Here is an 88,319-nt window from a genome sequence, read left to right on the forward strand (position 1 = left end):
CCAGGCGACCCACTTGTCCAGGACGGTCTTGGCGGCGGTGTCACCGGTCTGCTGGTAGTACTCGGCGACCCGCTCCATCGACCAGGCCTGGAAACCGAACCACTGGTTGGAGGGCGGGTCGTGGTAGACGGGTGCCTCGTCGTAGAACATGCCGTAGAAGGTCGGCGTGCCGGCCGGCGCCGCCGCGTACCGGCCCTGCCAGCTGTTGGTGGCGCCGCCCGCGATGGCGCCCTCGTCGGACTGGAGCCAGCGGTAGAACTCCAGCTGCCGCTTGAGGCTGGTGCCCCAGTCCGCCGAGCCGGTGGCCGACTTGGGCTTCAGATCGGCGTACGAGCTGAGCGCCCAGGCGGCGAGGGGGTTCTGGTAGCCGCCGTGCACATGGCTCGACCCGATGCGCCAGGCCCAGCCGGCCGAGGTGTCGGTGGCGCCGCCCCAGGCGTAGTACCAGGACAGCAGGTAGCTGGAGCTGTTCTTGCCGCTGCCTGCCGGGCAGGTGGTGGGCCCGACGCAGTTGCCCTGCTGCTTGAAGTACTTGTCGTACATCGCGTACCGCAGATAGTCGCCCATCTTCGCGGCCTTGGCGACGGTCGCGGTGACCGAGGCGCCCTTGCCCTGCTGCTTGGCCCAGACGTCCGCCCAGTAGGCGGCCTGGACGGCGCGTGCGTCGGCGTCGGGGGCGTCGGTGAACTTCCACTGCTTGGCGTACGAGGCGTCCTTGGTGAACAGGTCGAGGTACCCGTTCTTCCCGCCGTACTTGAAGGTGTCGCAGGTCGGCTGCGGAACGGTCTCCCAGACGGACTCCTGGGGGCCGCGCTGGAAGGTGTTGATGTAGGAGGGCCCGGCCACGGTGGGTCCGCCCTCGCAGGTACCCGGCGCGTTGCCGTACCCGTAGACGTTGTCGACGTCTTCCAGCCAGTGCATGCCGTAGATGTCGTCGGTGCCGTACGCGCTCTTCAGCTCGCCCGCGATGGGGTCGTTGCCCACGGGGACGGAGGGGTCGAGCTGCGCCGGGTACTGGGAGGGGAGATCGCCCTCGGGCGCGTAGGTGGCCGGCTTGGACGCGTTGTAGAAGGAGTTGGTGGGCTGGTCGGTGTGGCCGGGGATCATGTACTTCTCCATGATGTCCCAGGCCCCGTTGAACTTGGACCAGTCCCCGCTGACCTTGCCGTACATGGCCTGCAACCAGATCAGATAGCTGTACGCCTCCGAGGTCGTCTCGTGCCCCTGGTCGGGCGCCTCAACGATCAGCGTCTCCACCGAGTGGTACGGGATGCCTTTGGGCGAGAAGTAGCCGTTCGCCGGGTCGGTGATCTTCCCGTACAGGGAGAGGAAGCGCGCGTCGTACGTCTTGGACGCGGCTATCTCCGTGGCGGTGACCTCGGCCCTGGCGTGGCCGGGGGCCGTCGCGGCGAAGACGGCCGCTCCGGTCCCGTTGGCGTCGGCGGTGACCGTCGCCTGCTGCGCGGTGTTCCAGTTCGCCGGGGTGAAGACCAGGCTGGCGCCGGACGTGAGGGAGAGCCCGGTGTTGCCGGAGGCGCGGGCGACGCTGACGGTCACGTTCGCGGCCGGCTGGGTGGACAGCTTCACGCCGAACGTCGCCGACTTGCCCTGCTGCACGGAGAGTTGTGCGGGCGAGGCGACGACGGCGGGGCCGCTGGTGACGTGGATGCCGACCGGCGCGGACTCGGCCGAGGCGCCGAGGCTGTCGTACGCCTTGGCGTACAGCGAGTAGTCGCCCGCCGCGAGCCCGGTCGCGGAGAAGGTATAGGGGGCGGTGGTGTCGGTGCCGAGGAGAGTGGTGTCACTGTAGAACTCCACCTTGGCGATCGACGCCCCGTCCGCGGCGGCCGCCGTCGCCGCGAGCGGCACCGGGTCACCCGCCGTGTACGTGGCCCCCGCGGCGGGGCTGGTCAGCACGGCGACCGGGGGCTGGTGGGCGCCGTTGCAGGGGGTGCCGTTGAGGGCGAACGCGGTGGGGGCCGTGTTGGTGCCGCTGTAGGTGAACTGGCCGCCCGTGGTGACGGCGGCGCCCGCGGCGATGGTCCTGTTCCAGTCGGCGGCCTTGACCGTGACGGTCCGCGCGGACTGCGACCAGGTGCCGTTCCAGCCGTTGGTCAGCTGCTGGTTGCCCGCGTAGGCATAGGTCAGGGTCCAGCCGTCGACCGCCGCGGAGCCCCGGTTGGTCACCGTGATGTCGGCGGTGAATCCGGAGCCCCAGTCGTTGGTCTTGTAGTCGACGCTGCACTGGAGGGCGGCGGCGTGCGCCGCCGGGAGAGCGCCGACGGTGGTCGCGCCCAGGGGCAGCGAGAGCACGGCGGCGTAGGTGAGCAGGCGGCGTAGGCCCGGCCTGCGTCTGGTGCGCGAGGGCATGGGGGGTGACTCCAAGCGGCTCGGTGACGGGGGGCGCGGTGCGGGGGCTGTGCGCGAGCTTTGAACCTGTGGGAGCGCTCCCAAAGTGCAGGAGGGATTGAGGGGATGTCAAGGGGGTGTTACGTGATTGGGGACCGCGGGCGCACATCCGGGACGTACGGCAACTCCCGTCGCGCAAGGGGCGGTTGAGGCGCCGAGGCGCGACGGCGGGGCTCGGCGAAGGGCGCGTCCGCCGTCCCGCGAACGCGCCCGGCCCCCTCCCCTATCTGCCGTCCGTCATTCCTCGGCGCTCAGGACCATGAAGTGTTCCGGGTGGGGAAGCGGGGTGAAGCCGGCCTTCGCGTAGATGTCGTGGGCGTCGAGCGTCGCGAGGAGCACCCGCCTGAGCTCGAAGGGCGCGAGGTGGTCGAGGACCGCTTCGACGAGCCGGGTTCCCAGGCCCTTGCCGCGGTGGTCACGGGCGACATAGACGTCGCCGAGCCAGGCAAACGCCACACGGTCGGTGACCACGCGCGCGTAGGCGACCTGCTCGCCGTCGGCGTCGTAGAGGGCGAAGGTGAGGGAGCCGCGGATCGTCTCCTCGACCTTTTCCCGGCTGCGCCCCCGGGCCCAGTACGTGTCGGTCGACAGCCAGCGGTGCACCGCCGCCACGTCCAAGCGGTCCGGATCCGTGGAGAGTTCGTAGCCGTTGTTCTCGCTATCGCTGATCATGCGGCGCCAGCGTAGTCACGCCACTTGGAATTTCCAAGTAGATTTCGGGAGCCGCTCGGCGGGGCACCGGCTCCGCCCGGAACGGCGTCAGCCCTCGATGCCCGTGGCGCTGTGCGGCGCGCCGACCGGCTTGGACTCCGGGGAGCCGCGCTGGCGCAGGTACACGGAGAGGATGACCATGGAGGCGACCGCCAGGAGTTCGGACTGCCAGTTCTGCAGGGTGCGGGACCAGAACTCGGGGGACGCCAGGTACGCACCCCAGCTGATCGGGTCCTGGAGCTGGCGCAGTTGCTGCTCGTTGTGGGCGGCCACTCCCGAGATCGACTGGGCGAGCCAGGACAGCAGGAACACCAGGCCCATGAGGAGGCCGAGCGAGCGGGAGTAGACCCGTTGGCGCCAGTCCTTGGTGCCGGCCCACCGGGGCGAGTCCTCCCGCGCGTGCTCGCCCATCCGCTGGTCGCGGTCGGACTCCGGGCCCTTCTCCCGCGGCTTCTTCGACTCGGGGGAGCCGCGCTGGACGAGCCAGACCGTGCCGAAGATGTACAGGAAGAACTGGAGGAACTCCGACTGCCAGTTCTCGGTGACGTCGACGGCGAAGTCCGAGGACATGACGTACTCGCCGAAGCTCAACTGGTGGAAGTCGCCGACGGCGAGCTGCTCGTTGAACTCCGCGTGTCCGGCGAGTGCCTGCCCCAGAAGGGTGAGCAGGAACGCCGTACCGAACGCCAGGGTGAGGCTGTTGTCCTTCCAGAGGCCGCCCCGCCGTTCGCCGTGCCGACTGTGCGAGGTCATCGGTACATCGCTCCGAGCGCGATGAAGTACCCCAGCCCGCCGAAGATCACGACGAGACAGGTGACGAAGAGTGCGCGCATGGTCAGCCGCCCTTCACGACGCAGCGGTAGGGCTTGTCGTCGCCCCGGGGCGTGCAGCCGGCCGCGACGACCTTCCAGCCGCCGCCGAACTGCGACAGGAACAGCTTCTGGCCTCCCGCGTCGAGTGAGGCCTGCCGTCCGTACACCTGGGGGCCGTGGTCGGGCAGGGCCTTGGGCAGCTCCTGGCCCGCCAGTGCCCGGCCGCACCGCTGCTTCTCGTCCTCTTCCAGCTGCTGCCGCGTGCGGGGGGCCAGCAGGTCGCACGCCGTCGTGTAGTCGCCCGCCGCCACGGCACGCTGGAAGGCCCGGCCCGCGTCGCGGGCGCCGTCCACCCTGCCCGAGGTCGCCCCGCACGCCGTGAGCAGGACGCCGGCCACGCCCGCGCAGAGCAGCGTCGCGGCCCCTCGGCGCAGGGTCCGGCCGGTGGCCGTCGGGGCGCCCTTCCTCGTCGTGCGGTCCTCGCGCGGGAGCGCGGTCGCGTCCATGGAACTCCTTCCAGGCGCAGACTCGGGGGCGAAACGTTTCGCTATCTGTACCCGCCAGGGGCGACGGGCGGTGCTCAAGGGGGCGCCGTTCCCCCGTCCGGCCCAGCCGGAGCACCGCGCCCGGCAGGGGGGCGAACCCGCTCGGACCGCGCCGGACGAGGGGCGGCGCCCGCTCAGGCCGCGTCCGAGTGGCGGCGCGCGGTCCGCGGGCGCGTGACGCCGTCCCGCTTCCCTTCGGGGACGCTGTCCAGCTTCCCTCCGGGGATGAGACGCAGATGGCGGGTGCGGGCATGGCGACGGGCCGACTGCGGGCCGCGCGTCAGCCAGTCCTCGACACGGTCCATTCCGTACAGCAGCGCTGCGACGGCGGGCAGCAACAGGCACGCGACGATGAACATGGTTCCGGACTCCTCCAGAAGACGGCCGTTCACGGGTGCCCTCATCCCCGCGCGCCACGAGCCGGCCCTGTGAAGGTCCGGTGACGGTTCCGGTACGCCGTCTACAAGGACGTCAGAATCTGGGGCGACAGGATCTTGACCATGGTGTTGGTCCAGCGCATCTGCCGCACGGTCCGCGGATGACAGAACGAGACGAGCTCGAGGAGTTCGGTGTCCTTGGCCGCCCGGGCGGCCTGGGCGAGCATCTCCCAGGACAGGGAGTTCTCCGACGCGGCCAGATGCAGATCGCGCAGATCCCGCAGGAGGAGCAAACCCGGCTCCGGCCGGCGCCCCATCGTCTCGGCGGTCTTCTCCCGCAGCGTCGTCAGGAAGCCGGGCGGGGATTCGGGCGGACCGCTGAGGTCGAGGTCATGGCCGCGGGCGGTCTCGGCAAGACGCCGGACGTGCTCGCGTGACCAGGCGGCGAGGTCGAGGGCGACATGGTGGACCTCGTGCTCGGTCCGGTGGCGTTCGGCCACGGCCAGCAGTTCCCCGGCCAGCCGGTGCTCACCGTGGTGGACCCCGCGCAGGACGAGTTTGATGCCGTTCACGCGACCGATCCTTCCCGCTCGTGCCCCTCGGGGCCTTCGGTCTGCGTCGCGCGGGCCGACGGCCCTCCCTCGGTGGCGGGCACGCGCGCCGGCCCCGCGGGGGCGGACGCCGTCGTGGTGGGCGCGGGGGCGCTCACGCCGTCCCCCCGCTCCACCAGGCGCAACGCCGCCGCGGCGGTCTTGAACAGCGGCTGCTTGGAGACCGGATCCCAGTCCGTGACCGTGGTCTCGTTGGCGGCGCGGCCCGGTGTGCCGTCCGCGGGGCCGTGCCCGGCCGCCGTGTCCCAGTAGCCGTAGTGGAAGGGCACGAACAGCAGGCCGGGGCGGATACCGGTGACGCGCAGACGTGCCCGCAGCGCGCCGCGCTGGGTGGCGACCTCCATCAGGTCCCCTTCGTGGAAGCCGAGCCGGTCCGCGTCCTCGGTGGAGGCCTCCACCCACACGTCCGGGGCGGCGGCGTCGAGTTGAGGTGCCCGGCCGGTCTTCGTACGGGTGTGGAAGTGGTAGATCGTCCGGCCGGTGGTGAGCTGGAACGGGTGCTGCTCGCTCGGCGCCTCGTGCGGCGGCAGGTACGCGCAGGCCTTCAGCATGGCCTTGCCGTCCGGGTTGGCGGCCCGGTAGTCGACGGCCTCCTGCGACGCGCCGGTGACGAGGTCCTTGCCGTACGACTCGCACACCTGCGGATGCGCCCAGCTGATCCCGTCGGTGTAGAGGCGCTCGGTGCCCTCGGGGAACTGGTCGTTGCACGGCCACTGGATGCCGCTCGCCCCGCGCAGCTTCTCGTAGCCGAGTCCGGTGTAGTCGCACGGGCGGCCGGCGCTGCACCGCTTCCACGCCTCGAAGGCCGACTCGGGGTCGTGCCAGGTGACCAGCGGGCCGCCGTCCTTGTCGCGGAAGTCCATACGGGACGCGTAGTCGAGGAAGATGTCCAGGTCGGGCTTGGCCTCGCCAGGCGGTTCGACGGCCTTCTCCGACAGGTGCACGGTCCGGTCGGCGTTGGTGAGCGTGCCGGTCTTCTCCCCCCAGGTTGCCGCGGGCAGGACCACGTCGGCCAGTTGGGCGGTCTCCGTCAGGAACAGGTCCTGGACCACGACGAAGAGCCGTTCCTGAGCGAGGATCGAGCGGACGCGGCGCAGTTCGGGCAGGGAGACCGCCGGGTTGGTGCCGCTGATCCACAGCATCCGGATCGAGCCCTGTTCCGCGTAACGGAACATCTGGAGGGCGTGGGTGGGCGGTCCGTAGTGCGGGATGGTCTTCGGCTCGACGTTCCACACCTTCGCCAGGTCGGCGACGTGCGCGTCGTTCTGCCAGTTGCGGAAGCCCGGCAGGTCTCCGTTGGCGCCGCACTCGCGGGTGTTCTGGGCGGTGGGCTGCCCGTTCATCTGGAGGACCCCGGCGCCCGGCCGGCCGAGCATGCCGCGGATCAGATGCAGATTGTTGACCTGTACCGCGGCGGCCGTGGCCTGGTGCGACTGGTAGACGCCCTGGAGGACCGTGGACAGCAGGCGTTCGGCCGAGCCGATGATCTCCGCCGCCTCCCTGACGCGGTCGGCGGGGACGTCGCAGATCGCGGCGGCCCACTCCGGCGTGCAGTCCTCGACGCCCGCCGCCAGTTCGTCGAAGCCCACCGTGTGCGCGCCGATGTACTCCTCGTCGATGTGCCCGGCGCGGATCACCTCGTGCAGGAGGGCGTTGAGCAGGGCCACATTGGTGCCGACGCGCGGTGCGAGGTGGACGGCGGCCCGGCGCGCGACCCGGGTCGGCCGGGGATCGACGCAGATGAGCCGCGGAGGGTCCTGGCCGTCGAGCCGGTCGAGGATCCGCATCCACTGCACCGGCTGGGTCTCGGCGATGTTGTGGCCGAAGAGCGCCATGACGTCCATGTGGTCGATGTCGTCGTAGGAGCCGGGCTGGCCGTCGCAGCCGAAGGACTCCTTCAGCGCCTCGGCCGCCGTGGCGGTGCACAGTCGTGTGTTGCCGTCCAGGTGGTTGGTGCCGATACCGGCCCGGGCCAGGAAGGCGAGGGTGTAGTACTCCTCCAGGAACAACTGCCCGGAGGTGTAGAAGCCGATCGACCCCGGGCCCTGGCCGTCGAGGAGTTCCCGGGACCGGGCCACGACCCGCCCCATCGCGGTGTCCCAGTCGCACTCGACGAGCCGGCCGCCCTCGCGGATCAGCGGACGCGTCAGCCGGTCCGGGGAGGCGTTCGCCTGCCACCCGAAGAGGTCCTTCGGGCCCAGACGCCCGTGATTGACCCGGTCGGTCGCCCGGCCGCGCACCCCGACGATGCCGCCGTCCCGCACCGCGATGTCCATCGCGTCGCCGTCGGAGTGGAGGATCGAGGCGGACCGCACCCAGCGCTCCACGTCGTCCGGCCGCACCCCCTCGGCCAGCCGGGTGTCCACCCGGGTCGGCCACGCCTCGTGTCGTCCGTACGGAGTACGGCTGCCCCAGGGCTGAGCGATCCGGTCCACCGAAGGGTCCACGCCTGCCTCCCAGCGACCACCTGCGGCACCCTGCGCGCCGACCGGTGATCGGTACCCCTGCCGGGCAGCCCCTAACGCCGACGCCCCCGTGTTCACCCCCGGGTCGCCATGCGGGGACGGCCCGGCGAGACCGGTTCTCGTATACGGCCGGGCCCTCGTGGACCGCCGTGCTTTCGGCGCGCGAGGCCGGTCGCCCGGGGGGAGGCTTGTCCGTACGGAGAAGATCACGACGGAGCACGCGACGAGAAGGCGAGACGGATGGCCATGCCGAGTTCCCACGCGCCCACAGCGCTTCCCGCCCGCGCCTGGATCCGCTGGCGGCGGGGGCGCGACCTCTCCCTCTCCACGCCCGTGTCCGGGGCGGAGGACGCCAACCGGCGGTTCCTCCTCTACGGCCTGCTTCCCCTGTGGGTCGTGCCGGGGCTCGCCGACTGGTGGATGCACCGGCGCACCCGCATCGAGGACACCTCGGGCGTCCGCGAGTCGGCCGTGCACGCCCTGATGATGACCGAGGCCGGTGTCCCGGTGACCATCGGACTGCTCGCGAAGATCAATCCGCTGGTCCTCTCCACCATGGGCGGCGCCGCGCTCGCCCACGGCGCGACCGCCCTGTACGACGTCAGCCTCGCCATCAAGGAGCGCGAAGTCCGGCCGATCGAGCAGCACATCCACAGCTTCCTGGAGGTGCTGCCGCTGACGGCGATGGCCTTCACCGCCTGTCTGCACCCCGAGGCGGTCAAGGCGACGCTGCGCGGCGGCCCGGGGCCCGACGACTGGAAGCTGCTGCCCAAGGACAGGCCGCTGCCCGTCGGTTACCTGGCGGCCCTGGCCGCCACCATCACCGTGGGCGTGGCGCTCCCGTACGCCGAGGAGATCCGGCGCTGCCTGCGCGCCCGCCGCCAGGGGTCCACCGCCTGACCCGTCCCCCGCCCGACGCCGGCCAACGCCCGATCAGGGCTTCCCAACCCCGCCTGCCCGGACGGGACTTCGGGTGCACGTTGCCCCGCCTGCGGCTCTTCCCAGGGAGCGCCTCTCCTTGTTACGATCCGGACCGGTTCGGAACTGAACTCCGACCGGCACCACTGATCCCGAGAGGCTCTTCCCATGTTGCGTGTCAAGGACTTCGACCACCTCGTCCTCAACGTCCAGGACGTCGAGCGCGCCCTCGCCTTCTACACCGGACCGCTGGGCCTCGAACCGGTGCGCGTGGAGGAGTGGCGGGCCGGGAAGGTCCCGTTCCCGTCCGTGCGGATCAACGCGAACACCATCATCGACCTGTTCGACCGGCCGCGCGGCGAGTCCAACGTCGACCACATCTGCCTCGTCGTGGACCCGCTGGACTGGCAGGAGGTCATCGACGCGGGCACGCTCGACGTCGTCGAAGGCCCCGTGCCGCGCTTCGGCGCGCGCGGCTCCGCCACCTCCGTCTACGTCAAGGACCCGGAGGGCAACACGGTCGAGCTGCGCTGGTACCCGCAGGACGCCGAGTGAGCGCCGGGGGCCGGCCGCGCGACCCGGCGATCGACGCGGCCGTCCTGACCGCCACGCTGGACATCCTGGACGCCCACGGCTACTCGGGCTTCGCGCTGGAGACCGTGGCGGGGCGGGCGGGCACCACCAAGGCGGCCATCCGCCGCCGGTGGCCCCGCCGCCAGGAGCTGATCATCGACGCCCTCGCCTCCGTCCTGGCCGTGCCGCCGGTCCCCGACAACAACTGCACCCGCTGCGACCTGACGCAGAGCGTGCGGCTCCTGGACGCCGCACTGCACGAACGGCTGCCGCGCGGTGTCCTGGCTCCGCTCGTCGCCGACTGCGCCCACGACCCGCAGCTGCACCAAAGGCTGACGGACCTCCTCGTACGACCCAGCCGGCAGGCCGCCACGACCGCCGTCGAACGGGCCGTGAACCGGGGCGATCTGCGCCCCGACGTCGATCCCGAGGTGCTCGTCGACCTGCTCGCCGCCTCCGTCTACCAGCGCGCGCTCCTCGGCGGGGCCGGCACGCCCGGCCCCTCGGCCGCCGACACCGTGGACCTCCTTCTGCGCGGGGTGGCCGTCGACTTCGACCACCTGGTCCGCGTCAGCCGGACACCTGCCCATCTGCTCGGCCACACCACCGGCCACGGGTGATCTCCACAACGGGAGGTGTACGCGGGCGTCCTGGGGTACTGGAGTTACGTCCACCATGTCCGGGGCCGGACCCCGGACGCACCGACCAGCGCCCGTGGCGCGCGTCCCCACGGAGGCGTCCATGCCCCTCCCCCGCTCATGACCGGCATCCAGGTGGGCGCCTGTTCCTGGGCCAACCCGGAGCTCGCGTCCTCCGGTTGGTATCCACCGGGCTTCCGCGACGCCGAGGGCCGGCTGCGCCACTACGCCTCACGGTTTCCGGTGGTGGAGGTCGACTCCACGTACTACGCCCTGCCCAGCGCCCACAACTCCCGCCTCTGGGCCGAACGTACACCCGAGGGCTTCACCTTCGACGTGAAGGCGTTCGCGGCCCTGACCGGGCATCCCTTCCCCGCCCGCGCCCTCCCCGCCGAGCTGCGGCCCCCCGGACCCCCGAACGTGCGGCTGCGGCCCCATGAGTTGCCCCGGGGGATCCTGGACGCGCTGTGGGCCCGGTTCCACGAGGGCATCGAACCGCTGCGCGCCGCCGGGCGGCTCGGCAGTGTGCTGTTCCAGTTCCCGCCCTGGTTCCGGCCGAGCGAGGAGGCGAAGGGCCGCATCGAGGAGTGCGCCAAGCGGTCCGAGGTACCCATCACCGTCGAGTTCCGGCACGCCAGTTGGCTCGTGGACCGGCAACTCGACGAGACCGTGGGTTTCCTGACGGCGCTCGGGATTCCCCTGGTGGGGGTGGACGCCCCCGGCCTTCCCCCGGTCGCCCGGGCCACCTCGCCGGACCTGTCCGTCGTACGGTTCCACGGACGCAGCCCCGAGTGGGGCACGGGCTCCAAGGAGGAGCGCTACCGGCACCACTACACGGTCGAGGAGCTGCGGTCCTGGGTCCCGCGCCTCCAGGCGCTCGCCGCGGGCAGCGCCCGTGTACACGCGCTGTTCAACAACTGCTGCGGGGACGCGGCGGTCCGCGCCGCCGAGACCATGACGGAGCTGCTGTCAGCGGGGTCGTGACCGCGAACACGGGTACGCCGGGCGCCCCGCGTTACCCCCGCTCCGCGATGGGCACCCGGAGCGCGAGAAAGCGAGGGCCCGGGCCACGAGCGGCCGGGGCCGACCCCGAAGGCAGGAGCGGCACATCATGCGCGCACTTACGTGGCACGGCAAGCGGGACGTGCGGGTGGAAACCGTCCCCGACCCCAGGATCGAGAAGCCGGACGACATCGTCGTACGGGTCACCTCGACCGGGATCTGCGGCTCCGACCTGCATCTGTACGAACTCTTCGGACCGTATCTGGACGCCGGCGACATCCTCGGCCACGAGGCGATGGGCGTCGTCGAGGAGGTCGGGCCGGAGGTGACGGAGCTCAGCCGGGGCGACCGGGTGGTCATTCCCTTCAACGTCAGCTGTCGCGACTGCTTCATGTGCGACCAGGGGCTGCACTCCCAGTGCGAGACCACCCAGGTCCGTGAGCGCGGCATGGGCGCCTCGCTCTTCGGCTACACCAAGCTGTACGGGCAGGTGCCGGGCGGGCAGGCGCAACTGCTGCGCGTCCCGTTCGGCAACAAACTCCCCATCAAGGTCCCCGACGGCCCGCCCGACGACCGCTACGTCTACCTCTCCGACGTCCTGCCCACCGCGTGGCAGGCGGTCGAGTACGCGGACATCCCCCAGGGCGGCACGGTCACCGTCCTGGGTCTGGGGCCCATCGGCGACATGGCCACCCGGATCGCACAGCACCGCGGAGCCCGTACGGTCATCGGTGTCGATCTCGTCCCCGAGCGCCTCTCACGCGCCAGCGCGCACGGCGTGACCTGTCTCGACGCCCGTCGCGGCGACGAGGTGGCGGAGACCGTCCGCGAGCTCACCGAGGGACGCGGCACCGACGCCGTGATCGACGCGGTCGGCATGGAGGCGCACGGAGCCCCGTTCGCCAAGGCGGCGCAGTGGATGACCACTCTCCTGCCCGACGCGGTGGCGCAGCCGCTGATGGAGCACGCCGGCATCGACCGGCTCACCGCCCTGCACACCGGCATCGAGCTCGTCCGCCGGGGCGGCACGCTGTCCCTGTCCGGGGTGTACGGCGGGGCCGCGAGCCCGATGCCGCTGCTGACGATGTTCGACAAGCAGATCCAGGTGCGCATGGGACAGGCGAACGTCTGGCGCTGGGTGAAGGACATCCTCCCCCTGCTCACGGACGAGGACCCGCTCGGCGTCGACTCCTTCAAGACCCACGCCATGTCCCTGGAGGAGGGGCCGAAGGCGTACGCGATGTTCCAGGCCAAGGAGGACGGGATGGTCAAGACGCTCCTCAAGCCGTGACGAGCCGGGCGGAGCATCCGACGGCCGCCGGGTCGCCCTCACGGGCCCGGCGGCCCTCGACGGGCTCTACGAGGCGCTCGTGGGCGGCCCCGGAGTCATCTGGTTGTAGCGGCGCGCGGCCCGGTCGTTCATGGCGCTGCCCAGCTTGCGGACCTTCTCGGCCCAGCCCCCGCGAGGTGCGTCCTTGAGGGCGTGCCCCTGCCGGATCGGCCCTCGCGCGCCCGCCTCCTCGTCGGCGGCCGGCAGGAACCTGTTCGCCAGCCCCGCGAGCCGGGTCACCGCCGTGGGGGCCACGCCGTGGGCCAGGTCGGCGGCGCGGGCCGCCGGGGTCAGGACGATCCGGGTACGACGGCGCTCCAGCGCCCGTACGATCCGCTCCGCCGCCCGCTCGGCGTCCATCGAGACGACGGGGGCGCCCGACAGACCGGAGAACCAGGCGAACTCACGGGAGGCCTCGCCCCCGAACTCGGCCTGGTAATGGGATCCGGTGCGCATCAGGCCCGGATGGGCCGTGGTCACGGAGACCCCGGTCCCGGCCAGTTCGCTGCGCAGGCCCTCGCCGAGCGCGCCCACGGCCGCCTTCGCGCACGAGTACGGCAGCAGATGCGGGACGGCGAGCAGCGCGCCCACCGACCCGATGAGCGCCAGCCGGCCTCCCGCGGAGCTCTCGCGCAGGTGAGGCAGCGCGGCGAGGGACACCTGGACGGCGCCGTCGAAGATGGTCGCCATGGCGTCGTGGAAGGCGTCGGCGTCGAGTGCCGCCACCGGGGCCACCTGGATGACGCCCGCGTTGGCCACCACCACGTCGAGCCCGTTCTGTTCGGTGGCCACCGCGCGTACCGTCTCCGCGACCGCCGCCTCGTCCCGTACGTCGCACACCCGCGTCAGGGGCGTGACACCGGTGTGCTGCTCGATCCACTGGGCCGCGCGTTCGAGCTCGCCCTCGTCACGGGCGACGACGGCCACCTGACAGCCGCGGACGGCCAGCCGGGCCGCGATGAGCAGCCCCAGTCCCCGCGAGCCACCGGTGACCAGCGCGGACTGTCCGCTCAGGTCCTTCTTCGATCCGATTCCCACCATGGGTCACACCTCCGTTCAGCCGGCTGTCGCCCGGGTACCCCTTCCGGCCCGTCGAAGACGCACCTCACCGGTGGAGCCGCGGTGGCCCGGCGGAAGGCTGGTAGGAATCGGGCCACGGGGGAACTGGTCTGTTCATGGAACAAGCACAGACCACGTCCGAGTCCTCGTCCACCACCCCGCTGCGCGCGGTGGCGCTGGTGTGCTCGCTGCGCCCCTCCCCCGCCCCGTCCAGCTCCCAGCTCCTGGCGGAGCAGACCATGGAGGCACTGGCGGAGCACGGTGTCACCGGCAAGGTGATCCGGGTGGCGGACCACGCCGTCAAACCCGGTGTGGAGACCGACATGGGTGACGGGGACGCCTGGCCCGGCATCCGCGACACCGTCCTCGGCGCCGACATCCTGATCCTGGCCACCCCGATCTGGCTGGGCCACCCCTCCAGCATCGCCCAGCGCGTCCTGGAACGCCTGGACGCGGAGATCGGCGAGACCGACGACGAGGGCCGGATGCTCACGTACGGCAAGGTCGCCGGTGTGTGCGTGGTCGGCAACGAGGACGGCGCCCACAAGGTGAGCGCCGATCTGTTCCAGGGACTCAACGACGTCGGCTTCACCCTGCCCCCCAACGCCGTCACCTACTGGGTCGGCGAGGCCATGCAGGGCACCGACTTCCAGGACCTCGACAAGACCCCCGAGAAGACGGCGGAAACGACGGCGACCCTGGCCGCGAACGCCGCCCACCTCGCCCGCCGCCTCAAGAGCGCCCCCTACCCGGCGGGCTGACCGGGCACCGGCCGTGGCGGCCGCCCGGGCGTCACCCCCTCACGCGGCCTCTCCCGGCGCGGCACACATGGCCTCGTCGCGCAGGTGCTCGCAGCACTGCCGCAGCAGTCGGCAGACGTGCATCTGGGAGATGCCGAGCTCCCGGCCGATGTTCTTCTGGGTCATGCCCTGGAAGTAGCGGAGGTAGAGGATCCTCCGCTCGCGGTCGGGCAGCGCGTGCAGTCCGGGCTTGGCGGACTCGCGGTCGATGAGGGTGTCGAGCGCCGGGTCCTCGGCGCCGATGGCGTCGGCCAGGGTGGACGGGCTGTCGTTGCCGCTCTGCTCCGCGTCGAGGGAGAGGGCGCGGAAGCTCTGGAGGGCTTCCATGCCGGCCCGTACGTCGGCCTCACTCAGGCCGGTGTACGCGGCGATCCGGTCGACCCCGGGTTCGCCGACTCCGGCGTCCTGCAACGCGCAGCGGGCCTCGCGGACCCGGTTGCGCAGCTCCTGGACGCGCCGCGGCACGTGGACCGTCCACATGTGGTCGCGGAAGTGCCGCTTGATCTCGCCGGTGATGGTGGGCACGGCGTACGCGATGAAGGCCGTGCCGTGCGAGGGATCGAACCCGTCGACCGCCTTGAGCAGCCCCAGGGCCGCTGTCTGGCGCAGGTCCTCGACCGTTTCGCCCCGGTCGCGGTAGCGCCCGGCGAGCCGTTCCGAGAGCGGCAGCCAGGCCCGGACCAGCTCTTCGCGCAAGGCGGCGCGTTCGGCTCCGTCCGGCAGGGAGGCGAGCCGTACGAAGGCTTCGTCGGTGCGGGGGGTGTCGTCATACGTCCGGTGGGTGTCGTGGCGAGAGGACATGACTTCCGCTCCTCGGAGAACGAAGGGGTCTCCTTCGGGAGGAACGGGGCACGGGCCCGGGCAACCGGGTCCCGTCCCCTGTTCCGGGGGAGCGTATGTCCGTCGCGGGGGCCGCTATGCATACCGGAGGCCCCCAATACGGACAATTCGCTGCGCGCCCGGCCGGTCACTCCACGAGAGGCGGCGCTTCTGCCAGTGCTCCTGCCGCACGCACCCGGGCCCGCTTCCCGGGGGGCGAAGCGGTCGCCTCTGAGCAAAGCTGGTGACAACGCGACACGGGAAGGGAGCCGTCATGTCCACCGACGCCATCGTGCTTCTCAAGGACGACCACAAGGAGATCCGCCGACTGTTCCGGGCGTTCCAGGCCGCCGGTGCCGACGCGAAGGCCACCAAGCACAACATCGTCGACAAGATCGTGGAAGCCCTCACCGTCCACACCTACATCGAGAACCAGGTCATGTACCCCAAGGTGCGCTCGCTCGTGCCCGACCTGGAGTCCGACATCCTGGAGTCCTTCGAGGAGCACCACGTCGCCGACGTGCTCTGTGCCGAACTGGACGCCATGGGCCCCGACGACGAACGCTTCGACGCCAAGACCACCGTCCTGATCGAGTCGGTGAGCCACCACATCGACGAGGAGGAGAGCGACTGGTTCCCGAAGGTCCGGGCGGCTCTCGGCCGCAAGGAGCTCCAGGAGATCGGCGCGCGCATGATCGAGGTCCGCGCGAACGCCCCCCGGCGCCCCGAACACCCGGGTGCGCTCAAGAAGGCCGCCACCGCCATGTTCGGATAGCCGTCCACCGCCCGGTCGCGACGGACGGCGGACGAGGAGCCGTCACACCGGTGACGAGGCGGTGGCGGACGCCGGCCCCGCGCCAGGAGCCGCGCCGTCCCGGCCGGGCAGGCAGTAGACGTGGAAGGCCCCGCCGATCACGGGCTGCGCCACGTTGCGCACCCTCACTCCCCCGCTGGTGCGGCCGTGTTCCGTACCGGAGTGGGCGTGTCCGTGGACGGCGAGGTCGGCGCCCGCCGTGTCGATGGCCTCGGCGAGAAGATAGCTGCCGAGGAAGGGATAGATCTCCGGGGGTTCACCGACCAGGGTGTCCGCGACGGGGGAGAAGTGCGTGAGCGCGATGCGGACCTCGCACTCGCGCTTTCCCAGCTCCTCCAGCGCGATGCGCAGGGTCTCGGCACGGTGGCGTGAGTAGCGTACGAACTCCTTCATGATGGGCTCGCCGAACTCCCCGGCGCACCGGCCCACGAACCCGCCGCCGAACCCCTTGGTGCCGGCGACGCCGATGAGGGTGTCGCCGTTGCCGACGACCGTCGCCTCGCCCTCCAGGACGTGCGCTCCGGCGTCTCTGAGGATCTCCGTGACGAGGTCGGGCTGATCGTCGTGGTGGTCGTGGTTGCCCAGCACCGCGACGACCGGGACGGCCAGGTCCTTGATCTCCCGGGCCACGACCCGCGCCTCCTCCGCCGTCCCGTGCCGGGTCAGGTCGCCGGCGAGCAGCAGCACGTCGGCGCAGTCCGGCAGCGTCTCGAAGGCGGGGCGGAGCGAGCCCTCGTTGTCGGGGCTCATATGGATGTCACCGACGGCCGCGATCCGGATCATGGGAGGTCCTCCGCGTGGATGGGCGGCCCCGTCTCCGCGACCACGATGTCGCAGTGCACGGGCAGGTCCGCCAGTTCTTCTCGGGCGATACGGAGAATGTCGTCGCGGCTCTGGACGGACGGCACGGTCCCCGTCAGCAGGACCGCCCCGCCCCGGGCCTCGGCCCGCACCCCCAGCTCGCCGCACGGTCCTGCGGCCAGCCGCTCGGAGAAGTGGGCCACGCGGTATTCCAGGCTCTCCGGCTGATGGGTCATGACGGCTCCCGCTGGGCGGAGGGGTGCTCGGGCTCGATGACGTGCAGCCGCTCCAGGAGGAACAGGAAGGCGGCGGGCATCGGTTCGTCCGCGCAGCGGCGCCGCACGTCGCCCCAGTCCACCTTCTCGCGCAGCGCGCGGGCCACCGGCAGCACGGCCCCGAAGTCGCAGTGGTGTTCCGAGAAGGCGCTGTTCAGGCTGACCAGTACGTCGGTCGCGGACAGCACCGGCATGTGCACGGAGTCGACGGACAGTTCCTCGGCGCGCGCCAACAGGTCCACGGTGACCGGGCGATGGGCCAGTTCGAAGATGATGTCGACGTCCTGACCGAAGCAACTGGTCTTCAGCAGCCAGTCCTCGGGCGGCAGTCGCACGGCCAGTCCCGCCGCGCGCAGGGTCGCCGCCACGGCGTCGGCCTCTTCGGGCAGGACGCAGAAGTCGGCGTCGTGCTGGAGCCTGCCGCTGCCGCCGTGGGCGTAGACCGCGACGCTCCCGGCCAGCGCGAACCTGTGCCCGGCCCGCTTCAGGATGGCGCCCACCTGTTTCGCGGCCTCCAGGATCGCCTGGCTGCGGTCCCGGGGCAGTTCCTGCTCATCGGACCCCGGTGCGGGGTGCGGGGCCGGCTCCTGTGCGGCGGGGGGCGGGTCGAGTGCGGGCGCGGCGGTGTCACGGGCTCGTGGCGGGTCCTGTCCGTTCGTCCTCATGGCCACTTCCTTCGCACTGCGGCGGACGCCGGGTGTCCATGTCCTTCCCCGGCCGGGTGTGTCCCCGGCGGGTGTACCGAACCGCGAATTCTGCCTCCCCGGTACCCGTCCTCGTCCCCCTGACACCCAGCGCGCAGGGGCTTGGGGGGCGGGCGTGCGGGGTGGTCCGCGCCACCGCGCGCAACGATGCGGAAACCGGCTCGGCCACCATGTACGCCCCGTACACACGCGGGCGGGCGGCAGTCGTCGCGTCGTTGCCGCGGCTGCCCGCCCGCCTGTCGCCGTGCCGGCTACTTCTTGGCGCCGGGCATCTGCTGGCCGGCCTTGCGGGCCCGGTCCTCGATGTCGGCGCGGGCCTCGCCCGCCTTGCCCTTGGCCTGGTCCATCCTGCCCTCGGCCTTCATGGAGTCGTTGCCGGTCACCTTGCCGGCGGCCTCCTTGGCCTTGCCCTTGACCTGACCCATCTTGCCCTTGCCAGCCATCATGAACTCCCTACGTGACGATGGAACTACTGACAGCAACAAGCTAGGCGCAATCCCACCGGCGCGCGCGTCGGCGAGGGCTGCGGGGCGTACGGGTGGGCCGCCCCGCCACGCACGGTGAAGTGCCGGGACCCCGGGGCCTGTCAGTCCTCGGCCACGACCCGTACGGTCTCCAGTTCCGTGTCCGCCGCGTCGGGCAGGTTCATCCCGGCCTCGACCCCGCTGCGCAGATACCGCACCACCGGCTCCGTCAGCTCCTCACCCGGCAGAACGACCGGGATGCCCGGCGGGTACGGCGTGATCATCTCGGCCGCGACGCGACCGGCCGCCTCCTTCCAGGACACGTCCTGCGTCGCGCTGAAGTACGCGTCACGCGGCAGACACGCCTGGGCCATCCGCAGGTTCTCGGGGTCGGGGACGTCGACCCCGGGTGTCGGCCGCAGGGCGTCGGCGTGCCCGGCGAGGTCCCGCAGCGCGGTGAGCAGGCGCCGCGCGGTGGCGGCGTCGTCCGCGTGGGTGATCTGCGCGCTGACCCGCCGGTGGTCGAAGAGGTGCAGGTCGAGGTGGTGCCGGGCGCGCACCCAGTCGGCGGCGCGGTAGCCGGTGATGCCGAGGTCCTGGAGGTCGATGACGACGGGCAGCGGATCGAACTCGGCCGCGAGACGCGGGCCGCAGAAGTCGTGCCTGTCGTTGACGTGCAGTCCGTCGATCGCCTCGATGCTCGCGCGCACCTCGGCGGCGAGGTCCAGCGCCCGGCTCATGAGGTCGTGGCCGTGCAGCACCATCTGGCGGCGCCAGCCGTCGATGCCCGCGTACAGCAGCGTCGAGGGGCTGGTGGTGCCGAGGAGGTCGGCCCGTGAGGCGAGGGCGGCGGGGTCGACGAGGGTGCCCTGGAGGTGGAAGACGGAGCCCTGTTCGAGCCCGCTGCCCATCTTGTGGATGCTGGTGACACAGACGTCGGCCCCGGCGTCCATGGCCCAGGACGGCAGGTCCGGGTGGAAGGGCAGATGCGCTCCCCACGCCTCGTCCACGATCAACGGGCGCGACCGCCGATGGCACACCTCGGCGATCTCCCCGAGGGCGGCTGCCGAGCCGTACGGGGTGGGACTGGTCACCAGCGCGCCCCGGGCGTCGGGGTGCTCGACGAACGCCCGCTCGAAGGCGTCGGCGGCGGGCGGGTGCGCGAGGTGGCGTTCGGGGTCCCACTGCGGTTCGATCCACACCGGCTCGATGCCGGAGAGGATCAGCCCCGCGATCACCGACTTGTGCGCGTCCCGGCCCACCAGGAGCTTCTGGCCGTGGGCGGCGACGGTGAGCATGGCCGCCTTGACCGAGAGCGAGCTGCCGCAGGTGGAGAAGAAGGTGTGCTCCGCGTGAACCGCGTCCGCCATCAGCTCCTCGGCCCGCCGCAGGACCCGGCCCCTGGTACGCCGGTCGTCCAGGCCGCCGCTGGCCAGCACGTCACCGTAGAAGACCGCGTCCCCCAGTACCGCCCGTACGGCGGGATCCGCGCCCCGGGCCTGTTTGTGGCCCGGCGGGGTGAAGGCGAGCTCGTCCGCCTCGTGGTACCGGGCGAGCGCCTCCAGTACCGGCGCCTCATGATGATCGAGATGCATGAGGAGCCGGGTGCCCCCCATGGGGCCGCCGGTAACCCCATTCACCACCAGTCCGGCCCGAACAGGACAGAACGGGCCGGTGCGGCCCGGGCACCGGATCCGTGTGACCGGCCCCGGGGCGGGCACCCGAGCAGAGCAGGGAGACCGGCGCGATTCCGGAACCCACCGCACAGCCCATGTGAACGGAAGAGAGATCCATGAGCCACCAGACCCCCGCAGGCAAGCACGACTCCGTCGACGACAAGGACGACAAGGACACCGCCCTGGGCGAGGTCCTGCACGAGCTCGAAGACGCGGCGAAGAAGCCGGAGGAGCCGGCGCACGGCCGCCGCGACCCCCAGGACGGCGAGGCGGGGGACGCGCTGACCCCCAACACCGAAGCGCAGAAGCGCGCCGGGCGCTGAAGCGTGAGGCGATGCCGGGTCCGCGCCGACCAGCCGCCGCGCTCCGCGAGTTCGGCCCGCCGGCCTCCGGCGCGGCCCCGCCTCACCCCTGATCGCGGCCACGTCACCGACGGCCCCCCGCCGATTGCGGGGTGACCCGCAAGAGCCGATGGTGAACACGGAGTCATCCACGAACGCCAAGGAGTCGACATGCCTCGCGGATCAAGTCCCAAGCGGGAACGCCAGTACGAGCACATCAAGGAGAGCGCCGAGCAGCGCGGCGAGGGCGGCAAGCGCGCCAAGGAGATCGCCGCCAGGACCGTCAACAAGGAGCGCGCCCGCTCCGGCGAGTCCAAGACCGCCAGCAAGAGCTCCACCCAGGACATGTCGTCCTCCAAGCGCGGCGGCCAGCGCTCCCACAGCGGCTCGCAGGGACCGACGTACGACCAGCTCTACGCCGAGGCCCAGCGCCGCAACGTCCACGGCCGCTCCAGCATGGACAAGGCCCAGCTCAAGCGTGCACTCGGCCACTGAACGGCAACCGGCCCCGGGGTGGGACGCCCCGGCGTCCCACCCCGCCGCACACCCTGATGGGACGCCCCGTGGGTGAGCGCTCCCCCGAGGTGTCGACCGGGCGTCGGAGGGCACCCGGTGCGCATGAATGAGACGCGGGCAACCGGGGGATCGTATTGGATCGAGACCGCTCCCGGCGGCACTCCCCTCCCACCCCTGGGCCAGGACACCGAAGCCGATGTGGTGGTCATCGGAGCGGGCATCGCCGGTCTGAGCACGGCGCGTGAACTCGCCCGCGCCGGGCGCGGTGTGGTGGTCCTCGAAGCCGGCCGGATCGCCCAGGGCGTCACCGGCCACACGACGGCCAAACTCAGCGCCCTGCACAGCCTGTCGTACGCCCGGTTGCTGCGCACCCGTGACGCGGAGGCCGCCCAGCTGTACGCGCGGTCGCAGACCGACGCCTTGGAACACGCCGCCGCCGTCGTGAACGACCTCGGCATCGACTGCGACTGGGAACGCGTCCCGGCCTACACCTATCTGCGCGACACCAGCCGCACCGGCGAACTGCGGGCGGAGGCCGAGGCGGCCCGGGCGGCGGGACTGCCCGCCGAGTACGTCCAGGAGACCGGGCTGCCGTATCCCGTGGCCGGCGCCGTACGGCTGGCGGACCAGGTCCAGTTCCACCCGCGCAAATACCTTTTGGCGCTCGTCGACGACCTGCTCGCCCACGGCGGCAGGATCTACGAACACACCACCGTCGTCGGCCTCGACGAGGGCGAGCCCTGCCGCGTCACCACCGATACGGGAGTGACCGTCACGGCCCGCGACGTCGTCGTGGCCACCCACTACCCCATCTTCGACCGGGCCCTGCTCTTCACCCGCCTGTCCACGCACCGCGAACTCGTCGTGGCCGCGCCCATCGCCGCCGACCGGGACCCGGGAGGCATGTACATCACCCCCGAGCTGAACACCCGCTCGGTGCGGACCGCGCCCTACGAGGACGGACAGCGGCTGCTGATCGTCACCGGCGAGAGCTTCACGCCCGGCGCGGCCGACACGCCCGCACGGTTCGAGCAGCTCGCCGAGTGGGCGCGCCAGCACTTCCCCGGCATCACCATCACCCACCGCTGGGCCGCCCAGGACACCGACCCCACCGACCAGGTGCCCATGGTCGGCCGCCTCCATCCACGGGCCTCGCACGCGTATGTGGCCACCGGGTTCGGCGGCTGGGGTATGAGCGGCGGCATCATGGCGAGCCGCCTCCTCACCTCGCAGATCACCGGCGACCCGCTGCCGTGGAGCGGTCTGTACGACCCGACGCGCGTACTCAGCGCCGTACGCCAGGCTCCCGCGTTCCTCCAGCACCAGGCGAAGGTCGCCCGCCACTTCGTGGGCGACCGGCTGCGCCCGCCGCAGGTCCAGGACGTCTCCGACATCGAACCGGGCAACGGGGCCGTGGTCCGCGTGAACGGCGAGCGGTGCGCGGTGTACCGCGACGACCAAGGTGAGGCACACGCCGTGTCGGCGCGCTGCACACACATGGGTTGTCTGGTCGCCTTCAACGGTGCGGAACGCACCTGGGAGTGCCCGTGCCACGGCTCCCGCTTCGACACCGACGGCAAGGTCATCCAGGGCCCCGCGACGCGTCCGCTGGGGCAGCGGAAGGTGTGACGGCACCGGCCCTTGACCGGTCGACAGCGGAAAGCCCCCCTCGGCAGTGCCGTGGGGGGCCTTCCGCTCTCCGAACAGAACCGCTGGACCCGCTGGGTCAGCGCAGCAGGGCCGGCCGGTCCCAGTGGCGGTGTGCGGCGACGGCCTCGGTGAACTTTTCGGCGAACTCCTCGCCGCCGGAGGAAGGCCGGGCCGTGGGATCGGTGACCACACCGTGGTCGGCGGCGACGCCCTGGCCCTTGTCGATGGAGATGCCCAGGCGGTCCAGGAGGGCGACCGCCGAGCCGAGGGCGCCGATCGGCTTGCCGTGGCGGTAGGCGTCCCGGACGAAGCGGACGGCGGCCTCCTCGGTGAGCAACGGGGAGTCGCCGGGCGGGCCGTCCGGCAGCAGGACCGCGTCGTAGAGCACCGAGGCGACGGTCGGCAGGGCCCGGTCGACGACATAGCCACTGCCGTCCAGGCCGGTGATCTTCCCGTCGTGCGGGGCGATGGCCTCCACGATCGCGCCCCGCGACGTCAGTGCCTCACGGATCGGCGCGAGGTGTTCCGTCTCCAGCCCGTCCGCCACCAGCAGTGCGATCCGGCGGGTGCTGAGGGAACCCGGGCCGCGCAGCGACTCCAGACTGAGCGCGGGGGAACTCCCCTTGTACCGGTCCGTGCCCTGGCTGGGGGCGGGGACACCGATGCCCTCGGCCACCTCCCGGGCCAGCGTCCCGTCCACCGAGGCCAGCACCTCGACGGTGCGGGCACGGACGCTCATCGCCTCGACCTTGCCCAGCTCGAAGCGGAAGGCCTCGACGATGTGCTGCTTCTCCCAATCGCTCATGCTGTTCCAGAACAGCGCGGCCTGGCTGTAGTGGTCCTGGAAACTGGCGCTGCGGCGGCGGATCTTCTCCCCGTCCACGCGTTCGGCGTGGTGCCGGTAGGCGTCCGCGTTGCCCCCCGCGACCGCGGGGCAGCCCCCGCCGAGCGAGTTGGGGGTGTAGCTGGTGGCGCCGGAGTGGACCACGCCCTGGTGCGGGCCGTCGCGATGGTTGGTGCGTACGGGCGCGAGCGGCTGGTTCACCGGCAGCTGGGAGAAGTTGGGGCCGCCCAGGCGCAGCAGCTGGGTGTCCAGGTAGGAGAAGTTCCGGGCCTGGAGCAGCGGGTCGTTGGTGAAGTCGATACCGGGCACCACGTTGGCCGTGTGGAAGGCGACCTGCTCGGTCTCGGCGAAGAAGTTCTCCGGGTTGCGGTCGAGGACCATCCGGCCGATGGGGCGGACGGGCACCAGCTCCTCGGGAATCAGCTTCGTGGCGTCCAGCAGATCGAAGTCGAAGGCGAACTCGTCCTCCTCCGGCACGAGTTGGACGCCCAGCTCCCACTCGGGGAAGGCGCCCGCCTCGATCGCCTGCCACAGGTCGCGGCGGTTGAAGTCCGGGTCGCGGCCCTGGCACTCCTGGGCCTCGTCCCACACCAGCGAGTGGACGCCGAGCTTCGGCTTCCAGTGGAGCTTGGCGAAGGTGCCCTTCCCGTTCGCGTCGACGAAGCGGAAGGTGTGCACCCCGAAGCCCTGCATCATCCGGTAGCTGCGCGGGATGGCCCGGTCCGACATCAGCCACATGATGGCGTGCAGCGTCTCCGGCTGGAGCGACACGAAGTCCCACAGGGTGTCGTGGGCGGAGGCGCCGGTGGGTATCTCGTTGTGCGGTTCGGGCTTCAGCGCGTGCACGAAGTCGGGGAACTTGATGCCGTCCTGGATGAAGAAGACCGGAACGTTGTTGCCCACCAGGTCGTAATTGCCCTGCGAGGTATAGAACTTCGTGGCGAATCCGCGGATGTCCCGTACGGTGTCGGCCGATCCGCGCGGCCCCTGCACGGTCGAGAACCGGACGAACACCGGTGTCTTGACGTCGGGGTCCTGGAGGAACGCGGCCTGGGTGAAGTCCGCGCAGGACTCGTACGGCTGGAAGTACCCGTAGGCACCCGCGCCGCGCGCGTGCACCACGCGCTCCGGAATGCGCTCGTGGTCGAAGTGGGTGAGCTTCTCGCGGAAGTGGAAGTCCTCCAGCAGGGTGGGTCCGCGTTCACCCACCCGCAGGGAGTCGTCGGTGTGGTCCACGACGACTCCCTGGTCGGTGGTGAGCGGGCCCGATGCCGGGTCGTGCGCCCGGAAGGCGTCACGCTGCATCCGCTTGGGGTCGGTCACCGAACGGTCCTCCCGGCCTTGTCGAACTCCGCTGTCAGTGCCTTGCAGAAGGCGGGCAGGTCGTCGGGCTTGCGGCTGGTGATCAGGACGTTCGACCCGTGGTCGCAGATCTTCACCTCTTCGTCGACCCACTCACCGCCGGCGTTGCGGATGTCCGTACGCAGACTCGGCCAGGACGTCAGGACCCGTCCGCGCACCACATCGGCCTCCACCAGCGTCCAGGGCGCGTGGCAGATCGCCGCGACCGGCTTGCCCAGGTCGAAGAACGCCTTGGCGAACGCCACGGCCTTCTCGTCGAGCCGCAGGAAGTCGGGGTTGGCGACGCCGCCGGGAAGGACGAGGCCGTCAAACCGTGCCGCGTCCGCCTCACCGACGACCTCGTCGACCGGGAACGTATCCCCCTTGTCGAGGTGGTTGAACGCCTGGATCTCCCCCTTCTCGGTGGAGACCAGCACGGGTTCACCACCCGCGGCGCGCACCGCCTGCCACGGCTCGGTCAGCTCTTTCTGTTCCACGCCCTCGGGCGCGACGAGGAATGCGATCCGCATGTGTACTCGGTCCTTTCGTGTGCGTGTGCCTGTCCGTGCCCCGGACCGTCAACCGGTCGACAGCGCTTCCAGGAGGTCCCCGACCTCCGGCGACGGCAGCGAGCGGGCCACGTCGGCCAAGGCGACCATGCCGACCAGGGTGTGGCCGTCGATGACGGGCAGCCGCCGGACCTGGTGGGTCCTCATCGTCCGGAAGATCTCGTCCACGTCGTCGTCGGCGCCGATGGTGACGGCCTCGCCCTGGGCGAGGTCACCGGCCGTCGTCGCGGCCGGGTCCTTGCCGGCGCCCAGCACCTTGACGACGATGTCACGGTCCGTGATGACGCCCTTCAGACGGTTGTCGCTGCCGCAGATGGGCAGCGCGCCCACGCCGAGCTCGGTGAGCTTGACGGCCGCTTCCAGGACGGACTCCGTCGCCGAGGCGCACTGGGCGCCGGGCGTCATGATGTCGCGTGCGGTGGTCATGTGCCTGCTCCTCACTTCCGTGTGCGGCGCGTCGGTCTGTCGGCCGCCGGGTGCCCCGGACCGCCCACCGGATAACGCGCCGAACGGGCCAGGTCGTCGATCGGCGGAAAAGAGCCCGCTCCGGCGCGGCCGGACGGCCGCCCGTCGCACGCGGCGACGACCCTGCCGCGCCGGTCAGCGATCGCGATCGCCGGTCGGCGATTCCTGCTGGGTGCCCGCCGTGCGCGTACCGGAGTTCCCGTAGCCGTGCAGTCCGTGCGGCTTCAGCCGCTCGCCGTCCTGCGGTACGGCGTCCGGCTCGCGCTGCTCGACGATCTCGCCCACCGGCCCGGACTCGGGGAGCCGGGGCTGCTCCTCCGGACGCGGCACCCGGGCCCGCCGCTTGCGCTGCCCACGCCACACCAGGGCGATGAGCAGCGCCACGAGGAGCACACCGACGACGAAGGGAGCCACGCCGACCGCCAGGTCCCGTGACGCGGCCAGTTCTGTGTTGCGCAAAGTCATGACTGGCGGATACCCGGCAGCCGTGCCCGAAACGGTGGTGGGTGAATTCGCCGCCGCTGAGTCCCCGATGCGCTCCTCCGCACCTCGCACAGCGCGCCGAGTGAATACGGTTCACACAGCGCCGGGCGGGTACCCGCAGGCCATGCTCACGTTTGGGGTCGAAGAAGAGTATCTCCTGGTGCATCCCACCACCGGGCTGCCGGTCGCGCGCTCCGAAGGCGTACGGGCAGCCGCCGGACTGGGGCCCGCCGTCGACGAGGACGAGGTCCAGCCCGAGCTGCTCCAGGCCCAGGTGGAGGTCGCCACGCCGGTCTGCCAGGCGCTGGAGGAGCTCGGCGGCCATCTGCTGCGGCTGCGGCACGCGCTCGGGTCCGCCGCCGAGGGCCTCGACTGCCGGCTCGCCGCGGTCGGGGCGGCCCCCGCCGTGGGAGCGACTCCCGTGCCCGTCACCGAGCGCCCGCGCTACCGGGCCATGCACCTCAACGCGGGACAACTGGTCGACGAACAGCTGATCAACGGCATGCACGTGCATGTGGGGGTTCCGGACCGCGAGGTGGGTGTCGCGGTCCTCAACCGCATCCGCGTCTGGCTGCCCACCCTGCTCGCCCTGTCGGTCAACTCCCCGCTGTGGGACGGCCACGAGACCGGATTCGCCAGCTGGCGCACCCTCGTCTTCAGCCGCTGGCCGGTCAGCGGGCCGCCGCCGCGCTTCGCGGACCTCGACGACTACGAGAGCCGCGCACAGGCGCTGAAGGCGGCCGGGGCCGTCATGGACCGGGGCCAGCTGTACTGGCACGCCCGCCTCAGCGAGAACTACCCGACCGTGGAAGTGCGGTGCCTGGACGTGCAGTTGCGGGCGGACGACGCGGTGCTGCTCGCCGCCATCGTACGAGCCCTGGTGGCCACGGCGATCCGTGAGCAGAAGGAGGGGGTGCCGGTTCCGGAGTGCCCGGGCGAGCTGTTGCAGGCGGCCACGTGGCGCGCCGCCCGGGACGGCCTGACCGGCAAGCTGGTCACGCCCGACGGGCAGTTGCGCAGGTGCGGTGATGTCCTGTGCATGCTCATGAAGCACATCGGCCCGGCGCTGGAGGCGCTGGGCGACACCCGTGAGGTGGACGCCCTGCTCCACCGGCTGCTGCGCGAGGGAACCGGGGCGGACCGGCAGCAGAGGGCCTTCGCCGAGGGCGGGATGCCCGCGGTACGGGAGCTGATCACCAGCCAGAGCCTGCTGGCCTGAGGCCATGGTCCGGCGGCGGGGGGGGGTTCGCGGTGAAAGAACGGGCAACCGATGCGGAAGCCGGGTCGGAAGCCGATCGGACGCCGCCGGAAACCGAGCCGGACACCGAGTCGAAAGCCGATCATCGACCGACTCGAAAGCCGATCATCGGCTGCGAAGATGGAGCTGCACATCCACTTCCGGGTCGCCCGAGGCCGTACCGTCGTCGCTCACCGCGAAGGCCTGCGCGAAGGTGTCACGCAGCCGGCCGACGGCCCCGGGCCCGCCCTGCATGTTCACGGTGACGCTCTCCCCCAGCGTCACCGGTTCCACCTCGCCGGAGCGGTGGGAGGTGTCGACCATCGCGGTCCACACCGTCGGATGCGCGGAGATGTCACGCGTCGAAGGGGCGGTGACTCCCCGCTCGGAGGCGTACCACCGGTGCAGGCTCGCGAGGACCGCTTCGGCGTCGTCGGCCGAGCAGCCGCCCAGCACGACGTGCACGTGCTGCGCCGACGGCGCCTCGGTACCGAGGGTGGGTTCCATGATCTGTCCCTCCGTCCCTCCTGATCGGTCACCAGGGTCGACGTCCCGCAGGTACCCGTAGGGCAACGGTGAAACCGGCGCGGTGTCACTCTCTTCGCGCCGTCTCGCGTCCCGGCCGAGTGATCGCGTGGGAGCGGGGTACCCGCTGTCCGCAGAAGACCCCGATACCCACCAGAGACGCAGGAGGCAGTGCATGTCGCAGGTAGAGCAGTCCGTCGAGGTGGCCGTCCCGGTTCGCACCGCGTATGACCAGTGGACCCAGTTCGAGTCCTTCCCCCAGTTCATGGACGGCGTCGAGCGCATCGAGCAGCGCACCTCCACCCTCACCCACTGGGTGACGAGCGTGGACGGCGTGAAGCGGGAGTTCGACGCCGAGATCACCGAGCAGATCCCGGACGAGCGCGTGGCCTGGACCACCGTCGGCGGCGATGTCCGCCAGGCGGGTGTGGTGACGTTCCACCGCATCGACGACAACACCACCAAGGTGATGCTTCAGATGGAGTACGACCCCGAGGGCCTGGCCGAGACGGTCGGCGACAAGCTCGGTTTCGTGAAGCGCCAGGTGACCGGTGACCTGAAGCGGTTCAAGGAGTTCATCGAGTCCCGCGGCGCCGAGACCGGCGCGTGGCGCGGACAGGTCTGAGACAGCCCCGGGATCCGCTCCCGGGACACGTGCCCGACCCCCTGCTGTGCCGGATCCGGACAGCAGGGGGTCGGGCACGTTGCGGTGGCACCACCGCCGGACATGCTTTTCGCGCGGTGAGGGCAGACCCGTACGGTGGCGCGATGACGACTCGCATGATCATTCTCAACGGCGGTTCCAGCGCGGGGAAGACCGGGATCGTACGGTGCCTCCAGGCCGTACTCCCCGATCCGTGGCTGGCGTTCGGCTGCGACTCGTTCGTCGACGCCCTGCCCGCGAGGACGCAGAGCTCGGACGAAGGGATCACGATCGGCGCGGACGGCGGGGTGAGTGTCGGGGCGGACTTCCTGGCGCTGGAGGCGGCCTGGCGCGAGGGCGTCGCGACCATGGTCCGCGCGAGCGCCCGAGTGATCATCGACGACGTGTTCCTCGGCGGCGCCGACTCCCAGCAGCGGTGGCGGAAGGCCCTCGGCGGACTGCCGGCGCTGTGGGTGGGCGTCAGGTGCGACGCCGCCGTGGCCACGGGCCGCGAGCTGGCCCGCGGAGACCGCGTACGGGGGATGGCCGCGGCACAGGCGACGGCGGTGCACGAAGGCGTCACGTACGACCTGGAGGTGGACACCACACACACCGAGTCCCTGGTGTGTGCGCGAACGATCGCCACCCACGTGGCCTGATCGCGGACAGAACCGACCTCCAGCCCTGCCCGGCCGCGCCACTCGGCTAGTCGGCACGCCCCGTAGCGGCGACGGTCACCCCCAGCCCGATCATCGCGAGCCCGCCCGCACCGCCCACCATCGACAGCCGTCGCTCCGACCGCGCGAACCAGGAACGCGCCGCCGACGCGCCCAGGCCCCACAGGGTGTCCGTGATCATGCCGATGGCGACCGGAACCAGTCCCAGCACCATCATCTGTACGGGAACCCGGCCCGCCGAGTGATCCACGAACTGCGGCAGTACGGCCGCGAAGAAGACCACACCCTTGGGGTTGGTGACGCCCACGAAAATACCGTCCAGGACGGTACGCAGATCGCCGCGCCGCTCCTGCGCGGGCGCCGCCATGTCCGCCGCCCGCATCTCCTTGCGGTGCCGGAGGGCCTGTACGCCGAGGTAGACGAGGTACACGGCCCCCGCCAGCTTCACCCCCACGAAGACCGTGGTCGAACGCTCCACCAGCGCGCCCAGTCCCCAGGCGACCGCGATGACCAGGAGATACGAGCCGAGCAGGTTGCCGAGGACGGTCGCGAGCGCGACCCTGCGGCCGTGTGCGAGGGCTCGGCCGATCACGAACATCACGCTCGGCCCCGGAATCACGATCACCAGCAACGACATGGCCGCGAACGCGAGCACGCTCTCCATGGACACCATGTATCCGTCCCTCCTGTGCTGTCCCCCGCAGGCCATCCAAGCAGGGAGCCGCTCCTTCGCTCCAGACGCGTCCACGCACCGATTCCGTCACGGCCCGACCACTTCACCCGCCCAGGTGCGCCAGGAGTCCTTCGGCGGTGGGGTAGGGCCGCTCCGGGGGCAGGAGGTGGCGGGCGGTTTCCAGAGCTCCGTCCCGTACGTGGCTGTGGATCGTCCGGGCCAGCGGGGTCACGTCCTTGATGGACACGATCCACTCGTCGGCGTAGAGGTGTGCCGCCTCGCCGGAGAGGCCGAGCTGGAGCGAGCGGTGGGCCAGGGGCTGGAGGCGCAGGTCGCGTTCGGGGTCCCACTGCACCCGTGCCGGAGCCTGCTTCAGCCGGCGCTTCCACTCGGCGTGGTCGGCGTGCAGGTCCTGCACGTAGTGGGAGAGGCAGGCGTGTGCCAGGGCCCACGCGAAGCCCTGCCGGGTGATCTCCACGGCCAGGACGGTCTCCTGGCCTTCCTTGGTGCCCCATCCGCAGCGGTACATCATCCATAGGAACGAAGGCTTGATCCAGGTCATCCGGTCCCGTTGCCACGCCTCCGGGAACCGGCCCTCCCGGGCCGCGGGCAGGCCGATCCCGGGGGCGTACGCCTGGTAGACGGTGATGGTGGAGTCCGTGTACTGGGCCCGGATCTGGTGCTTCGGTTCGTCCATGATCAGTAGAGTGGAGACACCGCTTCCCGTACGCCATCGAATTTCGATGCGGCCCAGGGCGATGGGAGACGGGGCGGCGTCAGGTGACGCTCACCGTCTGCTCCCCCTCCCCCTGCCGCTCCACCGTCCCCTTCCGCCGCGGCAGCAGCAGCGGAGTGGCCAGCAGCAGGACCCCCGCCGCCGCGATCGCCGTGCGGGGGCTGGTGGTCGCCGCCAGCAGGCCCCACGCGGCGGTCAGCGCCGCGATCGCCGCGCTGCTGCTGATCGACCACGCGGCCAGCGTGCGGGCCAGCTTGTCGGGGTCGGTGTGTTCGAGGCGGTAGGTGGCCAGCAGCGGGTTGAACAGGCCGCAGCACGTCACCAGGCCCAGCTGGACGGTGATGATCAGGACGATTCCGGGCGCGCCGGGGCCGACGAAGGCCAGCCCGACGGGCCAGCACGCGCGCAGCACCCCGGCCGTGAGCATCACCCTGTGCTGCCCGTAGCGGGCCGCGAGGGGGCGGGCGAGGCGGGAGCCGATCAGGCCGCCGATGCACGGGGACGCGAACACGAGCCCGTACTGCCAGGGCGCGTAGCCGAGACGGTCCAGCAGGAGGACGGCCATCAGCGGCTCGGTGACCATGATCAGGCCGTTGACCGCGAGGGTGTTGAGGAACAGCGGGCGCAGGGTGGGGTGGCTCAGGATGTGGCGCCACCCTTCGAGGAGGTCGCCCGCGCGCAGCCGTGGTGCGGCGGCCCGTGGCGGGGGCGGTTCGGTCCCGCCGATGGCGCGGATGCCCAGGGCCGAGAGCAGGTAGCTGACCGCGTCCGCGATCACGGTCGTCACCGGGCCGAGCAGTCCGATCGCGGCGCCGCCGAGCGGGGGGCCGACCGTGGTCGCGGTCCACGTCGTGGACTCGAAGCGGCTGTTCGCGACGAGCAGGTCCTCCGGTGGTACGAGCGACTTGAGGTACGCGCCGGAGGCCGCTCTGAAGGCGATGTCGGCGGCGGCGGTCACAACGGAGACGACCAGGAGCTGGACGAAGGTGAGCCGGCCGAGCGCGAACGCCAGGGGGACGCTCATCAGGACCGCGAACCGGATCAGGTCCATCGCCACCATCACCGGCCGCTTGCGGCGGAACTCCATCCACGGCCCCAGCGGAACCGCGACCAGGGCGCCCACCGCCCGCCCGGCCGCGGCCAGCGCCGCCACCTGGAGCGGCCCGCAGTGCAGCACGACGACCGCGATCAGGGGGAACGCGCCGAAGCCGAGCCCCGAGCCGTACGCGCTGACCGCGAACGCCGCCCACAACCATCCGAAGCGCCGCCCCAGCGCCCGTCCACCCCGCATGCCGCGCCACGCCCCTCGCCCGATCCGTACAACCCCGCGCCGACCTCCGGCATCAAAGCGAGGAGCGGACGTCGAAAGCAAACAACCGTACAGCCCCGGCCGCACAACCGATGGTTGTCCCCCTACGATCGCGGGCGTGGACCTCGACGCTGTGCGCACCTTCGTGACGGTTGCCGACAGAGGGCGCTTCCAGGACGCCGCCGCGGCGCTGTCGGTCACCCAGCAGGCCGTCTCGAAACGGATCGCCACGCTGGAGAAGAGCCTCGGTGTCCGCTTGTTCACGCGCGGCGCGCGGGGCGCCACGCTCACCATCGACGGGCAGGCCTTCCTGCCCCACGCCCGCGACCTCCTGCGGGCCGAGGAGCGGGCTCTGGCCTCCGTCCGGCCCGGCAGCCGTGCGCTGCGCGTCGACGTGATCGGGCGGCGGCTCGCCCCGGCCTCCCTGCTGCGTGACTTCCGCCGGGTGCATCCCGGGGCCGAGCTCGACGTCGTGACGCTCTTCGACGTGGACGCGGCCGTGGACGCCGTCCGCTCCGGCACGATCGACGCGTCCTTCCGCGCCGTCACCATGCCCGGCCGCCGCCTCCCCGAGGACATCGAGGCCGCGCGGGTCTTCGACGAGCCGATCCACCTGCTCACCGGCCCGGCCCACGCACTCGCCTCCGCGCGCGCGGTCACCCCGGCCGAACTCACCGGGCACCGGATCTGGATGCCCGGCCTCGTTCCCGGCACCGAGTGGGGCGCCTACTACGACGCCCTGGCCGCCGCGTTCGCCCTCACCATCGAGATCACCGGGCCGGACTTCGGTACCGAGCCCCTGCTGGACACCATCGCCGACTCCCGGTCCCTGGCGACCTTCGTCGGCGAGCGGACCCATCTGGTGTGGCCCGCGGACCACGGTCTGCGCCGCATCGCCCTACGGGATCCGGTCCCGGTGTACCCCCACTCACTGAACTGGCACCGGGACAACACGCACCCCACCCTCGCCGCGCTCCGCGCCGACCTCCGCACCCGGCGGGCCGGCCACTCCCCCACCGGTACGTGGGCGCCCGGCTGGGCCCAGCACGGGACAGACGGATGACGTGACGGACGAAATGACGGTACGGATGGCATGACGGTGCCGGGCGCCCGGCCCGCTCTGCTGGATCAGCCGGTTGTTCCCGTGCCCCTCCCCGTCCCCGCGCCGTTGCCCGTATCCGCCTTCGGGAGGGCGTCGAGCCGGGCGGCCAGGTCGGGGTGGGGCCCTGCCAGGTAGGGCCGGGTGGCGGTCAGGGGATGGATGAGGTCGGCCGGGTCCTCCTGGCCGAGGGCCGCGTCGAGTCGGCGGAGCGGTATCCGGGCCGCGGCCGGGAGGTCGGTGAGCGCGGTGATCTGCCCGGCGAGACGCCGCAGGTCGGCGGCGTTGTGGCGGGCCCAGGCGGCGACCGTGCGCTCGGCGGCGCGCTGTTCGCGGGTGGCCTGGACGCGCTGCTCACCGGTGCTTCCGGCGAGGCCGGGCCGGTTGCGCAGATAGCGGCGCTCGGCGGCCTGGCGGCTGGCGACGCCGAGGGGGTGGGCGAGGTCGGCCCAGCTGGCGCCGGCCTCGCGGGCGGTCTCGATCAGGCCGGTCTCCCAGCCGGCGAGCTGCTCACGGACCTGACGCAGCAACAGCAGGGACGCCAGCGCCTGTTCTGGGCCGTCGCCGCCGATGGCGGACGTGCCGCCGGGCCCCTCGTCCCGGGCCGCGCGCAGCGCGTTGTCGATGGTCTCCAGGGCCGCCGCGGCGGCGAGGAACGAGGCCGGACTCCGGGCCTCGTCACTCGGAGAGGACGGCTGCTGTGCGCCTGCCATGGGGGCCTCCTTCCCTGCTGTCGTCCTGTCGACGACACCGTGTTTGTCATCCATTGGATGACATGGTACAACGTTTTGCGTGAGGCGCATTGGCAGGTACTGCCCGAACCTTCTGGAGGTGTTTCACGATGTTGATGCGCACCGACCCCTTCCGTGAGCTCGACCGGCTGGCCCAGCAGCTGATCACCCCGGGCAACTGGTCCCGGCCGTCCGCGATGGCGATGGACGCCTACCGCGAGGGCGACGAGTACGTGGTGGCCTTCGATCTCCCTGGCGTCAACGCGGAGGCGATCGACATCGACGTCGAGCGGAACATGCTGACCGTCAAGGCCGAGCGCCGCCCCGTCGCCAAGGCCGACGGCGTGCAGACGGAGCTGTCGGAGCGGCCGATGGGCGCCTTCTCCCGTCAGCTCGTCCTCGCCGACACGCTCGACACCGAACGCATCAAGGCGGACTACGAAGCCGGCGTGCTGACCCTGCGCATCCCGATCGCCGAGCGCGCCAAACCCCGGAAGATCACCGTCGGCGGGGAGTCGTCCCGCAAGGAGATCCGCGCCTGAGCCGGTCCGGCCAGGCCGTACCAGGCTCGACCGGGGCCAGACCGGATGAGGCCGGGCCGGACCAGGCCAAGCCAAACCAGGCCGGACCAGGCCAGGCCAGGCCGGACGATACGGAGGGCGGACCGCCCCCGACCCCCGGTCCGCCCCCCTTCCCCCCCGCCCGGCGCGCCGCCCCGGCCCGCCGGGCCCCCTCCCCCGGTCCCTCGCCCCCTCCCCCCTCACGTCCTCGGCGACAGAAAGGCAATGACCGCAGTGATCTCCGACCTGCAGACAGCACCTCGGCCCGCACGGGCGATGACCTACGAGCAGCTGCTGGAGAAGGTCCGCTACGAAGGCGCGTATCCGACCCGGGAGCGGGCCGAGCAAGCCGTACGGCTGGTCGTGTCGGGGCTGGGACGCCAACTGACCGGTGAGGAACGCGTCGAGCTGGCCGCCCGGCTGCCCCACGAGGCCGCGTGCATCCTCACCGAGCAGGTGCCCGACGTGCAGCCGCTCAGCGGCTGGGCGCTGGTCAAGGACCTGGCAGGCCGCGCGGGCGCGCCCCTCGCCACCACCCGCTGGGACACCGGCTCGGTCCTGTCCGCGATCGCCTCCCTGGCCGGCCCCGAACTCCTCACCCGCATCCTGAACCAACTCCCGGCCGGGTACGCGCTCCTGTTCGGCCGCGCCGAGCTGACCCAGGCCGCATAGACCGGGCGGGGCGCCGCCCTCCTCCGCATGGCCCGCGCCCCCTCCGCACCCTCACCTCGCATATTCCCCTGACCGTCGAGATCCGGCCGGAGCCGCACCACCCCCACCCCGCGGCTCCGGCCGTTGCGCTGCTGCCACGCTCCCGCGCCCCACGGCCGTGCGTGCCCCGCCTGTGCATGCCCCGGCCTGTGCGGGCCCCGGCCTGTGCGGGCCCCAGCCGACTCGCACCCCCGGCCCGCCCCGCCCGTACCGGTGTCCGCCGAATGGGTCACCCGCCTCGCCCCCAACGCGCGCCCTGCTTAGGCTCCTGGTGCGGTCCGGCCCGTTCGGGGGCCGGTACGCGGCCGGGCCGGACGCAGACGTTTTCGCACCGGGGAGCGGGGCAGGCGCGAGTCGTGCTTCGGACCGGAGGCACGCCCGCTGGACGCGTGTGTTCCGGGGTCGTCAACTCCGGACGCGCCCTGGCCACATGGGGTTCGGCGGCGTCACCCACACCCCCGACGTGCAGGAGCCCGAGCCATGCCCCACAGCCTCGCTCGCAAGCGGAACCACGACGACGCCCCTGACACCCATGACGCCTTCGCCCGGCTCAACTCCCTCGACGGGGGACCGGAACACGACGCGCTGCGCGAGGACCTGGTGGCGCAGTGGATGCCGATGGCCCAGCGCCTGGCGGCAAAGTACCGCAACCGGGGCGCCGAGTTGGAGGACCTGTACCAGGTCGCGGCCATGGGGCTGGTGAAGGCCATCGACCGGTACGAGGTGGCGCGCGGCGCGTTCGAGGCGTACGCGATCCCAACCATCAACGGCGAACTCAAGCGTCACTTCCGCGACTCCCTGTGGGCCGTCCACGTCCCCCGCCGCGTGCAGGAGGCGCGCAACAAGGTCCGCGCGGCCCGCCGGCAGCTCCAGGCCGCGCACCCCGGTGAGCCCACCATCGCCGAGCTGGCCGCGCACTGCGGCCTCGACGAGGACGACGTCCGGGACGGGCTGGAAGCCCTGGACTCCTTCAAGAGCCTCTCCCTGGAGGCCGAGTCAGGACCCGGGAGCGGCGCCGGTGAAGGGCTGTCGCTGGCCGACACCCTGGGGACGACCGAGCCCGGCTTCGACACCGTCCTCGACCGGGAGGCGGTCAAGCCCGCGTTGCGCGCACTGCCCGAGCGGGAGTCGCAGATCCTCTACATGCGGTTCTTCAGCGACATGACCCAGAGCCAGATAGCCGCTGAGCTCGGTATCTCCCAGATGCACGTCTCCCGGCTCCTCAACCGCACCTGCACCCGCGTCCGCCGCGAGGCGCTCGCGGAACACGCCGCCTGATACCCGCGGCGGCTTTTGCCGCGCCCTGCCGCAGGGGCACCCATACGCGTATCCATACCCGTACCCGATTCACCCGGAGAGACCAGTAGACATGCCCAAGGGTCCTGTTGCCTCGAAGAATGAGGGGGCACCGGCGTCGCGCCGCGCCCCGGCAGAGAGGCCTCTCCCCATGCCAGGACCTACCCGTCGTCCGCCCGGACCAGGCCGGGGCCGTGCGCGGACCGACCAGATGCTCCGTACGCTGCTCCGGCGTCGCAAGCGCTCGTTGAGCACCGCCGACGTGATGGTCGCCGACCGGCCCCAGGTGCGCCGCGCGGTGACGGCGGCGGCCCTCGGCAACACCATGGAGTGGTTCGACTTCGGCGTCTACGCCTATCTGGCCGGCACCATGGGCAAGGTCTTCTTCCCGGCGAGCTCACCGGGCGTCCAGGTCGTCTCGACCTTCGCCACCTTCGCCGCCGCCTTCCTGGTCCGCCCGCTCGGCGGCCTGGTGTTCGGCCCGCTCGGCGACCGCATCGGCCGCCAGAAGGTGCTCGCCGCGACGATGATCATGATGGCGGCGAGCACCTTCGCCGTCGGCTTCCTCCCCACCTACGCGGCGGTCGGTGTCGCCGCTCCCCTGCTGCTCCTCCTCTGCCGGCTCGTCCAGGGCTTCTCGACGGGCGGCGAGTACGCGGGAGCCACCACCTACATCGCGGAGTACGCGCCCGACCGGCGCCGGGGCTTCCTCGGCAGCTGGCTCGACTTCGGCACCTTCGTCGGTTACGCCCTGGGTTCCGGCCTGGTCACGGTCCTCACCGCAGTGCTCGGCACCGATGGGCTGGAGGACTGGGGGTGGCGGATCCCCTTCTTCGTCGCCGGACCGCTCGGCCTCATCGGCCTGTACATGCGGATGAAGCTGGAGGAGACCCCGGCCTTCAAGAAGGAGGCCGCCTACGCCGCCGCGGAGAGCGCGAACCCCACCGCCGAGGAGGCTTCTCCGACGGCGAAGGGAACCCTCAAGGAGATCTTCACCCGGCACTGGCACGCGGTGCTCATCTGCATGGGTCTCGTCCTGCTGTACAACGTCACCAACTACATGGTGACCTCCTACCTCCCCACGTACATGACCGTCGCCCTGGGCCAGGACGACACCACGGCGCAGTTGCTGGTGCTGTGCACCATGCTGCTGGTGGTCCTCACCATCACGACCGTGGGCCACACCTCGGACCGCTGGGGCCGCAGGCCGGTGTTCCTCGCGGGCAGTGTCGCCCTCATCGTGCTGGCCGTACCGGCGTTCCTGCTCATCCGGGAGGGCGGCATCCTGTTTCCGGCCCTGGGCTGCGCGATCCTGGGCCTGCTGCTCGTCTGCTTCGCGGGCACGGCCGCCTCCACCCTGCCGGCCCTGTTCCCCACCCGGCTGCGGTACGGAGCCCTGTCCATCGCCTTCAACATCTCGGTGTCGCTCTTCGGCGGCACGACGCCGCTGTTCGCCTCCGCGCTGGTGGAAGTGACGGGCAACGACCTGGTACCGGCGTACTACCTGATGGTGGCCGGGGTCATCGGCCTCGTCTCCACGCTGTTCCTGCACGAGACGGCGGGCAAGCCACTGCGCGGCTCCGGCCCGATGGTCGAGACCCCCGACGAGGCACACCGCGTCATCGCCCACAGCCGCACGGCGGCGGGCCGCCAGGCCCGCGACATCTGGATCCGCCTCCGCCACCCCTGGGCCCGGCCACCGGGGAACCGCCGCGACTGACTCGGGGCGCGCGGGCGACCTGTCCTGCCGAATCCCGGGTTGGGCGACGCCGATCGCGTGAAGAACCGGCTGGACCGTGGTCCACGCGGTACCTAGGGTTTCCGCATGAGGGACGAGCGTGAGCAGGACGTGCGGGCGGCCGTGGACGGGGAGCTGCGGCTCCTCGACCCGGAGGTGCGGGCCTGCGAGGAGCGGGTGCTGGAGCTTCTCGATCCGGAGTTCACCGAGATCGGGGCATCCGGACGCCGCTGGGACAGGAGTTCGATCCTGGCGGCGACGGGCGACGGCACGGTGTCCGACGATGCGCCGGTCCACGTAGCGGAGATGTCCGGCGTCGTCCTCGCCCCGGGCGTGGTCCATCTGACGTACGCCACCGAGCACGCGGGCAGCCGGGCCCGGCGGAGTTCGCTGTGGCGCCTGACGGAGTCAGGGTGGCGCCTGTACTTCCACCAAGGCACGCCGGTCGGCTGAGCCCCGGGCGGGACGGCTCCGAGGAAACATTCACCCCGTCTCGCGCAGGGCGTCGATCGCCCCCTTGGACAGCTCCACCCGTACCAGCGCGGCCGCCAGCTTGGGCAGGTCCTCCGCGGTGACGAGCTCCGCAAGCCCCTCGGGCGTCCCGGGCAGACCCAGCTCGCCGGCGGCGTGCCGCGCCCGGTCGTCGAACGCGGGGCGCAGCTCGGGCCACACGCCCTGGGCCTCGCGGCAGAAGATGTCGGCCCCGACCGGCCCGATCCGGGGGACCTCGCGCAGCAGCTCGCGCACCCGGCCGGGATCGCCGTCGGCCTTCTCGCGCAGCCGTCGCAGGTCTCCGCCGTACCGGTCCATCAGGAGCTCGGCTCCGGCGCCGAGGGCGGTGGCCGTGCTCTCGTCGTAGCGGCGGTAGTGCGCGCGGCCGAGCGCGTCCACGCGGTCCTGCCAGGAGGCCGCGAGCATCGCCTGGGGCGTACGCATCCCGGCCCCGAACAGCTCACGGGCCGCGGCGACCGCGATGTCGGCCTTGATACGGACGGAGAACAGCACGCACAGAGTCAGCAGCTGGTACAGCGGGGACGGCGTGTCCCGCAGGTGGATGCCCGCTTCTTCCGCGTGGGTCCTTCCGTACTCCCGCAACAGGCGCTCGGCCGTGACGCGCGGTGCCATGGTGCTCCTTCCGCCGCAGTGGGGACCACGGGGCCAGGTCAGGTCGGGTCTGATCCGGGCGGGGTACGAGGCCCTCGCGGTGGGGGGCGGGCGCTCCCAGGATTCTCCGGTTCTTCGTCGGTCAGCCGCCCGAGTACCCCTCTCCCCCAACCATCACACGCGTGACAGGCAGCAGCTCGGGGAAGCGGGCGCCAAGCCGTCCCCGGACGCCCCCGGGCGCCCGCCGGGTCCCCGCCGAACGGTCCATCCGGCTCGCCGCCCCGCGCTTCGCTCCGCCTGTCGCCGGTACCAGGGGGCAGGCTGGACAGCGTCAGCGCGTGCCCCAGGCCCTGTGTACGGAAGGACCCGCCCCATGCAGACCGTCACCTTGAACAACGGTGTCGAGATGCCGATCCTCGGCTTCGGCGTCTACCAGATCCCGGCCGAGGAGACCGAACAGGCCGTCACCGACGCCCTCGCCGCCGGTTACCGTTCGCTCGACACCGCCGCCGCCTACTGCAACGAGCAGGCCGTGGGGCGGGCCATCAGGAGCAGTGGCATCCCGCGCGAGGACCTGTTCGTCACCACCAAGCTGTGGGTCTCCGACGCCGGTGAGGACAGGGCCAGGCGCGCCTTCGAGACCTCGCTGCGCAAGCTCGGCCTGGACCACCTCGATCTGTATCTGATCCACCAGCCCTACGGCGACGTCTACGGCTCCTGGCGGGCCATGGAGAGCCTGCACCACGAGGGGCTCGTCCGGGCCATCGGCGTGTCCAACTTCTACCCCGACCGGCTCGTGGACCTCATCGACCACAACGAGATCACACCGGCGGTCAACCAGGTCGAGACCCACCCCTTCCACCAGCGCACCGCCGATCAGGAGCTGATGCGCCGGCGCCGGGTCCAGATCGAGTCGTGGGGACCGTTCGCCGAAGGCCGCAACAACCTGTTCACCCACCCCGTACTCGTCGGGATCGCCACCGCGCACGGCAAGTCCGTGGCCCAGGTCGTCCTGCGCTGGCTCATCCAGCGGGAGGTCGTGGTCATCCCCAAGTCGGTCCGCGCCGAGCGCATGGCGGAGAACTTCGACGTCTTCGACTTCCAGCTCACGGCCGACCAGATGGCCGCGATCGCCGCCCTGGACACCGGGGCCTCGCTCTTCTTCGACCACCGCGACCCGGTGATGGTCGGCCGCCTCGGCAACAGCACCCTCGACGACTGACCGGCGGGCCGCACCACACAGGGACGGCGGAGCCTGTTCTCCGTTCCCGCGGCCGATGGTGTACGAAGTCATGCGTGAACGAACAGTCCCAGTCCCTGCCCGCGACCGTCCGCGTCTTCATAGCGCTCGCCCCGCCCGACGACGCCAAGGAGGAGCTGGCGCGCGAACTGGCGCCCGCCTACGCCGCGTACCCCCGTCTGCGGTGGAACCGTATCGAGGACTGGCACATCACCCTGGCGTTCCTCGGCGAGCTCCCAGTGGCGACCGTCCCGCTCCTCCAGCCGCCGCTCGCCGCTCTGGCGGCGGCGAGCCGGCCCCTGGGACTCGCGCTGCGCGGCGGCGGGCACTTCGACGAGCGGGTGCTGTGGAGCGGGATCGAGGGGGACCTCGAAGGGCTGCGCCTGCTTACCAAGGAGGTCCGCGACGTGATCAGGGCGTGCGGTGTGGCCTTCGAGGACCGGCCCCCGCGCCCCCATCTGACACTGGCCCGCGCACGCCGTGACGACACCTCCAGCGTGGTGGAGCTGGCCGCCTCGCTCGCCGGCTTCACGGGCCGGACCTGGGAGGCGGAACGCCTGCACCTGGTCGCCAGCAACGTCGGCCGCGGCCCGGGGCCGATCCACTACCGGGACATCGCGGCGTGGCGGTTCGGCGCGGGTCCGTCCTGACGTCCCGGCCCGCCGCCGCCGCCCACGGGCGGGGGCCGGTGTGCCGGTGTACCTGTGTGCCTGTAGGAGCGGGCGGCGATTCCCGGTGGGGGTCTCAGCCCGCGAGGCGGGCCATCCACTCCTCGACCTCGTCCGCCGACCGCGGCAGCCCCGCCGAGAGGTTCTCGTGGCCGTCGGCCGTGACGAGGAGGTCGTCCTCGATGCGGACGCCGATACCGCGCCACTCCTCCGGGACGGTCAGGTCGTCCGGCTGGAAGTACAGGCCCGGCTCGACGGTGAGCACCATGCCCGGCTCCAGGACGCCGTCGACGTACTCCTCGTTCCGGGCCTGCGCGCAGTCGTGGACGTCAAGACCGAGCATGTGGCCGGTCCCGGCCATGGTGAAGCGGCGCTGGAGGCCGAGTGCGTAGGCGCGCTCCGCCGGGCCCTCGATGAAGCCCCACTCGACGAGCCGGGCCGCCAGGTGGCGCTGGGACGCCTCGTGGAAGTCGCGGTACGCGGCGCCGGGCTTGACGGCCGCCATCCCGGCCTCCTGTGCCTCGTACACCGCGTCGTACACCTTGCGCTGAAGCGGCGTGAAGGTGCCGCTGATGGGGAGCGTGCGGGTGACGTCGGCGGTGTAGAGGGTGTGCGTCTCCACCCCGGCGTCGAGCAGGAGAAGCTCCCCGGGGCGGACGGGACCGTCGTTGTCGGTCCAGTGCATGATCGTGGCGTGCTCACCGGCGGCGCAGATCGTGCCGTAGCCGACGGAGTTGCCCTCCAGGCGCGCGCGGCGGAAGAACGTGCCCTCGATCCACCGCTCGGACGACGCGATCGCCCGGGAGAGCTCACCGATGGCATCGGTGAAGCCGCGCATGGTGGAGTCGACGGCCTTGCGCAGCTCGCCCACCTCCCAGTCGTCCTTGACCAGGCGCAGATCGCTGAGCGCCTCCTCCAGCTCGTCGTCGCGCTCCTCGTCGGTGGCGACGGCCGCTTCCAGGGCCGGGTCGATCCCGCGCACGATCCGGGTCGGCGCGCTTGAGGCGGCGAGGTCGTCGGCTGCCGTGCGCACGTCACGGCACGGCAGTCCGAGGACGACCTCGGACTCGGCCAGCGAGCGGCGCCTGCCCATCCACAGCTCCGCGGTGGAGCCGGTCCAGAACTCGTTGTCGTCCCTGCTGTCCCGGGGAAGCTGGAAGCAGTAGGCGTCGTGGCCGCCGTCCGCCCGGGGTTCCAGGACGAGCGCGCCGTCGCGGGCCTGGTCGCCGGTCATGTGGACGTAACCGGAGTACGGGCGGAACGGGTAACTGTCGTCGTTGGAGCGGGCCTTGAGGTTCCCCGAGGGGATCACCAGGCGCTCGCCCGGGAAGCGCGCGGAGAGCGCGGCGCGGCGGGCGGCCGCGTAGGGGACCTGCTCGTCGGGCCGCAGGTCGCGTCGCTCGGTGTCCGCCCACCCCGTCCGCATCAGCGCGGACAGTTCCTCGGAGATCCCTGAGTAGAGACCGTTCTTCCGGCCTTTCGCCACGGCGTACACCTTCCTCTGGAGGGAGCTTGGGGTGCGTTCTGCGCGGACGGTACTCCGCGCCGCGCGGGCCGGGCGCCGAGGAGTGCCACTGGCACGGATCGGCCACGCCGAAGGAGCGGCGGTGCAGATAATGAGGCCCATGACGCACGCGAAACTCGGCGAGGCCCTGCGGCGCCTGGGCATCGGCTCCTCGGCGGCCCGGGTCTATCTGGCCCTGCTGGAACTGGCCCCGGCACCGCTGAGCGCGATCGCGGCGGCGGCGGGATTGGAGGGCGCGGACCTCACCGCGGCGTACGGCGAGCTGGTCGACGCCGGTCTGGCCAGCGCCGCCGAGGAGGGCGGGGACGTGGTGGCGCCGGTTCCGCCCGCCGCCGGCCTGGAGATCCTGGCCCGGCACCGGGCTGCGGAGGTCGAGGAGTCGCGCATCGCCGTCGGCGGCGCCTTCGAGTCGTTCCGGCGCCAGCGGCTCGCCGCGTACAACGACCACCTCGTCGAGGTCGTCACCGGTGACGCCGTCGGCCCCCGGATGCGCCAGGCCTGGGCGAGCGCCCGCGAGCAGATCCGCCAGTTCGAGTCACCGCCGTACTTCCCCCTGTCGGGCGCCACCGACGACGCGCTGGCCACGCTCGCGCGCGGGGTGACGCAGCGCGTCGTGTACTCGCGGGCGTCGCTGGAGTACCCGGGGCATCTGAAGGAGGCCATCGAGCCGTGCGTCAACGCCGGTGAGCAGGCGCGGGTGCTGCCGTCGGTTCCGGTCAAGCTCGTGATCATCGACGAGGCGTACGCGCTGGTGTCGTTGTCGATCAAGGAGGCCGATGTGCACAACTCCATGCTGGTGGTCCAGCCGTGCGGTCTGCTCTCCGCGCTCATCGCCCTGTTCGAGCAGTCCTGGCAGAACGCCCTGCCCTTTCACGGCAGCACCGCCCGCCCCGGCGGTCTGCCCCCGGCCGACCGCCGGCTGCTGTGGCTGCTCGCGGGCGGGGCGGGCGACGACGTCATCGCCCGCGAACTGGGCCTCAGCCGCCGCACCCTCTTCCGCCGGCTCCAGATCCTGATGGCGCGGCTGGGCGCGGCGAACCGCTTCCAGCTGGCGTTGCAGGCACAGCGGCAGGGATGGCTGTGACGAGGATCAGCGGTCGGGACGGGAGCGTGCCCGGCAGGTTATGTACGCGTCGAACTGGGCGCACAACCAAACTATTTGACGCTTCATCAGTCCGTGGCGCGGCCGCCCCTGCTCAGAACTCGCGGTCGATGCCGGTGACGGCCGCGGGCCCCAGGGGCGCGTCGTCCTCCGCCAGGCCGGTGTCGCGCAGGGCGGCGGAGACCAGGTCCACGGCTTTGGCCTCGGCCTCGTCGCGCGTGGCGGCCTCCACTTCCAGCCGGACGGAGAACATGTTGCCGTCCTGGAGGGTGAGGAGGCTGAGCTCCTCGTTCTCGCCGAAGTCGGTGTTCGACGGGTCCTGCGGACGCAGCTTGCGCACCACCGCGGCACGCTGGTCGTCGGTGATGCCGTGGACGAACGTACCCGGCACGGTGATGACGTAGTCGGTCATGGAAACTCCTGCCATGCGGGCCCCCGCGGTCGCCGGGGGCATCCTCTTGGAATGCCCCGAGATGGCGATACCAACCACCTCACTCCCCCACTCGGGCCCCTCCTCCTCGGTCCTTCTCGGTCCTTCTCGGGTCGTCCGCGGCGAGTCGGCCCGGTCGGCCATGCGCACCGCATGGCCGACACGCCTGCGAACCACCCGTCCCGGGACGGGAATCCGGGGCCGGACGCCTCACTCTCCGGGCCGGTTCTCCTCCCGTACGCATTCGATGAGGTAGTCACCCGTATCCGGGTCGATGACCACGCCGTGGGCCTCGCTGTGGAAGCCGGGGAAGGCCCGGTCGAAGGCTTCCAGGGCGCCGAGGTAGCGCAGGACCGGGCCGTCGGGGGCGCCGAGGGCCTCTCCGGGCATCAGGACGGGGATGCCGGGCGGGGTGACCGTGACCATGGCGGCGGCCACCCGGCCCGCGGCCTCGGTGAGGGGCAGGCGTTCGGTGCCGCCGCGGATCAGCTGCTGGTAGCAGCGCTGGGGCGGGACGACGGGGCGGGGCAGGTCACGGAAGGCGGTGTCCAGGGCGTCGATCAGGTCGGCGCGGGTGAGGTGTTCGTGCATCTCCTGGCACAGGCCGCGCAGGGTGGCGTGCCCGTACCGCTTGGGGTAGGCATCGACGAGCTGGGGCAGCACCTGCCGCAGCGGGGTCTCCGCGTCGTGCAGCGCCTTGAAGTCCATCAGGGCGTCCATCAGGGTGCCCCACTTGCCCTTGGTGATGCCCATGGAGAAGAGGACGAGCGTGGTGTACGTGTCGGTCTTCTCCACGACGATGCCGCGCTCGGCGAGGTAGGCGGTCAGGATGCGCGCGGGGATGCCCCACGGTTCGCTGCGGCCCGTCGCGGTGACCCCTGGGCAGGTCAGCGTGACCTTGATCGGGTCCAGCATGCACTGGCCCTCGCTCAGACCGGGGAAGCCGTGCCAGTCGGCGTCGGGGTCGAGCTCCCAGCAGCGCGGCTCACCGGCCAGCAGCGCCGGTGAGGCGTCGGCGAACGGCGTACGGGACCCGGTGGCCGGATCCACCACGGTCTCGGGCTGCCAGACGCCGAAGAACCAGCTCGGCCGGTCGCCCGCGGCGGCGATACGGCGCCCGATGCGCACGACGGCCTGCCGGAACCGGATGGCCTCGGTGACCGCCTCGTTGACCAGCCACTGCCCCTGCGGCCCGTCCATCATCGCCGCGGCCACGTCCAGCGAGGCGATCGCGGGGTACAGCGGCGAGGTGGTCCCGTGCATCATGAACGCCTCGTTGAACCGGTCGTGCTCGACCGGGGCACGGGGCGACGAACGCACATGCACCATCGCGGACTGGGAGAGCGCGGCCAGCAGCTTGTGGGTGGACTGGGTGGAGAAGACGGTGGGCCGGTCCCCGCCCTCGAAGGTGTCCGAGCCGACGGCCATGCCGTACCGGCGGGCGTAGAGCGGGTGGAAGCGCGCGTACGCGAACCACGCCTCGTCGAAGTGGAGCCGCGGGGTGCTGGGCGCGAGGGCGCGCGCGGTCTGCACGGTGTCGTAACACAGCCCGTCGTAGGTGGAGTTGGTGATCACCGCGTACTGGGCGTCGGAGGAGACCGCTCCCGGGGTCAGCGGGTGGGCGGCGATCCGGGCGGCGACCGCGCCCGCGGCGGTCTCGCTCGCGGGGAGGGGGCCGGCGAGGCCGTAGCCGTTGCGGGTCGGCACGAGGTAGACCGGGCGCGCGCCGGAGATCACGAGGCCGTGCAGCACCGACTTGTGGCAGTTGCGGTCCACCAGGGCGATCTCGTCGGTGGTGACGCAGTAGTGGCCGACCATGCGGTCCGCCGTGGAGTCGCCGTGCAGGACGAAGTACGTACGGTCGGCGCCGAAGATGCGGGCGGCGTGGCGCTCGGCCTCGCCGATGGGGCCGTTGTGCTCGAAGAGGGAACCCAGCTCCCCCACGGAGATGGAGAGGTCGGTACGGAACAGGCGCTCACCGTAGTAGTCGAAGAACGCGCGGCCCACCGGTGACTTCAGGAAGGCCACCCCGCCCGAGTGGGCGGGGGTGTGCCAGGAGTATTCGTGGGCGTCGTCGAAACGCCGGAGCGCTTTGAAGAACGGCGGCAGCACCGCGTCGCCGTAGGCGTGCGCCGCGTGGGCGACCCGGCCGGCGATGAAGGAGGGGGTGTCCTCCAGCGGCCAGATGTACCCGACGACGGTCTCCGCCACCCACAGCGGCAGTTGCTCCAGACCGTGGTCGGAGTCCTCGGGCATGACGACGAAGACCGGCAGGTCCTTGAACCGGCGCGAGATCTGGCGCAGGGCAGCCGCGCCGCCCGCTTCGGTGCCGTGCGCGTCGCCGTCGGTGTCGGCGGGTTTGCCGTTCGCGGACGGCAGGTCCCACGCCACCACGGCGGCGGTGAGACCCGCCTCGGTCCGCAGGGCCGCGCAGGCGGCCTCCGCGGTCCGCGCCCAGCGCACTTCCAGGCCGCGGTTCTCCAGCTCCTTGCCGATCCGACGCAGTTGCTCCGCCCCCGGCCCCCCGCCGAGAGGATCCTCGCGCAGGGCCAGCAGGACACTACCGTTCACCATGACATCTCCACCCACATCGCACCGGACAGCTCACGTGGCAAGCATCCTGCGCGGGAAGGGGAGGCGGTCGCCGGAAGCGGTAAACCACCCATATGGGTACGGGGCGGTGTGGCGGCGCCCCGGCTCCGGGAGCGCTGCGGCCGGGTGCCTCCGTCGCTCAGTGGACCTGGCCGGACGGACGGATGACCACGGTGTTCACCTCCACCCCGGTGGGCCGGCCGAGCGCCAGACGATGGCGTCGGCGACGTTCTCCCCGGTCATCACCGTTCAGCGGCGACCGCGTCAAGTCGGCCCTGGTCGCGGCCGGTTACGGTGACCCGGTGACCGCCGGCAGCAGCACACGGCGTGCATACCCGCACCCACTTCGTCGACCCGCGTCTGGCGGTGGTCGAGGTCCAGGACGCGGGCGGTGACACCGCCGCCGGAGCCGAGGATCTCCACCTCGTTCCCTTGCGTGACCGCCCTTGCTCGACGGGGCCGCCTCCGCCAACACCCCGCGCCCCTCACCCCTCCAGCAACTCCGGCCCATTGTTGCGCACGCTGTTCACCGCCGGGGAGACCGGGCGGGCGTCGAGGTGGCCGTCTGCCGGGCGGCTCAGCAGGGCGCGTAGGTGGTCCGGGTCGTGGTGGTGGGGGTCGAGCCAGGCGTCGTAGTGGTCCTCCGTGAGCGCCAGGGGCATGCGCGGGTGTACGCGGCCCGCCGCGTCGCTGGCCTCGGTGGTGATGATGGTGCAGGTCACCAACCATGCGCCGGGGTCGTCGTCGTGCTTGACGGACCGGTCGCGCCAGTACGCGTACAGCCCGGCCAGCGCCATCACCTGGCCGTCCTCGGGGTGGATGAAGTACGGCTGCTTGCGGGGCTTGCCCGTCGCCGGGTCCTTCTCCTGCTGCCACTCGTAGAAGCCGTCGGCGGGCAGGAGGCAGCGGTGTTTGAGGAATTCGCGGCGGAAGGCGGGCTTCTCGTGCACGGTCTCCACCCGGGCGTTGATCATGCGGGCGCCGGCCTTCATGTCCTTCGCCCAGGGCGGCACCAGGCCCCAGCGCAGCGGCCGCAACTGCCTCCCCGCCGGTGCGGCGCCCTCGTGGCCGCGCCCGGTCCGCTCCAGGACGGCCCACACCTCGTCGGTCGGCGCGACGTTCCAGCTCGGCGCCAGCCGCTCCTCCGTACGCCAGTCGGTGACGCGGAAGAGCTGGACCAGGTCCTCGGGGCTACGGGTGGAGACGTAACGGCCGCACATGGAACCACTGTGCCACCGGTGACACCACCGGAAACCCGGGGTCGCGGCCTCGGCGGCCACCGGTGGACCCGGCAGGACGGTTGACCTCATGTGAGCTTGAGGTCTTACGGTCGCGGCATGACGATCAAGGAATACCCCCAGGAGACACTTGCCGCCCAGCCCATCGGCTACTGGGCCAGGGAGGCCGCGAGCCTGGTCATCGGCGGGTTGCGCACCGCCCTCGCCGTGGAGGACCTGACCCAGCCGTACTGGTGGGCCCTCAACCACATAGCCGGTGCCCCCGGCCACTGGACCCGAGCCTCCCTCACCGCGAAGCTCACCCCCTTCGACGACCAGGACACCGACTTCGACGCCGTCTTCACCGATCTCGCGTCGCGCGGCTGGACCGCGGAGACCGACGGCACGCTCGTACTGACGGACGCGGGCGAGGCGGGACGCCTGCGCGCCCACGACCGCAACGCCAAGGTGCACACACGGATGCGGACGGGCGTCGACGACGCCGCCTACGCGGCCACCATCGACGTCCTGCGCCGCGTGGTCGCCAACCTGGGCGGCAACGGCGATCTGCCCTAGCGGCGGCCGGAGCGGTCAGGGCGCCTGGGCCGGGGCCCGCTCCCCGAGCGGGCTCGGGCTCAGCAGCCGGTCCACCAGGAAGGACAGGATCTCGTCCCGGGCCCGCACCGTGGGGTGGCCGGCCTCGTCCACGAGGTGGGCGGTGACGACACTGTGCGGGGACGCCACCACATCGGCGAAGAACGGCGGCGGATCCGTGCGGGCGTGACTGCCGTCGAGGACGCGGCCGTCGAAGGCGTCCCCGAGGAGTGTGCGGTAGGCGGCGAAACGCCGGCCGGTGCACCAGCGGTCGTTGTCGAAGCGGTAGGCGAGGACCTTCAGTCCGTCGCGTACGACGCGGTCGCGGACCGCTGCCGCGTCCTCCTCGCTCATCTCCAGCCCGGCGGGATCGTCCAGTGGCAGCGAGGGGTGGTTGAGTACGGGTGCGACGACGGCCGGCTCCAGCGCCATGGTGAGCGCGAAGTTGCCGGTGAAGCAGAGCCCGATCGCACCGACCCCCGGACCACCGCACTCGGCGTGCGCCCGGCGCGCGAGCCCACGCAGCCACGCGGTGACGGGACTGGTGCCACCCCCGGCGAACGCGCGGAACTCGGCGCTGACGCACGCACGCCGTACGACCTCGCTTCCGCCGTCGGCCGTGGGGTAGGCACCGTCCACCCCGAACAGCGAGGGAACGTACACGGTGAAACCCGCGTCCCGTATCCACCGTGCCAGGCGCAGGACGTCGGGGCTGATGCCGGGCATCTCCGGCATCAGCACGACGGCCGGCCCGGCACCGGCCACGTACACCGTCTTCACCGCTCCGTCGATCTCCACGAGCATGCGGGAGAAATCCGTGATCGCGTCGTCACGGCTCTGGTTGGCAGCACTCATGCGGACAGCCTGGACGCGCGCGCCCGCATACCAGGAGGGGCCGGATCGCCATGGTCGAGGGTAATCTCGCCATGGGCCCGGCGGGGAGGAGGCGGCGGTGAGTGTGAGCGCGTTGCGTGTGGGGGTCCTGGCCTATCCGGGGTGCTTCGCTTCGGAGGTGTTCGGCGTACCCGATCTGCTGACGATGGCCGCGCACGTCGCCGGTCCCGACCGGGCGGGTTACGAGGTGTCGGTCGTCTCGCCCCGCCGTCGCGTCACCGCGTCGGGCGGCGTGGTCCTCACCGTCGCTCCGCTGCGCGAGGTCGACGTCCTCGTGGTGCCGGGTTTCGAGCTCGTGCCGGGCCTCGACATGGACGCCGTACTCGCCCCCCTCGCCCCGGAGATCGCGGCGATCCGCTCCCACAGCGCCGCGGGCCGCGTCGTGGTGTCGATCTGCGTCGGCGCGTTCCTGCTCGCCGAGGCGGGACTTCTCGACCGGCGCCGGGCGACGACGTCCTGGCTCTTCGCGGACGAACTGTCCCGGCGCTGCCCGGGCGCCGAAGTCCGCCCCGAGCGGCTGGTCGTCACCGACGAGGGCGTGACGACCACGGCCGCTTTCAGCGCGATGTACGACTTCGCCCTGGAGCTGATCCGCCGGCACAGCGGCGCCGACGTGGCACGGACGACCGCGCGGGTCGCACTGGTCGACGACGCCCGTACGTCACAGACTCCCTACGTCGACGCGCGACTGCTCCCGTGCCCCGGCAACGAGTTCTCCCACCGGGTCATGCGGCGGCTCGACCAGACGCTCGCCGCCCGGTACGACCTCACCGCGCTGTCGGACGCCTTCAACGTGAGCACCCGCACCCTGCTGCGGCGCTTCGCCGACGAGACGGGCCAGAGCCCACTGGAGTACCTCCAGTCCTCGCGCGTCCGACGCGCCCGCCACCTCCTGGAGACGACGGACCGCACGGTCGCCGGCATCTCCTCCGCGGTCGGCTACCAGGACCCCGCGACGTTCGCATCCCTCTTCGCCAGACACACCGGCCGCCGCCCCAGGGATTACCGGGCGGCGTTCCGGAGGGGTGGAGGCTGACATCCGAGAGGTGGCCTACGTGTGCGGTCGGCGCGACACGTGGCCGCCTGGGTGGGCGAGACGTGAAGGGCCCAAGGCGAGGCGTGGAGCGCTGCACCCCAGATCTCGGTCCCCCGCCACATCGTGAAACACCCACCCCCCACCTCGCACCCATGTGCGACACTCCCCCGCATGCTGGGTGTAACCGATCTTCCGACATACCTCGTGGGCCTGGTGCTGATCATCCTGGCGCCGGGGCCCAACTCCCTGTACGTGCTCTCCGTCGCGGCCCGGCGTGGTGTGCGCACCGGGTATGTCGCCGCCGCCGGGGTATGGACCGGGGACACCGTGCTGATGACGCTCTCCGCGCTCGGGGCCGCGTCGCTGCTCCAGACGACGCCCCTGCTGTTCGCCGTCGTCAAGTACGCCGGTGCCGGGTATCTGTCCTGGATGGCGCTCGGCATGCTGCGCCAGGCGCTAGGGATGTGGCGCGACCGCCACACCGTGGCCGGGCCTGCCGGCGCCGACGAGCTCCAGCAGGAGGCCGCCGTCGAGCGGCCCTACCGGCGCGCGCTGATGCTCAGCCTGTTCAACCCCAAGGCGATCCTGTTCCTGGTCTCCTTCTTCGTGCAGTTCGTGGACCCGGGGTACGCCTATCCGGCGCTGTCGTTCCTGGTGCTGGGCACGCTGCTCCAGCTGGCGAGCTTCCTTTACCTGTCCACGCTGATATTCAGCGGCACCCGGCTGGCCGCCGCGTTCCGTCGCCGCAGGCGGCTGTCGGCGGGCGCCACGTCGGCCGCCGGCGTCCTCTTCCTGGGCTTCGCCGCGAAGCTGTCGTTCAGCGGGGTGTGAGTTTCACCGGTTCTCCGCACTCCGGTTCTCAGTACCCCGTACTCGTACGAAAGGGTGGGTCCGTCGCCACGGACCCACCCTTTCGTTACCCGGCGGTAAAGAATTGATCAAACACCCTGGCGGGACGGTGTGTGATGCGCGTAGACCTTGCCCATGCGCACTGTCACCAAAACCGCAGCAACCGTCGCCGCCCTCGCCGTCACCGGCGCCGCCTTCTACGGCGCGGGCGCGGCCACCGCCGGGAACGGCACGCCGAAGAGCGACAAGGAGATCCCCAACATCACCAAGGTCGAGGACAAGATCAACGCCTACTACGGCGGGGCTCCCGACTCGACCGGCGCCTACCAGGCCTCCCCCACCAGCAACTACGCCAAGCAGGTCGCCTCGATCGAGGCCCGCGCCAAGCGTCAGATCACCCACGCCGCCGAGCACCCCGGGCGCGACGGCCGCAAGCCCGCGATCGTCCTCGACGTCGATGACACGACCCTGCTGACGTACGACTACGAGAAGAAGAACGGCTTCGCGTACAACGCCACAGCCTTCAACGCGTACGTCCAGAGCGCGCGGTCCATAGCCGTCTTCGGCATGCCCGACCTGGTGAACTACGCGGCCAAGAAGGGCGTCACCGTCTTCTTCCTCACCGGCCGCGACGTCTCGCAGCGCGACGCGAGCGCCACCAACCTCACCTCGGCGGGTTACGGCGTCCCGGTCGACAGCGCGCACTTCTTCCTCAAGGACAAGGTCAACCCCCCGGCCTACCTGAGCTGCGGCAAGCCCACCTGGACCTGCTCCACGGTCGACTACAAGGCGGGCACCCGCCGGCACATCGAGAGCCTCGGCTACCGCATCGTCGCCAACCTCGGCGACCAGTACACCGACCTCGCGGGCGGCCACGCCGACCAGACGTACAAGATCCCCAACCCCATGTACTTCCTGCCGTAGGCACCCTGCACTTCCCGCCGTAGGCGGACCGGCCGGGGCGCGCCGTCACACCGCGCAACCCGGCCGGTGGCCTTTCAACCGCCGTACGGCAGCCGCCCGTTCACCGGGCCGGCTCCCCGTCCCCTGTCGCCGCGCCGAACCACGTGGGCACGTGGGCGAGCAGGTCCCCCTGATCGTCGCCGACCCACGCCACATGGCCGTCCGGCCGCAGCAGCACCGCGGGCACGTCCAGTTCCGCGCCGGGGTCGACGACATGGTCGACCCGGTCCGCCCAGCCCTCCACCGACAGCAGCCCGGTCCGGTCGAGCAGCAGACCGCGCCCGCCGCGCATCAGCTCGTACAGCCGCCCCCGCGTCAGCCGTACGTCCCGCAGCCGCCGGCCGAGGAGTGCGTGGCCCCCGCCGAAGTCGTAGGCGACGTCGACCGCGGTGATCATCCCGGTCACGTACCGGTTCACCTCCTCGAAGTCCATCAGCTTCGCGAAGAGGGTGCGCAGGGCCGTCGCGCCGGCGTCGCTGCCGATGAGCGTGATCTGCGCGCGGGTGTTGTCCAGTACGGCGGCGCCGACCGGGTGCCGTTCCGTGTGGTAGCTGTCGAGGAGCCCTTCGGGAGCCCAGCCGTTGACGGCGGCGGCCAGCTTCCAGCCGAGGTTGAACGCGTCCTGCACCCCCAGGTTCATCCCCTGGCCGCCGGTCGGCGGGTGGATGTGGGCCGCGTCCCCGGCAAGGAACGCGCGGCCGACCCGGTAGCGCTCGGCCTGCCGGCTGGCGTCACCGAACCGGGAGAGCCAACGCGGTGAGTGCACACCGAAGTCGGTGCCCGCGTACGCGCGCAACTGCCGCTTGAAGTCGTCGAGGGTCGGCTCGGCCGTGCGGTCCTCGGCGACGCCGTCGGCGGGCACGACGACCCGGCACAGCCCCGCGTCGTCGGGAGGGGTGACGCTGAACCGGAACTGCGTCTTGTTGACCTCCGCCACGGCGGCGGCGACCGTGGCCGGGTCCTCGGCCACCTCCATCTGGCCGAGCAGGGTCTCGACCTTGGCCGGTTCGCCGGGGAAGGCGACGCCGAGCAGTCCGCGCACGGTGCTGCGACCGCCGTCGCACCCCACGAGGTAGCGCGAGCGCACCCCGGTGCCGTCCGCCAGCTCGACACTCACCCCGTCCTCGTCCTGGCTCAGCCCGACCACCCGGCAGCCGCGCCGGATCTCGGCACCGAGTTCCAGGGCGCGCTCGGTGAGGATCCGCTCGGTGACCGGCTGCGGGGTGGCGACGCCGTACGGATGGGCCGTGTCCAGCCCCTCCGGCCACCCCTTCACGACACCGCCGAACAGGCCGCCCGCCTGGAACTTCTCGCTCACCGCGAGGAACCGGTCCAGCAGGCCGCGCTGATCCATCACCTCGACGCTGCGCGCGTGCAGGCCCTGTCCACGCGACTGGTCGGTGGGTTCGGTCAGCTTCTCCAGCACGACGACACCCACCCCGTGCAGCCGCAGTTCACAGGCGAGCATCAAACCGGTCGGTCCGCCGCCGACAATGGCCACGTCGATCATCAAAGTTTCCCGTTTCCGCAGGTCCTGGCATCGGTCTGCGATTCTGCGGGATGACCGGGGCCTTGCCGCAAGCCCCCCTGTGCGCTATACCTTGAGAGTGGCGAGGAGCGAGTGAGCTTCTCGCCTTCGTCGTTTCCGGGGCTTCGTCGTTTCCAGGGCAGCGAAGTCTCCGAAGCCGCGTCGTTCCCGGCGTCCTCGTTCCAGGTGTCATCCCCTCCTTGCCGCGTCGGATACCGGCCGCTTCGGGCAAGCGAGTGAACCCTCCGATCCCGGCGCGCGGGATCGGATCCCACCGGTTTTCATGTCCATATGACCAACACCAAGAAGTATCTGCTCGCCGCTCTTGTCGGCACTGCCCTGACCCTCGGCTCCGCCGCACCCGCCATGGCGGATCACGGCCCGGACAACGGATACGGCGGCCACGGCTCTTACGACCACCGTGACCACGACGACCACGGCCGGGGCGATCACGGCCGCGGTGGCCACGGCCGCGGTGACCGCGACCGCGACCACGACCGTGACCGCGGCGACTCCCGCGGGACGGAATGCACCAACCACGGAAGCGCCTACGCCGAGGGGTACGTCGCCAACTCCCCCGGCGTCCTCTCCGGCAACCTGATCCAGGTTGTCATCGACGCGCCCATCAACATCTGCGGCAACAGCGTCGGCATCGGCTGAACCGCCCGACCTGCCACCGCGACCCCCCTCAGTCCAGGAGGAGGGGATTGGGCAGGACGGCCTCGGGGTGCATCCGCAGCAGAGTGTGGAGCACCCCGGACAGCCCCGACATCAGGCTCGGCGAGAAGGCTTCGCGGGCCAAACCCCCCACCGGCCCGCGCTGTTCGAGACCACTGAGGATCTCGCCGTCGAGGGCCTCGGCGTCACCGACGCCCACCGACGTCAGGAACTCCCAGAGCCCCAGGTCGCCGTGGCACAGCGTGTGGCTCCAGCCGAAGCCCTCGGCGGCGCAGGCATGTGCGGCGCGCCGGGCCATGTCCAGGTGGGCGGGGTCTCCGGTACGCCGGTGGAGGTCGAGCATGCCGATACCGATCCCCGCGCTGCCGTGGCACCAACTGGTGAAGAAGTCCTCCTCGGCGCCGACGCGCACATCCAGCCAGTTGCCCTGCTCGGGCCGGTAGAGGGACTCCTGGAAGGCGAAGGCCCGTTCGGCCAGGTGCGCCCAGTCGCGGCGGTCGGCCGCGGAGCCCGCCCTGCTCAGTGCCAGCCGCTTCAGCGCCCAGCCGATGCCGGTGGCGCCGTGCGCGAAGCCGCCGATGCCCTCGGGGTTGAGCCGGGTCGTCCAGCGTGCCCCGGCGCCGTCGACTTCGGCCAGCCCGGACAGCCGGCGGCCGATGTGCGCGGCGGCGTCGAGCCAGCGGTCCCGCCCGGTCGCCTCCGCCAGGTTGAGCAGCGGGACCACGCCCCCGGCGGCCCCGTTGAGGAGATCCACCTCCACGTCGTCCTCGACCAGCGGCCCCCGCGCGAGCAGCGTCGCCCGCTGTTCCGCCCGCTCCAGCAACCATTGCTCCCCGAGCACCCGGTGCAGCGCCAGCCACGTCCACACCTGCGAGGCCGCCCCGCTGAACGCGCCGGCCGAGGGGGTCGGCGTGAGGTCCTCGGTGCTGATGAGCACCCGCAGCGAACCCTCGAACGCCTCGGCCACGCCCGGTACTTCGTCCGCCCGTCCGGCCCGAGCCTCGGTCACGTACTCCGCGAGTGTCAGCGCCACACCCCCCTGCCCGGTGTACAGATCGGCGGGCAGCACCCTGATGGACCATCCGGCCGGGGTGAAGACCGGGCTGATCCAGGTGACCGTGCCGTCCTCGCCGCGCACCGCGCCGTCGCACAGCCGCCGGACCATCCGGGTGGCCAGGTCGCGGCGCCGGCGCTCCCGGTCCCGGGCGTGCGGTTCGTGGGCGGCTGCCCGGACCCGCTGGGGCAGTGAGCGCTCGTTGAGGTACGCCCCCACGAGCGCGTCCTGGATCACCGCCTCCTCCAGGGGCAGGTCGGCGGTGCGCCAGTCCTCGACCGTGGCCCGGACGACGGCCGCGTCCACCACGAAGGTGGACATCGGGACGTCCCCGGCCAGCAGGTCCGCTATCTCGCCGTCGATGGCCGCACGGTCGGTGGGGGCGCCGGGCAGCACCTCCGCGTTGCGCCGCAGGATGTCGCGGGCGCGCTCGACGGCCGCCGCCTCGTCGTGCAGGGACGCGGGGTGCCACAGCATCCGGCCGATGTCGACGTACGCCTGGGTCGGCCGCAGGATGCGCCGCACCTGGGCGCCCTCGAAGCGGCGCAGCATCCGGTACGGGTCGGTGCCGGGGCGGCGCAAATGCGCGGTCATCTCACGGAAGCCGACCAGGATCCGGTCCCAGTACGCGCTCAGCACCGGGGTGGGGCTGGGGTGGTTGCCCGCGGTGGGCATGGCCACCAGGTCCACCTCGAAGCGGGCCGCGGCGGTGCCGCCGTCCGCGATCACGGGGTTGGGGATCAGCGGCTGCTGGCCGGGCAGCGCCCCGATCCCGGAGATGTCGACTCCGCCCAGCGCGAAGCCGGTGCCGCGTACGGGCAGGAGACCGGTGCGCAGCACCGTACGGCGGATGGCCGCCGCGGCCACGTCCACCGCGTCGCCCCGGCCACTTGCCGGGAAGGGCGCGGGGGCGTCGAAGAGCGTCTCCGCGTCCACGATCACCGGCACCGGGCCCGCCGCGATCATGTTCTCGGCGTGCATGTCGGTGCCGCCGGTGAAGCGCAGGACGGCGAGCCAGTGGCCGACGTTGCGGTAGAACGCGGCGAGTTCGGTGTCGTCCGCGCAGTAGCGGTGGCGTACGAACGCGGACCAGCCGTAGCCGTCGCGCACCAACGTCCTGGGGACACGGATGCGTGCGTCCGGTTGCGGTGCGTCGGGGAAGTCCGCGAAGACGTCCTCCAGGAGCCCGCCCAGCGCCACATCCGCCTGTGAGGGGCGGGGCTTGTACATGACGCTGCCGCCGTCGAAGTCGACCCGGCTGACCGTCAGGCCGCCCCGGTGGGTGTCACCCTCCCCGAAGACGACCGCCCGTATCTCCCCGGCGGGTGTGCCCAGCAGCGTTCCCAGGAGTTCACGGTCCGAGGCCAGCCGTGCGGCGAAGCCGGCGGTGGCCGCCACCGACTGCCGCGCGACCGACGCGATCCGCCGCCCGAGTGTGGGGTAGCGGTCGGCCAGCCGGTCGAGATAGCCCTCGTCCTCGGCCTGTTCGATGAAGGCGGCCCAGGTCGCGGTGTCATCTCCGGCCCGCCCGCCGCCTTCCGTCATGCGCAGGGCGTGCAGTTCGATCAGGAAGAGCCGGGACAGCTTGGCGTGCAGGGAGCCGAGCAGGGCGGTGTGGCCCGCCTCCAGCACCACCTCGCGTTCCGCACGGGACAGGTCGTCCACGGCGGCCAGCCGCCGGGCCAGTTCCCTGCGCCACGGCCGGGCGATGGTGCGTACGGGACGGACGAACCACTCCGCCTCGTCTCTCTTCTCCGGCGCCGATCGGTCCAAGGCCCGCCCCTTCCCCGTACGTCACACGTCGGCGCCGTCGAGGCGCTCCCCTGGGTGCTCCATCAGGTGCTGCGCGCGATGCGCCACGTGGTGCTCCGCGCGATGCGCCACGTGGGGTGGGAAACCGCGTGACCAGCCCCGGTCCGCCAGTGCGCCGCGGCATGGTGAGCGGTCCCCCACCCGTCGTTCCGTATGTCCTCGCGCTCCTGTCCGCGAGCGTCACTCAGCGGCGGCGCGCCCGACGGGCGCGGTCGCCAGGACGCTCAAGAGGCGTGTCCCGCGAAGGATCTGTGCGGGAACGCTCTTCGGTGATCAGCAACACCAGCTTCCGCGCGAGCCACTCGGGCTGGAGCAGAACCCGTACAGGGAGTCGCTCGGGTCGGTCAGCGCGGCCTCGGCGGTGGCGCCGCCGACGTAGAGCGGACCGGCGGGGTTGGACTGGCCGTACGCGCTCTCGGCGCCCGACAGCCAGGCGTTGAGCACGGCGGTTGCGGGAACACTGGTCTGGGGCATCTGCGGCCTCCGGACGTAGGAAAGTGGGCGGACTGCCCAGTGCCGAGTATTGCCGGATCCGAACATGTGTCAGATGGCTAATCCGGCCACAGTCCTGGGAGCCCGATGCGGGCAAGGACGGCCCCTGGGACGCCCGTTGACGGCGGTACGGAGCGTGGAGGCCGTCCGCTTCCGGGCGCCCGGGGGGCTTTATTCGGCCTGCGACTTGATCGAGTGGGATGGCCGCATTGCGCCTTGACGTTCGCGGCGGGCACCGCCTTCAGGGGGTACCCGGCCCCGTCGCGCAGGCCAGGGTGGTGCGCCGGCGCGTGGGACGGGGCCGTGGGTCATGGGTGCCTGCCCGCCGCCCGATGGCGGACAGGCACCCGCGGCGCACGCCGAGACGGGGGACCTCCGCGTTCACCGCACCCGGCGGCCGGGGCCAGGAGAAAGCCGCGCCGCCGGAGCCACTGGGGCTGAAACGAGCGTGACAGCCGCCGTCCCCGGCTCAACAGCAACCCCTCGGCCAACAAAGCCGGGTCGATGGCCGACGCGCGCACGATGACGCCGCCCGCCGCGCCGAACGGAACGTCCGTCCGCCCCCTTTGTCCTTTCCCCGAGCGCCCGCGCCTCAGCTCGCCGCCTGCTTCACGAGCGCGGCGATGCGTGCCTCCACCTCGGGTGTCACCTCGGTCAGGGCGAAGGCGGAGGCCCACATCGTGCCCTCGTCGAGCTGGGCCTGGTCGCTGAAGCCCAGGGTGGCGTAACGGGTCTTGAACTTCTCCGCGCTCTGGAAGAAGCAGACGACCTTGCCGTCCAGTGCGTACGCCGGCATTCCGTACCAGAGCTTCGGCGCGAGCGCCGGGGCGTTGGCGGTGACGACCGCGTGGACGCGCTCGGCCATGATCCGGTCCGCGTCCCGCATCTCGCCGATCTTCGCGAGGACGTCCCGCACCGCCTGGGCCGCCTTGTCCGCGCGCGAGCCGCGTCTCGACGCCGACTTCAGCTCCTGGGCGTGGTCCTTCATCGCGGCCCGTTCCTCGGCCGAGAACCCTTCGTACACACGGCTGTCAGTGCTGCTCATGATCCGTCTTCCCCCTTGATGACCTCGATGGCCGACTTTGAAGAAGACCATAACCAGGGGCACTGACAACGGGCCGGACAGCGGGCGGGAGAGGGCAGCGGGCGGCACTCGGGCGGTGACTTCGCCCGGCACCGCCCTTACCGGGCCGCGTCGTTCACGACGCGGCGACGGCGAGCGCGGCGCGCCAGGCGGGGCTGTCGACGTAGTGGTTGTCGTAACGCTCGGAGGACTCCGCGATCTTCTTGGGGTCGGTCTCGCCGCGCATCACGCTGCCGAGCAACCGCAGGTAGTCGAAGCGGTCCATGCCGGGGGTGAAGGTGAACAGGACGTCGGCCTCGCAGCCGGGGGCCGCGGCGAAGGCGTGCGGGGTGTGCGGGGGCACGGCGAGGAAGTCTCCGGCGTTCAGGATGGTGACTTCCTCCCCGACCAGCACCTGGAGGGAGCCGCTGATGACGAAGAAGAGCTCCGTCGCCTTCGTGTGGAAGTGCGCGGGTGCGCCCACGGCTCCCTTGGCGAAGGTGGAACGGTAGGAGGTGAAGCCGCCGTTCGGCGCGTCGGTGTCGGCGAGCAGGGTCATCACGCTGCTCGGGTCGGCGCAGGTCTCGGCGTCGGCGGCGCGGGTGAGGTGCGCGGCGGAGGCGGCGTTCATGCTGGTCATGGTGGTTCCCCGTTCGGTTCGCAGCGGACTCGGTGTCGCCGTGATCACTACTTTACGCAGCAGATAGACCTGACAGACAGTGCAATTTCCCACCGGAATCCGAGGTCAATTACATCCGAACCACACCCGCCGGCCACGGTTGTTCGGTGAGTGGAGGTGGGGCGGGGGACGATCGTCGGCTTGCGGGGCGGGGCGGCCGGGTACGCGGGACCCTGGAGTGCACACTGCCAGTGAAGTCCACGGAAGGGACACCCGATGACCATCGCGGTGACCACACCGACCGGACACGTGGGTTCGCGTGTCGTCCGGCTGCTGCTGCAAGCCGGCGTCCGCCCCCGCGTCCTGGTCCGCGACCCGGCCCGCCTGGACGACGAGACCCGCGCGCGCGTCGACGTACGCCAAGGCGATCTGACGGACGCCGAGTTCGTCCGCCGGGCGGTGGCGGGGGCGCGGACCGTCTTCTGGGTGGACCCCACCCCGCACACCGCGGCCGACCCGGTCGACACCTCGCTGCGTACCGCGGCGCCCCTGATCGAGGCCGCTCGGACGGGTGAGGTGCGGCGGGTGGTGCTGCTGAGCAGCATCGGGGCGGAGAAGCGGCGGGGAGTCGGGCACATCGACGCGCTGGCCGGGATCGAGGAACGGCTCGACACCACCGGAGCCGACGTCCTGCACCTGCGCTGCGCGTACTTCTTCACCAACTTGCTGTTCGACCTGGACGGGATCGCCGAAGGGGTCCTGACCACCGCGTTCGATCCCGACCATCCGATGCCCTGGGCCGATCCGCGCGACATCGGCGACGTGGTGGCGGCCCGGCTGCTGAACGACGCCTGGCGGGGCCGGGTGGTGCAGGCGGTCCACGGGCCGGAGGACCTCACCTTCCGCCAGGTCGCGCGGATCCTGACCGACGCGCTCGGGCGTCCGGTACGGGTCGACCCCGTCAGCGACGACACCACGCGGGACACGCTCCGCGCGGCGGGACTGCCGCCCTCGGCGATCGAGGGCATGGTCGGGATGACGGCCGGAACGCGCGACCTGAAGCCCGAGCAGCCCCGCGACCTGCTCACCACCACCCCCACCTCCCTCGGCGGCTGGGCTCACGCCCATCTGCGACCGCTGCTGGAGAAGTGACGGGCCCCGGGGTCACGCGCCCGCGCGTACCCGGGCCGTCTTCCTGCCGGTGCCCCCTCGTCGGCGGCCGACCAGGTCACGGGCGGCCTCCGGCCACGCGCCGTGGTCGAAGGCGAAGCCCGCGTCGAGGAGGCGGCCGGGGACGACACGGCGGCTCTTCAGCAGCAGCTCGGTGTCCGTGCGCAGGACGTACGCGCCGAGTTCCGCCATCCCCTTCGTCGCGGGCAGGCCCAAGGGGGCTCCCCATGCGGTGCGCAGGGCACGCATGAAGGCGCGGTGCGGCAGCGGGTCGGGGGCGGCCAGATTGACCGGTCCTGAGATGTCCTCGCGGTCGGCCAGGAACCGGACGGCGCGGACGAAGTCGTCCTCGTGGATCCACGACACGTACTGGGCGCCGCCCGCGACGGGCCCGCCGAGGCCGAGCCGGGCCATCCACGACATCACGTCGAAGACACCGCCACGGTCGGGGCTCATCACCATGGCGGAGCGCAGCGCGACCTTGCGCGTCCGCGGGGTGTCTGCCTCCTGCTGCGCCCGCTCCCAGGCCTTGGCGATCTCGACGCTGTAGCCCCAGTACGCCGGGACACCGGTTTCGGTTCCGCCGATCACCCCGGTGGCCTCGTCGTTCGGCGCGTCGTAGCGGTGGGCGTAGACGGTGGCGGTGCTCATCTGGAGCCAGAGGCGGGGCGGCCGGTCGGCGGCGGCGATCGCCCGGCCCACGACCTGCGTCGAGCGGACCCGCGAATCCATCATGGCCCGCAGGTTGGCCGGGGTGTAGCGGCAGCTCACACTCCGTCCCGCCAGGTTGATCACGAGGTCGCTGCCGTCGATCGCCTGGGCCCACGGCCCGATGTTCTCGCCGTCCCAGTGGACTTGGCGCTCCGCCGCGGGCCGCCGGGTGAGGATCACGACCTCATGACCGGCGGCGGTCAGCGCACGGTCCAGCACAGCACCGATCTGACCGGTTCCGCCGGGAACGACTACCTTCATCGACTTCCCTCCCTCCGTTGCCGCGAGCCTAGAGGAGAAGTTGAACGCGTTCAAACAGGGGGGTGGGGGTGGGGCGCGGCCTCGGCCGGGCGGGCGGGACGCCAGCCCGCCCGCGCGGCCGCCCGGCGGAGGACGTCCCGCCCCCTCACCAGGTCTTGCCCGCCTGCTCCCGAGTCGTACGGTTGATCCGGTTGAAGAAGTTGGTCGTCGCGATCTCCAGGATGATCGCGGCCACCTGCTCCTCCGTGAAATGACCGGCGACCGCGTCCCAGATCTCGTCGGTCACGCCCGCCGCGCCGTCCTGGATACGGGTGGCCGCCTCGGCCAGCGCGAGGGCCGCGCGCTCCTCATCCGTGAAGAAGGGTGTCTCGCGCCAGGCGACCACGGTGTGCAGCCGCTCATCCGTCTCCCCGGCCTTCCTCGCCCCCTCCACACCGGCCCATACGCACGGGCTGCAGCCGTTGATCTGGCTGACGCGCAGGTGGATCAGCTCCAGCAGGCGCCGGTCGACGCCCCCAACGTGAATCGCCTTGTGGAGGTGCTGGATCGCGGTGATCAGATCGGGGTTCGCCGCACCCTTCATACGTGCTTCCATCAGCCTTGCTCCCTCATCGGTTACGTGCGCCCTTCCGGGCTCGTCAACACCCATGACGGAGCACTTGCGAGGAAGGTAACAACATGTCCGACAGCACCCCGACGGACCCGGTGGCCGACGCTTTCGAGGCGCGGCGCGCGCGGTTGCGCGCGGTCGCCCACCGCATGCTCGGATCGCACGCCGACGCCGAGGACGTCGTGCAGGAGGCGTGGCTGCGGCTGTCCCGTCAGGACGCGGCGGGCCTCCACAACCTCGACGGCTGGCTGACCACGGTGGTCAGCCGGATCAGCCTCGACGTGCTGCGGGCGCGCCGGGCGCGGCCCGAGGCGTCGTACGGCGACGGGTTGCCCGAGTTCGTGGTGACGGTCGACGACGGGCCCGTCCCCGAGGACGACGCGGTGCTCGCCGACTCGGTGGGGCTCGCCCTCCTCGTCGTCCTGGAGTCGCTCCGGCCGAGCGAACGGCTGGCGTTCGTGCTGCACGACCTCTTCGCGGTGCCGTTCGCCGAGATCGGCCGGATCCTGGGCAAGTCCACGGACGCCACCAAGATGCTCACCAGCCGCGCCCGCGGGAAGGTGCGGGCGACCGACCGGCGGCCGGCGGCGGGACCGGAGCAGCGCGCGGTGGTCCAAGCCTTCCTCGCGGCCTCCCGCGACGGAGACTTCGAGGGTCTGCTGCGGGTGCTCGACCCGAACGTGAGACTGGCCGTCGACACCCCCGCCGGTGTCGTCGTCACCCTCGGCGCCACCGAGGTCGCCGCGGGCGCGAAGCTGTCCGCGGGCGCGGCGGTACGCGGACGGGCCGTGCTCGTCAACGGCCTGCCCGGCGTCCTCTCCTGGCGCGAGGACGGCACTCCGCTCACGGTCCTCGCGTTCACCGTCACCGACGGCCGGATCACGGAGATCACCGCCCTGGTCGATCCGGCCAGGCTCGCGCTGATGGACCTCCCCACGTCGGTGTGAGGGCGGGGGGCGCCAGACGTGGGCGGGATCCAACCCCGCGTCCCCGCGGGCGTACGAGAAATTGGGTGGATCAGCGCCACCGCGCACCCCTATCGTGCTGCCGAGCCATATCGCCCAGGCAAGGACGTGCCGTTGTACACCAAGTGAGACCCCCCGACTGCTGAACCTTCGCGCGTCGCGCTCGTGCGCCGCGCTGCTTCCTGCTGCGGACTTCTCACTGAAACCGGTGTACTTCTGTGCTCACCACCTGGGTGGTCATGCCCACCTGCCTGCCTGTCGTCCTGCGCCGCTGTCACACGTGCGCGTCCGACCGCTTCCGGGCGAACGGCAAATTCCGCGTCAACGCCCATCACAAGCTGATCGACGTCTGGCTCCTCGCGCTCTGTACCTCCTGCGGGGACACCACCAAGATCACGATCCTGGAGCGGACCAACGTCCGTTCCGTACGGCCCGAACTGCTCGACCGGTTGCACGACAACGACCCCGGTCTGGCGGCCGAGCTGCTCCAGGACCCGCTCGTGCGGCGCCGTAACCGCATCGCCCTCGACTGGGACGACGCCTGGCGCCTCGACACCGGGGGGACGGACCATCTGGACCGTGAGGTGATCGACGTCTCGGTCCGCTTCGCGGCACGGATTCCCGTCCGGCCGGTACGGCTCATCGCGGATGGCTGCGGCCTTTCGCGGGCGGAGGTCGAAAGGCTGCTGGCGGAGGGGAACCTCGTGTCGGCGGTCCGGCTGAGCGGCAAGCTCACCGGCGACTTCACGTTCACGCTCAAGCGCTGAGCCCGGAAGGGGTGATGGGGGCCTGTCCGGCGGCTTCGCCGGACAGGCCCCCCTACGCTGGGCACCATAGAACGCTACGAGGAAGGGAGCACACGGTGAGCGAGGACGACACCGCGGTCGCGGCGGTCTGGGACGACATCGAGCGGTGGTACGACGCCCAGGGCGCCGCGCAGGTGCTCCAACCCCCCGCGACGCAGGAGCAGATCGCCTCGGTCGAGTCGACGCTGGGCGTCGAGCTTCCCGCCCAGGTGAAGGCGTCGCTGCGCCGGCACGACGGGACCCCCGACGGCGGCTGGCCCAAGGGCCGACTGCTGTCCTGTGACGGCATCCTCGGCGAGACAGGCGTCTGGCGGAGTCTCCTGGCCGACGGCACCTTCGACGACCACAAGGACTTCCACTCGGGTGGGGACGCGCTCAAGCGCGGCTGGTGGAACACCGGTTGGGTCTGCCTCGACGCCGACGGCGCGGGCAACGGCTCGGTCCTGGACCTGTCGCCCGGGCCCGCCGGGAAGGTCGGCCAGGTCATCGACATGGATCACGAAGTGGGACCGAGCGGCCCCCTCGCGAACGACTTCGTCGGCTATCTGACCGATGTGGCCGCGCGGTTGAAGGAGTTCTCGGTGGTCGACGGACAGCACGTGCAGGAGCGGTAACCGGGGCGGCACGGTGGAACCGGCCTCACAGGGCCCCTGGTTCTCCCACCGCGCCCGGCGCCCTACTGTTCGGCGTCGCCACCCCCGCCCCGCTCCCGCGCGAGTTCCGCGACGATCTCGGTGCCGAGTGCGTACGCCGGGACACCCGCCGTGATGAGGGCGGTCTCGGCGACGCCGATGAGGTCGGCGATGTCGGCTCCCGCGTGGAGCGCGCCCCGGGCGTGGATGCGGGCCGGGTGCGCCCGGCCGAGGGCCAGCAACTGTCCGAAGTGGACGAGCTGCTGCACCCGTCCGCCCAGCGGGTTGTCGGTCAGCACGATGTGGCGCAGGGCCGCGATGGCCTCCTCGGTCGGCAGCCGGCCGAACCGCTGGGCCAGGTCCAGGCGTTCCTCCACGCCCCCGGGGACGGTGCCGAGGGTGGAGCGGTAGCGGTCCCGTACGGCCTCCGCGCGGGAGGCGAGACTGTCGTCGGTCATGACGCCACCCGCGCGATCGCGGCGCGTACGGCTTCCTGGGCGCCCGGCGGGAAGTCCACGGCTCCGCCGATCGCCGCCGCGGCGATCTCGGCCTCGGCGCTCTCCTCGATCGCCACGACGAGGCGGGCGGTGGCCGCCGAGTCCGGGCCGAACGCGAGGAGACCGTGGTTGGCCAGCAGGACGGCGGCCGTGGTCGGGCGCCGGTCGAGGATGTCGGCGATCCCGCGCACCGAGACGTCCGAACCGCGCGGCCCCCAGAGCACCACGGGGACGTCCTCGGCCTGTCCGGAACGCAGCATCGGCTCGGTGCGGCAGGGCAGCGGCCGGTGGGCCACGGCGAAGGCGGTCGCGGACGGCGAGTGGGTGTGGATGATCGCGCCGACATGGGGCCGGGCCCGGTAGACGACGCTGTGCATGGCGATGATCTCGGCGCTGACGGACTGGAGTTCCCCCTCCAGGACCTGCCCGTCGAAGCTGACGGCCGCCAGGTCTTCGGGCCGTATCCCGCGCACGTATCCGGGAGTGAGCAGCATGCGCCCACCCTCCAGCCTGGCGCTCAGGTTGGCGTGCCCGGAGTGGGCCATCACCCCGGCCGCGAAGAGGCTCTGCGCGGCTTCCACCAGCTCGTCGGCGCGCGCCTTGACCACGTACGTATCCCTCATGACGGTGTCTCCCGGTGTGCCGGCAGCGGCGGCTCGTCCGCCGCTGTCCACGTGCGGACCACTCTTCAACTTGAACTAAGGTTCAAGTCAACTGCCGGGCACGGAAGGCATAAAAGGAGCGGAACGTGCGCATGACGATCGGCCGGCTCGCGGAGATCACCGGAGTGCCCGCCTCGGCCATCCGGTACTGGGAGCGCCATGGTCTGCTGCCGGCGCCCGAGCGGGTGAGCGGGCAGCGGCGCTATCCGCCGGAGGCCGCCGAGCGGATCACGGTGCTGCGCACGTGCCAGCAGGCCGGGCTGACCCTGGTCGAGATCGGTGAGTTCCAGCGGGAGCAGCCCCGCCGGAAGGCGATGATCCGCGCCAAGATCACCGAGATCGAGCAGCGCATGGTCGACCTCGACCACGCGCACCAACTGCTGACCCACGCGCTCAAGTGCGGCGAGGAGGACATCGTCAGATGCCCCAAGTTCCGCGAGCAGATGGCGGAGTGGCAGACGGCGGCGCCGGCGCCCTGAGCGGTGCGTGGCGGGCCCGGCCGGGGAACCCCGGCCGGGCCCGCCACCGTCGCTTCACTTGCCGAAGGACAGGAGCGTGCGGTCCTTCTGCTGGGCCGTGGGGCTCTTCACCCGGCCGTTGAGCAGGAAGAACCGGCCGCCGGACCAGGCCGGCCGAGGGGCCAGGAAGAAGGCGCGCTCGGTGGCGGCCGCTGCCGCAGGGGTCCGGAGCAGGGTCTGGGGCGTGCCGCCCGTCGCCGCGATCGTGGCCACCGAGGCCGCGTCGGCGGGCCCCTGGCCCGCCTGGACGTACACGACGGCTTTGCCGCCCTCGACCGCCAGCGGGCGCATGGCACGTCCGTGCGGCTCCTTCGTACGCCACTTCTCCTTGCCGGTGCCCAGGTCCACGGCGACGACCTCGTTGCTCTCCGGCTCGCCGACCACCGCTCCGCCGGAGCCGGAGGTGCCGAGGTACAGGGTGCCGGCGTCGGACGCGGCGAAGGTGCAGGCGTGCAGGTCGCCACTGCCGTCCCCGAATCCGTCGCACGCTCCGGTGACCTTGAACTTCGGCTCGACCTGCCAGCGCACCTTTCCGTCCGGCGCGAACGCCGTGATGTTCCACGTCTTGGCGTCGCCGTTGTGCGCGGCGACGACCAGCGGGTCGGTGGAGTAGACGCGTCCGACCGTCCAGCCCGGCGCGTACCGGTAGTTCCACCGGGACTTACCGGTGGCCGGGTCGAGCTCCTCGACCAGTTGCTGCTCCTTGGTGGCGCCGCCCGGGGCCGGACACAGGGCCACACCGAGCATCCGGGTGCCGCCGCCGATGCTGTACGGGCTGCACCCGGTGGTCTTCCACGTACCGAAGAGCTTCTTGCCGTCGACGGCGGAGAAACCGGTCGCGTAGGCACTGTGGCTGACGGCGACCGTGTTGCCGGTGACCGCGATCCGGAACTCGTTGGTGGTGTCGAACTCGTTCTCCTGGGGCACCTCGGTCTTCCACCCCACCTTGCCGGTGGCGAGGTCGATCTGCTGGAGGTACTTGCAGTGGGCGCGCGCGGTGTTGTTCTCCAGGGTGGCGATGACCACCTTGCCGCCCGTGGTCAGGTGGTGCGCTGCGCCGCACAGGGGTGTTTCCAGCTCCACGCGCCACTTCGGCGTACCGTCGCCCACCGCGTGGCCGGTGACCTCCTTGTACATGGCTCTGGCCACGATGTCCCCGAGCAGCCACGGGCCGGACTGCTGCCCTCCCGCCGAGGTCAGCGGGGTCTCGTTCTCCCGCACCCAGATACGTGCCTCGCCCGGTTTGATGCCGTCGTTGTACCCGTCGCCACCGCTCGCGCCACCGTTGCCGCTGCCGGTGCCGTCGCCGAGGTCGGCCGGGACCGAGGCGGAGGGCGAAGGAGGGCCACTGGCCGCGGGCCCGGCGGCTTTGCCGTCGTCACCGGAGGCCAGGTACACACCCCCGCCGACGACCATGAGCACCGCGAGAGCGGCGGCCACGATCACGACGGGTTTGCGGTAGAAGGGCCGTCGGCCGCCACCGCCGGGCGGGAGGGGCGGCGGTGTCCAGGCATACGGTGACGGGCCCGGCGTGCCGTAGCCACCGGGGTAGGGCGGCTGCGGCGGGTGGCCGGGGGCGGGTGACGGCGAGCCGTGACCACCGGGGTGGGCGGGCGCCTGCTGGTCGTGGGCGCCCGGCTGGCCGTGGGCACCCGGCTGGCCGTGGGCGCCGGGGTGGTCGTATGCCCCCGGGTGTCCGTATGCCCCGGGTTGGTCGTGTGCGCCCGGTTGCGCGGGACCCGGTTGCCCGTAACCGCCGGGCGTGGCATACGGGTTGCCCGGGACCGGTTCCCGCGGTGGTGGCTCACTGGGTGGGTGGCTCACAGCGACATTCCCCCCGAACTCGCTAGTGGTATCACCGGTTCGGTGACTCGGGGCTCTTTCTATCACTCCGCCCAGCGGGCCCCGGGCGTCCGCATCCGCACTCCGGCACATGAGGACCCACCCCCCTGCCGGGTCACCCGGCCCGTGACGTGGACAGGGTGTAGGTGCGGCTGGAGGTGTAGAACTCCAGGGCGGCCCGGCCCTGTTCGCGCGGCCCGTGGCTGGAGTCCTTGGTGCCGCCGAACGGCAGGTGGAAGTCGACGCCTGTGGAGGGCGCGTTGACGCGGATCATGCCGGTGTCGAGCCGGTCCAGCCCGTGCAGGGCGGCGTCCAGGTCCGCGGTCTGCACCGAGGTGACCAGGCCGTACGGGACCGCGTTGGTGATCCGTACCGCGTGGGCGAGGTCGTCGGCGGGCAGCAGGGCCGCGATGGGCCCGAAGACCTCCTCGCGCAGCAGCGGGTGTTCGGGCCCGGCGTGCTCCACCAGGGTCGGGGCGGCGTACCAGCCGGGGTGCCGGGGCGCGGCTCCTCCGGTGAGCACGGAGAGGCCGCGGGATGCCTCGGCGACGCGGTCGCGGGCGCGCTCGTCGATGAGGGGCCCGCAGACGGTGTCCGCCGACGCCGGGTCGCCGACCGGCAGCGACCGCAGCGCCGCGGCGAGTGCCTCGCGCAGCGGGTCGAGGGCGGCGCCGACGGCGATGACACGGCTGGTGGCGGTGCACTTCTGCCCCGCGTATCCGGCGACCGCCGCCGCGATGTGGGCGGCGGTCCGGCCCATGTCGGCGTCCGGCAGGACGATCGCGGCGTTCAGGCCGCCCATCTCCGCCTGGGCCGCCACGCCCCGCTCGGTCGCGGCCCGGGCCACCGCCCGGCCGACGGCGGTCGAGCCGGTGAACGAGACGACGTCGGCGTTGCGGACGAGCGCCTCGCCTTCGGCCGCCGCACCGGGAACCACCGTGAACACCCCTGCGGGCAGGGCCTGGTGGAGGAGTTCGGCCAGGCGCAGGGCGCAGGCCGTGGCCTCGGGAGCGGGCTTGAGCACCACGGTGTTGCCGACGGCGAGCGCGGGGGCCGCCTTCCAGCTCGGGATGGCGAAGGGGAAGTTCCACGGGGTGATGAGGCCGGCGACGCCGTGGGGGCGGCGGCGGGTGAGCAGCAGCCCGGCCCCGGCGGCGGGTTCGTGCACCGTGCCGACGGGCTCGTAGGGGGCCTGGGCGTAGTAGCGCCAGATGGCGACGGTACGGGCGACCTCGGCGCGGGCCTCGGTGACGGGCTTGCCGACCTCGCGGACGGCGAGCGCGGCCAGTTCGTCCGCCGCGGCCCCGATGGCATCGGCGGCGGCGCCGAGCGCGGCCGAACGCGCGGCGGCGCCGCCGTCCAGCCATCCGGGCTGCGCGGCGCGGGCCCGTTCCACGGCGTCGGCGGTGGCTCGCGCGCCGGGCGCCGGAATCCGCAGGAGGACGTCGGTGGGGTCGGCCGGGTTGCGGGAGAGGAGAGGCGACACGTCAGCGGTCACGGGAGGAGTCCTCCAAGGAAGGGGACATACGGAGGCGGGAGCGGGGCGGGGACGTACGGTGCCGTCTTGCCGCGCGGACGTCAGTAATATTTCACATTTCACCCCCCTTCACCAGAAGGTCACGACCAAGCGCTGGGACCGACCGGCGGCGCCCAACAGCCCCTCCCCCACGGCCCGTTCGGACACGACTGGATAAAGGAGTGACCGAGGGGTTGTCAGTACAATTTCACATTACTATGTTACCGGTCACATTCCAGCCGCTCTGGCTGTCGACTGCTCACGCGCTCTCGGAGTGACCACTGATGAACAAGCGCACCCTCACCGCCCTCGCCACCGCCCTGGCGGCATCGCTCGCCCTCGGGGCGACCGGCTGCTCGAAGACCAAGCACACGGACGCGGGCCCGGACGCCGGAAGGAACCCGGCGGCCGCCAACGCGGGCACCGTGGTGGGCGGCACCCCCCAGAAGGGCGGCACCCTGACCGTCCTGTCCAACCAGGACTTCACCCACCTCGACCCCGCCCGCAACTGGGTCATGAACGACATGGACTTCGGGACCCGGATGCTCTACCGCACCCTGGTCACCTACAAGGCGGCCCCCGGCACCGGCGGCAGCGAGCTCGTACCGGACCTGGCCACCGACCTGGGCACCTCCTCCAACGGCGCGAGAACCTGGACCTTCCACCTCAAGCCGGGGGTCCGCTACGAGGACGGCAGCCCCGTCACCGCGCAGGACGTCAAGTACAACGTGGAGCGGTCCTTCTCCCCCGACCTGCCCGGCGGCGCCGACTACGCCGCCCGCTACCTCGTCGGCGCCGACGGCTACCAGGGGCCGGCCCAGGGCAGACACCTGGACTCCGTCAAGACGCCGGACGACCACACGATCGTCTTCGAACTGCGCAAGCCCTTCGCGGAGTTCCCCAACGCCACCGTGATGCCGACCTTCGCGCCGGTCCCGCGGGCCCAGGACAAGGGGCCGCAGTACGACAACCGGCCGTTCTCCTCGGGACCATACAAGATCGAGTCGTACCAGCGGGGCAAGAAGCTGGTGCTGGTGCGCAACACCCACTGGGACGCCTCCACCGACCAGGTCCGCAAGGCCTACCCGGACCGGCTCGTGATGATCATGGGGCTCAAGGGCAACCAGATCGACGACCGGCTCATCGCCTCCCAGGGCGCGGACGCCTCCGCCGTCTCCTGGGGCGCGCTTCGCCCGGAGAGCGCGGCCAAGGTGCTGCCCAGCGCGGAGGTCCGCAAGCGGCTCGTCGCCGAGTCCACCAACTGCACGGACATGGTGCAGATGAACACCGGCCACGCCCCCTTCGACAAGGTGAAGGTCCGTCAGGCCGTGCAGTACGCCCTCGACAAGGACGCCGTCCTCACCGCGTCCGGAGGCCCCGCCTTCAACGACCCCTCCACCGCGTACATGCCCGCCTCCCTCTTCGGCGGCAAGCAGCCCGACACCGCGAAGGTGCCCGTGGCCGGTGATGTGACCAAGGCCAAGGAGCTTCTGAAGGAGGCGGGCGAGCCGAACGGGTTCACCACCAAGATGACCGTCTCCACCGGCGACAAGGGGCGCGGCGAGGCCATCCAGCAGGCGCTCGGCAAGGCCGGGATCAAGGTCACCATCGAGACCGTCGACCCGTCCGCGTTCTACGCGACGATCGGTGACACCAAGAACCGGACCGACATCGTCTACACGGGCTGGTGTCCCGACTACCCCTCGGGCTCGACCTTCCTGCCCTTCGTCTTCGACGGCCGCTACATCAAGGAGAAGGGCAACTCCGGCAACCACTCGCTCTTCCGCGACGACGCGACCATGAAGAAGATGGACGAGATCGCCGCCATGCCCGACGCCAAGCAGGCCAACGCCGCCTGGCAGCGGCTGGACGGCGAGATCCTCGCCCAGGCCCCGGCCGTGCCCGTTCTGGTGCGCCGCTGGCCGCTGGTGCTCGGCACCAACATCGCGGGCGCCTACGGCCAGACCTCCTTCGGCGGTCAGCTCGACTACGCCACGGTCGGCCTCAAGGACCCGTCGAAGAGCCAGGGCTGAGGGCCCGTCCGACCATGACCACCACCCTCGCACCCGAGGCCGCCCCGGCGGGCCACGGCCCCTGGCAACTGGCCCGCGCGGAACTGCGCCGCCGTGTCTCCGTCAAGATCTCCCTCGCCGTCGTCGCGCTCTTCGTCGTCATGGCGGCCGCCGCCCCGCTGCTGAGCAGGCTCGGCGGCTGGTCGCCCGAGGAGTTCGACAAGACGGCCATCGACCCCTACCTCGGCGGCCGACCGCTGGGGACCCTCGGCGGGGTCTCCGCCGACCACTGGCTGGGCGTCGAACCGGTCACCGGCCGCGACCTGTTCGCGCGGGTGGTGCACGGCGCCCAGGTCTCCCTCCTGATCGCGTTCACCGCGACCGCGATCGTCGTGGTCGCGGGCACGGCCGCCGGGATCGCCGCCGGCTACTTCGGCGGGCGCACCGACGCGGTCCTCAGCCGGCTCATGGACCTGACCATGTCCTTCCCGTCCCTCATCTTCATGATCGCGATGATGTCGGTGGCGAAGGACGTCAACCGCATCGCCCTGATGACGGGGGTGATCGGGCTGTTCGGCTGGCCCGGCATCGCCCGGGTCGTCCGCGGCCAGACGCTCTCGCTCAAACACCGCGAGTACGTGGACGCCGCGCGCGTCAACGGCTCGGGCCCCTGGCGGATCCTCACCCGCGACATCCTGCCGGGCGTGGCGGGTCCCGTCATCGCGTACACCACCCTCATCGTCCCCGGCATGATCGCCACCGAGGCGGCCCTGAGCTATCTCGGCGTCGGCGTCCGCCCGCCCACGCCGTCCTGGGGCCAGATGATCGCCGAGAGCGTCGCCTTCTACGACACGGACCCCATGTACTTCGTCATCCCGAGCACCTGCCTGTTCCTCACCGTGCTCGCCTTCACGCTGCTCGGCGACGCGCTGCGCGACATCCTCGACCCGAGGGGAAGCCGCTCATGATCATCTACATCGGCCGCCGGCTGCTCGGGGTGAGCGGTGTCCTGATCGCGATCGCCGCCGTCACCTTCACCATCTTCTACGTGCTGCCCTCCGATCCGGCCGCCGCCGCCTGCGGCAAGTCGTGCAGCGTCGAGCGGCTGGCCGCCATCCGCGCCCACATGGGGCTCGACCAGCCGCTGTGGGAGCAGTTCTGGCACTTCGCCTCCGGGATCTTCACCGGCCGCACCATGGGCAGCGGCCAGTACGCGCTGCACTGCGGCTTCCCGTGCCTGGGCTACTCGTACGAGAACAGCGAGTCCGTGTGGGGCCTGCTGATGGACCGGCTTCCCGTCTCCGCCTCGCTGGCGCTCGGCGCGGCCGTCCTGTGGCTGGTGCTCGGACTGACCGCCGGGGTCACCGCCGCGCTGCGCAAGGACACCCTCACCGACAAGGTCCTCATGGTCGGCGCGGTCGCCGCGGCCTCGCTGCCCGTCTACTTCACCTCGATGATGCTGATCTACGGCCTGATCAGGACAGCGAATCTGCTGCCCTATCCGCAGTACGTGCCGTTCGGCTCCGACCCCCTGCACTGGGCGTCCAACCTGCTGCTGCCATGGCTGGCGCTGGCCGTGCTGTACGCGGCCATGTACGCCCGCCAGAGCCGCAGTTCGATGATCGAGACCATGGCGGAGCCGTACATCCGCACCGCCCGCGCCAAGGGACTGCCCCGCCGCACGGTCGTCGTCAAACACGGGCTGCGGGCGGGGATGACACCGATCCTGACCATCTTCGGAATGGACCTGGGCGGTCTGCTCGCGGGCGCGGTGATCACCGAGTCCATCTTCGGGCTGCCCGGCGTCGGCCGGCTCTTCTACGGCGCCCTGTCCAGCGGCGACCAGCCCGTCATCCTCGGGGTGACCCTGCTCGCCGCCGCCTTCATCGTCGTCGCCAACCTGGCCGTCGACCTGCTCTACGCCGTCGTCGACCCGCGAGTGAGGTACTGATGGACGCGACCCGCCCCACCGCGCCCGCGCCGACCGGTCACCCCTCTTCGCCGGGCACGGGCGAGGCCCTGCTGTCCGTACGGAACCTGAGCGTGACATTCCCGACGCCGCGCGGTCCCGTGCGGGCCGTCGACTCCCTGGACTTCGACGTCCACCGGGGCCGCACCCTCGGCATCGTGGGCGAGTCCGGCTCGGGGAAGTCCGTCACCTCCATGGCCGTCCTCGGTCTGCACACCGGCGCCCGGGTCACCGGGTCCATCGCGCTCGACGGCCGCGAGCTGGTGGGCCTGACGGAGCGCGAGCTGAACGGGCTGCGCGGCCGCCGGATGGCGATGATCTTCCAGGATCCGCTCTCCAGCCTCCATCCCTACTACACGGTCGGCGAGCAGATAGCCGAACACCACCGCGTCCACTTCCGCTCCGGCCGCGCGGCGGCCCGCAGGCGGGCGGTGGAGATGCTCGCGGAGGTCGGCATCCCGGAGCCAGGACGCCGGGCGGGCGAGTACCCGCACCAGTTCTCCGGCGGTATGCGCCAGCGCGTGATGATCGCGATGGCGCTGGCCTGCGAGCCCGAACTGCTGATCGCGGACGAGCCGACCACCGCGCTCGACGTCACCGTGCAGGCCCAGATCCTGGAACTGATCGCCCGGCTCCAGCAGGACCACGGACTGGCCGTCGTCATGATCACCCACGATCTGGGGGTGGTCGCGCGCGTCGCCCACGAGGTCCTGGTGATGTACGGCGGCCGCGCCGTCGAACAGGCGCCGGTGGACACGCTCTTCGCGGCCCCGGCCCACCCCTACACCCGCGGGCTGCTCGACTCGCTGCCCCGGCTCGACGACCCCGACGACGCCCCGCTGAGGGTCATCCCCGGCAGCCCGCCGTCGCTGCTCGTCCCGGCTCCCGGCTGCGCCTTCGCACCCCGCTGCGCCCGGGCCGCGTCGGCCGCGGCCGGCGAGCGGCTGCGCTGCGAGACCGAGCCGCCCCTGCTGTCCGGACCCGCCGGACACGCGTCCGCCTGCCACCTCTCCCCGTACGAAGGCGCTCCCTCATGACCTCAGCGACCCCGCCCCTGCTGTCCGTACGGGACATGACCAAGGTCTACCCGGCCCGGCGGCGCCGCTCGGCTCCCGTGCGGGCGGTCGACGGCATCAGCTTCGACGTGGCGCCCGGCGAGACGCTGGGCCTGGTCGGCGAGTCCGGCTGCGGCAAGTCCACCACCGGCCGCACGATCGTGCGCCTCCTCGAACCGTCCACCGGCACGATCGCCTACGGCGGCCGGGACATCAGCCACCTCTCGCAGCGCGAGCTCAAACCGCTGCGCCGCGAGATCCAGATGGTCTTCCAGGACCCGCACTCCTCGCTCAACCCGCGCCAGACCGTCGCGCGGATCATCTCCGACCCCCTTCTGGTGCAGGGGAGTTCGGCGGCGGACGCGCGGCGGCGGGCCGCCGAGCTGATGGAGCTGGTGGGGCTCATCCCGGAGCAGATCGACCGTTTCCCGCACGAGTTCTCCGGCGGCCAGGCCCAGCGCGTCGGCATCGCCCGCGCCCTGGCCACCGGGCCGCGCCTCGTCATCGCGGACGAGCCGGTCTCGGCCCTGGACGTCTCCGTGCAGGCCCAGATCGTCAATCTGATGGAACGCCTCCAGCGCGAACTCGGGCTCGCCTACCTCTTCATCGCCCACGACCTGTCGGTCGTCAAACGGGTCTGCGACCGGGTCGCCGTGATGTACCTGGGCCGGATCGTCGAGATCGGCGCGAAGGAGCGGGTGTACGCGGCCCCGGCCCACCCCTACACGCGCGCGCTGCTCTCCGCCGTCCCGCTCCCCGACCCGGCCGCCGAAAGGGCCCGGAAACGCATCACCCTCCTGGGCGACCCGCCGAGCCCGGCCGCGCCCCCGCCGGGATGCTCCTTCCATCCCCGGTGCCCCAAGGCGCGGGACCGGTGCCGCGAGGAGGCGCCGGTGCTGCGGATCGCCGCGCCGGGCGAGGCACGCCAGGTCGCCTGCCACTTCCCCGAGGCGGCCTGACGGGGTGCCCCGGAGGCGGGGGACGGGCCCCCGGGTGCGCGCCGACGCGCTCGGGGGCCCGTGGGCCGAGGAAGTGATCATGCTGAGGCGTGACCCGTGCGCCACGGCGGACGCACCCGGCCCGGTCCTTCACGTCGCGGGCTTGCGGCCCCAGATGAAGACGGGGTCGCCGAGGGCGGTGGTGTTCCACAGGAGCTCGGCGTCGGGCAGCCGCAGGTTGATGCAGCCCGCCGAGCCACCGCCGTTGAAGAGGTCCCCGTAGACGCCGTGGAAGGCCTGCCCGCCGGAGAAGTACTGGGCGTAGGGCATCGGCGCGTTGTCGTACAGCTCGGAGTGGTCGTCGATCCGGCGCTCGGTGATCTCGTGCCAGCCGTTGCGGGTCTGCTGGCCCCAGCGTCCGGTGCGGACCGCGACCGCCGGGTAGACGACCTTCCCGGCGCGCTGCACCCACAGGAGCTGGCGCGCGAGGTCCACACAGACCAGCCGCTCCTCCCGCCGCGGACAGGTCCCGCTCTTGTTCGGGGCGCGGCGCTCCTCGATGACCAGTGTGGTGCGGTAGGTCGCCAGGCTCGCGTAGCCGTCGGCGGGGGCGATGGCGTTGCGCTCCTGGAAGGCCCGGATCGCCACGCAGTCGGCCTCCGACTGCCGTCCGTCGGCGGGCAGCCGCAGATACTGTTCCAGCTCCCACTGGTACGGGCCGGTGTCCGCGGTGCAGGCAGGCGCGGGCGCGGTGGCGGGGGCCGGCGCGGCGGAGGCGGTCGGGGCGGTCACCGCCAGCACCAGGGCGGCGAGGAGGCTCACGCGTATCGGCACACGGGGGCGGCGGCGTACGGGCGTCGTCACGGCGGCTCCTGCTGACTGCGGCGACGGCATCGGGCACCGCCGCCCTGTCCGCCATTCGAGCACGAGGGACCGCGCGCCACCGCCGCGAAAGGGCCATCCGGGTGCCCCCGCCCCCACGACCGCCACGCCTCAACGGCCAACCCGGCCGTGCCACGTCCGCCGCGTACGCCCGGGCGGTGGTGCGCTGACCCGCTTACGCCGCCCACCGCGCCCTCGGCGCGGAGTCGTCCACGGGACCGGAACAGGCCGCAGCCAGCAGGAGCGGCGGCGCGGCGGGCAGACCGGGCCGACGCCGTGGCGGAAGACGACGAGAAACGAGAGCGGACACGGCGCCAGGTGTATCGTGCGGAACGCCACGAATGCGAACTACACCCCTTATACGACTACTTGCCCGGGCAAGGGCGGGAAAGGGGGACGGAGTGAAGAGCGAGCCTGACCGTGCCGGTCACGCGGGAGGCGCGTCTGACCACCCGGCCTCCCACGCACACCCGGCCTCCCGCGCAGGGCAGGTCCACGGCGACCGCGCCGTCTCCCCCGCACGGCTGGTAGACGACGCGCACCCGGCCTCCCCCACACGGCCGGTCGACGACGTCGCAGGGTCGCCCCGTGGCTCCGGCCCGGCCCGGCGTGGGGTGCTGGGCGGGCTGGCCGGCCTCGGTACCGCCGCCGCCCTCACCGCCTGCCAGGGATCCCCCGCCCCCGCCTCGCCCTCCGAGCCCGGCCGTCAGCCGGGCGTGACGGACCGGCAGCCGCCCCGCGCACTGCTGCTGTCGTACGACCTGAGTCCCCGCACCCGCGGCCCCGCGGGCCGGGAGGCCGTGCTCCGGATGTTCGCCGCGTGGACGCCTCTCCTCACCGCGCGCGACGGCCCGACCGTGACGGTCGGCCTTGGTCCCGCCCTCTTCGCCCGCCTCGTGGTACGGGCACCGGAGGCGCTCCGCGACCTCCCCGCCTTCGCCGGTGACCGGCTGCGCCCCGAGGCCGGGGGCGGCCAGGTGTTCCTCCAGGTCTGCGCCGCCACCCCGACCGCCTGCGCCGACCTCGCCCGGCGGCTGGAGCAGGCCGTGCCGGGGGTGCTGCGCCCGCGCTGGCGCCAGGCGGGCTTCCTCCCCGCCGCGCCGCCCGGGGAGACCCCGCGCAATCTGCTCGGCTTCAAGGACGGCACCGCCAACCCGACCGCGAAACAGGCCGAACGGTGGGTGTGGCTCGGGCCCGGCCCCCACCGCAACGCCACCTATCTGGTGGTGCGCCGGATCCGCCTGGCGACGGCCCGGTTCGGCTCGCTGCCCGTCGAACGCCAGGAACGCGTCATGGGCCGCCGCAAGGCACACGGCGGCCCGCTCCAGGGCGGCTCCGAACACACCGAGCCCGACTTCCTCGCCAAGACGCCACAGGGCGGCTACCTGCTCCCCGCCGACGCCCACGTCCGCCTGGCGCACCCCCGGTTCGACGGCGGCGCCCGGATACTGCGCCGCGGCTACTCCTACGACAACACCCCCGACGACCAGGGCCTGTTGTTCCTCGCGTACATGAACGACCCGGGTCTGTTCACCCGCGTCCAGCGCCGGCTCGCGGGCCAGGACGCGCTGGGCCCGTTCATCGAGCACTACGGCTCCGCGGTGTTCTTCGTCCCTCCGGCGGCGGGACCGGAAGGGCCGCTGGGGAGCGGTGTGCTGTAGGCGCGGGTCATGCGGGAAGGGCCTCGACGGTGGGCACCACCACGCCGAACAGGTCCGTGATCGCGGTCAGGGCGGCCGTGTGCAGGGTGGCGGCGGGAAGGACCGTACCGTCGGGGGTGGTGAGCGGGCGCGTCGCGGTGGCGTCGGCCACGACCGTGGGGCGGTAGCCGAGGTTGAAGGCGCCCTGGGCGGTGTGACTGACGCACATGTGGGTCATGAACCCGGCCAGGACGAGGTCCCTGCCGCTGCCCGGCGCGGCGCCCAGTCCGTTCAGGGTCTTCTCCAGCTCCGTGGCGTGGAAGGAGTTGGGGAACCGCTTGACCACGACCGGCTCGCCGTCCAGCGGAGCCACCTCGTCGCTGATGGCGCCGATGTGGGCGCGGATGTCGTACGGCGTGCCCGCGCCGCCGTCGTTGATGACGTGGACCACGGGTGTGCCCGCCGCACGGGCGCGGGCCAGGAGGCGGGCACCGGCAGCGACGGCCTCGTCCGCGCCGTCGAGTGCCATGACACCGCTCCGGTAGGTGTTCTGGAAGTCGATCAGCACGAGGACGGACTCGCTCAGCCGGGGAGGACGGTTGTCCAGCCCGACCACGTCACGCAGGGTCGTGGACGGGCGGTGCGTCTCGGGCGTGTTCGTGTTCATCGGTGCCTTTCCGAAATGAAGGGAGCATGAAAGGGGCATGACGGAGCGAGCCGTGTCGCGCTCGCGGCGTCGGGATGGGTCGTACAGGGGAAGGGAGGGTCGTCAGGCGGTGCGGAAGCGGCGCCGGTACGCCCCGGGCGTGGTGGCCAACTGCCGCCGGAACGCCCGGTGCAGGGTCTCGGCCGAGCCGAGCCCGGCCGCGGCGGCGACCTGGTCGAGGGGGCAGTCGGTGGTCTCCAGCAGCCGCCGGGCCGCTTCCACCCGGGCGGCCTCGACGTAGGTGGCGGGGCTTGTGCCCGTCTCAGAGGTGAAGACCCGCGCGAAATGCCGCTCGCTCAGGCACATCCGGGCCGCCAGGGCGGAGGCGGACAGGTCCCCGTCGAGGTGCTCGGCGATCCACAGCTGCAGTTCGTCGATGTCACGGCGGGAGGCGGCGGGCCGGCTGAGCGGGACGGAGAACTGGCTCTGCCCACCCTGCCGTTTGAGGTACATGACCAGTTGCCTGGCCACCGCGAGCGCCACGTCCTCACCCAGGTCCTCGGCCACCAGGGCCAGCGCGAGGTCCAGGCAGGCGCTGATGCCGGCGCCCGTCCACAGCCGACCGCGGTCGGCGCGGACGAAGATCGGGTCGGGGTCGACGGTGACCGCGGGGTGGTCCGCGGCGAGCTGGGCGGCGGTCGACCAGTGCGTGGTCGCCGTCCGCCCATCCAGGAGTCCGGCCGCCGCCAGCACATGCGCACCCACGCACACCGAGGCCACCCGCCGGGCGTGCTCGGCGGTCTCCTTGACCCACGCCACCACGTCCGGGTCGATCCGCGCGGTGGGCCCGTCGTCGGTCATGTCGACCGCGCCGGGCACCAGCAGGGTGTCCACCTCCCCGCCGACCTCCGCGAAGCCCAGATCGGCCACCACCCGCACACCCGCCGAGGTCCGCACCTCGCCCGCGACCGGTCCGGCGAGCCGGACCCGGTAACCGGCGCGCCCCGCGCTCACCCGGTTGGCCAGGGCGAACACCTCGGCCGGGCCGGTGACGTCGAGCAGGTCGACCTCGGGGAAGACCGCGATGACGACGCGGTGGGTGAGGGGCATGCGTCCATCCTCCGGGCCCGCCCCGGTGACCGCAATGACGATTCCCTGTCACATCCGGACGGCGGAAGGCGGACGGCGGACGGCGTTGGGCGGCGCCGCGGCGGCCGCGTGCTCCGGAAGGGACCGGGGGCACGCGGCCCCAGGACCGGCCGGGACGAGGGATCATGGCATCCGCACCGTCCGGTGCGACGCCCGACCGTCCGGTGCGACGCCCGGTCCTACCGCCCTCTCCGCCCTGGGAGCCCCCGCCATGCACCAGCTCACCTACGGCGACGTCAAGGCCGCGGCCGACCGCATCGGGGGACGCGTCCGTCCCGTCGTGCTCTCCCCCGCCGATCCCGGGGAGTTCCCCGGCGGTCCTGGGGGCGACCGCGCGCGGGAGGACTGCGAGGTGTGGCTGGCGCTGGAGTTCCTCCAGCACACCGGTTCGTTCAAGGCCCGGGGCGCGCAGAACTTCCTCCAGGCCCACCGCGAGGCCGGGACCCTTCCCGGCGCGGGCGTGACGATCGCCTCCGGCGGCAACGCGGGGCTCGCCTGCGCCTGGGCGGCCCGGCAGCAGGGCGTGCCCGCCACCGTCTTCCTGCCCGCCACCGCGCCCGCCGTGAAGGTGGCCCGGCTGCGCGGCTTCGGCGCCGAGGTCCGGCTGGTGGGCACCGAGTACGCGGACGCCCTGGCCGCCTGCGAGGACTTCGCCGCCACGACCGGGGCGCTCGCCTCGCACGCGTACGACCACCCGCTCATCGCGGCCGGGGCCGGCACCGTACTGGAGGAGATCGTCCGGCAGGTCCCCGGTCTGGACACCGTGGTGGTCACCGTGGGCGGCGGCGGTCTGTTCGCGGGTGTCGCCACGGCCGCCCGCCACCACGGCGTGCGCGTGGTGGCCGTCGAGCCGGAGAACTGCCGCGCGCTGAACGCCGCGATCGGGGCGGGCCGCCCGGTCGACGTCACGGTCGACTCGGTCGCCGCGGACGCCCTCGGCGCACGCCGCGCCTCGGCGATGGCCCTGCGCGCCGCCCAGCAGGGGGACGTGCGCACGGTCCTGGTGTCCGACACCGAGATCGTGCGCGCCCGCCGGGCCCTGTGGGACCAGCGGCGCGTCGCCGTGGAGCACGCCGCCGCCACCGCGCTCGCGGCCCTCCCGACGGCGACCCGTCCGCAGGTGGGCGGAGGCGGCTACCGGCCCTCGGCGGGTGAGAAGGTCGCCGTCGTGCTCTGCGGGGCCAACACCGACCCCGGCGACCTCACCCCCGTCCAGCCGGACCGGCCCTGATCCGGGGCCGCCCCGGTCGGCGGTCTGCCGTCTCACTGGGCCACGGGTGCGGTCACGGCCGGGCGGTGTCACGTCGGCCCGGCGCCGCTCACAGGTGCTGAGGCTGCTGCCCGCGCTGTTCGTCGTGCTGGGCCAGGACCCCGAGCAGGGTCGCCACGGTCAGTCCGGCCTCGGCCTCGGCCGGGTGGCGCAGCGGGACGCCCGGTTCGATGCGGTAGGTGTTGGAGCGGCCCTGCCGGGTGTGCGAGAGATATCCGGCCTCCTCCAGGTCGGAGATGATCCGCTGCACGGCGCGCTCGGTGAGCCGGCAGTGCGCGGCGATGTCACGTATGCGCGCGGACGGGTTGTCGGCGATCGCGGCGAGCACGCGGGCGTGGTTCGTCAGGAACGTCCAGCCGGCGTGCGGTTCAGGTACGGCACCCATCCCGTCATGGTAGGACGCTCCTTTCACGCATTCAAATAGGCGAAATGCTTTTCGTGTATATCTTGACGTATCAGCCACGGAAGCGGAACCTAGAGGGACCCGAGCAGGGCACCGGCGGATGCCTGGGGAGCCAATGCCATGCCAAAGCAAGCGATACCCGCACAGATCAACCACGGGCGCGCCGTCTACACGGCCCCGGCGTTCGCGCCGAGCGGCCGCCCGCTGCCGCGCCTGGAGATCGAGGTCAGACCGGTCGGCGACCGTCAGCTGGTCTCGGTCACCGGCGAGGTCGACATCGACGCCGACCAGCTGCTGCACAGCACGCTGTGCGCGGCTCTGGCGCGCTCGCGCCACGGTCTCGACCTCGACCTGAGCAAGGTCGACTTCTTCGACTGCTCCGGTCTCAACATCCTGCTGCGCATCCGCCACCGCGCCCTGGCAGACGGCAAGACGCTGGACGTGCACGCCGTGAGCGGCGCCGTCCACCGCCTCCTGGCGGTCACCAACACGCTCCCCCTGCTCGCCCCGGTGACCCGCGCGGACGCGACCACGTTTCCGAGCCCGTGAGGGTGTGAGGGCGTAAGGCCGTAAGGTCAGCTGCCCGTGGTGGGGACGATGATGACCCGTATGACTGCCACGCCCCGAAGAGCCGAACTGTTCACCGCGCCCACCCCGTCCACGAGGTCCACGGCATCCACGGCATCCAGCCCGGTCGCCGCTGCCGGGCCCGAGCGCCGGTTCGCCGGACCCGCGACCGGTGAGGAGCGGGGCATGCTGCTCGCCTTCCTCGCCGACCAGCGGGCCACCCTGGAGCTGAAGTGCGCCGGACTGGAAGCGGAACTGTCGTCGCGGTCCGTGGAGCCGTCCACGCTCTCGCTGCTCGGCCTGGTCCGCCACCTCACAGAGGTGGAGCGCCGCTGGTTCCGCCGTGTGCTGGCCGGACAGGACGCGCCGCCCCGCTACTGCGGTGACGACGCCCCCGACGGGGACTTCGACTTCGCCGTCTGCGACCCGGCGGCGGTCGCGGAGGCCTGGCGGGCGTGGCGGGAGGAGGTCGCGTACGCCGACGACTTCGTACGGCGGGCTCCCCATCTCGACGTCGAGGGTGAGGACTCCTGGCGCGGCAGGGTCTCGCTGCGCTGGGTGCTCATCCACATGATCGAGGAGTACGCCCGTCACAACGGCCACGCCGACCTGCTGCGCGAGCGGATCGACGGGGCAAGGGGGCTTTGAGGGCGGGGGCCGAGGGGCCCAGGGGTGGCGGCGCGCCCGGCCGCGCGCCTCCCGCGCCCCCCGCTACCGCCGCCCCTCGCTATCGCCGCTCCCCGCTACCGCCTTCCCCCGAACTCCCAGTCGTGGACCTCGATGGCGTCGTACCGGTCGGAGGTCAGCACGGTTCGGGCGGCGGCCGCGTCCGGGGCCCGTACCAGCGCCGCCGTCCCCACCCACGTCACGCCGTCGTCGGCCAGCAGCGGCCCGTACGCGATCAGGTCGTCCCGGCCCGCCGGGACGGTCAGGTCGGCGGGCTCCCCCGCCCCGAGCCCCAGGACGAGGAACCGGTCACCACCGGACCGGCCGCCCGGGAACTCCCACATGGTGCGCCCCAGCAGGTTGCGCCACCGGCGCAGCAGCACGTCCCGATAGGCACCGGCCTGGTAGCCGGGCTCGTCGAAGGCGAACGCGCGGGCGGCGGCCGGGTCCGGCAGGTCGACGATGTGCACACTGCCGGTGAGCGTCTCGCCGTCCGCCGCGAACGTCGGCCCCCGGGCGATCAGCTCCTTCTCGAACCCGTCCATGTACGACCAGTGGGCTTCCAGCAGTTCGACGCGCAGTTTGACGGATCCGGGCCGGTCGCGGTGGTAGCAGAAGAACTCCATGACCAGGGAGTCTTCCTCACCTGCCGCCATACCTCCAGGGCTTTCGCCGGCCCCGGCGTCTTCGGTGCTCGGGGCCGCCAACGTGCCTTCCAGAGCCGCGCGGTGTCGCGCGCGAAACGCCAGGTGCCGGTCTCCGGCGCAGACGGGAGGTTTCCGTCCACCTCCTCGGTTCGCCTCCTCGGTTCGCCTCCTTGCGCTACCTCTTCCGCACAGCCGTCACCAGCCCGGCCACCAGCCGCGCCCGCTCGGCCATCGCGTCGACCAGGACGTACTCGTGGTCGGCGTGGGCCCCGCCCCCGACCGCGCCCAGACCGTCGAGTGTCGGCACCCCCAGTGCGGCCGTGAAGTTGCCGTCGCTTCCGCCGCCGACCGCCACACCTTCCACGCCGGGCAGCAACTCCCGCGCCAGCGCGAAGAGTTCGGCGGACGCCGACTCGGGCATCGGGGGACGTCCCACCGCTCCCTCCACCGCGATCCGCGCCCCGTCGAGGTGCGGGGTCAGCGCCGCGAAAGCCGCTTCGATACGGTCCTTCTCCTCGGCCGACTCGACCCGGACGTCGACGACGACGGTCGCCCCTGCGGGCACGACGTTGTCCAGGGTGCCCGCGGACGCGACGGTCGGGGTGACCGTGGTGCCGATCTCCGGGCGGGCGAGCGCGGCGATGTCCAGCACCTGGTGTGCCGCTTCGACCAGGGCGTTGACCCCGGCCTCCGGCTCCAGACCGGCGTGCGAGGCCCGGCCCGTGACCGAGACCCGGAACGTGCCGCAGCCCTTGCGGCCGGTCTTCAGCCCGCCGCCGTCGGCCGCGCCCTCGAAGACGAGTACGGCGCCGCACGCCAGAGCCCGCTCCTCGATCAGCGCCCGCGAGGAGCCGGAGCCCACCTCCTCGTCGGCCGTCACCAGGATCTCCACGCCCGACAGGTCGTCGAGCGCCGCCAGACCGTGAACCGCCTGCACCAGACCGCCGAGCATGTCGAAGACACCGGGCCCGGTCGCGCGGCCGTCCTCGACCCGGAACGGGCGGCGTTCGAGCGTGCCCAGCGGAAACACCGTGTCGTGGTGACCGAGGATCAGGACGCGGGGAGCGCCCCCGCCGGACCAGTGGACATGCGGTCCGGCCACGCTCTCGACGAGCACGGCCTTCCCGCCCAGCCGCCTCTCGATGACGGCCGCGACGGTGGCGGCCGAGGCCGTCAGGGCGTCGGTGTCGCGTGAAGGAGACTCGACTTCGACGAGTGTCCGCAGGTCCTCGATCATCGCGTCGACACGCACGTCGACGCTCTTGTGGCTGGTCACCCGGTCAGCGTACTGGGTACGCCTTGCACAGGCTGATCGGCCAGCAGCCCCCTCCCGTACCCACTTACGCACGGGCCCCAAGAACCCCGCGCGGGGGCGGGAACGTTACGGGGCGACCGGCAGCCGGCGCTTGTGCTCGGTGAGGTGGTAGCGGCGCACGATCGTGTCGAAGGCGCGCTGGTCCACCGGCTTGCCCTCCAGGAAGTCGTCGATGTCGTCGTACGTGACACCGAGCGCGTCCTCGTCCGCCTTGCCCGGGGCGAGGGTCTCCAGGTCGGCCGTCGGGACCTTCCACACCAGCTCGGCGGGCGCGCCGAGGGCGTCCGCGACGGCACGCACCCGGCGCTTGGTCAGACCGGTCAGCGGCACCAGGTCGGCAGCGCCGTCGCCGTACTTGGTGAAGAAGCCGGAGACCGCCTCGGCGGCGTGGTCCGTGCCGACGACCAGGCCCTCGTGCGCGCCGGCCACCGCGTACTGGGCGATCATGCGCTGGCGCGCCTTGATGTTGCCAAGGACGAAGTCCTGGTGGTGGTCGTCGCGGAAGCTCACGTCGGCGGTGACCGCGGCCTCCAGCGCGGCGTCGCTGGCGGGCTTGATGTCCACGGTCAGTACGTGGTCGGGCTGGATGAAGGAGAGCGCGAGCTGCGCGTCGTGCTCGTCGGCCTGGACGCCGTACGGCAGCCGCATCGCGTAGAAGCGCGCCTCGTGTCCGGCGGCGCGGGCCCGCTCGACGGCGAGCTGGCACAGACGGCCGGTGGTGGTGGAGTCGACGCCGCCGCTGATGCCGAGCACGAGGGAGCGCAGTCCGGTCGAGGTCAGCCGCTCGGCGAGGAAGGCCACCCGCCGCTCGATCTCGCGCTCGGCCTCGAAGGTCTCGGCGACCTGGAGCTCCCGGGCGATCTCCTGCTGCAGGGCGATGGACGCCGGCTCACTCACGTCTGCTCCTCGTTACGGTCCACGGTGTGCTGTCCCGACCACCCTACCCAGCGGAATCCGGAGGCACCGGAGGGGACCGGGGCGGCCGCGAGGAGTGACACCGGCCGCAGCTCACGGCCCGCCCCGGCGCCCCCGATGTGGCCGGCGTCCGGGTCAGCGGCTGACGGACACGGAGCCGGAGCTCACCCCTTCCACGGTGCCGAGGAACTCCTCGTACAGGTCCTCCATGAAGTGTTTGAACGAACCGTGCCGCTCGGGAGCCGCTCCACGCCGGCCCGTATACGTATGGACGGCCCACTCACCGCGCTCGTCCACGTCGTCCGGATCGAGCAGCACGTCCACCATCTCGGACTCCGCCGTCAGCCGGATGCAGCGGCCCCCGAGGCCGGCCTCCCCGGTCTTCTCCGTGTCCGTGTCCGTATCCGTGTCCCGGGCATCCGACCGGGTCCCGCCTCCGCCGTGCGGGTCCGCGCACCAGTCGATCCCCTCGGTCCCGGCCAGCCGGCGCACGGAGGTGCCCGCGGGCCGCCAGCCGTCGGTGACCTGGAGGAAGGAGCGCAGCGACGGCGGCAGCGGGCACCCTAACCGCTCCTCCAGCGCGACGAGGCGCTCCTCCCCGGCGGGCGCGAAGCCCAGCCAGCGCGCCGCCCGGGCTTCCCGGTCGCCGTCCCCCCGCTCGTCCCTCGTATCCCCGCCATCGGCCCACTCGGCGCTCCAACGCTCAAGGAAGGGCCGCCATTCGAATCGCATCATGTCCCGATGGTGACACCCACCACTGACAACGCCCCCGGGAGCCGAGCATGTACCCGTCCCCCCTCCCCCGGGCGGAACCCGTCACGCGCCGACGCGCCGCCAGCTGCCCCGGGCCGCCAGTGCGAGCGCGGCGCTGAGGGCGAGGTCACCGAGGCGGCCGGCCTTGTCCACGTCCTTGACCGCGTTGATGAACCCGCCGAGCGCGAGCGCGGTGAGGAGGAGGGTGATGAGCACCCAGAAGACTTTCACGGCGCCTCCATGGCGACTCCGGGGACCGAAGAGGGGAGCGCCAACGTAGCGGCGCCGCCGGGGAGTCGGGTCTGGAAGCCGGTGAGGATGACCCGTCCGGGTGGACCCGCTCATCAAGACGGATGAGTGCTCGCCGGTATCCGGTGCCGCCGCCATCGGCACGACCGATGGGTCCGCCGGTTCCCATGCCACCACCACCGGCACGTATGAGGGCCGATCGGGTGGATCGCAGGTGATTCACCCGGATCCCCCGCCCGCCGAGCGCGGACGCGTGCCTCCCGTCGCGCACGATCTGCTCGGCAGACGAACCGAAGCAGACGAACCGAAGATGAGAGAGGCCCGACCATGAGAAGACCCTCCCCGTCCCGCCGGTCGAAGGCGGTCCTGGGGCTCGCCGCGGCGGCGCTCACCCTCGGCGGGCTGCTGCCGGCGGCGTTCGCCCCGGCCCAGGCGGCCCCGCCCGCCGCCCCCTCCCAGGGGGGCGGAGACGACTATCTGTACCCCCGTCACGAGCTGGACCCGCGGCTGCGGGCCAGGCTCGACAAGGCGGTGCGGGACGTCATGAGGAAGGCGGGCATCCCCGGGGTCCAGGTCGGCCTGTGGATGCCGGGGAAGGGCAGCTACGTCCGCGCGTTCGGCGTCGCCGACAAGCGCACCGGCGCGCCCATGACCGACGACATGCGGATCCGCATCGGCAGCGAGACGAAGACGTTCACCGCCACCGCGGTCCTCGAACTCGTCGACGACGGCCGTGTCCGGCTCGACGACCCGATCGCCAAGTACGTGAAGGGCGTCCCGAACGGCCACCGCATCCGTCTGCGCGATCTGCTGGACATGCGCAGCGGTCTCTTCCCGTACTCCGCGGACGACTCCTTCGTCCACGACCTCCTCAGCGACCCCCAGCGCGTCTTCACCCCGAGGGAGCTGCTGGCCTACGGGTTCAAGCACCCCAACGTGTTCGCGCCGGGCGCCAAGTTCCAGTACTCGAACAGCAACTACATCCTGCTCGGCCTGGTGATCGAGAAGGTGACCGGCCGGAGCGTACGGGACGTCATCGAGCACCGGGTCCTGCGGCCCAGCCACCTCGACGACACGCTCTTCCCGAAGGCGGCGGAGTTCCCCCGCCCGCACGCCCACGGCTATACCAACCAGACGCTCACCGGCAAGGTCGCGGACAGCACGCACTGGAATCCGAGCTGGGCCTGGTCGGCCGGGGCGATGATCTCCGACCTGCACGACCTCAAGCACTGGGCCAGGGACCTCGCCACCGGCACCCTGCTCTCGCCCGCCACCCAGGCCGAGCGTCTCAAGGTGCTCCCCACCGGCACCCCCGGCGCGGGCTACGGGCTCGGCATCGTCAACGTCAACGGCTGGACCGGTCACAACGGCTCACTGCCGGGGTACGAGAGCCTGACCATCTACCTGCCGGAGCTGAAGGCGACGCTGGTGGCCCTGCTCAACACGGACATCCTCTACCAGGGCCAGGAGCCGAGCACGGTCCTCGGCTCGGCGATCACGAAGATCGTCACACCGAAGCACGTCTGGGGCCTGTCGCCGCAGCGCTAGGCGGCGGCGCCGAATTCCGCAAGGGAACCGGGGAACCACCACCTTGGGGTGAATCGAGCACCTTCGCACCGTCGAAAAGTGCCCGTAGGAGACCTTCC

91 protein-coding genes and 1 riboswitch (1 of these 92 cut by a window edge) are annotated in these 88,319 nt (G+C 72.0%); of the genes, 42 read left to right on the forward strand and 49 right to left on the reverse strand.

Features of this window, described 5'->3' with window-relative positions; all coding sequences use genetic code 11:
• The 7 genes from ABZ404_RS10085 to ABZ404_RS10115 form a co-directional block, all read right to left on the reverse strand.
• Window positions 1-2,370, reverse strand: partial view of a glycoside hydrolase family 48 protein gene (locus ABZ404_RS10085; RefSeq protein WP_358830901.1) — the 5' portion only. 549 nt of this gene lie to the left of the window's left edge; 2,370 of the gene's 2,919 nt are visible here — the first part of the coding sequence; its start codon is at window positions 2,368-2,370; the stop codon falls past the left edge of the window.
• A gap of 276 nt (window positions 2,371-2,646) precedes the next feature.
• A complete protein-coding gene (locus ABZ404_RS10090) occupies window positions 2,647-3,081 on the reverse strand; it encodes a GNAT family N-acetyltransferase (protein ID WP_358830902.1) in 435 nt (144 codons plus the stop codon).
• Between the two features lie 87 nt (window positions 3,082-3,168).
• Window positions 3,169-3,873, reverse strand: coding sequence for a DUF6766 family protein (locus tag ABZ404_RS10095; protein WP_358830903.1), 705 nt, complete (start codon window positions 3,871-3,873; stop codon window positions 3,169-3,171).
• An 82-nt stretch (window positions 3,874-3,955) separates the two neighbouring features.
• Complete coding sequence (locus ABZ404_RS10100) at window positions 3,956-4,438, reverse strand: hypothetical protein (RefSeq protein ID WP_358830904.1); 483 nt, start codon at window positions 4,436-4,438, stop codon at window positions 3,956-3,958.
• Window positions 4,439-4,611: 173 nt separating this feature from the next.
• A complete protein-coding gene (locus tag ABZ404_RS10105) occupies window positions 4,612-4,869 on the reverse strand; it encodes a hypothetical protein (RefSeq protein WP_358830905.1) in 258 nt (85 codons plus the stop codon).
• A 68-nt stretch (window positions 4,870-4,937) separates the two neighbouring features.
• A complete protein-coding gene (locus ABZ404_RS10110) occupies window positions 4,938-5,426 on the reverse strand; it encodes a hypothetical protein (protein ID WP_358830906.1) in 489 nt (162 codons plus the stop codon).
• Window positions 5,423-7,912 carry a nitrate reductase gene (locus tag ABZ404_RS10115; protein ID WP_358830907.1) on the reverse strand — a complete coding sequence of 830 codons (2,490 nt, stop codon included), beginning with the start codon at window positions 7,910-7,912 and terminating at the stop codon, window positions 5,423-5,425. The genes ABZ404_RS10110 and ABZ404_RS10115 overlap by 4 nt, the downstream gene beginning before the upstream one ends.
• Window positions 7,913-8,170: 258 nt before the next feature.
• Here ABZ404_RS10115 and ABZ404_RS10120 point away from each other — a divergent pair, with 258 nt between their 5' ends.
• The 5 genes from ABZ404_RS10120 (at window position 8,171) to ABZ404_RS10140 (ending at window position 12,352) form a co-directional block, all read left to right on the forward strand.
• The gene (locus ABZ404_RS10120; RefSeq protein WP_358830908.1) at window positions 8,171-8,830 is read left to right on the forward strand and encodes a diguanylate cyclase; all 660 of its coding nucleotides are present in this window, start codon (window positions 8,171-8,173) and stop codon (window positions 8,828-8,830) included.
• 186 nt (window positions 8,831-9,016) lie between these two features.
• Window positions 9,017-9,403: a VOC family protein gene (locus ABZ404_RS10125; RefSeq protein ID WP_358830909.1), complete on the forward strand. Its 387-nt coding sequence runs from the start codon at window positions 9,017-9,019 to the stop codon at window positions 9,401-9,403.
• Window positions 9,400-10,041 carry a TetR/AcrR family transcriptional regulator C-terminal ligand-binding domain-containing protein gene (locus tag ABZ404_RS10130; protein WP_358830910.1) on the forward strand — a complete coding sequence of 214 codons (642 nt, stop codon included), beginning with the start codon at window positions 9,400-9,402 and terminating at the stop codon, window positions 10,039-10,041. The genes ABZ404_RS10125 and ABZ404_RS10130 overlap by 4 nt, the downstream gene beginning before the upstream one ends.
• Window positions 10,042-10,179: 138 nt before the next feature.
• Window positions 10,180-11,043, forward strand: a complete 864-nt coding sequence (locus ABZ404_RS10135) for a DUF72 domain-containing protein (RefSeq protein WP_358830911.1) — start codon at window positions 10,180-10,182, stop codon at window positions 11,041-11,043.
• 127 nt (window positions 11,044-11,170) lie between these two features.
• Window positions 11,171-12,352, forward strand: coding sequence for an alcohol dehydrogenase catalytic domain-containing protein (locus ABZ404_RS10140; RefSeq protein ID WP_358830912.1), 1,182 nt, complete (start codon window positions 11,171-11,173; stop codon window positions 12,350-12,352).
• A gap of 66 nt (window positions 12,353-12,418) precedes the next feature.
• Here ABZ404_RS10140 and ABZ404_RS10145 read toward each other — a convergent pair whose 3' ends face one another.
• Complete coding sequence (locus tag ABZ404_RS10145; protein WP_358830913.1) at window positions 12,419-13,432, reverse strand: SDR family NAD(P)-dependent oxidoreductase; 1,014 nt, start codon at window positions 13,430-13,432, stop codon at window positions 12,419-12,421.
• A 134-nt stretch (window positions 13,433-13,566) separates the two neighbouring features.
• On the opposite strand from ABZ404_RS10145, the gene ABZ404_RS10150 reads away from it, so the two are divergent.
• Window positions 13,567-14,211: an NAD(P)H-dependent oxidoreductase gene (locus ABZ404_RS10150; protein WP_358830914.1), complete on the forward strand. Its 645-nt coding sequence runs from the start codon at window positions 13,567-13,569 to the stop codon at window positions 14,209-14,211.
• Between the two features lie 39 nt (window positions 14,212-14,250).
• On the opposite strand, the gene ABZ404_RS10155 is transcribed toward ABZ404_RS10150, so the two are convergent.
• Window positions 14,251-15,051 carry a SigB/SigF/SigG family RNA polymerase sigma factor gene (locus ABZ404_RS10155; protein ID WP_358830915.1) on the reverse strand — a complete coding sequence of 267 codons (801 nt, stop codon included), beginning with the start codon at window positions 15,049-15,051 and terminating at the stop codon, window positions 14,251-14,253.
• A 292-nt stretch (window positions 15,052-15,343) separates the two neighbouring features.
• Between ABZ404_RS10155 and ABZ404_RS10160 the strand changes: the two genes are divergently transcribed.
• Window positions 15,344-15,844 carry a hemerythrin domain-containing protein gene (locus tag ABZ404_RS10160; protein WP_358830916.1) on the forward strand — a complete coding sequence of 167 codons (501 nt, stop codon included), beginning with the start codon at window positions 15,344-15,346 and terminating at the stop codon, window positions 15,842-15,844.
• 42 nt (window positions 15,845-15,886) lie between these two features.
• Here ABZ404_RS10160 and ABZ404_RS10165 read toward each other — a convergent pair whose 3' ends face one another.
• The 5 genes from ABZ404_RS10165 to ABZ404_RS10185 all read right to left on the reverse strand — a co-directional run bounded on the left by ABZ404_RS10165 (window position 15,887) and on the right by ABZ404_RS10185 (window position 19,722).
• Window positions 15,887-16,666 carry a metallophosphoesterase gene (locus ABZ404_RS10165; protein ID WP_358830917.1) on the reverse strand — a complete coding sequence of 260 codons (780 nt, stop codon included), beginning with the start codon at window positions 16,664-16,666 and terminating at the stop codon, window positions 15,887-15,889.
• A complete protein-coding gene (locus tag ABZ404_RS10170) occupies window positions 16,663-16,920 on the reverse strand; it encodes a BON domain-containing protein (RefSeq protein WP_358830918.1) in 258 nt (85 codons plus the stop codon). Before ABZ404_RS10170 ends, ABZ404_RS10165 begins: the two co-directional genes overlap by 4 nt.
• Window positions 16,917-17,624, reverse strand: coding sequence for a hypothetical protein (locus tag ABZ404_RS10175; RefSeq protein ID WP_358830919.1), 708 nt, complete (start codon window positions 17,622-17,624; stop codon window positions 16,917-16,919). Before ABZ404_RS10175 ends, ABZ404_RS10170 begins: the two co-directional genes overlap by 4 nt.
• A gap of 290 nt (window positions 17,625-17,914) precedes the next feature.
• On the reverse strand, window positions 17,915-18,109 hold the full coding sequence (locus ABZ404_RS10180) for a CsbD family protein (protein WP_358830920.1): 195 nt from the start codon (window positions 18,107-18,109) through the stop codon (window positions 17,915-17,917).
• A gap of 140 nt (window positions 18,110-18,249) precedes the next feature.
• On the reverse strand, window positions 18,250-19,722 hold the full coding sequence (locus tag ABZ404_RS10185; protein ID WP_358830921.1) for an aminotransferase class I/II-fold pyridoxal phosphate-dependent enzyme: 1,473 nt from the start codon (window positions 19,720-19,722) through the stop codon (window positions 18,250-18,252).
• Window positions 19,723-19,919: 197 nt separating this feature from the next.
• Here ABZ404_RS10185 and ABZ404_RS10190 point away from each other — a divergent pair, with 197 nt between their 5' ends.
• From ABZ404_RS10190 to ABZ404_RS10200, 3 genes are all read left to right on the forward strand, one after another.
• The gene (locus tag ABZ404_RS10190; protein ID WP_358830922.1) at window positions 19,920-20,126 is read left to right on the forward strand and encodes a hypothetical protein; all 207 of its coding nucleotides are present in this window, start codon (window positions 19,920-19,922) and stop codon (window positions 20,124-20,126) included.
• Between the two features lie 189 nt (window positions 20,127-20,315).
• Window positions 20,316-20,639, forward strand: coding sequence for a plasmid stabilization protein (locus ABZ404_RS10195; RefSeq protein ID WP_358830923.1), 324 nt, complete (start codon window positions 20,316-20,318; stop codon window positions 20,637-20,639).
• A 123-nt stretch (window positions 20,640-20,762) separates the two neighbouring features.
• A complete protein-coding gene (locus ABZ404_RS10200; RefSeq protein ID WP_358830924.1) occupies window positions 20,763-22,289 on the forward strand; it encodes an FAD-dependent oxidoreductase in 1,527 nt (508 codons plus the stop codon).
• A 97-nt stretch (window positions 22,290-22,386) separates the two neighbouring features.
• Here ABZ404_RS10200 and ABZ404_RS10205 read toward each other — a convergent pair whose 3' ends face one another.
• The 4 genes from ABZ404_RS10205 to ABZ404_RS10220 all read right to left on the reverse strand — a co-directional run bounded on the left by ABZ404_RS10205 (window position 22,387) and on the right by ABZ404_RS10220 (window position 25,994).
• On the reverse strand, window positions 22,387-24,459 hold the full coding sequence (locus ABZ404_RS10205; protein WP_358830941.1) for a catalase: 2,073 nt from the start codon (window positions 24,457-24,459) through the stop codon (window positions 22,387-22,389).
• A 14-nt stretch (window positions 24,460-24,473) separates the two neighbouring features.
• Window positions 24,474-25,025 carry a type 1 glutamine amidotransferase domain-containing protein gene (locus ABZ404_RS10210; RefSeq protein WP_358830925.1) on the reverse strand — a complete coding sequence of 184 codons (552 nt, stop codon included), beginning with the start codon at window positions 25,023-25,025 and terminating at the stop codon, window positions 24,474-24,476.
• Between the two features lie 48 nt (window positions 25,026-25,073).
• Window positions 25,074-25,490, reverse strand: coding sequence for a CBS domain-containing protein (locus tag ABZ404_RS10215; protein WP_358830926.1), 417 nt, complete (start codon window positions 25,488-25,490; stop codon window positions 25,074-25,076).
• Window positions 25,491-25,664: 174 nt separating this feature from the next.
• Window positions 25,665-25,994: a DUF6479 family protein gene (locus tag ABZ404_RS10220; RefSeq protein ID WP_358830927.1), complete on the reverse strand. Its 330-nt coding sequence runs from the start codon at window positions 25,992-25,994 to the stop codon at window positions 25,665-25,667.
• Window positions 25,995-26,136: 142 nt separating this feature from the next.
• Here ABZ404_RS10220 and ABZ404_RS10225 point away from each other — a divergent pair, with 142 nt between their 5' ends.
• Window positions 26,137-27,231, forward strand: coding sequence for a glutamate--cysteine ligase (locus ABZ404_RS10225; protein ID WP_358830928.1), 1,095 nt, complete (start codon window positions 26,137-26,139; stop codon window positions 27,229-27,231).
• Window positions 27,232-27,375: 144 nt separating this feature from the next.
• Here ABZ404_RS10225 and ABZ404_RS10230 read toward each other — a convergent pair whose 3' ends face one another.
• On the reverse strand, window positions 27,376-27,756 hold the full coding sequence (locus ABZ404_RS10230) for a hypothetical protein (protein ID WP_358830929.1): 381 nt from the start codon (window positions 27,754-27,756) through the stop codon (window positions 27,376-27,378).
• A 193-nt stretch (window positions 27,757-27,949) separates the two neighbouring features.
• Here ABZ404_RS10230 and ABZ404_RS10235 point away from each other — a divergent pair, with 193 nt between their 5' ends.
• On the forward strand, window positions 27,950-28,399 hold the full coding sequence (locus ABZ404_RS10235; protein WP_358830930.1) for an SRPBCC family protein: 450 nt from the start codon (window positions 27,950-27,952) through the stop codon (window positions 28,397-28,399).
• Window positions 28,400-28,542: 143 nt separating this feature from the next.
• The gene (cpt, locus tag ABZ404_RS10240) at window positions 28,543-29,076 is read left to right on the forward strand and encodes a chloramphenicol phosphotransferase CPT (protein ID WP_358830931.1); all 534 of its coding nucleotides are present in this window, start codon (window positions 28,543-28,545) and stop codon (window positions 29,074-29,076) included.
• A gap of 46 nt (window positions 29,077-29,122) precedes the next feature.
• Here the strand turns inward: cpt and ABZ404_RS10245 are convergent, their stop codons facing one another.
• The 3 genes from ABZ404_RS10245 to ABZ404_RS10255 form a co-directional block, all read right to left on the reverse strand.
• Window positions 29,123-29,767: a LysE family translocator gene (locus ABZ404_RS10245; protein WP_358830932.1), complete on the reverse strand. Its 645-nt coding sequence runs from the start codon at window positions 29,765-29,767 to the stop codon at window positions 29,123-29,125.
• Between the two features lie 103 nt (window positions 29,768-29,870).
• Window positions 29,871-30,464: a DUF4291 domain-containing protein gene (locus ABZ404_RS10250; RefSeq protein WP_358830933.1), complete on the reverse strand. Its 594-nt coding sequence runs from the start codon at window positions 30,462-30,464 to the stop codon at window positions 29,871-29,873.
• A gap of 79 nt (window positions 30,465-30,543) precedes the next feature.
• Window positions 30,544-31,794, reverse strand: a complete 1,251-nt coding sequence (locus ABZ404_RS10255) for an MFS transporter (protein ID WP_358830934.1) — start codon at window positions 31,792-31,794, stop codon at window positions 30,544-30,546.
• A 136-nt stretch (window positions 31,795-31,930) separates the two neighbouring features.
• Between ABZ404_RS10255 and ABZ404_RS10260 the strand changes: the two genes are divergently transcribed.
• The gene (locus ABZ404_RS10260; protein WP_358830935.1) at window positions 31,931-32,875 is read left to right on the forward strand and encodes a LysR family transcriptional regulator; all 945 of its coding nucleotides are present in this window, start codon (window positions 31,931-31,933) and stop codon (window positions 32,873-32,875) included.
• Between the two features lie 65 nt (window positions 32,876-32,940).
• Here ABZ404_RS10260 and ABZ404_RS10265 read toward each other — a convergent pair whose 3' ends face one another.
• Window positions 32,941-33,624, reverse strand: coding sequence for a type III effector protein (locus ABZ404_RS10265; protein ID WP_358830936.1), 684 nt, complete (start codon window positions 33,622-33,624; stop codon window positions 32,941-32,943).
• Window positions 33,625-33,752: 128 nt separating this feature from the next.
• On the opposite strand from ABZ404_RS10265, the gene ABZ404_RS10270 reads away from it, so the two are divergent.
• From ABZ404_RS10270 to ABZ404_RS10290, 5 genes are all read left to right on the forward strand, one after another.
• A complete protein-coding gene (locus ABZ404_RS10270) occupies window positions 33,753-34,184 on the forward strand; it encodes an Hsp20/alpha crystallin family protein (RefSeq protein ID WP_358830937.1) in 432 nt (143 codons plus the stop codon).
• Window positions 34,185-34,427: 243 nt separating this feature from the next.
• Window positions 34,428-34,874 (forward strand): DUF2267 domain-containing protein, encoded by a 447-nt coding sequence (locus ABZ404_RS10275; protein ID WP_358836446.1) that lies wholly within the window; start codon window positions 34,428-34,430, stop codon window positions 34,872-34,874.
• 519 nt (window positions 34,875-35,393) lie between these two features.
• Window positions 35,394-36,191, forward strand: a complete 798-nt coding sequence (locus tag ABZ404_RS10280) for a SigB/SigF/SigG family RNA polymerase sigma factor (RefSeq protein WP_358836447.1) — start codon at window positions 35,394-35,396, stop codon at window positions 36,189-36,191.
• 229 nt (window positions 36,192-36,420) lie between these two features.
• Entirely contained in the window at window positions 36,421-37,929 is a 1,509-nt protein-coding gene (gene proP / locus ABZ404_RS10285; RefSeq protein ID WP_358836448.1) for a glycine betaine/L-proline transporter ProP, read from the forward strand.
• Between the two features lie 105 nt (window positions 37,930-38,034).
• Window positions 38,035-38,400, forward strand: a complete 366-nt coding sequence (locus ABZ404_RS10290; protein WP_358836449.1) for a DUF4440 domain-containing protein — start codon at window positions 38,035-38,037, stop codon at window positions 38,398-38,400.
• Between the two features lie 30 nt (window positions 38,401-38,430).
• Here the strand turns inward: ABZ404_RS10290 and ABZ404_RS10295 are convergent, their stop codons facing one another.
• Window positions 38,431-39,072, reverse strand: coding sequence for an endonuclease (locus ABZ404_RS10295; RefSeq protein ID WP_358836450.1), 642 nt, complete (start codon window positions 39,070-39,072; stop codon window positions 38,431-38,433).
• A 352-nt stretch (window positions 39,073-39,424) separates the two neighbouring features.
• On the opposite strand from ABZ404_RS10295, the gene ABZ404_RS10300 reads away from it, so the two are divergent.
• Window positions 39,425-40,273, forward strand: a complete 849-nt coding sequence (locus ABZ404_RS10300; RefSeq protein ID WP_358836451.1) for an aldo/keto reductase — start codon at window positions 39,425-39,427, stop codon at window positions 40,271-40,273.
• Between the two features lie 74 nt (window positions 40,274-40,347).
• Window positions 40,348-40,941: an RNA 2',3'-cyclic phosphodiesterase gene (gene thpR / locus ABZ404_RS10305; protein WP_358836452.1), complete on the forward strand. Its 594-nt coding sequence runs from the start codon at window positions 40,348-40,350 to the stop codon at window positions 40,939-40,941.
• 94 nt (window positions 40,942-41,035) lie between these two features.
• Here the strand turns inward: thpR and ABZ404_RS10310 are convergent, their stop codons facing one another.
• Window positions 41,036-42,385, reverse strand: a complete 1,350-nt coding sequence (locus ABZ404_RS10310; protein ID WP_358836455.1) for an aminopeptidase P family protein — start codon at window positions 42,383-42,385, stop codon at window positions 41,036-41,038.
• 199 nt (window positions 42,386-42,584) lie between these two features.
• Here ABZ404_RS10310 and ABZ404_RS10315 point away from each other — a divergent pair, with 199 nt between their 5' ends.
• Window positions 42,585-43,568, forward strand: a complete 984-nt coding sequence (locus ABZ404_RS10315) for a LuxR family transcriptional regulator (protein ID WP_358836453.1) — start codon at window positions 42,585-42,587, stop codon at window positions 43,566-43,568.
• 112 nt (window positions 43,569-43,680) lie between these two features.
• Here ABZ404_RS10315 and ABZ404_RS10320 read toward each other — a convergent pair whose 3' ends face one another.
• The 3 genes from ABZ404_RS10320 to ABZ404_RS10330 all read right to left on the reverse strand — a co-directional run bounded on the left by ABZ404_RS10320 (window position 43,681) and on the right by ABZ404_RS10330 (window position 47,828).
• Window positions 43,681-43,998 carry a DUF6204 family protein gene (locus ABZ404_RS10320; protein WP_358836454.1) on the reverse strand — a complete coding sequence of 106 codons (318 nt, stop codon included), beginning with the start codon at window positions 43,996-43,998 and terminating at the stop codon, window positions 43,681-43,683.
• A gap of 228 nt (window positions 43,999-44,226) precedes the next feature.
• Window positions 44,227-46,590, reverse strand: a complete 2,364-nt coding sequence (locus tag ABZ404_RS10325) for an Orn/Lys/Arg decarboxylase N-terminal domain-containing protein (protein ID WP_358835048.1) — start codon at window positions 46,588-46,590, stop codon at window positions 44,227-44,229.
• Window positions 46,591-47,093: 503 nt separating this feature from the next.
• Window positions 47,094-47,828: an SOS response-associated peptidase gene (locus tag ABZ404_RS10330; protein WP_358835047.1), complete on the reverse strand. Its 735-nt coding sequence runs from the start codon at window positions 47,826-47,828 to the stop codon at window positions 47,094-47,096.
• Window positions 47,829-47,945: 117 nt separating this feature from the next.
• Here ABZ404_RS10330 and ABZ404_RS10335 point away from each other — a divergent pair, with 117 nt between their 5' ends.
• Window positions 47,946-48,401: a MarR family transcriptional regulator gene (locus ABZ404_RS10335; RefSeq protein ID WP_358835046.1), complete on the forward strand. Its 456-nt coding sequence runs from the start codon at window positions 47,946-47,948 to the stop codon at window positions 48,399-48,401.
• Between the two features lie 15 nt (window positions 48,402-48,416).
• Here ABZ404_RS10335 and ABZ404_RS10340 read toward each other — a convergent pair whose 3' ends face one another.
• Window positions 48,417-49,274, reverse strand: a complete 858-nt coding sequence (locus tag ABZ404_RS10340; RefSeq protein ID WP_358835045.1) for a dienelactone hydrolase family protein — start codon at window positions 49,272-49,274, stop codon at window positions 48,417-48,419.
• Window positions 49,275-49,377: 103 nt separating this feature from the next.
• On the opposite strand from ABZ404_RS10340, the gene ABZ404_RS10345 reads away from it, so the two are divergent.
• The 3 genes from ABZ404_RS10345 (at window position 49,378) to ABZ404_RS10355 (ending at window position 52,122) form a co-directional block, all read left to right on the forward strand.
• Window positions 49,378-50,349 (forward strand): helix-turn-helix domain-containing protein, encoded by a 972-nt coding sequence (locus ABZ404_RS10345; protein ID WP_358835044.1) that lies wholly within the window; start codon window positions 49,378-49,380, stop codon window positions 50,347-50,349.
• Between the two features lie 171 nt (window positions 50,350-50,520).
• Complete coding sequence (gene leuE, locus ABZ404_RS10350; RefSeq protein ID WP_358835043.1) at window positions 50,521-51,180, forward strand: leucine efflux protein LeuE; 660 nt, start codon at window positions 50,521-50,523, stop codon at window positions 51,178-51,180.
• A gap of 153 nt (window positions 51,181-51,333) precedes the next feature.
• Window positions 51,334-52,122 carry an HAD family acid phosphatase gene (locus ABZ404_RS10355; protein ID WP_358835042.1) on the forward strand — a complete coding sequence of 263 codons (789 nt, stop codon included), beginning with the start codon at window positions 51,334-51,336 and terminating at the stop codon, window positions 52,120-52,122.
• Between the two features lie 100 nt (window positions 52,123-52,222).
• On the opposite strand, the gene rox is transcribed toward ABZ404_RS10355, so the two are convergent.
• Window positions 52,223-53,671, reverse strand: a complete 1,449-nt coding sequence (rox, locus tag ABZ404_RS10360) for a rifampin monooxygenase (RefSeq protein WP_358835041.1) — start codon at window positions 53,669-53,671, stop codon at window positions 52,223-52,225.
• A gap of 309 nt (window positions 53,672-53,980) precedes the next feature.
• Between rox and ABZ404_RS10365 the strand changes: the two genes are divergently transcribed.
• Window positions 53,981-54,349, forward strand: coding sequence for a chaplin (locus tag ABZ404_RS10365; protein ID WP_358835040.1), 369 nt, complete (start codon window positions 53,981-53,983; stop codon window positions 54,347-54,349).
• 28 nt (window positions 54,350-54,377) lie between these two features.
• Here ABZ404_RS10365 and ABZ404_RS10370 read toward each other — a convergent pair whose 3' ends face one another.
• From ABZ404_RS10370 to ABZ404_RS10385, 4 genes are all read right to left on the reverse strand, one after another.
• Complete coding sequence (locus tag ABZ404_RS10370; RefSeq protein ID WP_358835039.1) at window positions 54,378-57,194, reverse strand: type 2 lanthipeptide synthetase LanM family protein; 2,817 nt, start codon at window positions 57,192-57,194, stop codon at window positions 54,378-54,380.
• Window positions 57,195-57,506: 312 nt separating this feature from the next.
• Window positions 57,507-57,707: a DUF6229 family protein gene (locus ABZ404_RS10375; protein WP_358835038.1), complete on the reverse strand. Its 201-nt coding sequence runs from the start codon at window positions 57,705-57,707 to the stop codon at window positions 57,507-57,509.
• Window positions 57,708-58,317: 610 nt separating this feature from the next.
• Window positions 58,318-58,770, reverse strand: a complete 453-nt coding sequence (locus tag ABZ404_RS10380) for a DUF1801 domain-containing protein (protein ID WP_358835037.1) — start codon at window positions 58,768-58,770, stop codon at window positions 58,318-58,320.
• Between the two features lie 154 nt (window positions 58,771-58,924).
• The gene (locus ABZ404_RS10385; protein WP_358835049.1) at window positions 58,925-59,419 is read right to left on the reverse strand and encodes a cupin domain-containing protein; all 495 of its coding nucleotides are present in this window, start codon (window positions 59,417-59,419) and stop codon (window positions 58,925-58,927) included.
• 264 nt (window positions 59,420-59,683) lie between these two features.
• Between ABZ404_RS10385 and ABZ404_RS10390 the strand changes: the two genes are divergently transcribed.
• Entirely contained in the window at window positions 59,684-60,559 is an 876-nt protein-coding gene (locus ABZ404_RS10390; RefSeq protein WP_358835036.1) for an NAD(P)H-binding protein, read from the forward strand.
• 12 nt (window positions 60,560-60,571) lie between these two features.
• Here the strand turns inward: ABZ404_RS10390 and ABZ404_RS10395 are convergent, their stop codons facing one another.
• Together ABZ404_RS10395 and ABZ404_RS10400 are read right to left on the reverse strand one after the other, a co-directional pair.
• Window positions 60,572-61,549 (reverse strand): TIGR01777 family oxidoreductase, encoded by a 978-nt coding sequence (locus ABZ404_RS10395; protein ID WP_358835035.1) that lies wholly within the window; start codon window positions 61,547-61,549, stop codon window positions 60,572-60,574.
• A gap of 145 nt (window positions 61,550-61,694) precedes the next feature.
• Window positions 61,695-62,144: a carboxymuconolactone decarboxylase family protein gene (locus ABZ404_RS10400; RefSeq protein WP_358837420.1), complete on the reverse strand. Its 450-nt coding sequence runs from the start codon at window positions 62,142-62,144 to the stop codon at window positions 61,695-61,697.
• An 83-nt stretch (window positions 62,145-62,227) separates the two neighbouring features.
• On the opposite strand from ABZ404_RS10400, the gene ABZ404_RS10405 reads away from it, so the two are divergent.
• The 3 genes from ABZ404_RS10405 to ABZ404_RS10415 all read left to right on the forward strand — a co-directional run bounded on the left by ABZ404_RS10405 (window position 62,228) and on the right by ABZ404_RS10415 (window position 64,544).
• Window positions 62,228-63,106 (forward strand): sigma-70 family RNA polymerase sigma factor, encoded by an 879-nt coding sequence (locus tag ABZ404_RS10405; protein WP_358837419.1) that lies wholly within the window; start codon window positions 62,228-62,230, stop codon window positions 63,104-63,106.
• A gap of 236 nt (window positions 63,107-63,342) precedes the next feature.
• The gene (locus ABZ404_RS10410; protein ID WP_358837418.1) at window positions 63,343-63,891 is read left to right on the forward strand and encodes a DUF1062 domain-containing protein; all 549 of its coding nucleotides are present in this window, start codon (window positions 63,343-63,345) and stop codon (window positions 63,889-63,891) included.
• 95 nt (window positions 63,892-63,986) lie between these two features.
• On the forward strand, window positions 63,987-64,544 hold the full coding sequence (locus tag ABZ404_RS10415; protein ID WP_358837417.1) for an SMI1/KNR4 family protein: 558 nt from the start codon (window positions 63,987-63,989) through the stop codon (window positions 64,542-64,544).
• 62 nt (window positions 64,545-64,606) lie between these two features.
• Here ABZ404_RS10415 and ABZ404_RS10420 read toward each other — a convergent pair whose 3' ends face one another.
• Together ABZ404_RS10420 and ABZ404_RS10425 are read right to left on the reverse strand one after the other, a co-directional pair.
• Window positions 64,607-65,020 carry a carboxymuconolactone decarboxylase family protein gene (locus ABZ404_RS10420; protein WP_358837416.1) on the reverse strand — a complete coding sequence of 138 codons (414 nt, stop codon included), beginning with the start codon at window positions 65,018-65,020 and terminating at the stop codon, window positions 64,607-64,609.
• A complete protein-coding gene (locus ABZ404_RS10425; RefSeq protein WP_358837415.1) occupies window positions 65,017-65,682 on the reverse strand; it encodes a class II aldolase/adducin family protein in 666 nt (221 codons plus the stop codon). Before ABZ404_RS10425 ends, ABZ404_RS10420 begins: the two co-directional genes overlap by 4 nt.
• Before the next feature lie 131 nt (window positions 65,683-65,813).
• Between ABZ404_RS10425 and ABZ404_RS10430 the strand changes: the two genes are divergently transcribed.
• Entirely contained in the window at window positions 65,814-66,200 is a 387-nt protein-coding gene (locus tag ABZ404_RS10430; protein WP_358837421.1) for a MerR family transcriptional regulator, read from the forward strand.
• Window positions 66,201-66,254: 54 nt separating this feature from the next.
• Here ABZ404_RS10430 and ABZ404_RS10435 read toward each other — a convergent pair whose 3' ends face one another.
• Window positions 66,255-67,679, reverse strand: a complete 1,425-nt coding sequence (locus ABZ404_RS10435) for a PQQ-binding-like beta-propeller repeat protein (RefSeq protein ID WP_358832037.1) — start codon at window positions 67,677-67,679, stop codon at window positions 66,255-66,257.
• A 517-nt stretch (window positions 67,680-68,196) separates the two neighbouring features.
• Window positions 68,197-69,579, reverse strand: coding sequence for an aldehyde dehydrogenase family protein (locus ABZ404_RS10440; RefSeq protein ID WP_358832038.1), 1,383 nt, complete (start codon window positions 69,577-69,579; stop codon window positions 68,197-68,199).
• A gap of 302 nt (window positions 69,580-69,881) precedes the next feature.
• Here ABZ404_RS10440 and ABZ404_RS10445 point away from each other — a divergent pair, with 302 nt between their 5' ends.
• The 5 genes from ABZ404_RS10445 to ABZ404_RS10465 are packed head-to-tail and all read left to right on the forward strand — an operon-like array spanning window position 69,882 to window position 75,592.
• Window positions 69,882-71,630: an ABC transporter substrate-binding protein gene (locus ABZ404_RS10445; protein WP_358832039.1), complete on the forward strand. Its 1,749-nt coding sequence runs from the start codon at window positions 69,882-69,884 to the stop codon at window positions 71,628-71,630.
• Window positions 71,631-71,644: 14 nt separating this feature from the next.
• Window positions 71,645-72,577, forward strand: a complete 933-nt coding sequence (locus ABZ404_RS10450) for an ABC transporter permease (protein WP_358832040.1) — start codon at window positions 71,645-71,647, stop codon at window positions 72,575-72,577.
• Complete coding sequence (locus tag ABZ404_RS10455; RefSeq protein ID WP_358832041.1) at window positions 72,574-73,560, forward strand: ABC transporter permease; 987 nt, start codon at window positions 72,574-72,576, stop codon at window positions 73,558-73,560. Before ABZ404_RS10450 ends, ABZ404_RS10455 begins: the two co-directional genes overlap by 4 nt.
• Entirely contained in the window at window positions 73,560-74,615 is a 1,056-nt protein-coding gene (locus ABZ404_RS10460; RefSeq protein ID WP_358832042.1) for an ABC transporter ATP-binding protein, read from the forward strand. The genes ABZ404_RS10455 and ABZ404_RS10460 overlap by 1 nt, the downstream gene beginning before the upstream one ends.
• Window positions 74,612-75,592: an oligopeptide/dipeptide ABC transporter ATP-binding protein gene (locus ABZ404_RS10465; RefSeq protein WP_358832043.1), complete on the forward strand. Its 981-nt coding sequence runs from the start codon at window positions 74,612-74,614 to the stop codon at window positions 75,590-75,592. The genes ABZ404_RS10460 and ABZ404_RS10465 overlap by 4 nt, the downstream gene beginning before the upstream one ends.
• Before the next feature lie 129 nt (window positions 75,593-75,721).
• Here ABZ404_RS10465 and ABZ404_RS10470 read toward each other — a convergent pair whose 3' ends face one another.
• The gene (locus ABZ404_RS10470) at window positions 75,722-76,435 is read right to left on the reverse strand and encodes a L,D-transpeptidase (protein ID WP_358832044.1); all 714 of its coding nucleotides are present in this window, start codon (window positions 76,433-76,435) and stop codon (window positions 75,722-75,724) included.
• Between the two features lie 419 nt (window positions 76,436-76,854).
• Between ABZ404_RS10470 and ABZ404_RS10475 the strand changes: the two genes are divergently transcribed.
• Window positions 76,855-78,114: a Dyp-type peroxidase gene (locus ABZ404_RS10475; protein ID WP_358832045.1), complete on the forward strand. Its 1,260-nt coding sequence runs from the start codon at window positions 76,855-76,857 to the stop codon at window positions 78,112-78,114.
• A 7-nt stretch (window positions 78,115-78,121) separates the two neighbouring features.
• Here ABZ404_RS10475 and ABZ404_RS10480 read toward each other — a convergent pair whose 3' ends face one another.
• Both ABZ404_RS10480 and ABZ404_RS10485 read right to left on the reverse strand, forming a co-directional pair.
• Window positions 78,122-78,760 carry an isochorismatase family protein gene (locus ABZ404_RS10480; protein WP_358832046.1) on the reverse strand — a complete coding sequence of 213 codons (639 nt, stop codon included), beginning with the start codon at window positions 78,758-78,760 and terminating at the stop codon, window positions 78,122-78,124.
• Between the two features lie 102 nt (window positions 78,761-78,862).
• A complete protein-coding gene (locus ABZ404_RS10485) occupies window positions 78,863-79,849 on the reverse strand; it encodes a GlxA family transcriptional regulator (protein ID WP_358832047.1) in 987 nt (328 codons plus the stop codon).
• Between the two features lie 250 nt (window positions 79,850-80,099).
• On the opposite strand from ABZ404_RS10485, the gene ABZ404_RS10490 reads away from it, so the two are divergent.
• The gene (locus ABZ404_RS10490) at window positions 80,100-81,119 is read left to right on the forward strand and encodes a threonine/serine dehydratase (protein WP_358832048.1); all 1,020 of its coding nucleotides are present in this window, start codon (window positions 80,100-80,102) and stop codon (window positions 81,117-81,119) included.
• Between the two features lie 88 nt (window positions 81,120-81,207).
• Here ABZ404_RS10490 and ABZ404_RS10495 read toward each other — a convergent pair whose 3' ends face one another.
• Complete coding sequence (locus tag ABZ404_RS10495; RefSeq protein WP_358832049.1) at window positions 81,208-81,543, reverse strand: helix-turn-helix domain-containing protein; 336 nt, start codon at window positions 81,541-81,543, stop codon at window positions 81,208-81,210.
• Window positions 81,544-81,681: 138 nt separating this feature from the next.
• Between ABZ404_RS10495 and ABZ404_RS10500 the strand changes: the two genes are divergently transcribed.
• A complete protein-coding gene (locus tag ABZ404_RS10500) occupies window positions 81,682-82,110 on the forward strand; it encodes an STAS domain-containing protein (protein ID WP_358832050.1) in 429 nt (142 codons plus the stop codon).
• Between the two features lie 204 nt (window positions 82,111-82,314).
• The gene (locus ABZ404_RS10505; RefSeq protein WP_358832075.1) at window positions 82,315-82,776 is read left to right on the forward strand and encodes a DinB family protein; all 462 of its coding nucleotides are present in this window, start codon (window positions 82,315-82,317) and stop codon (window positions 82,774-82,776) included.
• 95 nt (window positions 82,777-82,871) lie between these two features.
• Here ABZ404_RS10505 and ABZ404_RS10510 read toward each other — a convergent pair whose 3' ends face one another.
• The 5 genes from ABZ404_RS10510 to ABZ404_RS10530 form a co-directional block, all read right to left on the reverse strand.
• Complete coding sequence (locus tag ABZ404_RS10510; protein WP_358832076.1) at window positions 82,872-83,420, reverse strand: YciI family protein; 549 nt, start codon at window positions 83,418-83,420, stop codon at window positions 82,872-82,874.
• A gap of 196 nt (window positions 83,421-83,616) precedes the next feature.
• Entirely contained in the window at window positions 83,617-84,717 is a 1,101-nt protein-coding gene (locus ABZ404_RS10515) for a M20 family metallopeptidase (protein ID WP_358832051.1), read from the reverse strand.
• 105 nt (window positions 84,718-84,822) lie between these two features.
• Entirely contained in the window at window positions 84,823-85,653 is an 831-nt protein-coding gene (nadE, locus tag ABZ404_RS10520; protein ID WP_358832052.1) for an ammonia-dependent NAD(+) synthetase, read from the reverse strand.
• A 153-nt stretch (window positions 85,654-85,806) separates the two neighbouring features.
• Window positions 85,807-86,406: an SMI1/KNR4 family protein gene (locus ABZ404_RS10525; RefSeq protein WP_358832053.1), complete on the reverse strand. Its 600-nt coding sequence runs from the start codon at window positions 86,404-86,406 to the stop codon at window positions 85,807-85,809.
• An 81-nt stretch (window positions 86,407-86,487) separates the two neighbouring features.
• Window positions 86,488-86,655 (reverse strand): hypothetical protein, encoded by a 168-nt coding sequence (locus ABZ404_RS10530; protein ID WP_358832054.1) that lies wholly within the window; start codon window positions 86,653-86,655, stop codon window positions 86,488-86,490.
• Between the two features lie 345 nt (window positions 86,656-87,000).
• Here ABZ404_RS10530 and ABZ404_RS10535 point away from each other — a divergent pair, with 345 nt between their 5' ends.
• Complete coding sequence (locus tag ABZ404_RS10535) at window positions 87,001-88,221, forward strand: serine hydrolase domain-containing protein (RefSeq protein ID WP_358832055.1); 1,221 nt, start codon at window positions 87,001-87,003, stop codon at window positions 88,219-88,221.
• A riboswitch (cyclic di-AMP (ydaO/yuaA leader) is annotated at window positions 88,219-88,319 on the forward strand. This riboswitch is flagged as partial in the annotation. It overlaps the preceding gene by 3 nt.

It is taken from the genome of Streptomyces sp. NPDC005878, from assembly GCF_040629815.1.
Taxonomy (GTDB): Bacteria; Actinomycetota; Actinomycetes; order Streptomycetales; family Streptomycetaceae; genus Streptomyces.

Excerpts from the sequence above, each read along its gene's own strand:
- ABZ404_RS10090 (WP_358830902.1), bottom strand. The coding sequence starts at position 3,081 with ATGATCAGCGATAGCGAGAACAACGGCTACGAACTCTCCACGGATCCG.
- ABZ404_RS10275 (WP_358836446.1), top strand. The coding sequence starts at position 34,428 with ATGACCGCAGTGATCTCCGACCTGCAGACAGCACCTCGGCCCGCACGG.
- ABZ404_RS10220 (WP_358830927.1), bottom strand. The coding sequence starts at position 25,994 with ATGACTTTGCGCAACACAGAACTGGCCGCGTCACGGGACCTGGCGGTC.
- ABZ404_RS10510 (WP_358832076.1), bottom strand. The coding sequence starts at position 83,420 with ATGGAGTTCTTCTGCTACCACCGCGACCGGCCCGGATCCGTCAAACTG.
- ABZ404_RS10490 (WP_358832048.1), top strand. The coding sequence starts at position 80,100 with ATGCACCAGCTCACCTACGGCGACGTCAAGGCCGCGGCCGACCGCATC.
- ABZ404_RS10375 (WP_358835038.1), bottom strand. The coding sequence starts at position 57,707 with ATGCCCCAGACCAGTGTTCCCGCAACCGCCGTGCTCAACGCCTGGCTG.
- ABZ404_RS10300 (WP_358836451.1), top strand. The coding sequence starts at position 39,425 with ATGCAGACCGTCACCTTGAACAACGGTGTCGAGATGCCGATCCTCGGC.
- ABZ404_RS10180 (WP_358830920.1), bottom strand. The coding sequence starts at position 18,109 with ATGATGGCTGGCAAGGGCAAGATGGGTCAGGTCAAGGGCAAGGCCAAG.
- ABZ404_RS10175 (WP_358830919.1), bottom strand. The coding sequence starts at position 17,624 with ATGAGGACGAACGGACAGGACCCGCCACGAGCCCGTGACACCGCCGCG.
- ABZ404_RS10400 (WP_358837420.1), bottom strand. The coding sequence starts at position 62,144 with ATGGAAGCACGTATGAAGGGTGCGGCGAACCCCGATCTGATCACCGCG.
- ABZ404_RS10525 (WP_358832053.1), bottom strand. The coding sequence starts at position 86,406 with ATGATGCGATTCGAATGGCGGCCCTTCCTTGAGCGTTGGAGCGCCGAG.
- ABZ404_RS10245 (WP_358830932.1), bottom strand. The coding sequence starts at position 29,767 with ATGGTGTCCATGGAGAGCGTGCTCGCGTTCGCGGCCATGTCGTTGCTG.
- ABZ404_RS10215 (WP_358830926.1), bottom strand. The coding sequence starts at position 25,490 with ATGACCACCGCACGCGACATCATGACGCCCGGCGCCCAGTGCGCCTCG.
- ABZ404_RS10425 (WP_358837415.1), bottom strand. The coding sequence starts at position 65,682 with ATGAGGGATACGTACGTGGTCAAGGCGCGCGCCGACGAGCTGGTGGAA.
- rox (WP_358835041.1), bottom strand. The coding sequence starts at position 53,671 with ATGATCGACGTGGCCATTGTCGGCGGCGGACCGACCGGTTTGATGCTC.
- ABZ404_RS10465 (WP_358832043.1), top strand. The coding sequence starts at position 74,612 with ATGACCTCAGCGACCCCGCCCCTGCTGTCCGTACGGGACATGACCAAG.
- ABZ404_RS10205 (WP_358830941.1), bottom strand. The coding sequence starts at position 24,459 with ATGCAGCGTGACGCCTTCCGGGCGCACGACCCGGCATCGGGCCCGCTC.
- ABZ404_RS10460 (WP_358832042.1), top strand. The coding sequence starts at position 73,560 with ATGGACGCGACCCGCCCCACCGCGCCCGCGCCGACCGGTCACCCCTCT.
- ABZ404_RS10230 (WP_358830929.1), bottom strand. The coding sequence starts at position 27,756 with ATGGAACCCACCCTCGGTACCGAGGCGCCGTCGGCGCAGCACGTGCAC.
- ABZ404_RS10100 (WP_358830904.1), bottom strand. The coding sequence starts at position 4,438 with ATGGACGCGACCGCGCTCCCGCGCGAGGACCGCACGACGAGGAAGGGC.
- ABZ404_RS10390 (WP_358835036.1), top strand. The coding sequence starts at position 59,684 with ATGACCATCGCGGTGACCACACCGACCGGACACGTGGGTTCGCGTGTC.
- ABZ404_RS10385 (WP_358835049.1), bottom strand. The coding sequence starts at position 59,419 with ATGAACGCCGCCTCCGCCGCGCACCTCACCCGCGCCGCCGACGCCGAG.
- ABZ404_RS10445 (WP_358832039.1), top strand. The coding sequence starts at position 69,882 with ATGAACAAGCGCACCCTCACCGCCCTCGCCACCGCCCTGGCGGCATCG.
- leuE (WP_358835043.1), top strand. The coding sequence starts at position 50,521 with ATGCTGGGTGTAACCGATCTTCCGACATACCTCGTGGGCCTGGTGCTG.
- ABZ404_RS10210 (WP_358830925.1), bottom strand. The coding sequence starts at position 25,025 with ATGCGGATCGCATTCCTCGTCGCGCCCGAGGGCGTGGAACAGAAAGAG.
- ABZ404_RS10190 (WP_358830922.1), top strand. The coding sequence starts at position 19,920 with ATGAGCCACCAGACCCCCGCAGGCAAGCACGACTCCGTCGACGACAAG.
- ABZ404_RS10335 (WP_358835046.1), top strand. The coding sequence starts at position 47,946 with ATGACGATCAAGGAATACCCCCAGGAGACACTTGCCGCCCAGCCCATC.
- ABZ404_RS10310 (WP_358836455.1), bottom strand. The coding sequence starts at position 42,385 with ATGCGGACGGGGTGGGCGGACACCGAGCGACGCGACCTGCGGCCCGAC.
- ABZ404_RS10535 (WP_358832055.1), top strand. The coding sequence starts at position 87,001 with ATGAGAAGACCCTCCCCGTCCCGCCGGTCGAAGGCGGTCCTGGGGCTC.
- ABZ404_RS10325 (WP_358835048.1), bottom strand. The coding sequence starts at position 46,590 with ATGGTGAACGGTAGTGTCCTGCTGGCCCTGCGCGAGGATCCTCTCGGC.
- ABZ404_RS10140 (WP_358830912.1), top strand. The coding sequence starts at position 11,171 with ATGCGCGCACTTACGTGGCACGGCAAGCGGGACGTGCGGGTGGAAACC.
- ABZ404_RS10295 (WP_358836450.1), bottom strand. The coding sequence starts at position 39,072 with ATGGCACCGCGCGTCACGGCCGAGCGCCTGTTGCGGGAGTACGGAAGG.
- cpt (WP_358830931.1), top strand. The coding sequence starts at position 28,543 with ATGACGACTCGCATGATCATTCTCAACGGCGGTTCCAGCGCGGGGAAG.
- ABZ404_RS10320 (WP_358836454.1), bottom strand. The coding sequence starts at position 43,998 with ATGACCGACTACGTCATCACCGTGCCGGGTACGTTCGTCCACGGCATC.
- ABZ404_RS10330 (WP_358835047.1), bottom strand. The coding sequence starts at position 47,828 with ATGTGCGGCCGTTACGTCTCCACCCGTAGCCCCGAGGACCTGGTCCAG.
- ABZ404_RS10395 (WP_358835035.1), bottom strand. The coding sequence starts at position 61,549 with ATGAAGGTAGTCGTTCCCGGCGGAACCGGTCAGATCGGTGCTGTGCTG.
- ABZ404_RS10380 (WP_358835037.1), bottom strand. The coding sequence starts at position 58,770 with ATGAGCAGCACTGACAGCCGTGTGTACGAAGGGTTCTCGGCCGAGGAA.
- ABZ404_RS10450 (WP_358832040.1), top strand. The coding sequence starts at position 71,645 with ATGACCACCACCCTCGCACCCGAGGCCGCCCCGGCGGGCCACGGCCCC.
- ABZ404_RS10495 (WP_358832049.1), bottom strand. The coding sequence starts at position 81,543 with ATGGGTGCCGTACCTGAACCGCACGCCGGCTGGACGTTCCTGACGAAC.
- ABZ404_RS10290 (WP_358836449.1), top strand. The coding sequence starts at position 38,035 with ATGAGGGACGAGCGTGAGCAGGACGTGCGGGCGGCCGTGGACGGGGAG.
- ABZ404_RS10155 (WP_358830915.1), bottom strand. The coding sequence starts at position 15,051 with ATGTCCTCTCGCCACGACACCCACCGGACGTATGACGACACCCCCCGC.
- ABZ404_RS10165 (WP_358830917.1), bottom strand. The coding sequence starts at position 16,666 with ATGATCCGGATCGCGGCCGTCGGTGACATCCATATGAGCCCCGACAAC.
- ABZ404_RS10280 (WP_358836447.1), top strand. The coding sequence starts at position 35,394 with ATGCCCCACAGCCTCGCTCGCAAGCGGAACCACGACGACGCCCCTGAC.
- proP (WP_358836448.1), top strand. The coding sequence starts at position 36,421 with ATGCTCCGTACGCTGCTCCGGCGTCGCAAGCGCTCGTTGAGCACCGCC.
- ABZ404_RS10405 (WP_358837419.1), top strand. The coding sequence starts at position 62,228 with ATGTCCGACAGCACCCCGACGGACCCGGTGGCCGACGCTTTCGAGGCG.
- ABZ404_RS10480 (WP_358832046.1), bottom strand. The coding sequence starts at position 78,760 with ATGAACACGAACACGCCCGAGACGCACCGCCCGTCCACGACCCTGCGT.
- ABZ404_RS10340 (WP_358835045.1), bottom strand. The coding sequence starts at position 49,274 with ATGAGTGCTGCCAACCAGAGCCGTGACGACGCGATCACGGATTTCTCC.
- ABZ404_RS10195 (WP_358830923.1), top strand. The coding sequence starts at position 20,316 with ATGCCTCGCGGATCAAGTCCCAAGCGGGAACGCCAGTACGAGCACATC.
- ABZ404_RS10365 (WP_358835040.1), top strand. The coding sequence starts at position 53,981 with ATGACCAACACCAAGAAGTATCTGCTCGCCGCTCTTGTCGGCACTGCC.
- ABZ404_RS10500 (WP_358832050.1), top strand. The coding sequence starts at position 81,682 with ATGCCAAAGCAAGCGATACCCGCACAGATCAACCACGGGCGCGCCGTC.
- ABZ404_RS10145 (WP_358830913.1), bottom strand. The coding sequence starts at position 13,432 with ATGGTGGGAATCGGATCGAAGAAGGACCTGAGCGGACAGTCCGCGCTG.
- ABZ404_RS10250 (WP_358830933.1), bottom strand. The coding sequence starts at position 30,464 with ATGGACGAACCGAAGCACCAGATCCGGGCCCAGTACACGGACTCCACC.
- ABZ404_RS10135 (WP_358830911.1), top strand. The coding sequence starts at position 10,180 with ATGACCGGCATCCAGGTGGGCGCCTGTTCCTGGGCCAACCCGGAGCTC.
- ABZ404_RS10120 (WP_358830908.1), top strand. The coding sequence starts at position 8,171 with ATGGCCATGCCGAGTTCCCACGCGCCCACAGCGCTTCCCGCCCGCGCC.
- ABZ404_RS10265 (WP_358830936.1), bottom strand. The coding sequence starts at position 33,624 with ATGGCAGGCGCACAGCAGCCGTCCTCTCCGAGTGACGAGGCCCGGAGT.
- ABZ404_RS10255 (WP_358830934.1), bottom strand. The coding sequence starts at position 31,794 with ATGCGGGGTGGACGGGCGCTGGGGCGGCGCTTCGGATGGTTGTGGGCG.
- ABZ404_RS10125 (WP_358830909.1), top strand. The coding sequence starts at position 9,017 with ATGTTGCGTGTCAAGGACTTCGACCACCTCGTCCTCAACGTCCAGGAC.
- ABZ404_RS10150 (WP_358830914.1), top strand. The coding sequence starts at position 13,567 with ATGGAACAAGCACAGACCACGTCCGAGTCCTCGTCCACCACCCCGCTG.
- ABZ404_RS10420 (WP_358837416.1), bottom strand. The coding sequence starts at position 65,020 with ATGACCGACGACAGTCTCGCCTCCCGCGCGGAGGCCGTACGGGACCGC.
- ABZ404_RS10160 (WP_358830916.1), top strand. The coding sequence starts at position 15,344 with ATGTCCACCGACGCCATCGTGCTTCTCAAGGACGACCACAAGGAGATC.
- ABZ404_RS10235 (WP_358830930.1), top strand. The coding sequence starts at position 27,950 with ATGTCGCAGGTAGAGCAGTCCGTCGAGGTGGCCGTCCCGGTTCGCACC.
- ABZ404_RS10430 (WP_358837421.1), top strand. The coding sequence starts at position 65,814 with ATGACGATCGGCCGGCTCGCGGAGATCACCGGAGTGCCCGCCTCGGCC.
- ABZ404_RS10170 (WP_358830918.1), bottom strand. The coding sequence starts at position 16,920 with ATGACCCATCAGCCGGAGAGCCTGGAATACCGCGTGGCCCACTTCTCC.
- ABZ404_RS10315 (WP_358836453.1), top strand. The coding sequence starts at position 42,585 with ATGACGCACGCGAAACTCGGCGAGGCCCTGCGGCGCCTGGGCATCGGC.
- ABZ404_RS10455 (WP_358832041.1), top strand. The coding sequence starts at position 72,574 with ATGATCATCTACATCGGCCGCCGGCTGCTCGGGGTGAGCGGTGTCCTG.
- ABZ404_RS10355 (WP_358835042.1), top strand. The coding sequence starts at position 51,334 with ATGCGCACTGTCACCAAAACCGCAGCAACCGTCGCCGCCCTCGCCGTC.
- ABZ404_RS10200 (WP_358830924.1), top strand. The coding sequence starts at position 20,763 with ATGAATGAGACGCGGGCAACCGGGGGATCGTATTGGATCGAGACCGCT.
- ABZ404_RS10270 (WP_358830937.1), top strand. The coding sequence starts at position 33,753 with ATGTTGATGCGCACCGACCCCTTCCGTGAGCTCGACCGGCTGGCCCAG.
- ABZ404_RS10185 (WP_358830921.1), bottom strand. The coding sequence starts at position 19,722 with ATGCATCTCGATCATCATGAGGCGCCGGTACTGGAGGCGCTCGCCCGG.
- ABZ404_RS10505 (WP_358832075.1), top strand. The coding sequence starts at position 82,315 with ATGCTGCTCGCCTTCCTCGCCGACCAGCGGGCCACCCTGGAGCTGAAG.
- ABZ404_RS10485 (WP_358832047.1), bottom strand. The coding sequence starts at position 79,849 with ATGCCCCTCACCCACCGCGTCGTCATCGCGGTCTTCCCCGAGGTCGAC.
- ABZ404_RS10225 (WP_358830928.1), top strand. The coding sequence starts at position 26,137 with ATGCTCACGTTTGGGGTCGAAGAAGAGTATCTCCTGGTGCATCCCACC.
- ABZ404_RS10095 (WP_358830903.1), bottom strand. The coding sequence starts at position 3,873 with ATGACCTCGCACAGTCGGCACGGCGAACGGCGGGGCGGCCTCTGGAAG.